The organism is Chryseobacterium sp. WG23 (assembly GCF_024586575.1).
Classification (GTDB): domain Bacteria; phylum Bacteroidota; class Bacteroidia; order Flavobacteriales; family Weeksellaceae; genus Chryseobacterium.
Genome location: NZ_JALCZE010000010.1, coordinates 1 through 115,343, shown reverse-complemented (window position 1 = coordinate 115,343; position 115,343 = coordinate 1). Strand labels below are relative to the sequence as shown.

The 115,343-nt window shown below is 36.3% G+C and carries 88 protein-coding genes, 1 pseudogene and 2 riboswitches (1 of these 91 running past the window's edge); of the genes and pseudogenes, 40 read left to right on the top strand and 49 right to left on the bottom strand.

The features are described 5' to 3' along the window. Together MP477_RS16100 and MP477_RS16095 are read left to right on the top strand one after the other, a co-directional pair. Positions 1–205, top strand: partial view of a T9SS type A sorting domain-containing protein gene (locus tag MP477_RS16100; protein ID WP_257191190.1) — the 3' end only. 1,751 nt of this gene lie to the left of the window's left edge; only the last 205 of its 1,956 coding nucleotides appear in the window; the start codon falls outside the window, past its left edge; it ends in the stop codon at positions 203–205. An 85-nt stretch (positions 206–290) separates the two neighbouring features. Beyond that, positions 291–1,679: a T9SS type A sorting domain-containing protein gene (locus MP477_RS16095; protein WP_257191189.1), complete on the top strand. Its 1,389-nt coding sequence runs from the start codon at positions 291–293 to the stop codon at positions 1,677–1,679. Positions 1,680–1,760: 81 nt separating this feature from the next. Here the strand turns inward: MP477_RS16095 and MP477_RS16090 are convergent, their stop codons facing one another. The 12 genes from MP477_RS16090 to MP477_RS16035 form a co-directional block, all read right to left on the bottom strand. Beyond that, positions 1,761–4,082 (bottom strand): DUF5074 domain-containing protein, encoded by a 2,322-nt coding sequence (locus MP477_RS16090; protein WP_257191188.1) that lies wholly within the window; start codon positions 4,080–4,082, stop codon positions 1,761–1,763. A 35-nt stretch (positions 4,083–4,117) separates the two neighbouring features. Further along, the gene (locus MP477_RS16085; RefSeq protein ID WP_257191187.1) at positions 4,118–5,311 is read right to left on the bottom strand and encodes a cell surface protein; all 1,194 of its coding nucleotides are present in this window, start codon (positions 5,309–5,311) and stop codon (positions 4,118–4,120) included. A gap of 15 nt (positions 5,312–5,326) precedes the next feature. Beyond that, positions 5,327–6,463, bottom strand: coding sequence for a YncE family protein (locus MP477_RS16080; protein WP_257191186.1), 1,137 nt, complete (start codon positions 6,461–6,463; stop codon positions 5,327–5,329). Next, on the bottom strand, positions 6,460–8,511 hold the full coding sequence (locus MP477_RS16075; RefSeq protein ID WP_257191185.1) for a TonB-dependent siderophore receptor: 2,052 nt from the start codon (positions 8,509–8,511) through the stop codon (positions 6,460–6,462). Before MP477_RS16075 ends, MP477_RS16080 begins: the two co-directional genes overlap by 4 nt. A gap of 110 nt (positions 8,512–8,621) precedes the next feature. Beyond that, a riboswitch (cobalamin riboswitch) is annotated at positions 8,622–8,807 on the bottom strand. Positions 8,808–9,010: 203 nt separating this feature from the next. After that, on the bottom strand, positions 9,011–9,961 hold the full coding sequence (locus tag MP477_RS16070) for a transporter (RefSeq protein WP_257191184.1): 951 nt from the start codon (positions 9,959–9,961) through the stop codon (positions 9,011–9,013). Positions 9,962–9,972: 11 nt separating this feature from the next. Continuing rightward, entirely contained in the window at positions 9,973–11,022 is a 1,050-nt protein-coding gene (locus tag MP477_RS16065) for a cytochrome-c peroxidase (RefSeq protein ID WP_257191183.1), read from the bottom strand. Further along, the gene (locus MP477_RS16060; RefSeq protein ID WP_230033990.1) at positions 11,015–11,842 is read right to left on the bottom strand and encodes an MbnP family protein; all 828 of its coding nucleotides are present in this window, start codon (positions 11,840–11,842) and stop codon (positions 11,015–11,017) included. The genes MP477_RS16065 and MP477_RS16060 overlap by 8 nt, the downstream gene beginning before the upstream one ends. Before the next feature lie 204 nt (positions 11,843–12,046). After that, on the bottom strand, positions 12,047–12,415 hold the full coding sequence (locus MP477_RS16055; RefSeq protein WP_230033988.1) for a hypothetical protein: 369 nt from the start codon (positions 12,413–12,415) through the stop codon (positions 12,047–12,049). A gap of 4 nt (positions 12,416–12,419) precedes the next feature. Next, positions 12,420–13,094, bottom strand: coding sequence for a superoxide dismutase (locus MP477_RS16050; RefSeq protein WP_290368636.1), 675 nt, complete (start codon positions 13,092–13,094; stop codon positions 12,420–12,422). Between the two features lie 138 nt (positions 13,095–13,232). Then, positions 13,233–13,910 carry an SCO family protein gene (locus tag MP477_RS16045; RefSeq protein ID WP_257191182.1) on the bottom strand — a complete coding sequence of 226 codons (678 nt, stop codon included), beginning with the start codon at positions 13,908–13,910 and terminating at the stop codon, positions 13,233–13,235. Then, positions 13,897–14,172 (bottom strand): YHS domain-containing protein, encoded by a 276-nt coding sequence (locus MP477_RS16040; protein WP_257191181.1) that lies wholly within the window; start codon positions 14,170–14,172, stop codon positions 13,897–13,899. The genes MP477_RS16045 and MP477_RS16040 overlap by 14 nt, the downstream gene beginning before the upstream one ends. Before the next feature lie 149 nt (positions 14,173–14,321). After that, positions 14,322–14,684, bottom strand: coding sequence for a hypothetical protein (locus tag MP477_RS16035; RefSeq protein ID WP_230033983.1), 363 nt, complete (start codon positions 14,682–14,684; stop codon positions 14,322–14,324). A 179-nt stretch (positions 14,685–14,863) separates the two neighbouring features. Between MP477_RS16035 and MP477_RS16030 the strand changes: the two genes are divergently transcribed. After that, entirely contained in the window at positions 14,864–15,382 is a 519-nt protein-coding gene (locus MP477_RS16030; RefSeq protein ID WP_230033981.1) for a GNAT family N-acetyltransferase, read from the top strand. Positions 15,383–15,553: 171 nt separating this feature from the next. Here MP477_RS16030 and MP477_RS16025 read toward each other — a convergent pair whose 3' ends face one another. The 7 genes from MP477_RS16025 to MP477_RS15995 form a co-directional block, all read right to left on the bottom strand. After that, a complete protein-coding gene (locus tag MP477_RS16025) occupies positions 15,554–17,203 on the bottom strand; it encodes a heavy metal translocating P-type ATPase (RefSeq protein ID WP_373567435.1) in 1,650 nt (549 codons plus the stop codon). A 371-nt stretch (positions 17,204–17,574) separates the two neighbouring features. Continuing rightward, positions 17,575–17,994: a Fur family transcriptional regulator gene (locus MP477_RS16020; protein ID WP_257191179.1), complete on the bottom strand. Its 420-nt coding sequence runs from the start codon at positions 17,992–17,994 to the stop codon at positions 17,575–17,577. Positions 17,995–18,011: 17 nt separating this feature from the next. Further along, the gene (locus MP477_RS16015; RefSeq protein WP_257191178.1) at positions 18,012–18,908 is read right to left on the bottom strand and encodes a cation diffusion facilitator family transporter; all 897 of its coding nucleotides are present in this window, start codon (positions 18,906–18,908) and stop codon (positions 18,012–18,014) included. A gap of 18 nt (positions 18,909–18,926) precedes the next feature. Then, positions 18,927–19,808: a bestrophin family protein gene (locus MP477_RS16010; RefSeq protein ID WP_230033972.1), complete on the bottom strand. Its 882-nt coding sequence runs from the start codon at positions 19,806–19,808 to the stop codon at positions 18,927–18,929. Positions 19,809–19,944: 136 nt separating this feature from the next. Continuing rightward, on the bottom strand, positions 19,945–21,174 hold the full coding sequence (locus tag MP477_RS16005; RefSeq protein ID WP_257191177.1) for an efflux RND transporter periplasmic adaptor subunit: 1,230 nt from the start codon (positions 21,172–21,174) through the stop codon (positions 19,945–19,947). A gap of 91 nt (positions 21,175–21,265) precedes the next feature. Beyond that, positions 21,266–25,630 (bottom strand): CusA/CzcA family heavy metal efflux RND transporter, encoded by a 4,365-nt coding sequence (locus MP477_RS16000; RefSeq protein ID WP_257191176.1) that lies wholly within the window; start codon positions 25,628–25,630, stop codon positions 21,266–21,268. Positions 25,631–25,768: 138 nt separating this feature from the next. After that, positions 25,769–26,092 (bottom strand): DUF6660 family protein, encoded by a 324-nt coding sequence (locus MP477_RS15995; RefSeq protein WP_257191175.1) that lies wholly within the window; start codon positions 26,090–26,092, stop codon positions 25,769–25,771. A gap of 364 nt (positions 26,093–26,456) precedes the next feature. On the opposite strand from MP477_RS15995, the gene MP477_RS15990 reads away from it, so the two are divergent. From MP477_RS15990 to MP477_RS15980, 3 genes are all read left to right on the top strand, one after another. Continuing rightward, positions 26,457–27,419 (top strand): cell wall anchor protein, encoded by a 963-nt coding sequence (locus MP477_RS15990; protein ID WP_257191174.1) that lies wholly within the window; start codon positions 26,457–26,459, stop codon positions 27,417–27,419. Positions 27,420–27,424: 5 nt separating this feature from the next. Further along, positions 27,425–27,910 carry a hypothetical protein gene (locus tag MP477_RS15985; protein ID WP_257191173.1) on the top strand — a complete coding sequence of 162 codons (486 nt, stop codon included), beginning with the start codon at positions 27,425–27,427 and terminating at the stop codon, positions 27,908–27,910. 112 nt (positions 27,911–28,022) lie between these two features. Continuing rightward, complete coding sequence (locus MP477_RS15980) at positions 28,023–34,685, top strand: RHS repeat-associated core domain-containing protein (protein ID WP_257191172.1); 6,663 nt, start codon at positions 28,023–28,025, stop codon at positions 34,683–34,685. Between the two features lie 641 nt (positions 34,686–35,326). Here the strand turns inward: MP477_RS15980 and MP477_RS15975 are convergent. Next, the gene (locus tag MP477_RS15975) at positions 35,327–36,820 is read right to left on the bottom strand and encodes a RagB/SusD family nutrient uptake outer membrane protein (protein ID WP_257191171.1); all 1,494 of its coding nucleotides are present in this window, start codon (positions 36,818–36,820) and stop codon (positions 35,327–35,329) included. A gap of 17 nt (positions 36,821–36,837) precedes the next feature. Next, positions 36,838–39,771, bottom strand: coding sequence for a TonB-dependent receptor (locus MP477_RS15970; protein WP_257191170.1), 2,934 nt, complete (start codon positions 39,769–39,771; stop codon positions 36,838–36,840). Positions 39,772–39,854: 83 nt separating this feature from the next. Then, positions 39,855–39,952, bottom strand: a riboswitch (SAM riboswitch). Positions 39,953–40,191: 239 nt separating this feature from the next. Between MP477_RS15970 and MP477_RS15965 the strand changes: the two genes are divergently transcribed. Beyond that, a complete protein-coding gene (locus MP477_RS15965) occupies positions 40,192–40,599 on the top strand; it encodes a type II 3-dehydroquinate dehydratase (protein WP_230033958.1) in 408 nt (135 codons plus the stop codon). A gap of 119 nt (positions 40,600–40,718) precedes the next feature. Here the strand turns inward: MP477_RS15965 and pckA are convergent, their stop codons facing one another. From pckA to rimP, 13 genes are all read right to left on the bottom strand, one after another. Continuing rightward, positions 40,719–42,335, bottom strand: a complete 1,617-nt coding sequence (gene pckA, locus MP477_RS15960; protein WP_230033956.1) for a phosphoenolpyruvate carboxykinase (ATP) — start codon at positions 42,333–42,335, stop codon at positions 40,719–40,721. 127 nt (positions 42,336–42,462) lie between these two features. Continuing rightward, the gene (locus tag MP477_RS15955) at positions 42,463–43,368 is read right to left on the bottom strand and encodes a GYDIA family GHMP kinase (RefSeq protein ID WP_257191169.1); all 906 of its coding nucleotides are present in this window, start codon (positions 43,366–43,368) and stop codon (positions 42,463–42,465) included. A gap of 11 nt (positions 43,369–43,379) precedes the next feature. Then, positions 43,380–44,255 carry an ACP S-malonyltransferase gene (fabD, locus tag MP477_RS15950; protein ID WP_047484973.1) on the bottom strand — a complete coding sequence of 292 codons (876 nt, stop codon included), beginning with the start codon at positions 44,253–44,255 and terminating at the stop codon, positions 43,380–43,382. A 70-nt stretch (positions 44,256–44,325) separates the two neighbouring features. Then, positions 44,326–46,233 (bottom strand): LysM peptidoglycan-binding domain-containing protein, encoded by a 1,908-nt coding sequence (locus MP477_RS15945; protein ID WP_257191168.1) that lies wholly within the window; start codon positions 46,231–46,233, stop codon positions 44,326–44,328. 74 nt (positions 46,234–46,307) lie between these two features. Further along, a complete protein-coding gene (gene bshC / locus MP477_RS15940) occupies positions 46,308–47,894 on the bottom strand; it encodes a bacillithiol biosynthesis cysteine-adding enzyme BshC (RefSeq protein ID WP_257191167.1) in 1,587 nt (528 codons plus the stop codon). Positions 47,895–47,906: 12 nt separating this feature from the next. Then, positions 47,907–49,847, bottom strand: a complete 1,941-nt coding sequence (locus MP477_RS15935; RefSeq protein ID WP_257191166.1) for a putative porin — start codon at positions 49,845–49,847, stop codon at positions 47,907–47,909. A 94-nt stretch (positions 49,848–49,941) separates the two neighbouring features. Then, complete coding sequence (locus MP477_RS15930; RefSeq protein WP_257191165.1) at positions 49,942–51,405, bottom strand: RagB/SusD family nutrient uptake outer membrane protein; 1,464 nt, start codon at positions 51,403–51,405, stop codon at positions 49,942–49,944. 14 nt (positions 51,406–51,419) lie between these two features. Beyond that, positions 51,420–54,215: a SusC/RagA family TonB-linked outer membrane protein gene (locus tag MP477_RS15925; RefSeq protein ID WP_257191164.1), complete on the bottom strand. Its 2,796-nt coding sequence runs from the start codon at positions 54,213–54,215 to the stop codon at positions 51,420–51,422. Positions 54,216–54,835: 620 nt separating this feature from the next. Further along, entirely contained in the window at positions 54,836–56,362 is a 1,527-nt protein-coding gene (locus MP477_RS15920; RefSeq protein WP_257191163.1) for a RagB/SusD family nutrient uptake outer membrane protein, read from the bottom strand. Between the two features lie 12 nt (positions 56,363–56,374). Next, the gene (locus tag MP477_RS15915) at positions 56,375–59,176 is read right to left on the bottom strand and encodes a SusC/RagA family TonB-linked outer membrane protein (RefSeq protein WP_257191162.1); all 2,802 of its coding nucleotides are present in this window, start codon (positions 59,174–59,176) and stop codon (positions 56,375–56,377) included. Positions 59,177–59,808: 632 nt separating this feature from the next. Next, a complete protein-coding gene (gene infB / locus MP477_RS15910) occupies positions 59,809–62,757 on the bottom strand; it encodes a translation initiation factor IF-2 (RefSeq protein ID WP_230033938.1) in 2,949 nt (982 codons plus the stop codon). Positions 62,758–62,833: 76 nt separating this feature from the next. Further along, positions 62,834–64,069 (bottom strand): transcription termination factor NusA, encoded by a 1,236-nt coding sequence (gene nusA, locus MP477_RS15905; RefSeq protein WP_209800360.1) that lies wholly within the window; start codon positions 64,067–64,069, stop codon positions 62,834–62,836. A gap of 17 nt (positions 64,070–64,086) precedes the next feature. Further along, positions 64,087–64,554: a ribosome assembly cofactor RimP gene (gene rimP / locus MP477_RS15900; protein WP_230033936.1), complete on the bottom strand. Its 468-nt coding sequence runs from the start codon at positions 64,552–64,554 to the stop codon at positions 64,087–64,089. A gap of 215 nt (positions 64,555–64,769) precedes the next feature. Here rimP and MP477_RS15895 point away from each other — a divergent pair, with 215 nt between their 5' ends. The 17 genes from MP477_RS15895 to MP477_RS15815 all read left to right on the top strand — a co-directional run bounded on the left by MP477_RS15895 (position 64,770) and on the right by MP477_RS15815 (position 82,902). Beyond that, positions 64,770–66,083 (top strand): UDP-glucose/GDP-mannose dehydrogenase family protein, encoded by a 1,314-nt coding sequence (locus MP477_RS15895; RefSeq protein ID WP_257191161.1) that lies wholly within the window; start codon positions 64,770–64,772, stop codon positions 66,081–66,083. 5 nt (positions 66,084–66,088) lie between these two features. Continuing rightward, complete coding sequence (rfbB, locus tag MP477_RS15890) at positions 66,089–67,168, top strand: dTDP-glucose 4,6-dehydratase (RefSeq protein WP_230033932.1); 1,080 nt, start codon at positions 66,089–66,091, stop codon at positions 67,166–67,168. A gap of 187 nt (positions 67,169–67,355) precedes the next feature. Then, positions 67,356–68,219 (top strand): glucose-1-phosphate thymidylyltransferase RfbA, encoded by an 864-nt coding sequence (gene rfbA, locus MP477_RS15885; RefSeq protein ID WP_047484947.1) that lies wholly within the window; start codon positions 67,356–67,358, stop codon positions 68,217–68,219. A gap of 173 nt (positions 68,220–68,392) precedes the next feature. After that, entirely contained in the window at positions 68,393–69,241 is an 849-nt protein-coding gene (locus tag MP477_RS15880) for an ABC transporter permease (protein ID WP_257191160.1), read from the top strand. Between the two features lie 42 nt (positions 69,242–69,283). Then, positions 69,284–70,531 carry an ABC transporter ATP-binding protein gene (locus MP477_RS15875; protein WP_257191159.1) on the top strand — a complete coding sequence of 416 codons (1,248 nt, stop codon included), beginning with the start codon at positions 69,284–69,286 and terminating at the stop codon, positions 70,529–70,531. Positions 70,532–70,775: 244 nt separating this feature from the next. Further along, positions 70,776–71,684, top strand: coding sequence for a glycosyltransferase family 4 protein (locus MP477_RS15870; RefSeq protein ID WP_257191158.1), 909 nt, complete (start codon positions 70,776–70,778; stop codon positions 71,682–71,684). Continuing rightward, the gene (locus MP477_RS15865) at positions 71,681–72,763 is read left to right on the top strand and encodes a DegT/DnrJ/EryC1/StrS aminotransferase family protein (protein WP_257191157.1); all 1,083 of its coding nucleotides are present in this window, start codon (positions 71,681–71,683) and stop codon (positions 72,761–72,763) included. The genes MP477_RS15870 and MP477_RS15865 overlap by 4 nt, the downstream gene beginning before the upstream one ends. A gap of 3 nt (positions 72,764–72,766) precedes the next feature. Beyond that, positions 72,767–73,399 carry an acetyltransferase gene (locus MP477_RS15860; protein ID WP_257191156.1) on the top strand — a complete coding sequence of 211 codons (633 nt, stop codon included), beginning with the start codon at positions 72,767–72,769 and terminating at the stop codon, positions 73,397–73,399. Between the two features lie 4 nt (positions 73,400–73,403). After that, on the top strand, positions 73,404–74,333 hold the full coding sequence (locus tag MP477_RS15855) for a glycosyltransferase family 2 protein (RefSeq protein ID WP_257191155.1): 930 nt from the start codon (positions 73,404–73,406) through the stop codon (positions 74,331–74,333). A 7-nt stretch (positions 74,334–74,340) separates the two neighbouring features. After that, complete coding sequence (locus MP477_RS15850) at positions 74,341–75,201, top strand: glycosyltransferase family 2 protein (protein WP_257191154.1); 861 nt, start codon at positions 74,341–74,343, stop codon at positions 75,199–75,201. Then, on the top strand, positions 75,198–76,121 hold the full coding sequence (locus MP477_RS15845; RefSeq protein WP_257191153.1) for a glycosyltransferase: 924 nt from the start codon (positions 75,198–75,200) through the stop codon (positions 76,119–76,121). The genes MP477_RS15850 and MP477_RS15845 overlap by 4 nt, the downstream gene beginning before the upstream one ends. 67 nt (positions 76,122–76,188) lie before the next feature. Next, positions 76,189–76,857 carry a hypothetical protein gene (locus MP477_RS15840; RefSeq protein ID WP_257191152.1) on the top strand — a complete coding sequence of 223 codons (669 nt, stop codon included), beginning with the start codon at positions 76,189–76,191 and terminating at the stop codon, positions 76,855–76,857. A gap of 1 nt (position 76,858) precedes the next feature. Further along, positions 76,859–77,782 carry a glycosyltransferase family 2 protein gene (locus tag MP477_RS15835; protein ID WP_257191151.1) on the top strand — a complete coding sequence of 308 codons (924 nt, stop codon included), beginning with the start codon at positions 76,859–76,861 and terminating at the stop codon, positions 77,780–77,782. 47 nt (positions 77,783–77,829) lie between these two features. Then, entirely contained in the window at positions 77,830–79,626 is a 1,797-nt protein-coding gene (asnB, locus tag MP477_RS15830) for an asparagine synthase (glutamine-hydrolyzing) (protein ID WP_230033902.1), read from the top strand. After that, on the top strand, positions 79,626–80,561 hold the full coding sequence (locus MP477_RS15825; protein ID WP_257191150.1) for a glycosyltransferase family 2 protein: 936 nt from the start codon (positions 79,626–79,628) through the stop codon (positions 80,559–80,561). Before asnB ends, MP477_RS15825 begins: the two co-directional genes overlap by 1 nt. Positions 80,562–80,884: 323 nt before the next feature. Beyond that, positions 80,885–81,826, top strand: a complete 942-nt coding sequence (locus tag MP477_RS15820) for a glycosyltransferase family 2 protein (protein WP_257191149.1) — start codon at positions 80,885–80,887, stop codon at positions 81,824–81,826. 134 nt (positions 81,827–81,960) lie between these two features. Beyond that, complete coding sequence (locus MP477_RS15815; protein WP_257191148.1) at positions 81,961–82,902, top strand: glycosyltransferase family 2 protein; 942 nt, start codon at positions 81,961–81,963, stop codon at positions 82,900–82,902. On the opposite strand, the gene MP477_RS15810 is transcribed toward MP477_RS15815, so the two are convergent. The 4 genes from MP477_RS15810 to MP477_RS22850 all read right to left on the bottom strand — a co-directional run bounded on the left by MP477_RS15810 (position 82,899) and on the right by MP477_RS22850 (position 87,352). Continuing rightward, the gene (locus MP477_RS15810; protein WP_257191147.1) at positions 82,899–83,816 is read right to left on the bottom strand and encodes a hypothetical protein; all 918 of its coding nucleotides are present in this window, start codon (positions 83,814–83,816) and stop codon (positions 82,899–82,901) included. The genes MP477_RS15815 and MP477_RS15810 overlap by 4 nt on opposite strands. Position 83,817: 1 nt before the next feature. After that, positions 83,818–85,251 (bottom strand): MBOAT family protein, encoded by a 1,434-nt coding sequence (locus tag MP477_RS15805; RefSeq protein ID WP_257191146.1) that lies wholly within the window; start codon positions 85,249–85,251, stop codon positions 83,818–83,820. A 137-nt stretch (positions 85,252–85,388) separates the two neighbouring features. After that, positions 85,389–86,411, bottom strand: coding sequence for an acyltransferase (locus MP477_RS15800; protein ID WP_257191145.1), 1,023 nt, complete (start codon positions 86,409–86,411; stop codon positions 85,389–85,391). 170 nt (positions 86,412–86,581) lie between these two features. Next, positions 86,582–87,352, bottom strand: a complete 771-nt coding sequence (locus MP477_RS22850) for a class I SAM-dependent methyltransferase (RefSeq protein ID WP_257191144.1) — start codon at positions 87,350–87,352, stop codon at positions 86,582–86,584. Between the two features lie 97 nt (positions 87,353–87,449). Between MP477_RS22850 and MP477_RS15790 the strand changes: the two genes are divergently transcribed. Beyond that, positions 87,450–87,992, top strand: coding sequence for an acyltransferase (locus MP477_RS15790; protein ID WP_257191143.1), 543 nt, complete (start codon positions 87,450–87,452; stop codon positions 87,990–87,992). Positions 87,993–88,164: 172 nt separating this feature from the next. After that, positions 88,165–89,337, top strand: a complete 1,173-nt coding sequence (locus MP477_RS15785; protein WP_257191142.1) for a glycosyltransferase — start codon at positions 88,165–88,167, stop codon at positions 89,335–89,337. Positions 89,338–89,354: 17 nt separating this feature from the next. Here the strand turns inward: MP477_RS15785 and MP477_RS15780 are convergent, their stop codons facing one another. Together MP477_RS15780 and MP477_RS15775 are read right to left on the bottom strand one after the other, a co-directional pair. Continuing rightward, complete coding sequence (locus tag MP477_RS15780) at positions 89,355–89,591, bottom strand: phosphopantetheine-binding protein (RefSeq protein WP_230033886.1); 237 nt, start codon at positions 89,589–89,591, stop codon at positions 89,355–89,357. Between the two features lie 26 nt (positions 89,592–89,617). After that, positions 89,618–90,592: a 3-oxoacyl-ACP synthase III family protein gene (locus tag MP477_RS15775; RefSeq protein ID WP_230033884.1), complete on the bottom strand. Its 975-nt coding sequence runs from the start codon at positions 90,590–90,592 to the stop codon at positions 89,618–89,620. Positions 90,593–90,633: 41 nt separating this feature from the next. Between MP477_RS15775 and MP477_RS15770 the strand changes: the two genes are divergently transcribed. Genes MP477_RS15770 through MP477_RS15760 form a run of 3 tightly spaced genes read left to right on the top strand, consistent with a single transcriptional unit; the run spans position 90,634 to position 92,915 of the window. Continuing rightward, positions 90,634–91,197: a DapH/DapD/GlmU-related protein gene (locus tag MP477_RS15770; RefSeq protein WP_230033882.1), complete on the top strand. Its 564-nt coding sequence runs from the start codon at positions 90,634–90,636 to the stop codon at positions 91,195–91,197. Further along, entirely contained in the window at positions 91,198–92,349 is a 1,152-nt protein-coding gene (locus MP477_RS15765) for a glycosyltransferase (RefSeq protein ID WP_257191141.1), read from the top strand. An 11-nt stretch (positions 92,350–92,360) separates the two neighbouring features. Continuing rightward, positions 92,361–92,915: a serine acetyltransferase gene (locus tag MP477_RS15760; RefSeq protein ID WP_230033878.1), complete on the top strand. Its 555-nt coding sequence runs from the start codon at positions 92,361–92,363 to the stop codon at positions 92,913–92,915. Here MP477_RS15760 and MP477_RS15755 read toward each other — a convergent pair. Continuing rightward, positions 92,912–93,520 carry a DUF2306 domain-containing protein gene (locus MP477_RS15755; RefSeq protein WP_257191140.1) on the bottom strand — a complete coding sequence of 203 codons (609 nt, stop codon included), beginning with the start codon at positions 93,518–93,520 and terminating at the stop codon, positions 92,912–92,914. The genes MP477_RS15760 and MP477_RS15755 overlap by 4 nt on opposite strands. Positions 93,521–93,623: 103 nt before the next feature. Beyond that, positions 93,624–94,736: a helix-turn-helix domain-containing protein gene (locus tag MP477_RS15750; RefSeq protein WP_257191139.1), complete on the bottom strand. Its 1,113-nt coding sequence runs from the start codon at positions 94,734–94,736 to the stop codon at positions 93,624–93,626. Between the two features lie 382 nt (positions 94,737–95,118). On the opposite strand from MP477_RS15750, the gene MP477_RS15745 reads away from it, so the two are divergent. The 4 genes from MP477_RS15745 (at position 95,119) to MP477_RS15730 (ending at position 98,538) form a co-directional block, all read left to right on the top strand. Then, positions 95,119–95,787, top strand: a complete 669-nt coding sequence (locus tag MP477_RS15745) for a carbonic anhydrase (protein WP_230033872.1) — start codon at positions 95,119–95,121, stop codon at positions 95,785–95,787. 21 nt (positions 95,788–95,808) lie between these two features. After that, on the top strand, positions 95,809–96,108 hold the full coding sequence (locus MP477_RS15740; protein WP_230033870.1) for a hypothetical protein: 300 nt from the start codon (positions 95,809–95,811) through the stop codon (positions 96,106–96,108). Positions 96,109–96,253: 145 nt separating this feature from the next. Then, entirely contained in the window at positions 96,254–97,846 is a 1,593-nt protein-coding gene (locus MP477_RS15735; protein ID WP_257191138.1) for a SulP family inorganic anion transporter, read from the top strand. Positions 97,847–97,902: 56 nt separating this feature from the next. After that, complete coding sequence (locus MP477_RS15730) at positions 97,903–98,538, top strand: carbonic anhydrase family protein (RefSeq protein WP_257191137.1); 636 nt, start codon at positions 97,903–97,905, stop codon at positions 98,536–98,538. Between the two features lie 120 nt (positions 98,539–98,658). On the opposite strand, the gene pth is transcribed toward MP477_RS15730, so the two are convergent. The 7 genes from pth to mfd form a co-directional block, all read right to left on the bottom strand. Beyond that, positions 98,659–99,222 (bottom strand): aminoacyl-tRNA hydrolase, encoded by a 564-nt coding sequence (gene pth, locus MP477_RS15725; RefSeq protein WP_230033864.1) that lies wholly within the window; start codon positions 99,220–99,222, stop codon positions 98,659–98,661. Between the two features lie 84 nt (positions 99,223–99,306). Continuing rightward, positions 99,307–100,239 (bottom strand): hypothetical protein, encoded by a 933-nt coding sequence (locus tag MP477_RS15720; protein ID WP_257191136.1) that lies wholly within the window; start codon positions 100,237–100,239, stop codon positions 99,307–99,309. 97 nt (positions 100,240–100,336) lie between these two features. Then, a complete protein-coding gene (locus tag MP477_RS15715) occupies positions 100,337–101,194 on the bottom strand; it encodes a hypothetical protein (protein ID WP_257191135.1) in 858 nt (285 codons plus the stop codon). A gap of 153 nt (positions 101,195–101,347) precedes the next feature. Then, complete coding sequence (locus MP477_RS15710) at positions 101,348–102,091, bottom strand: hypothetical protein (RefSeq protein WP_230033858.1); 744 nt, start codon at positions 102,089–102,091, stop codon at positions 101,348–101,350. A gap of 8 nt (positions 102,092–102,099) precedes the next feature. Next, positions 102,100–102,918, bottom strand: coding sequence for a hypothetical protein (locus MP477_RS15705; protein ID WP_257191134.1), 819 nt, complete (start codon positions 102,916–102,918; stop codon positions 102,100–102,102). Between the two features lie 6 nt (positions 102,919–102,924). Then, the gene (locus MP477_RS15700) at positions 102,925–103,740 is read right to left on the bottom strand and encodes a hypothetical protein (protein WP_257191133.1); all 816 of its coding nucleotides are present in this window, start codon (positions 103,738–103,740) and stop codon (positions 102,925–102,927) included. Positions 103,741–104,110: 370 nt separating this feature from the next. Next, a complete protein-coding gene (mfd, locus tag MP477_RS15695) occupies positions 104,111–107,479 on the bottom strand; it encodes a transcription-repair coupling factor (RefSeq protein WP_257191132.1) in 3,369 nt (1,122 codons plus the stop codon). A 254-nt stretch (positions 107,480–107,733) separates the two neighbouring features. On the opposite strand from mfd, the gene MP477_RS15690 reads away from it, so the two are divergent. The 7 genes and pseudogenes from MP477_RS15690 to MP477_RS15660 all read left to right on the top strand — a co-directional run. Then, a complete protein-coding gene (locus MP477_RS15690; protein ID WP_230033849.1) occupies positions 107,734–108,129 on the top strand; it encodes a hypothetical protein in 396 nt (131 codons plus the stop codon). A gap of 180 nt (positions 108,130–108,309) precedes the next feature. Beyond that, complete coding sequence (locus MP477_RS15685; RefSeq protein WP_230033847.1) at positions 108,310–108,609, top strand: hypothetical protein; 300 nt, start codon at positions 108,310–108,312, stop codon at positions 108,607–108,609. A gap of 135 nt (positions 108,610–108,744) precedes the next feature. Beyond that, positions 108,745–110,244: a GH3 auxin-responsive promoter family protein gene (locus tag MP477_RS15680; protein ID WP_230033845.1), complete on the top strand. Its 1,500-nt coding sequence runs from the start codon at positions 108,745–108,747 to the stop codon at positions 110,242–110,244. A gap of 69 nt (positions 110,245–110,313) precedes the next feature. Further along, positions 110,314–110,676 carry a hypothetical protein gene (locus MP477_RS15675; RefSeq protein ID WP_230033843.1) on the top strand — a complete coding sequence of 121 codons (363 nt, stop codon included), beginning with the start codon at positions 110,314–110,316 and terminating at the stop codon, positions 110,674–110,676. 92 nt (positions 110,677–110,768) lie between these two features. Further along, the gene (locus tag MP477_RS15670) at positions 110,769–112,004 is read left to right on the top strand and encodes an MFS transporter (RefSeq protein ID WP_257191131.1); all 1,236 of its coding nucleotides are present in this window, start codon (positions 110,769–110,771) and stop codon (positions 112,002–112,004) included. Between the two features lie 444 nt (positions 112,005–112,448). After that, positions 112,449–114,545 carry a T9SS type B sorting domain-containing protein gene (locus MP477_RS15665; protein ID WP_257191130.1) on the top strand — a complete coding sequence of 699 codons (2,097 nt, stop codon included), beginning with the start codon at positions 112,449–112,451 and terminating at the stop codon, positions 114,543–114,545. Positions 114,546–114,622: 77 nt separating this feature from the next. Beyond that, a pseudogene (locus tag MP477_RS15660) lies at positions 114,623–115,343 on the top strand (gliding motility-associated C-terminal domain-containing protein); the annotation flags it as partial.

The following is a 115,343-nucleotide window of genomic DNA, read 5'->3' as shown; positions in this document are numbered from 1 at the left end:
CGGACAGATTACCCTGGGAGGAAACATTCTTTTACAGGATGCTCATATTACCCTAAGAAATGCTTTTGGAAGAGAGGTGTACCAGGCAAAAGTACAATCTAAAACTATTGATCTTCCATCTGCTCTTTCCGGAGGGGTTTACATTCTTACCCTGCAAACGAAAGATAAAAAAGTCTATTCGCGTAAGATCATTTTAACACGGTAGAAAATAATATAGTAAGGCAGACAGCTTAGTTCTGCCTTATTTTTAATAAATTTTACTTAAACACAATAACCAAAATTCTCAAAGTATGAAAACTTATTTATTTTCAGGCTCTTGCTTTATGAAAACGGCCCTTTTCTCCTTATTGGCTTTACTGATAAACTCATTATCGTTTGCACAGCTAGACAAAATTTATGTAAACAGCCAGGTTAACCAGATCTCCGGAATCTGTCTGCTCTGTTCTGTACAAAATCCAGAAAAAGCATTAGATCACTATGAAGGTGATTATGCCAGTTTGACAATTCCCATAGGAGTTCTTGCCAGAATAGAACAAACCTTAATTTTTCCAGAGCTTGCTTCTAATTTCAGAAAAGTGACTATAGGAATCGGTACTGCCAATACACCTGTTATGCAGTTACCATTAGGAAAAATATCTATAGAAACTTTTAATGGAAGTATCTCCAACAATGATGTTAGAATAGTAGACAACACAATGCTGAAAGCTGATCCCGATCCCAAGACCGGAACTATTGAATTCAATCCTTCAAAGCGTTTTGACCGGATTAAAATTACTCTCCACAGTGGATTGCTTCATTTAGGAGACGAGCTTAGAATATATTATGCCCAGCATAGTCCCATTCCATTTACAACCTGTGGTACCCCTCCTCTTGGTCCACTTCTTTATTATCCATTCGATGGGGACCTAAAAGATAAAATAAGAGGATTGGATCTTACTTCAACAATCGCCCCTACCTTCTCAAATAGCCCGACCTGTGGAAAAAATCTTACGGCAACTCATTTAGACTCACTGTATATAGAAAATGACCTCCCTTTAGCTCCTGACCGTTCATTAACTATTTCATTCCTGGGGCGTACAGATTCCTTAATATCCATAAGATCTATATCAGACCATGGTGAGTCAGCACTTTTCACACCAGAGGAGGATTCTATTAATTCATCCCAACTCAATCATTATGTCATAGCATATGCTAATGGAGGAGATCATCACTTTTCTGTAGAGGTATATCGAAATGGGAAAAAGATTAATGATGACGGTGTAGTGATGATGCTGCCTCCTTATAGCTTACTCATGACAGTCGCAAAAGGCAGTATCGATGAACTTCTCGTTTACGACCGAATTTTGAATCCTGAGGAAAGGCACCAATTAACCACCAACTATAATATTCCTCTAGAGATTCCCTCTTTTGCTATTGAAGCTCAAAAACTAAGATCAGACCATGAAATATTTACTGTTTCTCCCAATCCCACAACCGGACAGATTACCCTGGGAGGAAACATTCTTTTACAGGATGCTACTATTACCCTAAGAAATGCTTTCGGAAGAGAGGTGTACCAGGCAAAAGTGAGATCTAAAACTTTGGAACTGCCCTCTACTCTTTCTGGAGGGGTTTATATCCTTATCCTGCAAACGAAAGACAAAAAAGTCTATTCCCGAAAGATTATTCTTACCCGATAAAACCCAACAATATCTAATAATACAGAAGCCCCGGCCAAAATTGGCCGGGGCTAAATGAAACAAAAAATAGCTATACTAAAACTATTTTTTAATCAGTTTTTGCTGATATACTGCTTTATCCGTTACTGCTTTTAGAATATACATTCCTTTTGGTAACATACTCATATTGATCTGTCCGTTGCTGAATGGCGTATTCACCAATTTACCTGAAGCATCGTACACAGAAATAGTTACAATTTTCTCCTGAGTTTTGATCATAAGAATATCTGTAACCGGGTTCGGATAGATACTAAACTCCAGTTTTTTCACCTCAGCGGTAGCTAACGTAGAACCAAGGCTGTTTACTGTGATTGTTTTTTCTGCTGTCTTACCGTTAGAATTAAAACGGATAACAATACTGGCTGTTCCCGAAGCAACAGGAGTCAATACCAGCTCATCATTATTATTAATTACTGCGGAAACTACTGCCGGATTGTCATTTGACTGTATAGTCTTCACAATTGAAGCTGTATTATTGTCTTCATCAGAAACCCCTGTTTTCAAATCAATTGTAGTCACATTTCCTACAGTAACCTGTGAAGGCAGCGTATTGTTCACCACCGGAGCTGTATTATCCGGGAATACCGTTAATGCAGGGAACCAGTAATAGTCACTCAATATTCTCGTACTGGTAAGGCTACCATTAGCATCATAGATATGAACCCAGTTTTTTTGATAATGGCCTCCTGTTTCGGTAGTATTTACAATAAGTTCTCCCGTCACTGGATTTACACGTAATCCTGCTCCATAAGGAGTCTGCTTGTAAGTTCCCGTCTGTCCCGGAATGGTAATAAAATTTTCATTAAAGCTTTTAGCCGTTACATCAAATTTAACGATCCTGTTTCCGGAACCCCAACCTGCAGATATAAACCAGTAGAGTGTATTTTCTGTGTTGCTTGCTGAAAAACTTCCTGCATTCCATGCTCCCCAAGGATCAGGATATGTTGTGGTAGGAATGGCATAGGACTGAGTGGCAAAAGTAGTAGGATGGATATTTACTACCGCCTGACTCTTAATGGCCCAGATACTTCCGTCTTTAGCCTGAGTAACAGAATAGAAGTCTCCGGTAATGGTAGTAACAAGGGTATCGGTTTTAGGATCAATGACTAAAATACCTTCTCCCTGTTTTACGGCAAACACATATTGTGAAGTACGGATCATGTTTCCCACCTGATCACTGTAAGGTCCTCCTGCACCTGCCGTACCTGGAATTAATCCTCCAACCTGAAGGTTATCGATATTAAATAAATAGACTCCATTGGAAGCTCCGATATATCCTTTATGCTCATTTACTCCTACAAATGATCTTCCATCACCACCTCCGATATTATCAAATGCAGCTAGTTTCTGCATGGTTTGCGCATTGGCGACCACCAGTCTTCCTCCAGGTGTATATTGCACATCTCCGGGGTCTGCCTCCTGCTTTGATACAAAGTAAAACTTATCCCCATAAATGGTTCCAAATTGGGTAGTGGCTCCAAAAGCATGATTGTTATTAGCCTCACTATATACACGGTAATTGATCTGTCCGTTATTATCTATAAAGTTTACCGATCCGTTTGTATGGCCGAACCATTCTTCATTAACGATAAAGAAACCCTCTGTAAAACTTGTCGGATTCAGACGATTAGCAGGGTTCATCAGACTCATAAAGCTTGCAGAAGCAACATAAGGAGAAACCGGAGTCATCGTAGAAGAAATGGGAACTGAAGTGAATGAAGGATTGAAATTCCATACATCCCATGAACCGTTTTGCAACGTACGGGAAGATGCTCCTACCCCGGAGTATCCAAAATTAGCGCTTGCAGGATTTTTTATCCAATAAGACCAGTATCCTTTAGTTGCCCATCCGGACTGCCAGTGGTCGTTAGCATCCACTCCGGTATAATTATCAAAATTATATGCTGTGGTATTAACAATTCCGTTTACCGGAGAAATCGGAGATGCTGTATTTCCGTTATAATACAGGGCATTGAGATTTTGCCCGTCCAGATCGAAACCAAAACCTCCAACTGCTGTTCCCTGTGGTGTTCCCTGATAAAGCAGTGTAAAAAGTCTATGATCTTCTTTAGCAATTGCTTTAATCATATCTGCGCCTGTAGCAGTTCCGTTCCATCTGAATCCCCAAACCAGGGCATCCGGATTTTTACTGTCGTTCCACTGTACTACAAAAGCAGCTTCGTTTGAGCCTGTTCCTACCCAATACTTAATCTCGGAAAAACTGATTGATGGTGCTACAGCTGCTCTTAGCTGACTTGTTTCCGTTCCCTGAATATCATTTCGGAGAACACCCTGAACTTTTATCTGTGCATTAGTGAAAAATGCAAATAGAAAAAGCAGAGTAAAAAGATAAAACTTTTTCATTTCTATTAATTTAAAATTTATTGTATGGTTTAATGTTATTTAAAGTATAAATCATAAGCTCCTGAAACTTCTGTAGAAACTTCGCCTACCCATCCGGCTTCCTGATTGATCCCCGTGTATACTTTGACAAAGTCGATACCCGGAAGTTTTACATATCTGCCATTCCTGTCTACCGCCCAGGAAATATCAATATTAGAAGCATCATCTTTATTGGGAGCATTGTCTGCGTAGCCAAATTCATATGATTTTCCTACCCAGTACGATCCTGTTCCGCTTTGATCATAATAATTGTCTTTAAGCTTAGTCCCTGTAAAACTGTAAGAAGCATCGGAAAACCATAAAGGATAATAGCTTTGTAAATGGAACATATTCTTTGTTTTAAATCCATTGTTTCCCAGATTATCCTGCCACTTGATGTATTCTGTGTCAACCTGCCAGCCTAAACTTCCAGGAACAGGAGGTTTATTCTCATCGGGCTTGAAATAAGTTATGCTATAATCTTTTACGGTTGTATTTTTAAAATGCTCACTTCCTGCAATTTCGTACCATTCATTATCATCAGGCTTTCCGTTTTTGTTTCTATCGTAGGCCACGACAATAATTCCCGGTTCACAGGATCCTGAACGGGGGTCAGCAGCTGCATTTCCAAAGAAGGCATTTCCAAGGATTTTAAAATCTCTTCCATTCAGGTTGGGAATCGTATGATCAAATCCAAAAACGACATAGCCTCCGAAGCCCCCAAGACTTATTTCCTGAAAACTGGAACCTATCAAAGATTCTCTTGCTTTCTGAAGCATATTTTCAGCAGTATTTCCCGGTTCATATTCGGGAATCTTATTCATAAACTGTCCGGGAGCCGGGCGATACTCGAAAACCTTAGCAATATACTTGCTGTAGGTAGCCGCTTCTTTTTCCACTATTATTTTAGACTGATACGTATGAATATTGCCATTACTTTCTATCTTAAGTGTCAATGGATAAGTGGCTACTACCGGACTGATAAATTCAAGTTCTGAACTTTGAGAAACAATGGAGTCTTTCACACTCCAGGTAAAGTTTCCCGAAATATTGGTGGGAATGCTCAGAACTTCAAAACGTTCGATAGTATAAGAGTCATCCAACCCGTTAAATACAAAATTATCCTCATCATCATGCTTACAGGCTGTCATTCCTACGAGAAGAAATGATAAAAAAACTGTTTTTAAATAGGTGAAAGTTTTGATCTTCATGTTTATCAGTTTTAATTATTTATATAGAAAAGTAAAATGGGCAGGGATATTTCCTCCCTCGGTTTTCCATTTGAAATGGCCGTTTTTATCGAAACAGTACACGAAGCCCATTGCAACATAGTTCCGGGCATCAGTAATATAAACATCCTCTGTAATTGGGTTCACAGCAATTCCATAAGGGGTTTTTATGACACTTTCATATTCCTTATCAAAAATCCTGTTAGAAATAATCTGTTCTGTTTTTACATCAATAATTCCGAATGTTTTTTTGGAGGTATGGGTATTGTAATTGAATTCATTTCCATAGAAATAAAGCTTGTCATTCACAATCGTCATCTCGCTTACCGCCATATGAAAGTCTTTTTTTATCGTCCCTGTTGCAGCGTCAATCAGATATAAACTGGAGGGTACTGAATAATAATCTCCCCGGGAGCTTACATACAGGTCACCATAACTGTCTTTTTTAAGCCGGTGAAGATTAATGGCAACATCTATTTTCCTGCTTTCTGTAAAACTATTTAAATCGATTACAGAAACTGTTCTGTCGTAATTCGGAGCCATATACCCTCCGGAATTGGCTACAAAAAGCTGATCCCCAACAATTTCTATTTCCTCAGGCTGATATCCCACTGCGGCCTGGCGTTGTATAGCCAGAGAAGCTGTATCTATTTCCACTATTTTACCTTTGGGTGCATTAGGATTGATATCTACAGGGCCTGCATAACTGCTGGCATAGCCCTTTCCGTTTTTAAATGTTAAATATCTGCAGTTCTGTAAGGGGATGGACGTTATACGTTTGGCTGTTTTAGCATCCAGTACTTCAATTTTATTGGAAACATTGACCACGATATACAGTTTGCTTCCGTAAATTTTAATATCATTTCCTACATCCCCCAATTCTTTGATTACATTAGGGTTCACTTCTGCATAAATATTCCGATAGTAAGTTCCTTTGGTATAGTCGAAAAAGTCAAGGGTACATTTATTGCTTCCCATATTCCCTTCATTTAATAGATAAAAGCCTTTAATAGCAGTATTCTCAGGTGCTGCCAACCCTTCCACCACTTCCTGACGGACGATAATATCATCGGTACGGCAGGCCACAAAAAAAACCAATATGAAGAGTAGGAGACAAAAGTTTAGTTTTCTCATAAGGTGAAGTTTAGACTAATTTTAAAATTTCTTCCCGGCATGGGATAGTTTCTGACCACGTCATAATATTGATTGAAAATATTATTCATTTCAAGGCTTAGCTTAAACTGATGTCCTGAGTAGTCAAATCTTTTCTGAACAGATAAATCATGGGTATACCAGGGCTGGACAAAATTATACTGAATATTATCCTGTTGCCCATCGTAACGTTCTCCAACATAGATCACGCTGTAGTTGAAATTCCAGTCACGGTAGTCTGCCATCAGTGTAAAAGATCCACTATGCCAGGGCGTGTAGGGGATCTGCTTTTTATAAAAGGTATCGCCCGGGGTGATATCATCTCCCGGATTACTGATATCTTTCGCACTTTGATAGGTATAAGAGAGTAATGGTTTGATTTTTACGTTGCCCCACATCATTTCTGCCTGAACATTTACATCTGCTCCTATGATATCAACCAACCCAAGATTCATCATCATCCAGCGGAACATATTTCCTGTGGGTGCCGCAACTATCTTATCTTTTACCCGGTTGTAATAGCCATCTACCTTCGCATAAAAAGCTTTAAAAACAGGATGATTATATTTTTTCTGATAGGTAAATCCTACATCATACTGTGTAGTAAACTCCGGTTTCAGAAAAGTATTTCCAATATTGGTATAATAAAGATCATTGAAGGTGGGGAGTCTGAAAATCTTTTTATAGAAAGCCCTAAAAGTAAGCTCCGGAACAGTAGCCGGCTGGTAGCTCATAAAAACAGCAGGAGTCCATTCACTTCTGTCCTCAGGTCTTTTATTCCGTTCTACTTCTTCAAAAGTAAAAGTACCCAGCAAACTTCCTAAAACTTTAAACCTGTTCCATTGATAGGTAGTAGCCAAAGCCACCAATGTGGTATAGCGGGTAGGATAAGAAAATTGATACAGGTCTGCATCCAGATTATTGTACTGGAAATCCCCGCTCAAACTAATATCCCAATTGGAACTCACTGTATATAAATTGGAAGAAGATATATACAGCTCCCTTTGAATGTAGGTATTATCTGAATATTTAACTAACTGAGACTGTACCGTATCCAGAAAACGGGTATAATCGTAAGCAAATTTTGCTTTAAGCTGAGTTTCGAATTTAGGGAATAACTTTTTCCTCAGATTGGCCTGTACAAAATAGTTCTCATCAAACATCCTTGCCCCTCTCCCATCAAAACGGCTGTTAACAACAGGAGCAGGAATACCCCGATTTGAAATATACCCATATCCACGGATATTCCAGCTTCCGTTATTTAAAGTTCCATTCAAGGAGGTTTCAAAACGTTTTGCTTTAATATCAGAGTCTCTTCTTTTAGCAATCGTATCATACGCCTGCTCTCCATTAGGATATTTTTTCTCGTAACGGTATTTGTAAATACCATCACTTTGCAGAAATTCGGCACTGAAACTGGCAGAAGTTCTCTGTGATATTTTTTGTTCCAAACGGAAAGAGGGGTTGAATAAATCAATGGATGCACTTTTTGCCCTCAAAACAAGATTTGTTTTTCTTGTTCCGGTAAATACCGGTGTTTTGGGCTGCAAATAAATAGAACCTGATGATCCGAAATCTTTTGCCGGCTGAAAGATCTCACTTTTCTGACCGTTGTATAATGATATTTCTTCCAGATCATCCAAAGAATATCTTCCCAGATCCACAAGGCCGTTCTGCGCATTTCCCAGCTGAATTCCGTCATAAAAAACTCCTACGTGCTGGCTTCCCATACTTCGGATATTAATGGTCTTTAAGCCTCCAATTCCACCGTAGTCTTTGATCTGAACACCGGAAAAATACCGTAAGGCATCTGCAACAGAGTGGCTGTTCAGTCTTTCAAGCTCTTCTCCCTGCAATATCTGAGCAGGAACGATTTCTTTAAAGCTCTTTTTGTAAATATTGACAGCCTTAATAGCTTCTTCCTTTAAGGTGTCTTTTTTCTTTGTTTGAGAAAACAAGAATTGTGATGTTAACACCAATGTTGTGAAAACAACTTTATGAAATTGAGATGTAGTCAGTTTTGCCACCATTAGCTCATTTATGAATAATGATGACGCTAATGGATGTAAGAAAGCAACGACAAAGCACAGTGGTCGCTGCACAAAATCATTGTTGTCCTAAAGCTTTATTCCACGAAAGCGTCAAACGTTTATGGTCTGGCAGGTCTTCTGACTTACTCCATTTTTGAAATCCTTCCCATTAAAAAACAGTGGATATAATCTTCAAAAATTTTGGTGTGGAGCTTACAGCAGCGGGTCTGTTCCGGATTCTCACCGGATTCCCTTTTAAAAGCTTTTTACAGCTTACCAAATTTCGGCAAAGATAGAAAATAATTAATATATATTCACAAATAACAAAATGATTTACAATATTATAAAAGCATGTGTACCAAAGGTAAATTTTGAATAGAAAAATACTAAAGTACAATAGAATTCGTGTAAAAATTACAGGTATGATTTTAAACGCAAAGTTTAAATATCTCCCATCTGAATAAGTATGATAAACATTAAACTTTGCGTTAAGGATCAACTATATCCCAATATTCAGGAAAATACTGAACCTTGATTTTGCTTCTATATCTCCTCCTGCAAGATGGGTATAAACAGGAAGCATAACTTCACTTCCAAGACTGAACTTTTTATAGGAAGCCTCAAAGCCCAACTTTCCATATAATGCACTTCCGGCAGTATTAGGCAGCGCTTCATCAAACTGTTTATTCTGAGCATACACTTCTCCCTGAACCCCTGTCTTTAAAGAAAATATAGATTTTTCATTTCCCGCAACCTGATAAAAGCCTGTTGCTGCATAATTCCATTGGTTTCCAAAGCGGTACTTCTTTTTATTTTCTGTTTTAATGGTATAATCTGTATTAAGCAATACCGCAATTTTATTCTTCTGAAATTTATAATTCAAAGCTGCTTGATAATCCCAGCTTCCTGTTCCCAGCTGAAAACTCGGATTAACTCCTGAAATTCCTTTTTCATCAAACTTACCCAAAGGAATTTTTACGCCCAATCCACCGTTCAGCTGATGGAAATTATCTTTCGAACGCATCAGTTGATAAATTCCCATAACATTTAGGTCACCGATCCCATTGATCCTGATATCGCCCTGCATTGTTTTCTTTTCGTGAAAATGAAATGGAAGGCTTGCATAAACACTGAGTTTCTTTGTCAACGGAATTTTTCCCCAAAGCTGTATGGTATTAAAATACTGATCCTGCGTCAGATCTTTTACAAATAAATTTTCCTTTGCTTTATAATGCTGGGCAAAATACTTGATCCCGATAAACTGAGGATTTAGTAATGACTCAAAACCGGATGACCCGTTTCCCGCCGCACAGCCACAGGCATCACAATCATCAAAATCAAAATCAATTGTATTAAAACTCTTTTGGGGAATATAAGCGCTGTCTTTGATTATCTTCGCCTGAATCACAGTACCTATGATCAAGCTTACAATTAAAATTATCTTCTTCATGTCAATTTAAATTATTCTGCAAATTTTGGATTGGATATAAAATTTTTGTCCGATAGTGTTTTCAGAAAGGCGATGATGAATTGTTTTTCCTGTGTATTCATTGCAATTCCGATGTGGTTATTCTGTTTCAGCCGTGGATCGAGATTAGGATGATTTTCTACCCCATCGGTATAAAAATTAAGCACGGCATCTAACGTATAAAATCTTCCGTCATGCATATAAGGAGCTGTATATTCTACATTCCTCAAGCTGGGTACACGAAACTTCATCCAGTCAATCTGATCAAGTGTCACACGATAACGCCCCGCATCTTTAAATTGGGTATTATAATACATCCCTGTATTCCGGAAACTTTCATCAGTAAACAGTTCCCCACTATGACAGGAAGCGCACTTCTGATTAAATACGGCCATTCCCTGCGATTCTGCGGATGTAAAAACCTCCTTTCCCTGTCTAAATCTGTCGTATTTGGAATCAGCAGAGATCATTGATACCATAAACTGGGATAATGCTTTTAAAACCCTTTCTCCGGTAATATTTTCATCTCCATACACTGCGCTGAAAAGCCTTTTATACTTCGGATCATCTTTTATTTTCGAAATAGCTTCCGGCATAGAACTGTCCATCTCATTCACATCTGTTATCGGAATAATAGGCTGTTCATTTAAATTATGAATCACGCCGTCCCACATATATCTTTTCAGGAATGCCATATTCTGAATGGGCGGAGCATTTCTGATTCCTATCCTGTCATCCACACCATGGCTTACCGTATGACCGTGATGGGTAAAAGCATTTTCCTGAATATGGCAAAAACCACATGAAATTGTATTGTTACGGGAAAGTCTTCCTTCATAAAATAGTTTCCTTCCCAACTCTACTCCATTTTTTGTTACCGGATTGGCCGATTGATCAAAACTCATCTCAGGAAAATAAGAAGGAAACTGAAGACGATAGGCTTCATCTTTCTCCAATGGCTGAATCACCTCATCAGAACAGGAAATAACGCTCATCAGTAAGATCACCAGAAATAATACTGTCTTTAAAAAAAAATTAATCATTGTGAACGTGGTCTACTTTAAACATTTTTGTAAGGTTGTTGGTAACATCTGCCAGATGCTGGCTTGAACCCATCATCATATCATTAGCTGTAGTAAGCATAAGCTGCTTATCACCGCTCAAAAACTGATTCAGATCTGCCAGAATATGGACAGATGGCCTGATCTGAGCTGTAACCCTGGCCGTAGTCGGTAAATTCAGTGTAATTTCCCTGTAAAGATCAGGAGTATTATTAGCTGTTACATTTCCCATGTTCCCTGTATGGTTCATAAATTCAGTAGTGGGAGATCCCGTTCCGTACTTCCCTTCCAGTTTTACAAAAACGTAGCCTGCTGCCCAAGACCAGGACATTCCCTTCTGCTTAGCCTTAGTCCAGAACTCAGCCTGTCCGTCCTGTCCGAGTAAATATGCTTTCTGGCTGATTCCCAAACCGAATTTTATTTTTTTATAATTGTTTTTGGGTATGCCTTCTAGATTCAGATAGACAATTCCGGCTACAGCATCAGCCTGATCTATGATAAATGCTCCTTTGTCAGGATTATTTTCATTGTATTTGAACTCGTTTCCGCTTTCATCAATCAATGCAATATTACTGACTACATATTTCAATGTAGAAAAATTATGTTTTTGCCCTTGTAAGGAAGTTTGTGTCGTCTGGTTTAAAACAATATCTCCTAAGTTATTGAAACCGTTTTCAAATTTTATCTGAAGATTTCCGGGTGTTGTATCCTGTGGATTATCGTCATCCCTGTTACTACAAGCGGAAAAAGAAAATAGAGTTAAGGCAATAAAGAGTAATGATAAAAATTTATAAATTTTCATTGTTAATTTTTTTAGTTGAATACAATTTTTGAATGTGCTGTTTTGAATGTGAAAACATTCTTTTTTACCGCAAAAGGCACAAAGCTTCCTACACTTAAGTTCTTTAAGTGATATGTTTTGCGCATAGTAAGGGCACTTAAGTTTTTGAAAATCTTTTGATTTTCAACTTATCTGGGCTTTTGTGGCTCAATAATGATGTATAACTTAAAAAACCGGAGGTTTGAAAATAGGATTCAGAAACAGAAAAGAATAGGCTGCTTCATAGATAAACTGACCATTGGAAAAAGGAATTTTCCCGGTAACTGAAATCTCTGTGATGCCAGGAAGGATATAAATATCAAGAATTTTTTGCCCCGAATTTTTCGCTTTACTAAATGGCGACGTTTCGGAATCATTAGCTTTTGCCAGCTCTTTGCTCAGGAAACATTTTCCGTTACAATGAATCTCTGGCTTACTTTTATTAATACACAGGGTATTGACAATGTAATCATAATTTACAGCATACTCCACTATAGGTATCAGAGGCCTGAACACCATATAACAAGTAAAGAGTATGCTGCAAAATAATTTCATAAGGTTATTTTTTGCTTAAAGCGGCATCATACCTTCTGCTTACTTCTTTCCAGTTCAGTACATTCCAGATGGCAGAAAGATAGTCTGCTCTTTTGTTCTGATACTTCAGATAGTAAGCGTGCTCCCAAACATCAATTCCCAGGATAGGAGTTCCTTTTTCTTCCACGATATCCATTAGAGGATTATCCTGATTGGGAGTTGAAGAAACAAATAATTTTCCGTTCTTATCCACAGACAGCCAAGCCCATCCGGAACCGAAACGATCCGCACCGGCCTTGCTCATTTTTTCTTTGAAAGCATCTATACTTCCGAAAGACTCATTGATAGCCTTCGCTAACTTTGCTGATGGCTGGGTATTTTTTTCAGGAGTAAGGATCGTCCAGAAAAGCTCGTGGTTGTAATGCCCTCCTGCATTATTTCTTACTGCAGGACTTAATTTTGAAGTCTCAGAAAGAATCTTAATTAAGGTTTCTTTTTCCTGTGGTGTTCCTGCAATCGCTTTATTCAGGTTGCTGGCATACGCTGCCCCATGTTTGGAATAATGGATCTCCATTGTTTGCGCATCTATTGATCCTTCCAATGCATTATAAGCATAAGGTAAAGGAGTTTGCTTAAATTGAGCCAGTGTAAACTGAGCCGCCAATACTGCTCCTAAAGCAGCTATTTTCATAATCTTCATAACGTTTTGTTGTATGGTTAAACAATATTTTCATTAATAAGGAAGCTTAGGGCTGGAAGTAATTTAGTTGATCTCAATTAGCAGACAAATACATACTAAATATCTGCATAGAGGCACTTCAGATCTCCATCTTCCAGCCTATTTCAATAATTTCCTGATATCTTCAATCAGAATTTCGCGGTCAGGGTGATATTTCCCTGTTAGCTTTGGGTTTTTCCCATCTGGATCTTCATAATTCAATCCTGAATAATAGAGGATCGGCATATTCTCTTTATTGTATCGGCAGCGGATATTTCCTTCCTGATCTACCAGGGCAATCATTCCACTGTGATTAAGACTTTCCCCTTCATTCTCCTGATCTCCAACATAAATATTGAATTTATCTGCAAGATCCCCGATATATTTTCTGTCTCCCGTCAGAAAATGCCAGTTGGGAGATTGAGCCCCAATTCTTTTAGCATGTTCTTTTAAAGCTTCCGGAGTATCATTTTCAGGATCAATACTTATGGAAATAATTCCAAAATCAGGATTATTAATCTGATTCTGAATGGCCTTCATATTGGTATTCATCACAGGGCATATGGTAGGACATTTACTGTAGAAAAATTCTACCAGATATACTTTTCCCAGCATATCTCTGTTGGTGATTTTTTTACTGTTCTGATCAGTCAGGTTAAAATCAGGAACTTTCATAACAGTATAAAGATTTTTTTTAAAATATCCCATTCCTACCCCAATACCCAGAAAAAGCAACCCAAAGGCCACAATGGGGATAATAATCTTTGTTTTATTGTTAGCTTTATTATTTTTTGGCATATTTCTCAGGATTTTTTTTGAATTCATCTTTACAGTAAGCACTGCAAAAACCATAGGTTTTATTTTTATATACAGCAGTGTCTTTCAGGAACTCTGCGGTTTTCATATGACAGATCGGGTCTTCCCCGTTCACCACCTGTATATTCTTTATATTCTCTTTAGAAGAGCTCATGCTGCTTTTATGTTTCACCCGAGGTGTTTCTTTAGCACATGATAATAATGATATTGACAACAACGCTGTCAAAATAATCGGAGATTTCATTTTGATATAAATTGAAATTAATGATACTATTAAACGGAATAGATTGTTAGCTATTGTAAAGCATAACATTAGTGAAAGCAATCAGAACTCAGTATTAAGTTCAGGAATACTTTCAACCACATAAACTAAAAACATAGTTTAAAATAAATTTACGCTAACGGAGGATGGAATATTCTGGAAAAATATCCCGAAGGGTGAAAGTTAACATCCTTTGTATGCGGAGTTTTCACAGACAGATCAAGTTCTTTTTTATATGAAAAAGAAAGGATTTCATTGGAAAGAAAAACATCAAGCCCGGCAATCTTTATTGTTTGAGAGCTATTGGATTGTTTTTCTGTTTTTGCCAGTTCTTTTTCCACATAGCATTTCCCTTTACAGGTCGACTGGGGTATATCTCTTTTTTCGCAAAGATTTTTTACGATATAATCATAATTAACAGCGTAATTGACCAATGGCAAAACGGGACGTAATGCAACGGTAAAAATGATGAATATGGAAATGAATAACTTCAACTATTCTGTTCTGTGATACAAATATACTATTTCAAAACTGTTTTAAGCCTTATTTATGATGAAAGTCATTAATGGTTCTTATGAATATAATATACTGTTACCTATAAAAATAATAAAACTGTATCTGTTGCTATAATTATATTTTTCCGACCTTTGAAGTAAGCCTCATAATTTATACCATGCTTCAGATAAGACAAGCGATCCCTGAAGATGCACCACATATTGCATTGTTGGGAAGAGTTACTTTCACCGAAACATTCTCGGAATATTTCCGCGATACACAGGATCTGTTCGATTATTATGAGCAGACTTTCGCAGTATCTAAAATAAAAGCAAGTATAAAGAACAACAATAACAAATACTGGATTGTATTTTGGAATGAGCTACCTATTGGGTATGCAAAATTGAAAGTGCATTCTACTTCTGAGTTTATCGGCTCTTCCACGGTTTCACAATTGCAAAAGATCTATGTGCTGAAAGAGTTTTTGGATAAAAAAGCAGGAAAGGTATTAATGGAAGAGCTTATGTCTTCTTTTAATACTTCCGACCAGACTCATATTTGGCTTTCAGTTTTACATTCGAATGAACGGGCTTTACATTTTTATTATAAAAACGGATTCTCTAAGGTTGGAGAACATCAGTTCAGCATAGGAAAGGAAATATTCGATTTTTTTGTACTGTCAAAAGAAAAATATTAGTTCTTTATAAAATTTAATCTTGTTAAAAGGCTCTATTGATGTATTTTGGTAGGGCTTTTTTATTGTTATAGCCAAACGTAAAGGCCATTATATCCAGTATTTTCAAAGAAATATCATATAAAAAGCTCCACTGAATCTTCAGCAGAGCTTATGAATATAATTGAGTTGTCTTTAAAACTTCATTCTCTGAATCCTTACCGCATTCAGAATAGCCAGCAATGCAACCCCTACGTCTGCAAAAACAGCCTCCCACATAGTTGCCAGTCCTCCGGCTCCAAGAAGTAAAACAACAGCTTTTACGGCAAAGGCTAAAATAATGTTCTGCCAAACGATTTTTTTTGTCTGCTTACCGATATTGATCGCCATTGGGATTTTGCTGGGCTTATCATCCTGGATCACCACATCTGCCGTTTCAATGGTTGCATCACTTCCCAAGCCTCCCATAGCGATTCCCACATCACTTAAAGCAACTACTGGAGCATCGTTCACGCCATCTCCTACAAAAGCTACCGTTTGGTTTTTGGCTTTGATCTCTTTTACTTTATTTACTTTATCCTCAGGCAATAGATCTCCGTATGCATTGTCGATACCCAGTTGATCTGCCACATATTTTACCACTGTAGTCTTATCGCCACTCAGCATGGTGGCTTTTACATTCATTTTATGGAGTTTGTCAACTGTTTCTTTCGCATCTTCTTTAATACTGTCTGCAATGGTGATGTATCCTGCAAACTTACGATCGTACGCTACAGCAATAATAGTGTATACAATATTGGCATGGTTGATATCATAGCTGATGCTGAATTTATCCATTAATTTAAAGTTCCCCACTAAAAGCTCTTTTCCATTGACCACAGCTTTAAGGCCATGTCCTGCAATTTCCTCTACATTTTCCAAAGGAATAGAATGATTGATATCTCCTACATAATTGTGAATAGCAGTGGCTACAGGGTGAGTACTTTTACTTTCCAGGACATTGACCATCTGAAGGATTTCATCTTTATTAAGCCCAGGGGTAATGCTTACTTCCTGAACTTTGAAAACCCCTTCTGTCATCGTTCCTGTTTTATCCATCACCACATTTTGAATTTCTGCGATGCTATCCAGGAAGTTGCTTCCTTTAAACAGAATTCCATTCCGGCTTGCTGCTCCTATCCCTCCGAAATAGCCCAACGGGATGGAAATAACCAATGCACAAGGACAAGAAATTACCAGGAAGATCAGGGATCTGTATAGCCAATCTCTGAACTGGTAGTCATTGACGAAAAAATAAGGTAATAAACAGATTCCTATAGCCAGGAATACAACAATTGGAGTATATACTTTGGCAAATTTTCTGATAAATAATTCTGTAGGTGCTTTTTGGGCGGTAGCATTCTGAACCAGCTCCAGTATTTTACTTAGCTTACTGTCTTCATAGGCGGTATTTACTTTAACAAGTGCAATACTGTTCATATTGATCATCCCTGCCAGCACTGTCTCCCCTTTATTTTTGGTGTCAGGTTTACTTTCTCCTGTTAAGGCTGCCGTATTGAATGAGGCTGCATCCGATAGCAATTCACCATCCAAAGCCAGCTTCTCACCAGGCTTCAGCTGGATAACGTCTCCTATTTTTGCTTCTTTTGCTTTTATGGTTTTCGGCTGATTATTTTTAATAACCGTTACCTCATCAGGACGCTGATCCAGTAGAGCCTTTATATTTCCTTTTGCTCTGGTTACCGCCATAGACTGGAAAACTTCCCCTACTGCATAGAACAGCATTACGGCAACTCCTTCCGGATATTCTCCAATAGCAAAAGCACCAATGGTAGCTATTCCCATCAGGAAAAACTCGGAAAAAACATCTCCTTTAATGATACTTTTATAAGCATCCTTCAATACAGGAATTCCTACAGGAATATAAGCTGCCAGGAACCATACTAAACGTACCCATCCGGTAAACCATGTGGGTTTTATATAATTATCAAAAGCAATTCCTAACAATAAAAGGGCAAATGATATCATAGCCGGAAGAAACATCTGAAAGACCGTCTGATCTCCGGAATCATGAGAGTGATCATGACCGTCATGGTCATGCCCATCTCCTTCTGAATGATTATGTTTTTTTGTTACTGGTTTTTCCGGGGTCGTACTACAGCATTTTTCCATAACTGATATTTTTATACAAATTTAATGATGAGACGGATGCAATACTATTGCAAACTTTCAAGACAATTCTCACAGATTCCTTTGGCAAACAGCCTTATTTCATCAATCCTGAAACTGGTCTGGATATTTTCAGGAAAGGAAATATCTTCTTTACAGGTGGTTTGTTTACATATTTTACAATAGAAATGAAGATGCCAGTCTTTATGTGTTTTTTCATCACAGTCATCTTCGCATAACTTATATTTGGTAGTTGTATTTTCCTGTATACTGTGAACAATTCCTTTTTCTTCAAAGGTTTTCAATGTTCTGTAAATTGTGATCCTGTCTGCATTATCAAAATAATTTTCTATTTCAGAAAGAGACAATGCCGCTTCCTGAGAGCTTAAAAAATCATAGACCAGAATTCTCATGCTGGTAGGCTTGGTATTTTTATCAATGAGCTTATTTTCTATATCTTTTTTCATTGTCAACAATTTTAATGTTACAGATGTACTTCTGTTTCCTCATATCCTTCCTCCTCTATCTGAAAAGTGGTATGGCTTATTTTAAAGTTTTTAACCGTCTCCTCCGTTAATGTTTTCAACAGTTGATTCTGAGAAACACCCTCATTCTTTACAATATGGGCACTCATCGCATTGACACTTGAGGTAAGGGACCATACATGGAGGTCATGGATATTCTTCACTCCAGGGGTCTGTTCCAATGATTGACGCAACATATGAATATCTACATCTTTGGGAGTACCTTCCAGTAAAACATTGATTGCTTCTTTCAGCAGCTTCCAGGTTCTGGGGAAGATCAGAAATCCGATGGCTGCAGAGATCAAAGGATCGGCATAATACCAGCCCGTGGTAAGCATAATAACCCCTGCAATCATTACTCCTACGGAGGTAAGCATATCTGAAAGTACTTCAAAGTAAGCGCCTTTCATATTCAGGCTTCCTTCTGAATCTTTTCTCAGGATCATCATCCCGATAATATTCACTACTAATCCTATTCCTGCTACAATCAGCATCGATTTGCTCTGTACCTCCGGAGGGCTCTGAAAACGTTTATAGGCTTCAATCAATACATAGACAGAAATTCCCAGTAAAACGACCGCATTAATAACGGCCGCTAATATTTCGGTTCTGTAATATCCATATGTTTTGGATGGATCTGCTTTTCTCTCTCCAATTTTTATCGCAATAAATGCCAAAAGCAGTCCCACAACATCTGTCAGCATATGGGCTGCATCTGCCAATAATGCAAGACTATTGGTAACTATTCCTCCAATAACCTCAGCAATAAGATAGGTTCCGCTGAGGCCCAGTACGATCAGAAGGTTCTTTTTATGTCTGCTTGCTGCAGAGGGTGTTTGTGTCGGTGTGTTTTCCATATGATCTCTATGGTTTAATTACATTTCATAATACGACGTATTTTCTTTTTTCAAAGGAACATTTTGTTCACCAATCATCTGCCTAATATTGATCTCTATGGTCTGTGCCAGAGACGTCATTGGAGTATCCACCGGACCATTCTCAAAAGGGTCCTGCATAATGATTGATGTTTTTTCAATAGCAATGAACATAATCGGAATCAGGAATGTAATTGCAATTTCCACAACAAGCTGTGAATCATCCAGCCCAAAAGGAAGTATAGCAGCAAATACATAGATCAAAATATGTACTAAAATACTGTAAGACCTGGGAAAAACTGTATTTTTCAATCTTTCACATTTTCCCATGCTGTCACAAAGCCTTGTAACTATATCATTGAGCTGCATTTGCTGAAAATCTGTTAATTCTTTCGTTGGGGCAATTTCCTTTAGCTGTTTAGAATGAGCATCCAGCAGCGCATTGGGTATATTCATTCCGTTGATATGATTTCTGTCCAGATATTCCTGAACTTTTTCAGAGAAGGGCTGCTTTCTCAGAGATTCTCCAAGCGCATAGGTCCAGGTGATTTGTCTTTCGGCAAAATCTTTTATCGTTTTATCATCTCCGGCAGGCATAAACTGAATGACCAGCCTTACAAACGTCCTTGAATCATTAACAACAGCTCCCCAAACGGTTCTTGCCTCCCACCATCTTTCGTAGGATTGGGAAGTCCGGAAAGCCAGCAGTAAAGACACTGCAGTTCCTAAGAGTGCGGGAATATTCAAAGGGAGTGATATTTTTCTAAACCCAGGCAGCATATCCAAAAGGCCTATAGCCACAGCGAATATCCCAATAAACAGAATCTGAGATTTTATTTCGCGGATGAAATACCAGACTGATATTTTTTTGTTTAATAACATAATTCATCATTTATTAAATACAATAAAGCTTATCTTCTCACCTTCAGGTGGCTTTTACAAGGGTATAAAAACGATGCTGGAATTAGTTCTAAATTAAGCATAAAAAACCATATTTACCTGATTCCGATCACTTTAATTAATGTTCGTGCTCTCCGGAATTAACTAATTTAGCATTCACAAAAAAGGCACCTTTCGTCACAATTTTTGCATTGTCCGGAACTTTCCCAATGGCTGTAATGGCAGTGTATCCCATATCTGATGTTCCTTTTACTACTTCTACTTTTTCAAAATTCAAAGTTTTAGGATGAGGCTTCCCTTTTTCTTCATGCTCTTCCTCTATTTTTTTATCGGTTTGAATAAAAATGTAGTATTTACCGTCTGCTTCTACGATAGCCTCTGTGGGCACTGCCGGAGTAGTGCTTTTATCCAGGCTTACAATTCCCGTGATATTCATTCCGTCAATTAAGCCGGTTTTATTTCCTATCACTTCACAGTGCATAGAAATTGTTTTACTCTCATTTTCAAAGGAAGATCCTATACTGTAAATTCTTGCATCGTACTCTGTTTCAGGATTATTTGTCAGTTTAAAATGAACAATCTGCCCTACTCTCATCTTCGGAAGATCTTTTTCAAAAACCTGAAGATCCAGATGAATTGATCCATTATCAATCACAGTAGCCACAGGAGAAGAAATATCTACATAGCTTCCTATCTGTGCTGTAATACCACTGATTGTCCCACTGATTGGAGCAGTAATCACCAGACCCGATCTCATATTACCATTACTTACTTTTCCCGGGCTTATTCCCATCATCTGAAGCTGCTTAAGAAGAGAAGCTTTTTTGGTTCTTAGTGTGTTGAGCTCTGCATCGGCACTCTGAAGGTTCTTTTTAGCGCCTGCATCATTATTAAAAAGCTCTTTCTGTCTTCTGTATTCCTGTTCTGCATAGGTAATCCGGCTATTTGTGGTGAGATAATCTTCCTGAAGCTGTATATATTCCGGATTAGCAATGGTAGCAATCACCTGTCCTTTTTTCACTGTGCTTCCAACCTGGACATTTAATGTTTTAATGATCCCTCCATACAGAGAGGTAATGGTGGCTTTATTACTGTTAGGAACACTGAGCAGTCCATTTGCTTTAATAGTGGAGGTCAGTTCTTTCATTTCTACCGTTCCCAGGGCTACTCCCACAGATTTCATCTGTTCCTCTGTAAGTGAGGCTATGGTTTCGGGAGCTTCTTCCTTAGGCTGCTCTTTCTGTGTGGTTTTTTCGGCAGTTTTTTCCACTGCTGCTTCTTTCTTTCCACAGCTTATAATCAACAGGGAGAAAAATGTAAGGGCTATGATGTTATATTTGAGTTTCATATGAAAATGTTTACTTTGTCTAAGATCAGATGTAATCGCCTCCTTTACTAAGGCTTGTTTTCCGGAAAATTTTGTTACTAGCGATTTCATATTATTTATTAATGATTGAATTAATGGTCACTACAGATTGATTAACCTGCTGGATAGACTCCAGGTATTTTAGCTGGATATTCGTTGCTGTTTGTAGCGCAAAAAGATATTCCACATAGGAGATTTCTCCTGTTTTATACCCTAATTGAGCAGCTTTTACAATTTTCTCCGCATTAGGCAATGCCTGGCCTGTATAATACTCATATTGCTGAATATCCTGCTGATATTGGCTGAAAGCATTTTCCAACTGTGTAGAAAGTTGCTTCTGCTGCATTTTTGCATTGGTTTCTGCTACCTGCTTTTCATATTCCAGAGCCTGAATTCTTGCTTTTGTAGCTCCAAATGTTAGAGGAATCGCCACACCTACGGTTGCAGATTGAAAACGTTTGCCTGATCCGTAGAAGTTTTCCTGCCCATTGATGGTATGAAGACCTATTAATGATTGGTTTGTATACCCTAAGCTAAAGTCCGGTAATCCCAAAGATTTTTCAACCTTTTTATTCTTTTCTGCAATTTCCATTTCCTGGTAAAAAGCTCTTACTGACGGGTTATTAGCCACCGCAGTACTATCCAGTACATTTTCAGCTCTTAAAGGTTCATAGTCTTTTGTAAACGGTACTTCAAAATTATCTGACGTGTTTAAAAGTGTTTTTAAACTTTTATACGCATTATTTAAATATACTTCATTTTGCTTAAGTAACAGATTAATTTCCCCTTTTTGAGTCTCGGCCGTATTAATTTCAATCTTTTTAATATCCCCGGCTTTAAATCTCACGGTTGCAATTCTTATAAAATCATCATAGACACTGTTAAGGTTGGTAAGCTGTGCTTTATTGTATTGAAAATACTCAATCTGATAATAATAAGTACGAACCTGTCTTATCAGCTCGTTGGCCGTAATTTCTCTGTCAATTTGCTTACTCTTGATATTCTCGTTGATCAATTCCTTTTTTGCTTTAAAGAGCGTAGGAAAAGGAATACTTTGCGAAATGGCAAAAGACTGATCAAACTTCGGACTGTTGTACTGTCCAAGCTGGGCCTCAACACTTAACTTGGGAAGTTCTTTAGCTGTAGCCCTTAATGCCTCTGCAGACTTGATACTTAAATCTTTTGATTTTAAAGCCAGGTTATTATCCACCGCCATTTCTATTGCCTGGTCTACAGAGATAGGTCTGGTCTGTGCTTTAAATGTCTGTCCCAGCATCATAAACCCTATGAGAACAATGATGGTAAATGTTCCTGCTTTATTATTTTTTCGCTTCAAAAATTGAGTATTAAAAATAATATACAGCATAGGAAGCACAAATAAAGTAAGGAAGGTAGCCGTTACCAAACCACCGATTACCACAGTTGCCAAGGGCTTCTGAACTTCCGCTCCTGCTCCGGTGGAAATAGCCATGGGTAAAAATCCTAATGAAGCTACTGTAGCCGTCATCAAAACCGGTCTTAACCTGGTTTTTGTTCCTTCAAATACTCTTTTCAGAATATCGTTCTCCCCTTCTTTTTCAAGTTGGTTAAAAGTTCCTATCAAAACAATCCCATTAAGTACAGCCACTCCAAACAAAGCAATAAACCCGATTCCTGCGCTGATACTGAAAGGCATATCTCTTAAAAGAAGAGCAAATACTCCCCCAATGGCACTCATAGGAATTGCGGTAAAAATTAAAGCAGCCTGTTTGAATGAGCGGAATGTAAAATACAATAGCATGAAAATAAGAAATAACGACACCGGAACAGCAATCGTAAGACGTTTGCTCGCTTCCTGAAGATTTTCAAACTGTCCGCCATAAGTAAAGTAATATCCGGATGGAAGCTTTATTTTTTTATCCAGGTTTGCCTGAATATCTTTCACGACACTTTCTACATCACGTCCTTTTACATTGAAGCCTATCACAATTCTACGTTTTCCCTGTTCACGACTAATCTGTGCAGGGCCCAGTTTGTAGCTTATATCTGCAACCTGCGATAATGGGATCTGAATTCCTGTACTTGAGGTAATCATTAAATTATTAACATCTGCAATATCTGTTCTGTGAAGACTGTCAAGCCTTACTACCAGATCAAAACGTCTTTCATTTTCAAAAACCTGTCCTGCAGCTTTCCCAGCAAAGGCTGTACTTACGGCATTGTTAACATCTTCAATATTTAATCCGTAATTCGCTATCCTTGTTCTGTCATATTGTACATTAATTTGTGGGAGACCGCTTACCCTTTCGATTTGAGGAGCTGTAGCCCCATCAACCGTTTGAATTACTTTTCCCACTTTATCTGCATATACTGCTAATGAATCAAGGTTTTCACCAAATATTTTCACGGCAACATCCTGTCTTATTCCTGTCATTAATTCATTGAAACGCATCTGGATAGGCTGATTTTTTTCAAAAAAGACCCCCGGGATCGTTTCCAGTTTCTCACTGATCTCATCTGCCAGTTCATCATATGACTTTTTGGTTTTCCACTCGCTCTGTGGTTTCAATACAATAATCATATCCGATGCCTCCGGAGGCATCGGGTCTGTAGGAACCTCAGCTGAACCGGTTTTTCCAACGACCATTTTTACCTCATCAAATTGCTTAATGATCCTGGAAGCCTGCATAGACGTCTCTATACTCTGGCTTAATGAACTTCCCTGCGGCAGTATACAGTGGAATGCAAAATCACCTTCCTGTAGCTGCGGGATAAACTCTCCACCCATATTTTTAAAGATGAAAGCAGCCAATACAAAAACAAGTATTGTAGCTGAAACCACGGCATATTTTACTTTAATAGCTTTCTTCAGTAAGGGTTCATAGATCCTTTGCAGACGGTTCATCATCTTATCTGAAATAGTTTCTTTATGAGATATTTTTTTAGACAGAAATAAAGCACTCATCATTGGAATATAAGTAACGGATAAAATGGTAGCCCCAATAATGGCAAAGCCAACTGTTTTAGCCATTGGCGTAAACATTTTCCCTTCTACCCCTGCTAATGTAAGAATAGGAACATACACGATAAGGATAATAATCTGTCCAAATATTGCACTATTCATCATTTTAGAGGCAGCAGTTCCCACTTCCTGATCCATCTGAGTCTGGGTAAGACTTCCATTAAACTTTTTATGATGAAGAAGATGCAGGGTAGCTTCCACAATAATTACTGCGCCATCCACAATTAACCCGAAATCAATGGCTCCAAGGCTCATCAGATTGGCGCTTACACCAAAGACGTTCATCATTCCTAACGCAAACAACAATGAAAGCGGGATTGCTGAAGCCACAATAAGTCCTGCTCTAAGATTTCCTAAAAAAACCACCAGCACGAAAATAACGATTAAAGCCCCTTCAATAAGGTTTTTCTCAACCGTACCAATTGCCCTATCTACCAAATCTGTTCTATCCAGAAAAGGTTCTATGACAACATCATCCGGGAGTGATTTTTGAATTACCGGAATTTTCGACTTAATATTTTCCACCACTTCATTACTGTTGGCACCTTTTAACATCATAACCACCCCTCCAACAGCATCTACTTTCCCATTATAGGTCAAAGCTCCGTAACGTACAGCACTTCCTAAACGAACATCTGCCACATCTTTGATAAAAATAGGCACACTGCCGGTTTCGTTTTTAACGGCTATATTTTTTATATCCTCAAGAGAAGTAACAAGACCAATTCCACGGATAAAATAGGCATTAGGCTTTTTATCGATATAGGCCCCTCCTGTATTTTGGTTGTTTTTTTCTAAGGCTGTAAATATTTCAGTAATGCTGGTTCCCATTGCTTTAAGACGGTTAGGATCAATGGCAACTTCATACTGTTTCAGTTCTCCCCCAAAACTGTTGATTTCAGCCACTCCCGGAGTTCCGTTGAGCTGCCTGCGGACAATCCAGTCCTGCATCGTTCGAAGGTCTTTAGCGTTGTATTTCTTCTCACTTCCTTTTTTAGGATGGAGAATATACTGATATACTTCTCCTAGTCCCGTACTTACCGGAGCCAGCTCAGGAGTTCCTATTCCTTTAGGGATTTCTTCTACGGCATTTTTTAATTGTTCACTAATAAGCTGTCTTGCAAAGTAAATATCGACATCTTCTTTGAAAACGACGGTAATCACAGAAAGGCCAAATCTTGAAATACTCCTCGTTTCCTGAATATCCGGAACATTGGCAATACTCTGCTCTATAGGAAAGGTTACCAACTGCTCCACTTCCTGACCTGCCAATGTAGGGCAGGCTGTAATAATCTGCACCTGATTATTGGTAATATCCGGTACAGCATCTATCGGCAATCTGGTGGCACTCCAGGTTCCCCAGATGATCAGCAGCAAGGTCATAATACCAATCACAACCTTATTTTTAATACTGAATTTTATGATTTTATCTAACACGATTTTATTGAATTTTATTGAAAAACAAATGCCTGCAGCTTATAAGCTGCAGCAAAAATATCATGAAAACCTCTGCAACGGTATTGCAAAGTTTCAGGTAATGTTTAGAAAGCATCACTTTCTAAAGATCAATAAAAATTAAATTTTGGGAGGTTGCCAGATAGGATCGTATACCTGGTAAGCAAAGTCATTCTTCTGAAACAGAATTTTCTTTGAAAAATAAGCAGGAATCTGCTCAGGAATATCTAATAAAGGATCCATCTTAAATGTGGAAACTGCAATCTGGCAACAGCTGCATGCACAGAGTGGCGAGCAGATATCCCCTTTCTCTGTAGAATGAGTTCCATGGATACTTAATGATATTTTCTTTTCTCCTGAATCAAATGATGCGGACACATCTTCACATGGCATTAATGATAACGCCATGAAATAAATTGCCAGTATCCATCTTAATAGATTCATTGTTACAAAGGTAAAGCTTTTTTCTAAACTAAGTAAATCCTTAAATTCTAAATATATGACAAAAATCAAATATTTTCTCATCATAGCCATTTTCTGAAAACTATATTTTTTCACTCAGTTGTTATTTATTATCAAAAAAAACACCATTCTTTTTAGGGGATCCACTACCATAAACACTTAACTAAACACTCTCTTTAAAACACCGATAAATAAAGGATTTGCTCCTTTTTACAATGAGTATTTACTATTTTTGCAAAAAAAATAAAGATCATTGTAAAGTGACGAAACAATTCACAACTACTTGGAATATTTCAAGCTATTTCAATTTTCCAACCACTTCTTAAATTAATTTTTATACTAATATATGAAACGAGTACTATTGATGGCCGGTATGGCATTTTCAACTTTAATCTATGCCCAAAATGCCCCTGGGTTAACGATTCATGACACAAGAAATATTAATGATTTACCATCTGCCTACAGTCATATCGTTAAGGCAGAATTTAAATCCAGAGATGTTATAGGCGTTCCGGGAAAAGGAAATTATTCAGGAATGTTAACCATTGCCCCATGGTTTGATAATTCCGGAAATAAGCGTCATCAGCTTAACTTTAATGATGGAGGAATTTTTTACAGAAATGCATTATCAGCTGATCCTCAATGGGGAAATTGGAATAAACTATTACTGGAATCCAGTGAAGGAAAAGTAAGAATTGGTTCAAATGATCCTGATACTAGTTCCGCAGCTTTACTAAGAGTTTATGACAAAAATGATGTTATGATGGAAGTTACCAACTCATACGGGACCTTTCAGATTGCTAAATCAGGTTGTAATGGCTGTTATGGAGGTACGTCTGGCGACACTGTTTTAAGAAATCTGGGGAGTTCTCATAACATTATTATAGCTCAGCCTAATGACAATAATGATGGTAAATCTTTTGTAGGATTCCAGGATGCTACACGAGGAATTTGGATTAAATTTCTTAATAATGGAATTGCCAAGTTTGATGGAAAAATTCATGCTAAAGAAGTTGAAGTAAAAGCAAATGTTTGGGCGGATTATGTTTTTAAAAAGGATTATCAATTGAAATCTTTGGATGAGGTGGAAAAGCATATTACAGAAAAAGGACATTTACCTAATATTCCTTCTGCTTCCGAAGTAATTGCAAATGGGATCAATGTGGCAGAAATGGATGCAAAACTTTTGGAGAAAATAGAAGAGTTGACGCTTTACTCTATTGAACAGAATAAGCAACTAAAATTCCAATCGGATAAAATTGAAAAATTAGAACAACAAGTTCAAAAGCTTTTATCCACTCAAAAATAACAAACATGAGAAAAAAACTATTTTCGATATTTTCTCTCTTGATTGGTTTCTTAGGTTATTCGCAAGTTGAAGTATATTTCAAATATGATGAAGCCGGAAACCAGCGGTACAGAGGAAACAATGCTGCCGGCAAGAAAGCTGATCAGCCTGTTCCTAAAGAAATAAAATTAGAACAGGTACAGAAGACAGTTGTAGTTACCCAACAAACGCCTGTGATAGATGAAAAAACATTCTTGAAAAACATCAGACTCTATCCTGTTCCTGTGAATGACTATCTGACTATTGACTGGACAGAAGAAGTAGATGGATTAATAGAATCCGTTTCACTGTACCAGCACAGTACAGTTCATTGGAAATTCCAACAACAGAATACACCTGATTTACATCGTCAGGTAAAAATCAATATGACCGGATATGATTGGGGTATTTATATACTACGTTTTACGTTGAAAGACGGAAGAGTCTTTGGTAAAAATATTACGAAAAGATAAAAATTCACGAAAATAAAGGTTGAAGCACTGAAAATTATTCTTTGCTATAAATATTATTTCAAAAACCAATCATCGTTAATCAATTATTATTTATAAAACAACTAATACAACAATGAAATTATTTTCATCATTGATGTTATCCTTGTGTTCAGTATGGATCTTTTCACAGACTATACTCTACCAGGCAGAATCCACCTCGCGGACGGTTCAGGATCCGCAGACGATAGTTCTTGCACAGGGATTTCATGCTAAATCAGATGTTTCAAATCCATTTATAGCCAAAATAGGTCCTGCTACGGAGAATCCGGGTGGAGGACCTACAGATTCACAGGCAGGAATCAATAACCCAAGCGGAACCTCTGCTCCTGCAGGTCAGAGTTTTCACGACACTAAAGGAGAAATAGAAGTAAATGGAGCAGGTCAACTTCTATTTACATTACCCGTTGCTTTACCTCCGGGAATAAAAAATGTAGCCCCACAAATAAGTCTAGCATATACTAGCGGTTCAGGAAATGGAATTGCAGGATATGGGTGGAATATTTCCGGGCTCACAGCTATTTCAAGAATTGGAAAAACTATCGATAAGGATGGCGAAGTTAGCGGGATAAAAGTAGACTATTCGGACTATTATAGCTTTAATGGACAACGATTAATTCTAAAATCGGGAGAATATGGAAAAGATGGTGCGGAATATGTTACCGAGAAATATTCTAATATAAAAATCCGTTCCTTAGGAATGGCTCGTTATGGAAATCAGCCATTGCAAAGACCAGCGACATTTGAAGTAACATTTGAAGATGGTTCTATGGCATGGTATGGGGTTCCACCGGATTCGAAAGCCCCATTTCCTTTTGATGATGCCATAACATCTTTAGAATATAGCATAACAAAGTGGCGGGATGCCACTGGTAATTATATTTCTTATAAGTATGACAGAAATATCACTTCAAGTTTTATTTCATCTATTAAGTGGGGAGGAAATGATAAAATAGGGACTCCACATTTTAATGAAATCGTATTTGACTACAGCAACAGAAATTTAAAAGAACTGCATATTGCTAATGGTTATTATATTCAGCAAACTAAAATATTAAATCAGATAACTGTTTTAACCAATAACAATCAGTTTAAAAGGTATGCTATTGAATACGCAGGTAACAATACCAATTATCAGTTCGTAAAAAAAATCACAGAGTTTAGTGCTAAAGACATAGCAGGTAAAGAGGAAGCTGCTAATGATATCGCTTTCGAATATGAATCTGACCCACTGAGCAACAATCTCATCACGCAGGATAGCCGATTTGATGATTTGTATAATACTGATATTTCAGGAGATTTTAATGGAGATGGAAGATTGGATTATATCAAAGCAAACAAAATAATGCTGTCTCGTCTTGATGGAAACCAGAATTTCTATAACATCTCGTATGCAGGAAAAATATTATCTACAGGAACAGACTTGAAAAATAATATCCTTTCCGGCAGACAACTGATGTTTACCGGAGAGGTGACGGATAATAACAATAAAATTATTATCCGGTCCTACTTATTTTCCGAAGCAATTCAGAATATGGAGATTGTTAATACTTATACTTTTGATATCTCCTCATATACATTTCAAGATGGTCCTTCTACCGTTGATATGCCCTTATATCCGGACTATCCTCCTTTTACGATGCATAGAACCTCTTCTAAAACCAAATATATTGCTTTATTAGAAGGAGACTTTCTGGGAAGAGGTGTTTCAGATTTTTATTTAAGACTTTCTGCAAGTCAATCTTACTCTTACTCTGATAATATTGAAGGATATCAAGAAAGGGAATATGGCTTAGGACAGAGAAATCTATATTTAAACCTTCAAAAGAATATTCTTAAGGAGATTTCAATTGGTCCGGAATACATTGCTGATTTTAATGGAGATGGGAAATCAGACATGCTTGTTATTGAAAATGATAATATTAATGTGTATGAAATCAATAAGACTTATGATCCTGTAAAAATATTATCAACTCCTAAAGTAACTTATAAAAGTGTCCTTTATCTTGGGGATTTTAACGGGGATGGTAAAACAGATATTATGGCCCCTGTAGCAAATGAGTCTTCGGATTGGAGAATGTATCTTTCTACCGGAAAAGATTTTAGAACCATATTCTATAATAATTTCTTTTTATATGAACCGGAAAGAAACGGTAAGCCTACAAAACTCAGAAACACACTGAGGTCTTATTTTACTCCCGACATTAACAAAGACGGGAAAAGTGATTTTATTGCTTTTCAGTCTGAAGTGTGGTTCAGAGAATGGGCTATTAATAACCGTGACTCCAGTTATGGATTCAATTATTTCAGAAATGAAGGAGTAGATGCAGACGATAAACCTATCTTTTCCAATCCATACAATATTGCATCGAAAGAAAAAACAGATGCAGGCCTTATGGAAGACGAAGATATCAACTATTCCAAGTATGGAGAACATTATATTCCTCTATTAGGTTCTTTCCGAGTTGCTCAGTTTAACACTGATTTTGCTATTATTCACAAGACCAAATTAATTACCTGGAATCTTGGAAGCAAGCTGGATGTTATTTCCAAAGTAAAATCTATTACCCAAGCCGGTATAAAAACAGATATAGAGTATGCAAAATTAACCAATGAGGAGAGCATTTATAAAACATACCAGAATACAAGTCCTGTTACTTATCCTTATGTAAACATTACAGAAAACCTCAACTATAATGTCGTTTCCCGACTTACTCAAGGAGGGCGAAAACAAGAGTTCAGATATAGAGATCTGATTGGACACCTTAATGGAAGAGGAATGATAGGGTTTAGGCAAACTGCACGATCAACTTTCTTTACAGATACATTTAGTGATACCAAAGTATGGAGCGGTGCAGAGATAGAACCTATGAACGAAGGGTTGCCTTACAAAGAATGGACAATAAAAACAACTGATGAATCAAAGGTTTTCCCTGCTGACATTTCATTAAACAACACCCAGCTGCTGTCTTTTAAACAATATAGTTATAAGATAGATAAACTTCTGAACGGAACATTGGTTACAGCAATTTCTGATACTGACAAACCAAAAGTTGTTACTTCTATCAATCCTCATATTACAATATCTAAGGATTTTTTGAAAAATATAAAAACAGTTCATACCGTTGAAGAATATGACAATTTATATTTCCCTAAAAGATCAGTAACCAACATTAATAACGGCCTTTCTATTTCAAAATCTGAATTGGAATACTATCCTCCCAATACAACTCCTGGAAATAATTTCAGCATTGGGAAGCCTAAAGTAAAAACCGAGGTCGTACAAGCTTATGGTGATACTAAGTCCGCCAAAGAGGAGTACGTTTATAATGATAATCTCCTAAAAACGTTTAAGAAGTGGAACAGGGATAATACAGGCTATCTTCTGGAAACCTATGATTATGATAATCTGGGAAATACTATAAAAAAAGTAATCAGTAACAGTACTGACTCTCAAACCCAAACTACAGGCTACCAATATGAAACTCAGGGAAGGTTTGTCGTTAAAAAAACAGATAATCTGGGGCTGGAAACAAACTTCACCTACAATGATTGGGGATTGCTTACCCAGCAAATTGATCCTCTAGGCAATATTTTGACGAACGAATATGATCATTGGGGGAAACTTATCGAATCGAAAAGCAACACTGCCGGAGCTACAACTTATGAGTATGTAAAGGATAAAGATTATAATTCAACGGTTGTTCAATATAGTCCCAATGGAAATATTTCAAAAACACAAACCAATAAATGGGGGCAGGAATATAAGATTACTTCTAAGGCATTTGGGCAAGGGAGATATACGTCTAAAGATATAGGGTATGATGCTTTAGGAAGAAAAACAGTGGAAAGTGAACCTTATTTTGAAGGTCAAAGTGCTACCCAATGGAATGTCATGAACTTCGATAATTCTGTATATCCTCCTAAAATAACTACAGTATCTGCTAATGGAAAGCAGACGAAAACCACTGTTTCAGGAAACACAACGATAGAAGAAGAAATTAACGGAAATCAACGTATTACCAGTAAAACGACTGATGCATTAGGTAATATTATTTTTTCTACAGATAAAGGAGGGACTATTCAGTTTTCGTACAATGCGACTGGAGAAGTGGTTCAGGCTAAATATACGGAAAATATTGTTACTACGAAATACGACTCCTGGGGAAGAAAATCTGAGTTCAATGATCCTTCTAATGGGCTCTACAAATATGAATATGATGGTTTTGGCCAACCTAAAAAAATCATCAGCCCTAAAGGAACCAAAGAGTATGTCTATAATAACTTAGGGCAAATCATTTTTCAAAAAGAAATCTCTACAGCAGATGGTGGCCAGACAACTGATAAATTGATCTCTTATACATATGATAATAAAGGTCAGGTTATTTCTAAAACAGGTACTTCTAAAGGAAGCCCTTACTATTCCAGTATAGCTTACGACCCACTGGGAAGAGTGCTTTCATTATCAGAAAGTAGTAATGATAAATATTTTATTCAAAAAGGAATTACCTATGATGACAAGGCAAGAGTTGTCTCTTATGAAAAGCAATTATATTCATCTGGTGTACTAACAAGGGTTACTATAGAGAATGTTTATAATGCATGGAATGGAGAGCCATATCAGATAAAAGATAAGACTTCCGGAAAGATTTTATGGCAGCTTAACGACACAAATGTAAGAGGACAGGCTACAAGTGTAAAATTGGGTGAAGTAAATATCATTAATGATTACAATGTCAACAATGGATTTCTGAAAGAAATCAAACATTCTTCTGTTACCAAATCCAACTTCCTGAATGTAAAGTATACATTTGACCCAATTAAAAATGAACTATCGGACAGGATAACTCTTGGAGACTTCAATATTTTAGAAAGCTTTAAATATGACGCTAATAATCGCTTAACCAGCTGGACAGATCCTGTAACAGGAAATACAGTTCTCAACAGAAACGTGTATGATGAAAAGGGAAGAATCCTGGAAAATGACCAGCTAGGAAAGATTAAGTTTGAAAATTCAGCTAAGGTCTACCAACCGACAGGAATGACCCTTAATGCGGCCGGAACTCAAAATTACAACAATGATCTGGTCCAGAGTATTATCTACAATGAAAACAATGATCCTGTATTCATCGACGGTATAAAAGGTGATGTAGCCTTCCAATATGGATTGTCAGCCATGAGACAAAAAGCTACCTATGGAGGAAACTTTGATCCGGCTCAGGAAGGAAAGTTTACTAAATTTTATAGTGAAGACGGAAGCTTTGAAATTGTAAAAAACAATATTACAGGACAAGAAAAACATCTCATTTATATTGGTGGAATTCCTTATGAAAGCAATATTGTATATTTAAAAAACTATACCGAGAATAATAGTTCTTATAAATTTTTACATAAAGATTATTTAGGAAGTATTCTTGCTATCAGTGATGAAGATGGAAACAAATTGGAACAAAGGCACTTTGACGCCTGGGGTAACTTTACCCACCTTCAAGTTGGAATTGGAACGGTGGAAACTGACGCCAACAAAATCAAAGGGATCATCAATACAGGTGGTTTACTACTAGAGAGGGGATACACTTCTCATGAGCATTTTGCTGAGGTGGGGATTATCCACATGAATGGAAGATTATACGATCCGTTATTAAAACGATTCTTAAATGCTGATGAAAATATTCAGGATCCCTACAACACTCAAAATTATAATAAATATGGATATGTACTGAACAATCCATTGATGTATAATGACCCTAGTGGAGAATTTATTTGGTGGATTCCTGCGGCAGTTGCTGTTGTCTCAGAACTTTTCACCATGTATTATTCGCAAACTCCTTTTGATCCGCTACGTTTTACAAGTAGTCTAATCATGTCATATGCAAGTGCTATGGTAGCTTCTCAAATCGGGGATGTTTTTAAAATGGCTTCTGTAATAAAGTCGTTAGGAAAAATGACAATGATTGTACGGGCCGGAGCACACGCTGTTGCTCAAGGTGTTTTATCTTTTGTACAAGGTGGAAACTTTTTAAGCGGTGCTTTAAGTGGTGCCTTTTCTAGTATTTCAAATGATCTGCTAGATTTTGCATTAAAAGATGTTGATGCCGGGAGCATATTAAAAAGTAATGGCTTTGCTTTATTAAACGGTGCTGTTAGTGGAGGTGTTGGTTCTGTATTAGGAGGTGGAAACTTCTGGATGGGAGCTGGACAAGGACTGATTGTTACAGCGTTTAACTATCTTGCTCATAAAACAGAGAATGGCCCGAAACCTAAAAAATCTGCTTACGAACAGATTAAAACTGTACTTGATGCATTAGGCTTAAATATGGCAACAAAAGAGGCTATTTTAGAATTTGTATCTCACGCCGACGATCTGGGAAAGGCAGGAAAACAATTCAAAAATATAGTAGGTAAAGCAGGAAAATTTTTAGGTTTTGCATCTGCTGCGACCGCAATCGCTGATTATATTCAAACTCCAACAACTGCAGGTATATTAAAAATGCTGGTCACATCTACATCTCTTGCAGTATCTGCAGTCGGTACAGGTGGAGCAGCTACCACATTCGTAGGCTGGGCATTAGCTTTTTCAGACGCTTCAGGCCTTTCCGATTTCGCATACGGTACGGTAGGAAGTGCAATTGACAAATACCTTTATGGAGGAAAGTCGTTAGGAAAAGCAATGTATAAAAGTATTGAAAATACGATTAAGCCCCTAATTAATAATCAAAAGTTTAATTTTGCACACTAAATGAAGTACTTTTTATTTATACCTTTTATGATCTACCAGTTTTTGAAAAAGCGAAATAAAACTGATAACAATGCCTATATGAATAGCATCCTGATTCTTATTTTATATACAATCCTATATACTTTTTTTCTAGTTCCTCAAAGTTTAGATTTTATATTTATTATAATCAATAAAATTTCTGCTATTCTGGGACTTTCAAAGGATAATAGATGGGCTAAATATGCCTTCTTTATTATATTAACCATACCTTTCTTTATCTTTATCAGAAAGAAAAGATTGGATAATATAAAATTTAGTGATGTAGAATATAAAATAGCTTATGTACTGACAGGTTTTATCATCTGGCTTCCCGTAACTCTTTTTATTTTTTTACTCGCTAGACTTTTAATGATTGAATATAAGATTCTTTAAATTAACAATACCAATTTTCGAATTAAAAATCTCATCTGTATAATATCAGAAAAAAGTAGAGTTTTAAAACTCCAATACCATTGTGAGAGCCATCTTACAATTAAGAGACTGCCTTATTCATAAGGTGGTCTCTTTCATTATAACTTCCACTTCTATTAGTTTTTTTTTACAAAAAAACCACCGCAAGTGCAGTGGCTTAAAAAAATCAAATCTAATTATTGGATTATAAACTATAAATTCGGGTTGTTTTCAGATTCCTTCTGTGGAATACTAAATAAGTAATACCTGCTATTCGGCACAAATCCTGTTTGATCAGGGAATGCAAAATTAGTATGACCTCTTCCATCAACCGTTTTTACCGTTCCGTTCGGTGTGGTAACCTGAACTTTAACAGGTTCTCCATTGGCATCCACGAAACGTTTCCTTACTACTGTCCCCTGTGTTCTGATGATATCTGAAAGAGAAAAACCTTCTCCAAATAATTCTTTTCTTCTTTCAATTAAAATTTCCTTCACTACATCATTCTGGGCTAAAGAGCCACTGTAAACATTAGCATTTCTTGCAGATTTCAGTTGATTTAAAACAGTGACTGCCTGGGATACATTTCCGTTTCTTGCTTCTGCTTCCGCTTCAATCAGGTACATCTCAGCAGCTCTCATATAGACGATATCAGCAATAAGTCCTGATTTAAATTTAAACTTAGCATACCTCAGCAACCCTTCTCTTCCTTTAAGGCCATCCCATGAGAAAAGCTGAGATCTGATATCATTAGCATCAAAGAGGTCTTTAAAATAAGGATCAGCCATAAAACTGTAATAATAACTTCCGGAAGAAGATACATCCAGATAATGGAATGCATAACTCGCCCCCGACTGCTCCTGGGTTTGTCCGTGTCCCCAAATCCATTCAGCATTATTGATATCGTTGAAACCATCCTTATATTTCTCCGGAGCCATCAAAGGATACCCTTCTCTTGCAACTTTTGCTGCAGCTGCAGCTTTACTCCATTCTCCTGTATTCAGATAAGTTCTTGCCAAGATCCCGTTTACTACAGAACGATTGATCTTATCTTTATTGTTTCTCGTATAATCTTTCAATAAATCATCAGCATCTGTAAGATCATTTTTCACTAAAGCATAGATCTCTTCCAGGCTTGCTCTTTTCTTCCCTACTGTAGTTATCGTTGAAGGTTCCGTATAGATTGGAGCTGTTAATGCTGTCTTATCTTTCAGGTAACTGAACTGATAAAAACTGGCAAGATTCAGATAACAGAAAGCCCGTAAAGCCTTTGCCTGGCCCTTCACCTGATTCTTTTTTTCCTGACTTCCTTCTGTTCCGTCAATCCTTGCAATCACATTATTCATATTATTAATGGCAGAATAGAGCATCGACCAGATAAATAATGGACGGCTTGCTGTATTATTGACCATTTCTGTAAATGTATAGGTAGAAGAAAAACCATATTTATTAGTCAGTACAGCAACATCACTTCCCATAGCATCACTTGCTCTTAAAACAGTTGAATACCCGATATTGGCATAAGTAGTTCCGTCATCATTGAATCTGGCCCAGGTTCCGTTGATTACTGTTTCTGCACTTTCAGCAGTTTTAAAAACTTCCACATCATTAGCCTGATCGGTAGGAGCTGTTGCCAGGTCACTTTCACAGCTGGTCAATGACCATGCTGTAAGTAAGGCAAAAGATAAATATTTTAATTTTTTCATTGTTTCAATTTTAAAAGTTAAAGAGTTGCCTGAAGACCAAAAGTGATTGTTCTCATGGCAGGATACCTGTAATAAGTAGTACCGTCCAATGCCTGTTCAGGATCCATTCCTTTATGCTTATAGAAGGTCAGAAGATTTTCTGCCTGAACATAGATTCTGAACTTTTTAAGTCCAAGTTTTTCAAAATAATCTGAAGGAAGAGTATATCCCAGACTTACATTTTTAAGTCTTGCATACGTTCCGGAATATAAGAATCTTGAAGAATTGGACGTCCAGTTATTGGTAATTGTACTCAATGCAGGTACATCCGTATTAGGATTTTCAGGCGTCCATCTGTTTAACATTTCTACACTCCACGCACGACCTCCGGCGCTTCCGTTATGCATAATTGAGGTATAATCGGTATCAAGAATTTTACCTCCGATTTTGAAAGTCAGCAATCCCGAGAAGTCGAAATTCTTATAGGTAATACTTGTACTAAGCCCTCCGGTTACTTTTGGCAATGCAGATCCCTGCAATGTTCTTGTTGCTTTTGCATATTCAGAAGTAGTTCCTTCCACTGTGTTTCCATTAGCATCTGTACCAATGGTTTTCCATAATGGTCTTCCGTTACTTGCATCTACCCCTGCCCATTCCGGAATATAGAAATCATATACAGAACCTCCTACCTGTAACAGCTTCGTTCCGGTAAGGATAGAACCTTTAGGTAATTTCGTAATCTTATTATTCAGTGTACTCAGGTTAAGGTCTAAATTCCATTGGAAATCATCCGTCTTGATTGGCGTCGTAAAAAGGGAGAATTCAAAACCTGTATTTTTTATGGTTCCGATATTGGCCGGGAAATCATTAATCCCTAAAGACGGAGCTACCGGCATATTAAATAGAAGATCCTGGCTTTTTCGCTCAAAATATTCGATATTTCCTTTCACTCTGTTATTAAGAATCGCAAACTCTAATCCTACGTTCAGATTAAGATTCGTCTCCCACTTTAAGCCGTTGGTTCTCGCTTTCTCAAGTACGGCACCAGGCTCACCAAGGTTGTTATAAAATTTATAAAGCTCCTGGTAAGCGTAATAAAGAGGTAGTTTATTAGGCTGTAATAATTTATCATTCCCCTGCCCTCCATAACTTGCACGAAGTGTCAGTTGATTAAAGAAATTCAGATTTTTTATAAATCCCTCGTTAGAAATCTTCCATGAACCTCCTACAGACCAGAATTTCCCCCAACGGTTATCCTCAAAGAATCTTGAAGAACCGTCTGCCCTTCCTGAGGCTGACAGGAAATAGGTATTGTTAAAATCATATTCCACTTTTCCAAGATAACTTAGCAGGCTGACCTTATCACTGTTTCCACTGAAACTCCCCAACAAGGCTGCAGCATCCGGCTCATAATAGTATGGAAGTGAAAACTGACTTCGGGTACCGGAGATTGTCTGATAATCATATTTATAAAATTCCTGACCTGCCAACACATTAAAATGATGCTTTCCGAATTTTTTATCAAACGTCAGAATATTACTCGTGGTATAAGATAAAGTTCTGCTGTTTGACTTTGTGACCGATCCTCCAATCTCACTACCCTGCCCAATAAGTGGGTTTGAATAATAATGTCCATTATAATTGACTAAATCTACGGAAAAACTTGTCCTGAACTTCAATTCAGGTAAGAATGTGAAGTCCATAAAACCTTTTCCAGAGAAGTTATCTTCTTTATTTTCGTTTTTATCTAAAGGTAAAGTTGCCGCTAAATTTTGATTCTGAAGAGCGTTGGTAGGCCTGTATTTTCCAAAATCGTAAATTCTGTTTCCTGCACCATCCAATATATATGACCCATCGGGGTTTCTCTCATAATAAGGATAAAACGAAGGAACAGATCTTGCTGCCTGGATAACATTGCTTGTATTGGAATCTGAAGACGTAGGAGCCTGCTGAATGCTGTTGGTATAACTTAAATTCACCCCTACATTCAGCCATTTCTTAACTTCAGAATTGAGTTTTAACCTTGTGCTGTATTTTTTAAATCCGGATTCAATGGCAATCCCTTTATCATCAAGATATCCCAATGAGAAAAAGTAATTGCTTTTTTCACTTCCTCCACTGATATCCAGATCTACCTGATTCCTGGAAGCCACTCTCTGTAAAACATCTCTCCAGTCATCATTCCATAATGGTATTGCTCCGGGTAACAATTTCCCGTCTGTACCTACAGGTTTTGAATAATTAGCTCCATAAGGATTAATACCCAGTTCAGAGATAAGATTATTGGTAGCCATCTGGGCTGCCTGCTGCCCATTTACCTGTGTGGATCTGTATCCGTTTCTCAATGCTTCCCAATACAGCTGGAAATACTGATCTGTATTTACCTGTTCGTAGTCTTTTACCGCTCTGCCGGAAAAACCCTGGCTTATATTAAAGTTGATTCTGGCTTCTCCTTTTTTACCGGACTTGGTCGTAATAATAATAATCCCATTCGCCCCTCTTGATCCATAAAGAGCACTTGCCGTAGCATCTTTCAGCACACTGACTGATTCTATATCATTAGGGCTTATAGAGTTCAGATTTCCGTCAAAAGGAATACCGTCTACCACATATAAAGGATCGCTGGACGCACTGATAGAGCCAATTCCTCTGATCCTGATTGTAGCTGTAGATCCCGGCTGTCCGGAAGAACTTGTTGTTTGTACTCCCGCCACCTGTCCTTCCAATGCTTTGGTAATATTGGTAACAGGTCTGTTGTTAATTTTATCACTGGAAATAGTTGCCACAGAACCGGTATAGCTGGTTCTTTTAGCCTTTCCGTAAGCTACCACCACCACTTCATCAAGTTCCTTCTCATTGAGTGTATCTTTTTTAGATTTGGTATCCTGCCCGTGTATGCTTCCAATTCCTAAAAAGAATACCGCTACAGGGGGAATCCAAATTTTTGAGCTAATCAAATTTTTATTAATCATAATCAATTTTGTTTATCATATATTAAAATTTTGCCCTTTGCAGATAATACAGCAAAGGGCATCGATAAATACGATAAACCTAATGCTTATTTTTCCTTTAAAGGCTGAATGTAACACCTTGCACAAGAGCAGGTTGTTAAGATTTCATTGGGTCAGTTCCCTCCATCTTTCTTTATAAGCCGATCGAAATATGACTGCAAATCTAGAAATATTTAGTCTACAAAACAAGTAGACTTATAATTTTTCATGATAATTTTTCAAAAATTAACTTAATATTTTATTAAAAAGCCGGTAAAATAAGGACTTACAAAAATTGGCACTTTAACAAACATGACAAATATCATTATAGATAATGCAAAGGAGAAAAATGAAAAAAAATAAAATTCTACTCTTTAAAGGAAAAAGTTTTAATTTTATAGAATGAAAGTTTTAATTATAAACGGGCCTAATCTCAATCTTTTAGGCACCAGAGAACCGGAAATCTATGGAACAATCTCCATGGAAACTTATTTGGAAAATTTAAAATCCGAGTTTCATTCTTATGAATTAAAATATTATCAATCCAATATTGAAGGAGAGCTTATCAACAGGCTTCAGGAAGATGATTTTGATGCTGTTGTCATCAATCCAGGTGCTTTCACACACTACTCTTATGCCATAGCAGATTGTTTAAAAAATATTCAGAAACCTAAAGTGGAAGTTCACATCAGCAACATTTATAAAAGAGAGGAATTCCGGCAAAAGTCTGTGACTGCCGCCAATACCGATGCTGTTTTGTCTGGCTTCGGAATGGAGGGATACAGATTGGCATTACTGGGATTAAAATAATTTCTCAGTTTCTCCTCAGATTTAGCAAATTCTGCAAATGATTGCGTTGTAAAATAAACAATAAAAATAGAAAAGCCTCATCAGTGATGAGGCTTTTGTGTATGTTGTAAGCAATCTTATTAGATAGTCTGTCCCTGTAATTGAGGTCCTGAAGCAATTAGTTTTTTACCGGCTTCAGTATCACAGTACTGTTCAAAGTTTTTAATATATCTTGAAGCAAGGTCTTTTGCTTTTTCTTCCCACTCGGAAACATTACCGTAAGTATCTCTAGGATCCAGAATACCTGCAGAAACATTTGGAAGTTCGGTAGGAATTTCAAGATTCATGATGGGAACCTGAGTTTTAGGAGCGTTATCAATAGAACCGTCAATAATAGCATCAATGATTGCTCTTGTATCTTTTAAAGAAATTCTTTTTCCTGTACCGTTCCAACCTGTATTTACTAAATAAGCTTTAGCACCGTGCTCTTTCATTTTGCCGATCAATGTTTTAGAGTACATTGTAGGGTGTAATGTAAGAAATGCTTCACCAAATGCAGGTGAGAAAGATGGCTGAGGTTCTGTAATTCCTCTTTCTGTTCCGGCAAGTTTTGAAGTATAACCGCAAAGGAAATGGTACTGAGCCTGATCTTCATTCAGGATAGAAACCGGAGGAAGTACTCCGAATGCATCTGCTGAAAGATAAACAATCTTTTTAGCGTGCCCTGCCTTAGATGGCAATACAATTTTGTTGATATGATAGATTGGATAAGAAACTCTTGTGTTTTCAGTGATTGATCCGTCTGTATAATCTGCCACTCCATTGTTCACAACAACGTTTTCAAGAAGTGCATCTCTCTTGATTGCTCTGAAGATATCCGGTTCTTTTTCTTTTGATAAATCGATAACCTTAGCGTAGCATCCCCCTTCATAGTTGAATACTCCGTTATTATCCCATCCGTGCTCATCGTCACCGATCAGGTATCTTTTCGGATCTGCTGATAAAGTAGTTTTACCAGTTCCTGAAAGACCAAAGAATAAAGCAACATCACCTTCTTCTCCTACATTTGCAGAACAGTGCATTGAAGCCATACCTTTTAATGGTAGGTAATAGTTCATCATTGCAAACATTCCTTTCTTCATCTCACCTCCGTACCAAGTACCACCAATGATCTGTAGTTTTTCAGTAAGGTTGAACATGATGAAGTTTTCAGAGTTTAATCCCTGAGCTTCCCAATTTGGATTCGTAGTTTTAGAACCATTGATTACAGTGAAATCAGGCTCTCCGAAGTTTTCAAGCTCAAAATGAGAAGGGCGGATGAACATATTGGTCACGAAATGTGCCTGCCATGCCACTTCAACAATAAATCTTACTTTAAGTCTTGTATCAGCATTTGTCCCACAGAAAGCATCTACAACATAGATTTTTTTTGCTTCTGCCAGCTGATCCATCACTAGTTCTTTACAAGACCCGAAAATTTCCGAAGTGGTAGGTAAGTTTACTTTACCATCCCAGAAAATTGTATCTCTTGTAACATCATCCTGAACAATATATCTGTCTTTAGGTGAACGACCTGTGAAAATTCCTGTTTTTACCGATACCGCGCCAGATTCTGTAAGCTCAGCTTTCTCAAATCCTTGATTTTCAGGAGAAACTTCAGCCTGATATAATTCTTCATAAGAAGGATTATATACTACTTCATAGTTTCCTTTAATCCCTAATTTCTCTAAATCCTGGATGATTTTAGTGTTTTTCATTTTACTTATATTTTCTATTTCTTTATTGAGTTCAACAAAAATAATATTAATTATTTGTTAAAGGTGGTTTAAATATACTGATATAAGTCAGAATCGCAAATAAAAAAAGGGGCTTGTAAATTATTGATTATAAATTAATTATATCTTGCCATTCAAAAACACTAGTAAAACCCTTCTCCCAAAAATAGTCTTTATAGCTCCCAAATTTAGCACTCATCACGAAATCTCCACCCCATGCCCCCAAACTTTTGACAAAACAAGGGCAGTCTGAGAATAATCTCTCTTTAACTGTAGGAATTTCAAGAAAATTGGAAATTTTTTGCTCATGAATCGCCATTAGCTCAGAAAAATTTTGCAATTCACTGCATAACAAAATTTTCTTTGTGATATCTGAAAATTCATCAACCAATTCCGGAGATTTCTTTTTTGACTTGTAAAAACTGATTCCTTCCCTGCTATCTTGTTTTTGATTCAGGTGAATAAAAATCAATTCATTTTTAAAAGGAGGACTGAAAGTTACCTTCTCATATTTGATTTCCGGTTTACTTTGAAAAAGAACAGCAGATTTTTCTTTTGCGACTGCAACATCATATCCACTTCCTCCCAAACTGATGGAGTTCAAATAAAAAGGATCAATTCTGGCCCATTCTGCCAGATTATTCATTAAGGTAGAACTGCTTCCAAGTCCAAAATCCGCAGGAAACTGAAGATTTGTTTTTAAATGGTAAGTACAATCGTTTTTGAATTTTATGTCGGAAAGCTGCTGTACATTCTTTAATGTTTTTAGAATAAATTCAGTACTTGCAGGAATATTGGCTTCAAGAATCTGCCAATTCTTATAATCTATAACAGCCTTTAGCCATAATTTGTTCTGATGAAATGCTTCCCAAAGAATCAGGGATTTGTTGTCATTTCTTTCTTCAAAAAAAAACTCTTGTCCAAGCTTGGTAGGTACCGCCAGGACAAGAGCTCCGTCTATCGCGAAATATTCTGAAGTAAGCATAAGCTTGCCCGGTGAAAATATCGCGTTCATATTTTTTTATTTTAGATTGCAGAAACAGCGTCTACAGATCCGTCAATTTTTTTGATCAGCCCCTGAAGGGTTTTTCCAGGTCCAACTTCTACAAAATTAGAAGCTCCATCTTTGATCATATTCTGAACAGACTGTGTCCATTTTACAGGACCGGTAAGTTGATCAATAAGGTTTTGTTTAATCTCATCAGGATTTGTTACCGCTGTAGTAGTGATATTCTGATATACCGGAATAGTAGCTTTTCTGAATTTTGTTTTCTCAATGGCTGCAGCTAGCCTTTCTTGTGCAGGCTGCATTAATGGCGAATGGAAAGCTCCGTTTACAGCCAGTAGTAATGCTCTTTTTGCTCCTGCTTCTTTCAATTTAGCACAAGCTTCTTCTACTGCAGGTGTTTCTCCCGAAATTACAAGCTGCCCCGGGCAGTTATAATTGGCAGGAACTACAATCCCATTGATCTGAGCACAGATTTCTTCTACTTTGGCATCTTCCAGTCCTAGAATAGCTGCCATTGAACTTGGATTTGCATCACAAGCCTCCTGCATAGCTTTAGCTCTTTCGGATACTAATTTCAAACCATCATCAAAAGATAAAACTCCGTTAGCTACCAATGCTGAGAACTCTCCTAACGAGTGTCCTGCTACCATTTCAGCTCCAAGACCGTTTACTGCTTTTAATGCTGCTACTGAATGTATAAAAATTGAAGGCTGGGTAACCTCTGTTTTCTTAAGATCCTCATCTGCTCCGTTAAACATAATGGAAAGAATATCGAAACCTAAAATTTCATTGGCAGATTCCATCAGATCTTTGATATCTTTTCTAGAATCATACAATTCTTTTCCCATTCCTACGAACTGAGAACCCTGCCCAGGAAATACAAGTGCTTTCATGTACTGAATTAAATATTATGCAAATATAACTATATTGTTAACAATATACTGTTAAAGAGATATAAATCATTTAGGGAACCAGCCTGATTACTCTGTATCCGGTGTTTACGTAAGCACCGTTAGCTTTAGATTTTACAAACTCAAATTTTGTTGCAAGCTGAGTCTGAACTTTATTCATCTGCTTAAAGATTTCTCCCTTTTTATTCTCTCTTGTCAGCATATCATTCACCACATCAAAACCTACAATTGCATATTTTGGAGGTGTTTTACAGTATTTTGTTTTATAGGCTGCCAGAATTTCTTTTTCAAATCCTCCGTCAGTATTGATCTTTCTATCCATCAGGTATACAAGGTTTGCCTGGCTCAGTTCATCTACTTTCTTTTCAAAAACCGGAGAATAGAATAAGCTGAAAGCTTTCACTCCCTGTGCTTCTTTAGAAAGAGCAATCATTCTGTTGGCAAAAGCCTCACCCATACTATCATTATCATTAGCTAAAACAGCAATAACCGGGGCAGACTGCCCTGTCATCATATTCTGATCCAGCTGAATTTCTGCCGGAGAATTAACGATAACAATATTTGGATTTTTAACAGATTTTTCAAGACCTGCTTTAATATAGTTTGCATTTTCTTTCTTAGGATCTGCAACCACATATATTTTCTGATCTGAATATACTGCTTTTACTTCTTCAACAATTTTATCGGCATACGTCTGATTGTTTGTTTCAACAATAATCAGGTTGCTGTAATTGTATAATTCCGGAGAATTAGCGAATGGTGCTACAATTGGAATTTTTTGATTTCTGGTGAAATCCAAAACGTCAATTACATTAGACTTAAAGAATGGGCCGATAATCAAATCGGTATTGTCCGGGTTAATCTGTGTCAGAGAATTTTTAAATGAAGCCTCGTTTCCGGAGTCCACTATTTTTATATCCAGTTTCTGACCTCCTCTTGCGTTTCTTTCAATAGCAAGTTTAGCTCCGGTTAAAAAGTCTAATGCCATTCCCCGGTATTGAGTTTCGTTCGTGCTGTAACCAAACGGAAGCATCAACACTACGCTCAAAGCATCTCCGTTTTTCTTCACATAAGCAGGATCCTGCTTTTTGATCTTTAAAACCATTCCTGATTTCAGTCCATGTGAAAGATCCGGGTTCAGAGCGATCAAATCATCAATACTCACTCCAAATCTGTTAACAATAGAGAATACAGTATCTCCCTGCTGAACAGTATAGGTTACATAGTCATCTCCTACAACCACATTGGATGATGAAGATTTTTCGTTTCCTGAATCTATTTTTGTCTTTGGATTGACAGGTTCAGCAACGGTATCTGATGTATTTGATTTCTTTATTTTGATGGAGTCTCCGGGCTTTAGTCCCTTTTCTTCCAATCCGGGATTTAAAGCAAAAAGGTCCTGCTGCGTGATTCCAAACTGTTTGGTAATTCTGTAGTAATTATCTTTAGCTTGAATTACATAGGTCTCTCCTTCTACAGCTACAGCTGGAGGAGTTGCAGTACCTTCTTTTTCTACTGGAGTTTCTACCGGTTTTTCAGTAGCAATAACCTGCTGGCTATCTCCATATTTTTTAATGCTTGTAAGAGGCAATGTGATCTCATCTCCGATTTTCATATGAGAATCCAATTCAGGATTCAGTTTTCTTAAATCAGTTTCCGAGATTCTGTATTGTTTGGTAATTCCATAGATCGTTTGCTTTGGCTGTAAAACAATTTTTCCAAGCGAAGCATCCGTATTGGTTTTTACTTTTTCAGCTACGGCAGTTTTGGTAACAACAGGAGCTGTTACTTTATCTGATTTTATTGTTAAAATATCTCCAATAGCCAATTTGCCGTCTTTAAACTTTGGGTTTAGCTTCAGCAATTCATCTACAGTTATTCCATACTTTTTTGCGATGTTGTAAGGGTTATCACCTTGTACAACCGTATGAGATTTTTGAGCTGAAACGCCCAAAATCATACATAAACTAGATAGAATAAAAAACCTCTTTATCATATTCGATAATTATAATTTACAAAAATACTCCTTTAAAATTAAATGGCAACAATTATTAATTTGGATTCTTGAACCACCATTTCTTCCAAACAATTTTCAAGCCATGAATATCCTTCATCTGAAAAGAATGTACTAAAGTTATATACCCGTTCCTGCCAGGTTTTGGAAGGATGTACACTGAGGAACAGATTTTCAAGTCTTTCCAGCAATTCGCCCTGTTTTATTTTCTCGGCATGAAGCAAACGTTTTTTCATTCTTTTAAATGATTTCAATTGTCTTACTTCTTCAGCATTCACAAGGTTACCAAAAGATTTTTCCGTGGTAGATGCTGTTGCTTTCAGCTCCGAAAAACTACGAATTAAAAGCTCTTCCTTTTCTTCCAGTAATTTTAAAATGGTATTATCATTTAAAATTTTACGGTTGGTAATGATGGTAAAATTCTGAAAAAAGTCTTCTATGCTAAGATCCAATTTTTCAATTTTCCCCAGTGTTTTTTCTTTCAGAAAAAGCATTGAATTTCTTGGAATCAAAATAGGAAAAGGAATATTAATTGCAGAAAAATAGTCTTTAAGTTCCAGCCAATACATGATTTCAGCATTTCCTCCAATATAGGCAAGGTTTGGCAATACTTTTTCCTGGTATACAGGACGCATCAAAGCATTCGGACTGAATCTGTCAGGATGATTTTCAAGTTCAGCTAATATTTCTTCCTGTGTAAACTGAATATCTGTATCTACAATAGTATATTTTTGCCCGTTATATTCAATTCTATCCCTTGTTTCAGTAAGATAGAAAAGATTGATATCTCTAGGATTCACCTGTACTTTTCCATATTTTTCCGTGAGGAGATCTACTTTATTTTTTGAAGCTTTTTGTAAACTACAGTGGAGAAGCTCATCTTTAAAAACATCTTTGATCTGATTCTTTAACTCTTTAGAATCTCCATCCAAAATCATAAGACCAAAGTCCGAAAAAAGACGGTGAACCAATGTTTTAATAGCTTGTGTCAGGGTATTTCCTTGCTTATAGGATTCTTTTAGCATTAAGATCAGCTCGGTCCCGAAAACAGAATCTTTAAATTCTTTTTCAAATTCCGTGATAAAAAAGGTATCCGTGATCTGTATTCTTCCTACAGGCCCACCTGATTTCTCATGGGTTTCGTAGTAGTTGTTTTCAGTTTTAAAGTGATTGATCTCAGCAAAATCATGGTCTTCCGAAGCCATCCAATATACCGGTACAAAGTTAAAATCAGGAAAATTTTCTTTCAGATAAGTACAGGTTTTAATGGTCTGTAGAATTTTATAGACAAAGAAAACAGGTCCCGAAAATAGGTTCAGCTGATGACCGGTTGTAATGGTAAAGGTATTGGGGAGTTTCAGATTTTCAAGATTTTCTTTTTGCTTCAAAGAAAGATCGAGATCTGAAAGCTGTTTTTCAAATACGTCATATAGTATTTCTCTCTGTCCGGATAAGAATGATTCTTTCTTCAGTTCAATCTGATTTCTGAAATGATCTAAAGAAAATGTATTATTTTCAAAACCCTCAATTTTCTGATTCAAAAAATCTTTTACCAATTGGGGAATGCTTTCTATATCGTTAAATGATATTTTATTAATTGTTTTCAACTTGTTTTGTTTTTAGTTGAACAAATACCACACAATTCCGATATTTAACCTGAAGTCATATACAGGGTAATGTGGAAATGCATATGCTTTGTTATTGGAAATAACAGTTCCTATCTGCTGTCCTTCAATAAAGAAGAACATTTTTTTAACTTTCATATTCACATAAAGGTCTGCAATAGGCTGCCCACCAATGGAAAATGAATTTGCATTGGGCAGAATATATTCATTAAGGATTGGAAAATACTCTCTGGATGCAAATTTAGAGAAGTAATACACTTTAACTCCTGCCTGAATTTCTGCAGCTTTTTTAAATGCCTGTGTCTGAAAGAAGAAATTAGCTCTTCCGATAAAACCCGGCATAGGAAGCAATTCTTTATTCGTTAATGCATTTTGGAAATGCAGTCTTGTATTTAGATGAAATTTACCATAGCTGAAGGTTGCATCTCCTCCGATCTGAGAAATGTTCAATGAGCTTTCACTCTGTTTCGGATTAGCGTTGCTGTCAAAATAAGTATAGTTATCAATTCTGAAATAGTTAGCGAAAATTTCTGTCTTGAACCACTTCAGATTGATGCTTCCTCCAATTTCCATTACCGACTGATTCTTGGCATTCTCAAGGTAATAATTATACTTGCCGTAAACAGAAGTATTTAATAAATAATTAAATGAGGGATAAGCGCTTTGGAAGTTTACTTTTGCATTGACAAAATAATCTTTTATAGGTTCAAATTTTAGATTATTTGTCGTTTTAAGATAGCTTTTAAACTGGCTTCCGTTTGAAAATTCTAAAAATGAATTCAGCTGTATCTTATCCAACAGTTTTACCTGTAAATTGCCGACAGCTCCAATCCTGTTTTCTTTAAGCTCATTTGGAAAAGGTACCCCATTGGCAATAACAGCGTCATTAATTCCAAACTTCAGAACCTGATAACGAACTCCGGCATCCAGTTTGAATTTTTCGTTATTGAAAACCAGACTTACCGTATTGCTGAAATTCTCCGAATATTTTTTGGTTGCCAAAGGAAATCCATTAACTAAATCTGTTGGTTCAGCATACCAATACTGCTCCAGAGCTCCCTGGTTATAATAATATTTGTTTCCCTGGTGGGAAATGGTATGTCTTATGCTGAAAGGAAATTTTTCCGCATTGAATGGAGTGAACTGATGACTCAGATAGTACCTTCTATAAGCAAACTGCGAGCTGCTGGAAGCCAGATTAACCTGCATATTTTGCCTGTTATTAGAATTACTGTCTCCATTTTGAAACAGATTATCTTCCACAAGCCCTCCACTTTCCTGGTTATTTACATTCTGATGAAGGTAATGGGCAAATAGCTCATAGTTTCCACTTTTTGAGGTATAATGTCCTGAAAATATAGTATTGTTATTTGCCGCTAAGGAATTCCTGTAAAACCCCTGAGAGCGCAGTCCCATATATTCAATAGCAAAATTGAATCTTTTCCCTATATTCTGGGTATAGGTTGAATTTAATGCGGCACCGTTTTTCATTGCCGTATGGTAGATGAATGAGGCGGTGGGCGTTTTTACATCATAATATTTCACATCATCAGCTCCCAGAATCATATAAGATTTATTGGAAGGGAGCAAAGATAAATTCTGCTCGGGATTCACTTCAAATACAAGCGGATTAAAACCTGCTCCGATGTTAGCCGGCTGAGCTCTTCCAAAATTATCACGGTTGTTATACTGTGAAAAAATATGGGTCTTATCAAAAGTCATTACCGTATCAAAAACTTTTTTTTCTGAAAACTGGGTTTGATACTGATAATCGTTGATGGTAGGTTTAAAAATTTTTAAGGAGTCTTTTTTCCCGGAGTCTATGACCAGGGTATCTTCTTCTTTTTGAGTTGATTTGTTAGGATCTGTTTTATCCACAACCTGCGCTTTGCTCACAAAACCAAAGAAGATGAGTATGAAAAGGATGTACTTCATTATTCATTATTGTACAGCAAAAATAAGAAATAATAAGAAATAAAAGAGGCTATCTCAAAAATGAGATAGCCTCTGCTATAGAATTGTACGATAATTAATAACCGTCGTTTTGCTTAATATTAGGATTAGCCTGGATCGCTGTAATAGGGATCGGCCATTGCCATTTTGTACTTCCGGCAGCAAGAGTCTGCTTAACAGCCGGTGCTCCTGTACCATCAAAAATATCTCCTTTACCTGATCTCTGAACAGAAAGACCTAATCTTTTCAGGGTATACCATCTGTCATTTTCAAAGGCAAGTTCTAATCTTCTTTCTTTCAGGATAGCATCTAAAAGAGCCTGTCCGGCTTCTGTTCCCGGAGTAAATGAAGAATATCTCTCTTGTCTTAATTTATTCAATAAAGTAAGGGCCTGAGAGGGGTTTCCTGTTCTGTAATGAGCTTCTGCAACATTTAGTAATACTTCAGCTGATCTCAAGTATTTAATGGGTACAACATTAGCAGGACCGCCGTTACCAGCATACTTTGTAACGTGGTTATATTTTTCACCACTGTATATACTTGTTGTAAAGTAAGCAGATTTTCTAATATCATTAGCTGTATATGCCGTATACAAATCATAGTCTACCACAAATTCTGATCTAAGGTTAGGAACTGCCTGGTTGTATGCTGAACCTACAGTATTAGATTCTGCCGGTGCATTAGATACCTGGAATAGAACACCATCAGTGATTCTGGATAGCCCTTCATTTTCTTTCCAAATTCTGGTAAAGTTATCGATTGTGGTAATACTTGGTGAAAGCCCTAAAGCTAATTCTCCGTATTTGATTGTATTAGTATAATCTCCTTTATAAAGGTTTACTCTTGATAATAATCCATAAATAGCAGCCTTGCTCATTCTTCCTTTATCAGCATCATTCTGTGTAATATTATCAGCAGCAAATAATAAATCTGCAATGATTTTATCATACACCTGTTCAACCGTTAGGTTTCTGGAGGCAGTATTACTTAATGGAGAATATTTTTCTGAATAATAAATTCCAATAGAATTTTTAGCTCCTGCAGACTGTGTTGGAATTTGAGAATATGCTCTTACGATATCAAAATGAACGATTGCTCTCAATGCTCTCGCTTCTGCTTCTACATTTGTTTTTTGCGCACCTGATAATACCCCGTTATTGATATGTGACAAAACAAAATTTGCTCTGCTGATGGCAAGATAAGCCGCACTATACAATCCTGTTGTCTGTGAATTATCTGAAGAAAACTCAAAGTTTGATGCTGCAAAATTTGAATTTCTTCCTGAAGCTGTACGAATTAAATTATCCGTAGTAAGGTCTCCCATAATAAGCTGACTACCCGTATCTCCATTATAATACCCCGCTCCTTTTAGTGCCGTATAGGCACCGTCCATAGCCTGCCTGAACGATTCAGGTCTTAACATCGCCTGGTCTACAGTTTCATTAATAGATGAAACCTGGTCTAAATTTCTATCACAAGACGTCAACGTAACAAAGGCAGTTAACGCAGCTAAACTTATTTTTATTATATTCTTTTTCATAAAGCTATTCAATATTAAAATTCTAATTGCAATCCTACCAGGATTGTTCTTACAGCAGGATAAGTATAAAGGTTGTATGATCCAGGAACAAATAATGCGGTAGACTCACCAGAACCTACAGAAACCTCAGGCTCTCCGTGGAACTTAGTTACAGTAAATAAGTTCTGTCCCTGTACATATGCTCTAAGTTTATTGATAGGTGATCCTTCTCCAAGGAATTCTTTATCAAATGTATATCCTAATGTAAGGGATCTTAGTCTCAAGTAATCTGATTTTTCAATCCATTGGTCTGAATCACGCATACCGTTTGAATCCACCTTCTGAAATACATTCGTATCCCCTGGTTTTTGCCAAATATTAGCAGCAGATTGCGCCATATTTCTCCCTGCAACAGCAAGAGTAGGATCAACAGCAGCTGCATACATATTGTTATAAGTATATCCTCCCAGTTTAAATGCAAAATCTGCACTGAAATCAAGCCCTTTGTACTGAAGTGTAGTTCCGAATCCACCAAAACTTTTTGGGAAAGGAGATTTATCCGTAAGAGGAACAGCATTTGAGGCACTGTATTCGTTAGTTACATTTCCTGCTTTATCGTAATATAATGCATCTCCGTTATTAGGGTCTACTCCTGCAAACCTTACATTATAGAATACATATGGGCTTTCACCTACTTTAAGATAAGTATCTCCTAAGTTTCTTTCAGTCTGACCGTCTGCTAGCTTATCAAGAGTTGATTTCTGAAAAGAAATATTAGCATGTAAATTCCACTGAAAATCTTTCTTTTTAAGTACATCTACGCTCAGCTCAACTTCAAGACCTTTCTGAGACATATCTCCTGCATTGATGTACTGGTAATATCCTCCTTCCAGTTTATCCAATGGTACAAGCTGTACAAAATCTTTTCTTTTATTTTGATACACTTCAACTGATCCACGGATTCTTCTATTCATCATAGTGAAATCAACTCCTAAGTTGGTAATCGCATTAGATTCCCATTTAAGATTCTCATTACCGATGATAAAGCTTCCTTGTGAGCTTGTTCCAGGATACAAAGTGGCATTAGAACCATATAATCCGTAGCTGACATTTGTTACATTATAATAATCCGGCAATGTTCCATCATTACCTGTTGTACCGTATGATCCTCTAAGTTTTAAATCATTAATAAAGCCACCCTTCATAAATTCTTCTTTCGCAATATTCCATGCAGCACTTGCTGACCAGAAGATACCACTTTGATTATTTACACCAAATCTTGAAGAAGCATCTCTTCTCAATGATCCTGTTACTAAATATCTACCTTCATAATCATAATTCAACATTCCCGCTAAACTGAAAAGGGTATTTCTCGTCTTAATTCCGGTAAATGTATTTCTTTCTGAAGGTGTAGTAATAGAAGGAACGTTTAGCACAGGAGACTTCAATCCATAAGCACCTCCATTGGTTGTTTCGTTGAAATTATCATTATATTCGATAAATCCTAAGAAATCAAAGTTGTGGCTTCCGTATGATTTTTTGTAGTTGATTGAGTTATTCCAAGTATAGTTAAATCCATAGAATGTATTTTTATTCAATGCCCCTGTAGGAACTTTGTTTGTCGTTAAATCCAGGTTTGATCCTTTTTTCAACCACTGAGTTCCCATAAACCAGTCAAAAAGTCCGTTGAAATTAGTTTTAAATTTCAGACCATCGATGATTTTATACTCAGCAAATAAAGTTACCGGAATTCTCAGTCTCTGATCATCTAATCTATAATTACGGATCTGTTCAACAACATTTGACCCGGCTCTCATGGTTTGATTATAACTTCCATCCTGGTTATAAATTGGCTCATATGGAGCATATTTGTACATTGCTCCGAATGGGTTCTGCGTATTATTTCTATCTCTGAAGTTCTGTGTAACCTGATACTGAACTCCAAGGTTGATTCCTACGTTCAGTTTTTCACTCAGTCTATTTGTAAAACCGAAGTTACCTGTATATCTCTTAAGCCCGTCAATATCTCTGATAATTCCATTGTCAGAATCATATCCTAATGAATAATAAAAAGTACTTTCTTTAGATCCCCCTTGTGCACTGAACAAATAAGACTGAATTGCAGAAGGCTTTAACAGATCTTTTTGCCAATTGTGATCATATGCAGCAAGTCTATCCATCTCTTGCTGAGATCTTGGCTTAAACCCTAGATATCCCAATTGATTTTGGAAACCCATTAACTCCCGTGAGTTCATCATGGTATAGTTATTGTCCTTTAATCTTTCAGCGAAACCAAATTTAGTTTCAAATGAATAATGAGTTTTTCCAGCCTTTCCGGATTTAGTAGTTACTACAACTACCCCATTAGCACCTCTTGCCCCATACTGGGCAGTAGCAGCAGCATCTTTAAGAATCGAAATAGATTCTACGTCTGCAGGGTTGATCGCACTAAACTGTCTTGCAGTCATGTACATTCCGTTCACCACATAAGTAGGCTCTGAAGAACCACCAACACCACCAATACCTCTTACCTGAATGGTAGCAGCCGCACCTGGCTGTCCTGTAGTACTTTGTACAAATACCCCTGAAGCTCTACCCTGTAACGAGTTACCGATAGAGGTAGTAGGACTGTTTCTTCTGATCTCATCACCACCTACTACAGCCTGAGCCTGAGTAATTTCATCCGCTTTCTTTTTCTGATACCCTGTAACGATTACTTCTTCAATTTTCGTTTCATTCGAAGCAGAGTCTTTTGTTGTCTTTTGCGCAAAAGCTGTTTGCCCTAAAAAAAATAAAGCCCCAACACTTAATACTCTTAGTTTCACATTCATATTAACAAATTTTATTAATAAATTTTAAGGCGACAAATATGTTAATAAATATTAACATCCACAAGCTTTTTACCTACAGCAGGCATTTTCAACACATTAACTCTAATTTTTTAGCGAAAAAAAATTTTAACAATAAATGAATTAAATAAATTATTTTTACGAAAAATATAATTATAATGAAAAATATTAACCAAAAAGAAGTTTTTAACGTTTGTAAAACCAATTTAAATATCGCCTGTTAATTAATAAAATTCTAAAAAGTTATCAAAAAGCATGAAAGATTCATTTAGATAGAGAAAAAAGAGAGAAAAGAAGCGATTAAAATACGATATAAAATAAAATTCTTCCCAGTGAAAATATGCTTTCCGAAGGAATAATTCGTATAAAAAAATAGACCTAAAATTCAAAAGCATAAGTATTGAACAATCCCAGAAAGAAAAAAGGATATATCTATTGTACTATATGATGTCTGTTTTTTTCTAATTATTACTCAAGCTGAATAAGATCAAAACGACATGACATGAAAAACAAAAACCAGAGCAAAAATATTTTGCTCTGGTTTAATTATTAATTCTTATCCTTTTAGCGGTATTAACAGCTCAGGATTGATAATTTAGATATTAATATCCAGGATTTTGTTGAAGTGATGGTGTAATATTAATAGCCGTTTGTGGAATTGGCCATTGCCATCTCGTATCAGTAGGCTGGATAGTCTGTACAAGTGATGCAGAACCCGTTCCGTCAATATTAGGACCTTCACCAGTTCTCTGCATTGTACGCCCCTGTCTTTTAAATGTATAGAATCTATCATTTTCGAAAGCCAATTCAAGTCTCCTCTGAAGCATGATTTCATTCCAAAGAGCCGTACCTGTAAGAGTAACAGTAGTATAGTCTGTGTATCTCTGAGCCTTCAAAGTACCAAGAAGAGTATTGGCAAGTGCTTCATTTCCTAATTTATAGGCAGCTTCCGCAACATTTAAATACACCTCTGCAGTTCTCAGGTATTTAACCTCAACAACATTCAATGGAGTTCCCGTACCTGCACTATTACCCCACTTAATCACGTGATTTCTTTGAGTAGTCTGAAATGGAGCTCTCACCATATAAGCAGATTTCCTAACGTCCGTTGTAGTATATAAATCATAAAGAGATTTAGGTACAACATATTCAGATTTTATCTGACCTACACTTCCATCTGCTTGCGGATTATACCCTTGCTGATAAGCAACCCCTACTGTTACATTTTCCTGAGGTGAATTAAGAATCTTAAACAGTACACCTTCAGATTCGTTTGATTTCCAGATATTAGCAAACTTAGCAATAGGACCAACACTAGAAGACAGTGCAATAGATGCATTTCCTGCAGTAACTGCATTATTATAATCTCCTTTGTAAAGGTAAATTCTAGAAAGCAACCCATTAATAGAGGCTTTATTGAATCTAGATTTATTACCCGGCTCATCTGTAATATTAGCTAATGCAAAATTTAAATCTGCAATAATATTATCATATACCTGCGCTACACTAAGATCTCTTGGAGTACCCGGATCCTTCGGATTGAAAGTCTTTACATATGAAATACCTAATGATGCATTTGCATCCGAAGATTGAGTTGGTATTTTACAATAAGCTCTTACCAAATCAAAGTGCACTGCTGCCCTGATTGCTCTGGCATGAGCCTCTATATTATTCTTAAAAGTTCCCGCAGGAAGATTATCAAGATAAGACAATGGCATATTAGCTCTTGCAATAACAGCATATCCCTGTGTAAACAATCCGGTTACTGATGCATTATTAGCAGAAAAGCTCCAGTTGTATGCCGTGAAATTAGATTGTCTTCCCTGAGGGTTTACAATAAGGTTATCCGTAGTTAAATCCGGGATAATAATCTGGTTTCCTGTATCATTATTAAAATAACCTAAACCACTCCCCGGTAACGCAGAACCACTTGGATTATTGGCCGTTGAAACTCCTTTTATCGCAGAATAAGCCCCATCAATTGCCTGTGTAAAATTCTTAGGGTCTTTCATTGCCTGATCCAGAGGAGCCTGGCTGAAAGAACTTTGATCTAACTCTCTTTCGCAAGATGTGAACACACCTAATGTCAAGATACTTAATGCAGCTATTTTTATTATATTGTTTTTCATAATTAAGATCGATTAAAATTGTAACTCAATACCAAAAGATACTGTTTTCTGTGAAGGATAAGTGTAATTAGTATAAGAACCAGGAACTGCAGTGTTACCTTCTGAGTTACCTACTGCAACTTCAGGATCTCCTTCATAATTTGTCCATATGAATAAGTTCTGACCTTGCAGATACACACGAATAGAGTTTAATGGAATATTCTCTCCTAAAAACTTCTTATCAAAAGTATATCCAATATTTAAACTTCTGAATCTGATATAATCTGTCTTTTGTAAGAAATCATCTGTAGTCCAGATCCCATCTGGGTTTGGCACAGGAAGAACATTAGTATCTCCCGGATTTCTCCAGAAATTATTAGCTGCAACGGACTTATTTGAGCTAAACTGAGAAGGGTCAAGTCTGTTCTGTGCTTCATAATTCACAGAATATCCTCCAAATTTATATGAGAAATCAGCCGTTAAATCAAAATTCTTATAAGTAAAAGTCGCTCCAAAACCTCCAAAATATTTAGGATAAGGAGACTTATCTTTGATATCCTGAATATCTGATGTAGAATATACATTAGTAACTCTTCCTCCAGGAGTATCCATGAAAGTCTCACCAGGATTTGCTACCGTACGGTTTGTGTAATATAACGCCTCCCCAGTTTGAGGATTAATTCCTGCGGATCTTACCATTCTGTAATAGAAAGGAGTTTCTCCAACTTCAAGTTTATTGTTATTTCCAATATTTCTGGAAGTTTCACCATCTCTAAGTGCTAAGATTTTATTTTTAATATTGGAGAAGTTTCCTCTCAACTGAATTCCCCAATCTGCTTTCTTAACAATGTCTGCTGAAAGATCAAATTCAAAACCTTTATTCTCCATATCTCCCGCATTTTCATATACTGTATAACTTCCTGAATTCACTCCATAAGGAATAGCCTGCAAGAAATCTTTTCTTTTGTTAATGAAATATTCTACGGAACCTCTGAATCTGTTACTCCAATTGAAATCTAGTCCAACATTGGTAATATCAACTTTTTCCCACTCTATCTTTTTGTTTCCATAGGTCATGTTAGCATATGTTGTTGCATTGGTACCATACAATCCAAATGCGCCATATGGCTGGTTTACATAATCAGGAAGCGGAGCATCATTTCCGGCAATACCATAAGATCCTCTAAGTTTTAATGCTTTTAATTCAGGAACATTAATGAATGATTCTTTTGCAATATTCCATGCACCACTCACACTCCAGAAAGTACCAAACTGCTGATCCAAACCAAATCTTGAAGATCCGTCTCGTCTTATCGATGCACTCACAATATATCGTTGATCATAGCTATAATCCGCTAATAAGGCAAGTGAAGTCCTTCTGGTTTGTGTTCTTCCGCTGGTAGTCGCAAAAGGAGTTACCATATTCGACAGAATATCGAAACCTGGACTCTTATAATTACGTCCAATTGCTGACATTGTATTAGAGTCTTCTGAACTATATTCATAGAAAGCAGTAGCTGTCACTTTATGATCGCCAAATTTTTTATCAAAATCTAATCTCTGGTTAGCTGTAAGATAGAATAAATCATTATTTACCTGCTGAACCTGCCCGTTATACCCCAGCTTACCATCCAGGAAAGACCCCGGCTCAACTATAGCCTTAATTTTAGTTTGTCCGTATGTTGTAAATAATGAAGATCTAAACTTCAACCAGTCTACGAATTTATATTCTCCAAAAATATTTCCAGTGATACGTAGATTACTATTTTTGGTTGTATTTCTTTGAAGTGCTTCAAGGACAGGGAAATCCAACATAGTAGGATTATAAGAACCATTATCCAAGAAAATAGGCTCATAAGGGTTCGCCTGATACATAAAATAGAATGGGTTCTGTGCATTACTAAGATCTCTTTGATCTTGAGTCTTCTGATACTGTAAACCTAAGTTAACACCGATTTTAATTTTATCATTCAATTGATTTTCAAAATTAAATCTGGCAGAATATCTTTTCAATGCGTCTATATAGCGTATAATCCCCGAATTAGCATCATATCCTAAAGAGTAGTAGAACAAACTTTTGTCAGTACCACCATTCGCTGAAAAGAAATATGATTCTTCTCTTGAGTTTCTTAGAATGTCTTTTTGCCAATTATGATCCTGACCAGTCATTTGTGCTACTTCAGCGCCCGACCAAGGAGTATTACCCACTAAAGGAGCAATTTCATTTTCAAACGCAAGTTTTTGCGCAGAATTCATCATTGTAAAATTCAGCTCTTTATCTGAAACTTTCCACGAAGTACCATATCTTGATTCAAAACTATAATTTGTTTTTCCTCTAGATCCTTTTTTAGTAGTAACCACAATTACCCCTGCAGCTGCTCTTGAACCATACTGAGCAGTTGCCGCAGCATCTTTAAGGATAACCTGTGATTCAACATCACTTGGGTTCAATGCATTTAACTGAGCAAAAGTAGAATATTGCCCATCGATCACAACCAGAGCTCCTGTATTAGAAAAGTTCGAAAACCCTCTAATGGTAATTGCCCCAGAACTTCCTGGCTGACCGCTATTGGTTTGCACAAGTACTCCAGGTGCCTTACCCTGTAGCATGTTTGTTAAAGAAAGAGTATTGGATTGCTGCTTCAATTCTTCAGCACCAATAACTGATTGCGCTTGCGTTATCTCGTCTGTTTTCTTAAGACGATAACCAGTTACTACTACTTCATCAATTTTAGTTTCTTGAGCAGCAGTATCTTTCTTTTTTGTTTGTGCAAAAGCCGTTTGTCCCAAGAAGAACAAAGCCCCTACACTCAATACACATAGTTTAACATTCATATTAACAAATTTTAATATATTTTAGCAACAAATATGTTAATAAATATTAACACTAGCAAATTTTTCACTTTGACTAAATAGTATAATTTTAACAATTCGCTTAGTATTTAGCTTAAATTATAAATATTTAACAATTTTTAAGGTAAAAAAACACCATAAAACTAAAATATACTAAAAATAACACACTCTAAATAATCAATCCGTAGTTTATTTTTTTTTATTTATAATGATTCTAAATTATTTTATTGCCAAAACCCGCTTTCCCTAAGGTTAAAATGGCTATAAAAATGCCAAAACCACCTATTCACACCACATTTCCAACACATTACAGAAAACCACAATCATTAGTGGAAAACCAAAATAAGGGATATACTTAAAAAATAAATTGAATCAATAGAAAATAATACATCCTTTATAATTCACCATATAGTTAAGTATATAAGCGAATTACTCTATCCAGCAAGGAAAAAATTGACCTTAACCGTTGTTTTTAATCAAACTAAAAAATATAAATCTATAATCAATTAATGGTTAATAAAATCAACATCGGATAGTATTTTTGAAATGAAATACCATAAAAAAACCTGCCGTTTCAGAGAAACGGCAGGTTAATAATATATTTATTTGTGATATTATTTTAGCTTCTTTTTAACAGCTACCTGTTCATAAACTTCAAGAATATCTCCGATCTCAATATCGTTATATCCTTTCAGGTTCAGACCACATTCATAACCTTTGGTTACTTCTTTTACATCATCTTTGAAACGCTTCAAGCTTTCAAGCTCTCCGTCAAACTTAACAATACCATCTCTCAATACTCTTACTTTGGAGTTTCTGGCTACTTTTCCTGAAAGAACCATACAACCGGCAATTGTTCCAACCTTAGAGATTTTAAACACCTCTCTGATCTCAACATTACCGATGACCTGTTCTTTAATTTCAGGAGAAAGCATACCCTCCATAGCTTCTTTCACTTCTTCTATTGCTGCATAAATTACAGAATAGTTTCTGATTTCAATTTCTTCTCTATCTGCAAGATCTTTAGCATTAGCACCAGCTCTTACGTTAAATCCGATAATGATAGCATCTGAAGCAGCCGCTAAGTTAACATCAGATTCTGTGATCTGACCTACTCCTTTATGAAGAATATTAACGTTAATCTCACCAGTAGACAATCTTTGTAACTGATCAGATAATGCTTCAACTGAACCATCCACGTCACCTTTCAGAATAATATTTAATTCCTTAAAGTCTCCTAAAGCAATTCTTCTACCTAATTCCTCAAGCGTAGTATGTTTCTTCGTTCTGATTGAAAGCTCTCTCTGAAGTTGTTCTCTCTTATTGGCAATAGTTTTAGCCTCACTTTCATCTTCATATACTTTAAACTTATCACCTGCTGTTGGTGCTCCGTCTAACCCTAAAATAGTTACCGGGATAGATGGGCCCGCCTCTGTAAGGTTTCTTCCTCTTTCATCAAGCATCGCTTTTACCTTACCGTGGTTTTTACCAGCCACTACATAATCTCCAACTCTTAAAGTACCGGTTTGTACCAACATCGTGGCAACATATCCTCTTCCTTTATCTAGTGAAGCCTCAATAACAACTCCTTGAGCATTTCTATCCGGGTTAGCTTTTAAATCAAGCATTTCTGCCTGAAGTAATACTTTTTCCAATAGAACATCCATATTGTTACCAAATTTTGCAGAAATTTCCTGCGCCTGAACATTTCCACCCCATTCTTCTACAAGGATATTCATCCCGGAAAGCTGTTGTCTGATATTATCAGGATTTGCACTTGGTCTATCTACTTTGTTCAATGCAATAATCATTGGTACCCCCGCTGCCTGAGCGTGAGAAATAGCTTCTCTCGTCTGAGGCATTACATCATCATCAGCCGCAATTACAATGATAGCAATATCCGTAATCTGAGCACCTCGGGCTCTCATCGCCGTAAATGCTTCGTGACCTGGTGTATCTAAGAAAGTAATTCTCTGACCGTTTTCCAGTTTCACATTATAAGCACCTATGTGCTGAGTAATCCCTCCGGATTCTCCTGCAATTACATTGGTTTTTCTTACGTAGTCAAGTAATGAAGTTTTACCGTGGTCAACGTGTCCCATTACTGTAACGATTGGAGCTCTGCTCACTAAATCCTCTTCATTATCAACTTCATCTTCGCTTTCGCTTTCTTCAAGATCAGCATCTGAGAATTCAATTTTATAACCAAATTCATCTGCTACTAATAATAAGGTATCAGCTTCTAATCTCTGGTTCATTGTTACCATTACCCCTAATGAGAAACAAGCAGAAATAACTTCTGTTGGTGAAACATTCATTAAGCTGGCCAATTCACCTACTGTAATGAATTCTGTTACCTTAAGCGTTCTGTCTTGCGCTTCAAGCTCCTGCTGACGCTCATCCTGCTCTCTACGGTACGTTCTCTTATCTTTTCTGTGTTTAGCAGATTTAGACTTACCTCCTTTATTGGTAAGCTTTTCAAGAGTTTCTTTAATCTGATTTTTAACTTGTTCGTCAGTTAATTCAACTGGCATAACTCGCTGACCAGGTCTGTTGTTTTGACCTCCTTTTTTGAAGCCACCACCTTGACCCGGACGATTTCCGCCACCTTGGTTGTTTCCAAAACGGTTTCCACCACCCTGACCACCTTGTCCTGGAGGACGGTTTCCTTGGCCTCCCTGACCCGGAGGACGGTTCCCACCTTGTCCGCCATTGTTATTATTCTGACGGTTTCCTTGGTTTTGACCACCTTGGTTATTGTTTCCAGAATTTTGATTATTCCCCTGACCTTGCTGATTATTATTCGGGCCACCGGGTTTTTCAATTCTTTTTCTTTTCTTTTTTGCTCCAGAACCTGGTTTTGGCGCAAACTGAGTTAAGTCTATCTTTTCTCCAACGATCTTAGGACCGTCAAGCTTCTGATAAACTGTCTCAATCTTTTGTGGTTCCTGAGACTCCGGTTCAGCCTCAACTTTTGGAGTTTCCACTTTTTTCTCCTCTACAACCGGTTTTGGAGTTTCTTTTATTGGTTCCACAGGTTTCACTTCTTCTTTTTTCTCCTCCATTTTTGGTTTGTCTTTTTTCACAGGTCTATTTCTAGATTCTATCTGAGACAAATCAATCTTATCCAAAACTTTAAATTCCTGCTTCTCAGGCGCTGTTTTCACTTCCGGTTCTTCTTTCACTATTTCTTCTTTCTTTTCTTCAACCGGTATTGCTACAGGGGCTGCAGGAGCTTCTTCAACTTCAGGCTTTCTAGCCTCCAAGTCTATTTTACCTAAAATCTTAGTTTCTGGTTTACTAGCTTTAGCTCTTATTACTTCAGGGGATTTCTCAATTTCCAGTTTCTCTTCCGGAACCTTTGTGATCACCACCTCATGGGAAGCTTTACGTTGTTCACCATCCTTGGCAAACTCAGCTTCCAATGCAGAATATGCCGCTTCTTCTAATTGAGCGTTAGGATTGCTTTCAACCTCGATTCCCTTAGCTTGTAAAAACTCCACTAATCTAGACATCGAAATGTTGAATTCCTTAACCGCTTTATTTAATCTTATTTTTGGCATCTATATTATTTACTATTTTTTTAATTTTTAAAATTAAAGTATTTCTTTTTACTGCTTATTAAAATTTATTAAAATCTTAATCTTCAAATTCTTCTCTTAAAATACGTTTTACATCTTCAATAGTTTCTTCCTCAAGATCAACCATATTTAAAAGACTTTCAGTTTCTTTATCTAAAACCGACTTTGCAGTAGTAAGACCTACCTTTTTAAATTCATCCAAAATCCACTGCTCGATATCGTCATTAAATTCTCTCAAATCAACGTCGTCATCCTCACTAGACTCTCTGTATACATCAATCTCATATCCTGTCAACCAAGAAGCCAGTCTGATATTTTGACCTTGTTTTCCAATTACTTTAGAGATTTCCTCAACCGGAGTATATACCAATGCATAGTTAGTATCCTCATTGATTTCAATCTTATTAATTGTAACATTTCCTAAAGCTCTCTTCACCAAAATCTCAGGGTTTTTAGACCACTGAATAACATCGATGTTTTCATTTCTCAACTCTCTTACAACCCCATGAATTCTGGATCCCTTCACACCTACACAGGCACCTACAGGATCAATTCTGTCATCATAAGCATCTACTGCAATTTTTGCCTTTTCTCCAGGAATTCTAACGGCCTTCTTCAAGATAATTGTTCCGTCCTGAATTTCAGGAATTTCCAGTTCTAGTAACTTTTCAAGAAACTTAGGTGCAGTTCTGGAAATAATAATTTGTGGTTTAGAACCTTTAAAGTCTACTGTTTCTACAATAGCTCTGATATTCTCACCTTTTTTAAAGAAATCTGATGGGATCTGATTTTCTTTCGGTAAAATAAATTCATTCTCTTCATCATCCAACAAAATCACGTGCTTATGACGGATATGGTGAATTTCCCCTACAACTATTTCCCCGATTTTATCTCTAAACTGTTCATACAGCATTGCATTATTGTGCTCCTGAAGTTTTGTAGCCAAAATTTGCTTTAGGGTAAGAATATTCCTTCTTCCTAATTGCGCAACAGGAATTTCCATTGTAAAATCTTCTCCTACTTCAAAGGTAGGATCAATTTTTTTAGCCTCAGAAATTTCAATCTCCAGATCATCGTCTTCAGACATTTCGTCTTCTACAATTGTTTTATTTAAAAATATCTGAAAATCTCCTTTATCAGGGTTTACAATCACATCAAAATGATCATCCGAATCAAATCTTTTTCTCAAAAGAGTTTTCAGTGAGTCTTCAATAATTGCCATAAGATCAATCTTACTGATCCCTTTTTCGTCTTTAAAATCACCAAAGGATTCAATCAACGCTATATTATCCATCTATTCTTTTTTCTTTTTTAAAATTTAATTACTGCCAATGCTTTTTTGATCTCAGAGTAAGGAATTTCTTTTTCCTCCTCTACATCAACTTTCCCTTTCCCGATATCCTTCGGTTTACGATAACGTAAAACAAGGGTAATCTTCTCTTCATCTACTTTAGATAATTCTCCTTCAATTTTAGAAGAGTCCTCCAACATCACTTCAATCTCTCGTCCTAAGTTCTTTTTGAACTGTCTTGGGATAGACAACGGTTCACTAAGTCCTGCAGACATCACCTGAAGGCTAAAATCATGTTCCTCACGATCCATATTGAATTCCACTGCACGGCTTGCATCAAGGCAATCCTGCAAAGAAACTCCATTGTCGCCATCTAAAATCACTGTAATGTCATCCCCTGCAGAAAATTTAAGATCAATAAGAAACAGATCTTTTCTGGTCTCAAGGAATTCATTTAATAATTCTTCAATTCTTTTTCTAAACTCCATACATTGTTTTATCTTGATTTATAGTACGAAAAAAGGCTTTCTTTCGAAGCCTTCTCATTTTTCCCGTAAATCCAATGCAAATATACGCTTTTTTTCTAAAAAAGCAAAATTATCTTATTATCAAGCAAATAGCATAAATTCTATTTACCTTAAATTAAACGAGCATATGAAAGTATTTTTATTATTTTTGTCTTGAATTTTAAAAACCAAACATTTTGAATATAACGATTGTAGGAACAGGTTATGTAGGATTAGTTACAGGAACTACGCTGGCAGAACTTGGCAATTCAGTATACTGTGTTGATATTGATGAAAAAAAAGTTGAAGGTATGAAAAACGGCGTAGTTCCCATCTATGAGCCGAATCTTGAAGAAATGTTTCTAAGAAACATACAGTCTGAGAGATTATTTTTCACTACCAATCTGAAAGAAGCCTTAGACAAAAGTGAAGTCATTTATCTGGCACTGCCCACTCCTCCCGGCGAGGATGGTTCAGCAGATCTTTCATATGTTCTTCAGGTAGCCAATAATATTGGTGAGATGATGACAGAATATAAAGTTATTGTCAATAAAAGTACAGTACCTGTAGGAACTGCTGATAAAGTAAGCAGCGTCATATCTTCCAAAACAAACATTCCTTTTGATGTAGTTTCAAATCCGGAATTTTTAAGAGAAGGTTTTGCTGTGGAAGACTCCATGAACCCATCAAGAGTGGTTGTAGGAGCAAGCTCTGAAAGAGCGAAGGAAATTATGTCTAAAATTTACCAGCCTTTTACCAATACTGGGATTCCAATCATCTTCATGGATGAAAAATCATCAGAACTTACCAAATATGCAGCCAATTCATTCTTAGCAGTAAAGATTACTTTCATGAATGAAATTGCCAACTATTGTGAAAAAGTAGGTGCAGATGTGGACAAGGTAAGACTGGGAATGGGAAGTGATGACAGAATCGGACACCGCTTTTTATTTCCGGGTATCGGCTATGGAGGGAGCTGTTTTCCTAAAGATGTAAAAGCACTTATTAAATCCGGAAAGCAGGAAGATTTCAATTTCCAGATTTTAGAAGCTACAGAAAATGTAAATACGGCACAGAAGGTAATTCTCGTGTCTGAAATAGAAAAATATTTCGGAGGAAATATTAAAGGCAAGAAAATTGCTATATGGGGATTAGCTTTTAAAGCCAATACGGATGATATCCGGGAAGCCTCTTCTTTAGATAATATTGCCCTGTTATTGGAAAAGGGAGCTGAAATCATAGCTTATGATACTGTTGCAGAAAGTAACGTCAAGAAAGTAATTGGTGATAAAATACAATACGCCAAAGGAATGTATGATGCTTTAGAAGGTGCAGACGCTCTATTTATCTCTACAGAATGGCCGGAGTTTAAAAATCCCAATTTTGAACTCATGTCGAAAAAAATGAAGAATAAAGCTATTTTTGACGGTAGAAACATGTACCCGTTAGAAGTTCCTGAGCAGAATGGATTTTATTATAAAAGTATAGGAAGAAGAACAATTTTAAAATAGACAAAATGAAAAATATAATTATCACTGGGGGCGCCGGATTTATCGGTTCACATGTTGTAAGAGAATTTGTGAAGAATAACCCGGATAGTATGATCATCAATCTTGATGCTCTTACCTATGCCGGAAATTTAGAAAACTTAAAGGATATTGAAAATGAACCTAATTATGTTTTCGAAAAAGCCGACATTACAGAACCTGAAGAATTAAGAAGGGTTTTCGAAAAATACAATCCTGATGCAGTAGTACATTTAGCTGCAGAAAGTCATGTAGACAGAAGTATTACGGACCCCATGGCATTCATTAACACGAATGTAAACGGAACAGCCAATCTTCTTAATCTATGTAAGGAATTCTGGACTTTAAACCCGGATCATACCCATGGAAGATTTCCGGATGAAAAAAGAAAAAACTTATTCTACCACGTATCTACCGATGAAGTATATGGTAGCTTAGGAGAAACAGGATTCTTTTTAGAAACAACATCTTATGATCCTCAATCTCCGTATTCTGCATCAAAAGCAGCTTCTGACCACCTGGTAAGAGCTTATGGTAACACGTATGGAATGCCTTTCATCGTTTCCAACTGTTCTAATAACTACGGACCCAATCACTTTCCTGAAAAACTGATTCCTTTATGTATTTCAAATATCATTAATGAAAGGCCTTTACCTATTTATGGTGATGGAAAGTATACCAGAGACTGGCTTTTTGTAATTGATCACGCCAGAGCTATCCACCAGGTCTTCAATGAAGCAAAAACAGGGGAAACTTACAATATTGGAGGATTCAATGAGTGGCAGAATATTGATCTGGTAAAAGAGCTTATCAAACAAATGGATGCTAAATTAGGAAAGCCGGAAGGTCATTCTGAAAAACTGATCACTTTTGTAAAAGACAGACCTGGCCATGACAAGCGTTATGCTATTGATGCTACTAAACTTAATAAAGATTTGGGATGGAAGCCTTCAGTAACCTTCGAAGAAGGTCTGGGAAAAACAATAGACTGGTATCTTGAAAATAAAGAATGGCTTGAGAATATAACCAGCGGAGATTACCAAAAATATTACGAAAAACAATATAGCTAGTATCCATACACCAAAGGAACTACGTATAAAAAAACAATTTTAAAATTTGATCAGATCACTCTTCTATATATTTTAAAAAGAAGACCTCAAGAACTGATCATATTTTATAAAAGCATAGAAAAAGGTTAAATTACCTACCTGTTGATTTAAAATCACACAGGCTATGCAGTAGAAAACAAAAAATAATATGAAAGGAATAATATTAGCCGGAGGATCCGGAACAAGACTATACCCTTTAACCATTGCGGTAAGCAAACAGCTAATGCCTGTTTACGATAAACCTATGATCTACTACCCTCTTTCTACGCTTCTTTTAGCAGGAATTAAGGATATATTGATCATTACCACTCCTCATGACCAGCCTGGTTTTATCAAACTTTTAGGTGATGGGTCCCAGATAGGATGTAATATAGAATATGTGGTACAGCCAAGTCCGGACGGGCTGGCACAGGCATTTATTCTCGGTGAGCAGTTTATTGGCAATGATCCTGCAGCATTAGTTCTTGGTGATAATATTTTCTACGGTTCTGAGATGGGAACTTTATTAAAAAATAAAACCAATCCGGAGGGAGGTGTTGTTTTTGCATACCACGTAGCAGACCCCGAAAGATATGGTGTGGTAGAATTTGATGATGACTTTAAAGCTATATCTATTGAAGAAAAGCCTTTACAGCCAAAATCCAACTATGCCGTTCCCGGCTTATATTTTTATGATAACAGTGTAGTAGACATTGCTAAAAACATTCAGCCTTCTGCAAGAGGTGAACTGGAGATCACGGATCTAAACAATGTTTATCTGAGTCAGGGAAATCTTGAGGTAGGTGTACTGGACAGAGGTACCGCATGGCTGGATACAGGAACTTTTGATTCCCTTCATGATGCTTCAGAATTTGTAAGTGTTATCGAAAAAAGACAAGGCTTCAAGATCGGATGTATTGAAGAAATTGCTTTCAGAAATAAATTTATCAACGAAGAAAAGCTATTGGAAACAGCAGCTAAATATGGCAAAAGCGGCTATGGTGAATACCTGAAACAGCTTATCCGTAAATAAAAAAACAATTTGTAAATCCCACACACTATTGGCTTTATAGCCAATAGTTTTTGTTTATAACAACAAATATCAATATATTAGTTGTTGATTTTCGCTTTTATGTGAACAATTATTCATAAAACGAAGAAATAGAGTAAGAATTAATTATTATAAATTTGTAAAAACTTACACAGATGAATGAACCACAGCAAAAGTGGACAGAAACAATTGAAACCAATCATTCTTTATTTGACATTCAGCTTAAAGAAGTCTGGAGATATAAAGATCTGATTTATATGTTTGTCAAAAGAGACTTTATATCGAGCTTTAAGCAGACTATTTTAGGACCGATCTGGTTTTTTATCAATCCTATTTTAACAACAATCGTATATCTGATTGTTTTTAGTGCTATTGCCAAACTACCTACAGATGGTGCCCCTCCTATTCTATTCTACCTGGCGGGTGTTACGCTCTGGAATTATTTTTCAACATCATTGCTAGCTACCTCAAGTACATTTTTAGGTAATTCAGCAATTTTTGGAAAGGTATATTTCCCACGATTGGTAACTCCTTTATCAATTATTATATCAAACTTCATGCGATTTTCAGTACAATTCTTACTGTTTCTTCTCGTATGGGCATATTATCTAAGCCAGGGAAAGGTGCATCCCAATATCTGGATACTTGCAACCCCATTTCTTATAGTATTGATGGCTTTTTTTGCATTGGGTGTTGGAATGATATTTTCAGCGCTTACTACAAAATATAAGGATCTGAGTATGCTTTTAGGGTTTGGAATTAGTTTATATATGTATGCTACTCCTGTCATTTATCCTACTTCAGCTTTACCCGGGGGCTTTAAAAAACTAGCTTTCTATAATCCTCTTACAGGCATATTTGAATGTTTTAAATACGCCTGGCTGGGTGTAGGTAACTTTTCACCATTAATGCTGGGTTTCAGCACAATCATTATTATCATCCTTTTACTGATTGGAGTGGTTGTTTTCAATAAAGTGGAAAAGACTTTCATGGACACAGTATAAAATGACAATTAAAAAATTTATTAATCAAAAATCAATTAATATATGCTGGCTTTAAAAGCAGAAAATATATCAAAACAATATCGCTTGGGGCAGGTAGGAACAGGTACCTTATCTCACGACCTTAATAGATTTTGGCATAAAGTAAGAGGAAAAGAAGATCCTTATCTAAAAATTGGGGAAGCTAATGATAGAACTACAAAAGGGGAATCTGAATATGTGTGGTCTCTTCGTGATATTAATTTTGAAATTGAACAGGGTGATGCTGTGGGTATCATTGGAAGAAACGGAGCTGGAAAATCAACTCTTTTAAAACTTTTAAGTAAAGTAACAAAACCTACAACCGGTAAGATATATACTAATGGAAGAATAGCTTCTCTTCTAGAGGTAGGTACAGGCTTCCATCCTGAAATGACAGGTCGTGAAAACGTATTCTTAAATGGTGCCATTTTAGGAATGACACGAAAGGAAATCAAAAGCAAGTTTGATGAAATTGTAGATTTTTCTGGAGTAGAACGATATATTGACACCCCTGTAAAAAGATATTCCTCAGGAATGTATGTCCGCCTCGCTTTTGCAGTAGCAGCCCACTTAGAATCTGAAATTTTAATTGTGGATGAAGTGCTGGCTGTAGGAGATGCTGATTTCCAGAAAAAGTGTCTTGGAAAAATGGGGGATGTAACAAAAGGGGAAGGAAGAACCGTTTTATTTGTAAGCCACAATATCCTTGCTGTAAAAAAACTTTGTAATAAAGGTATCATTTTAGAAAACGGCTGCTTGGCATTTGATGGAAATATTGATAAGGCCATTAAGGTTTACAATAGTGAATCCTTAAACAGGGATACATTTATGAAATGGGAAGAAAACGATGCTCCGGGAAATAGCTTAGCTAAAATACTGTCCATTAAAGCTTTCTGTGAATCAAATGAATTTAATATCAATGAAGACATCACCCTGGAGTTTGATTTTATCAATTTTATCCCGGGTCAAAAATTGAATATTTCATTTTCTGTTTTCACCGAAGATGAAATCTATGTCTTATCATCTCCAAACATTTACAGACCGGAGTACAGCGCCGGAAAACATACATCTTATTGTACAATTCCCAAAGATTTGCTTAACTCTGGAGTATACTATATCAGTGTATTACTCGTTGGAGAAAATTTTACGATTATAACTGAACTAGACAAAATAATCAGATTAGAATTAAAAGATGTATTGGAAGGCAGAAGCGATTATATGGGCCGATGGAATGGTGTCGTACGGCCAAAACTAGAATGGAAAAATGATTGATCGTGTAAAAAATTTTTTCAAGTCTAAAGAAAAAGTAGATCTTCTTCTTTATGATTCTATATTTCCAAATCCGCTTTCAGGATTTAGAATGGCTGAATTTTTGGCTCTCCTCAGTCATTATCAACACTCTAAAATCATTGTTAATCCCACCGATTACAAAGTAGTAGGCCAACCGGATTCCCAGCATTTACTGGACTTAAAGGCTTTAGAAAAAAACTCGGAATTAGTATATCATAAAACCCGGTTGGGCTCTGTAAAAGATATATTACATTATGATGCAAAACTATTCTATTGTGTTTTTCTTAATGTCATATATGACTGTTTGCCATACCTCGAACAAAATAAGACAAATTTTATTTTTACATTATACCCAGGAGGTGGTTTTAATACAAAAGACGAATCTTCATTACAAAAATTAAAGAAAGTGTTATTCTCTCCTTCTTTTAAAGGAGTGATTGTTACACAGGAATTTACCCGAACTTTCATCATTGAAGAACTGGGCTGCCCACAAAATAAAATTCATTACATTTTTGGAGGAATTGTTCCTCAAAATTCTTTTAATGTAAAAAGAGAACGCGTTTATAAAAAAGAAAACTCACTAAATATTTGTTTTTGTTCAGCAAAATATATGGCTCAGGGGCTTGATAAAGGATATGATCTATTTATTGATGCGGCTAAGGTATTGCTTAAGAATAATTATAATGTGAAATTTAGTGTTATCGGAGGATTTGATCAGGATGAAATACCTCTTGATGAATATTCTAAAGATTTTACATTTTACGGCTACAAGAAATATGAAGAACTATCTGAAATATTTTTAGAACAGGATATCATTATTTCTCCCAACAGGCCTTTTGTTTTAAACGATGGTTCTTTCGATGGTTTTCCTTTAGGAGCGGTTGTTGAGGCAGCCTTAAATGGAGTTATTCCCATTCTAACAGATGAGCTTCAGCAAAATTCACATTTTACAGATAGTGAAATGATCATTATTAAACCTGAAGCGGAAGCAATTTTTCATTCTATTGAAGGTTTGATTAAAAATGAGAAAATTGTACATTTAATGTCAAATAATATTCAGTCGAAAAGTAAGAAGATATATTCTCATGAAAATCAACTCAATCAAAGATTAAAAATTTTAGATATTTACGTATGATTAGTGTAACCCAACCATTTCTTCCTCCACAAGAAGAATATGAAAAATATTTAGATGGCATATGGAAGCGAAACTGGCTCACTAACATGGGCCCTTTAGCCAGCCAGTTAGAAATGCAGCTTAAAGATCACCTTAAGCTCAATCATTTGCTTTTTGTAACAAATGGTACCGTGGCTTTGCAGATGGCACTTAAAGCATTAGAAATTACAGGGGAAGTTATCACAACTCCATTTTCATTCATAGCAACCACAAGTACTATCGTATGGGAGAGCTGTACTCCTGTTTTTATAGATATAGATCCTAATTCTTTATGCATAGATCCCTCAAAGATTGAAGATGCTATTACAGAAAAAACGACAGCAATTCTTGCCACCCATGTTTATGGTAATCCCTGTGATGTAGAAGCTATAGAAATTATTGCAAAAAAACATAATTTAAAAGTAATCTATGATGCAGCCCATGCTTTTGATGTAAAAATAAATGGTAAGTCTATTTTTGAATATGGAGATATTTCAACATGTTCATTACACGCAACCAAACTTTACCATTCCATTGAAGGAGGTTTAGTAATTACTCAAAATGCCGATTTACTTAAAAAATTAGCCTCTATCAGAAACTTTGGTATTTCAGGATATGACTCTTTTTCAGAATTAGGGATCAATGGTAAAAACTCTGAATTTCATGCTGCGATGGGATTAGCCAATCTGAAATATATTTCTGATATACACGAAAAAAGAAAAGCTTTAACAAGGCTTTATGACGAAAAACTGAAAGGATTGAAGGCTTTCAGACCACGCTGGCATCAAAAAGCAAATGAAAACTTTGCTTATTATCCCGTTATTTTAGAAAGTGAGGACTTATTGTTAAAGCTAAAAGCGGAACTAGATAAAAATGAAATCTTTACCAGAAGATATTTCTATCCTAGCTTAGCTTCAGCACTGCCCTATCTTCCTAAACTAGAACTTCCTGTAACTGAAGACGTTTCAAAAAGGTCACTCTGTTTACCTTTATATTATGATCTGACGTTTGAAGAAGTAGATTTAATTTCAAGATTAATTTTAAGAATCCAAAATAATTAATTTATGCTAATAATAGGAGCTAAAGGTTTTGCAAAAGAAATATTAGAAGTCTGTCATCAAAATTCAGAATTAGAGAATCTTGCATTTTATGATGATGTAAATGACGATGTTACCGGTAAGCTTTATGATAAATTCCCCATATTAAAATCAATAGAAGAAGCTGTTGAATATTTTAAGAATATCGATAACAGGTTTACTATTGGCATTGGAAGTCCCATTCTTAGGCAAAAGCTTTATAATAAGTTCACAGAAATAGGAGGTATTTTTACCTCTACTATAGCTACAACAAGTATTATCGGACATTATGAAAATGTTATTGGTGAAGGGTGTAACATTATGCAGAGTACTGTCATCACTAATGATGTTAAAATTGGCAAAGGAGTCATTATCAATCAAATATCTTCTATAGGACATGATGTTTCTATTGGTGACTTTGTTGAAATTTGTCCTAATGTTTCTATATCCGGAAACTGTTTTATAGGTGAAAAAACATTTATTGGAACCAATGCGGTTGTTCTTCCGAAAGTTAATATTGGAATGAACGTAATCATAGGAGCCGGTTCTGTGGTAACCAAAGATATTCCAGACCATTGTACAGCAGTAGGGATACCGGCCAGAATACTTACTAAAAATTAATATAATGCCAAATCATCCTTTAGTAAGTGTTATTATGATTACTTATGGTCATGAAAAATTTATTGAAAAAGCCATAAGCAGTATTATACAACAAAAGTATGATGGGAAGATAGAAATCATCATAGCTAATGATCATTCACCCGATGATACGGATGAAGTTATATTGTCTTTTTTAGAAAAGACCAGTATTCCTGAGAATTTCATTATAAAATATACCCGACATGAAAATAACAAGGGAATTATGCAAAACTTTTCATGGGCACTTACTGAATGTCAGGGCAAGTATAATGCAATTTGTGATGGTGATGATTACTGGATTGATCCTTTAAAAGTTCAGAAACAGGTAGATTTTTTAGAAAAAAATCCAGATTATTCCATTCATAGCGGGCTAGCTCAATTATTAGAAAATGGAAATCTGACCTCTTTCATTGGAAACCCACTTCGTAAAAAAACATATGAAATAAAAGATTTTTTCTCGAAAAACAATTTGATTTCATGCACATGTATGTTTAGAAAAAACAGCATAGACTTTCACTATCTTGAACATATTTATTTTGGAGATTGGATGGTTTATATAAATACTCTAAACTCATTTCCAAATTCTAAGGCGTATGTTTCAGAAGAATGTTATTCCGTTTATAGGGTTAATGATATGGGAACAATGGCACAAATAAGCGGAATAGGAAATGATGAAAAACACTTTTCACAAATCTTAAGAATACATCAGCTATTTAAAACAGAATATTCCTTTGAGGATGTTAAATTGATCAACAGATATACATTGAATTTATATGTGTATTATTTGCTCCATAACCAATTTCAAAAAATGTTTGTCACAGTTTTGAAAAATTTCAAACTTGTCCATTTTAACTTGCCCATACGTAAATATCTTTCTTATTTCCGCTATAGAAAACACTTATCAATTTCTAACTAAGTAATTTATGTTACCATTAATTTCTGTCATCGTTCCATGTTACAATCAGGCTATCTACTTAGATGAATGCCTGCAGTCTGTACTGGAGCAAACCTATACTAACTGGCAATGTATTGTTGTCAATGACGGCTCTACAGATCATACAGAAGAAACAGCAAAAAAATGGATTGAAAAAGACAGCCGATTTCTATATGTATACAAAAAAAATGGAGGATTGTCTTCTGCAAGAAATGCAGGCTTGGAAAAGGCTTCCGGAGCTTATATTCAGTTTTTAGATTCTGATGATACTATCCATCCGGAAAAGTTTACAAAAAGTCTTTCTTCCGAAACAGAATATCCATTAATGGTAAGTCAGTTTACTATTTACAAGAACCAAGCACATTATCCCGGTTACAACAGTATAAAACAGGAGTTTTTAAGATTCGAAGGCATTGTATTCGGATGGGATCTAAAATTTAGCATCCCGATTCATTGTGCTTTGATTTCAAGAAATTTGCTTGATGGGTTTCTTTTTGATACATCTTTAACAAGCTGTGAGGACTGGTTAATGTGGATCTATATCATGAAAGGCCATCCAAAAGTATTTCTCGTAGACGAACCTTTGGCCCATTACCGTAAAGAAGACAGCAATAACAGCATGTCTTCTGACCTTCATAAAATCCTCCATCAAAGAATAAAAATTCTTCCGATACTGAAGAAATTATATGGTGATGACCTTCATGACAGACTGGTCTATCACATTATTGAAGTTCGCTCTTCGCAATTTATACAGATGAGGAATGAATTTAATAAGGTAACTGGAGGTAAGGTAATTTCCGGCTATCTTGCTTTTAAAAAATATTATTATAAACTTTTTCAGAAAAAATGATTTTATCTGTAGCCCTCTGCACCTATAATGGTGAAGCATATATCGCAGAACAGCTGGATAGTATTCTCAGCCAGGAAAAACCGGTATCTCAAATTATCATCTGTGATGACGGTTCTACTGATGGAACATTGAAAACACTTTCTGAGTATACAACTCGTTTTCCGAACATTATCAAGGTGTATCAAAACTCAGAAAATCTAGGCTATATAGGAAATTTTGAAAAAGCAATGAGTTTATGTACCGGAGACTTTATCTTTTTATGTGATCAGGACGACAGATGGTATAAAAATAAAACGGCAGTTATTACCGATATATTTGAAAAGAATCCCAATATTAACATTATTTCTCATAACATTAAACTTTTTGGTGAAGCCGTAAACAGTACCGGGGAAACAACCTATTGGGATTTAGAATCAGTTGATCCTGATCAATTTAAACACCCAAAGGATATTATAAAAAGAATATTATACCGGGGAAATATATTTCCGGGAATGAGTATCGCGATTCGAAATACATTCCTGAAAGCCCATCTTCCATTAAAAAAAATTAACCCGGTTATCATCCATGATTACGAGCTCCTGCTTTTAGCCTCTAACAGAGATTCTGTATGGATAGAAAAAAACATTTTAGGACAATACAGAATTCATCCGAAACAAAATATTGGATACAAAACTTTTTCCCATTTTAAGGATGAAAAAGAAGTTATATCCCGCGATTCTGTTTTTGCAGTATTTAAGAGATTCTCCTTTGTAAAAAAAACAATCGCTGGACTTAATTTAGATCCATCCTTGGAAAACGGATATAAAGTATACTGTCTTCAACAATATAAAAATTATCTTAAAAACTTACCACACTTGAAACGCTGGACGACCAAAATAAAAATGAAATACTATTTTCATATATTTGATTATCTGAAATAACCTGTTGGTAACCATAAATAGTAAAATTGTTCCCTACCCCAACACAATTAATGAAAAGAAACAGCATATGATTATTGGCAACGGTATTATAGCAAATGCAATAAAATCTTATGATACAGCAGATATTGTCTTTTTTGCATCAGGAGTTTCCAACTCTTTGGAAACACGAACATCCGAGTTTGAAAGAGAATTTTCTCTTTTAAAAACGGTACATGAAGAAAATAAAGGAAAAAAAATGGTCTATTTTTCCACACTGAGTATTCATGACCAATCCAAGCAGAAAAGCCCCTACGTCATTCATAAAAAAAAGATTGAGGACTATATAAGAAACAATACTGAGCATTATGTAATTTTAAGAATCGGCAATATTGTGGGTAAAGGCGGAAATCCCAATACCCTTTTTAATTTCCTTAAAACACAGATCACGAACAAAACTGAATTTACACTCCATACTAAAGCCAGAAGATTGCTTTTGGATATAGAAGATATTTCCAAATTTTTAGAATCACAAAGCTTACAAGTTTCTAATAAGATTATTAATTTTTCATTCCCATACAATTTTGATTTAAAAGAAATTGTCACAGCTATTGAAAAAGAGACTTATCAAAAGGCATGTTATTCAGAAGTAGATGAAGGAGATTTCTACAAAGTAGATTTTGAGGAGGAAATCATCACTTTCTTTTCAGGAATAAGCCCGGAAAATTACCTTGAAACATTAACTCAAAAGTATATTTAAGATGCCTGTTATTCATGTAATTATCGTTACCTATAATGCCATGCGATGGGCAGAAAGATGTTTTTCAAGCTTAAAAACCTCTTCAGTACCGATACAATGTATTGTAGTAGACAATGGCTCTACAGATGGTACACAGGAATATATTAAAACTTACTTTCCTGAGGTAGGCTTTATACAGTCTCCTCAAAATTTAGGTTTTGGAAAAGCCAATAATTTAGGAATTGAAAAAGCGTACAGAAGAGGAGCGGAATTCTTTTATCTGATGAATCAGGATGCATGGCTTTATGAAGACAGCATGGAAAAAATGCTTAATATTTATAACCATCACCCTAACAAGGACGAGATTGGGATTATCAGCCCTTTCCATATAGATGGTTCAGAAAAATATCTGGATATTTTTTTAGATCAGTATATCGCTAAGAACTATGAAAAAACCAGACTGATTTCTGACCTTTATTTTCAGACCCTGAAACCTTTTTATGAAATCCAATTTGTAAATGCCGCCCATTGGCTAATACCTAGAAAAACAATTGAGACAGTAGGTGGCTTTAATCCTTATTTTTTCCACTATGGAGAAGATAATGAGTATGTGAACCGCATTCATTTTCACCAGAAGAAAATATTACTTGTCCCCGGCAGTAAGGTGGTGCATGACGGTGTCCAGTTGCTGAATAAAATAGATCGGACAAAGTATGAAGACGTCCGTATTGAAGTCAATATTATGAATCCGAATCTTCCCAATGCTCTTGAACTTGAAAAAAAAGCCCTTAAGCAAAGCATGCTTAAAAATATAATGACGGGCAATATTAGTAAGTATAAACAGCTTTCAAAGAAATATAAAAAAATATCCAGAGACGGGGAAACATTAACAGATTTACGAAATCAGTTGAGTCAGAAAGGTCCTACTTTTCTTAATCTGTCGTAAATTAGCCAATACAAAAAAATGAAAATTAATGATGAAAAATAAAATCTATGTGTGGAATAGCGGGAATTATAAGCAGTAATGCCAGAAATTATCAGGAAGAAATCAAAAAAATGACAGATTCCCTAATACATCGAGGTCCTGATTCTTCGCATTATGAATTTTATGACAATGCAGCATTAGGCCATCGCAGACTTTCCATTATAGATTTATCTGAAAATGGAAAGCAGCCCATGTTCTCCAATACTAAAGAAGAATGTATTGTTCTGAATGGTGAAATCTACGGATATCAGGATATTAAAAAGCAATATGCCGAATATCCTTACCATGGAGAATCTGATACAGAAGTTATCCTTGCTATGTATCAGAGGAAGCAGGAAAACCTGATCCACGAGCTTCCGGGAATGTTCGCATTTGCCATCTGGGATAATCAGAAAAAACAATTATTCTGTGCCAGAGACCGTTTTGGAGAAAAACCTTTTTACTATGCTATTGGGAACAATAACGAGTTTATTTTCGCATCGGAAATCAAAGCTATCCTGGCCTCTGGTCTTATTCAACCCAAAGTAAGCTCTGATGCCCTCTCCCATTATCTTCAATATGGATATGTAAGTACATACCAAAGTATTTACAGTAATATATACACCCTGCCTCCTGCCCATCAGCTGATCTGGAAAGAAGGTAAAATTAGTGTATCACGCTATTACAGTTTACCGGCAAAAGACAGAATGATCAGTCTTTCTGATGCTAAAGACGAATTTTTGCATCTCCTCAAAAATGCAGTAAAAAAACAGCTTATTGCAGATGTAGAAGTAGGTAGTTTTTTAAGCGGAGGGTTGGATTCTTCATCCATTGTTGCATTGGTAGATGAATTTTTACCTCAGCAGACCACCATCAGTTTTGGATATGACCATAAAGATAATGAGCTAAAATATGCTAAAGAAATTGCAGATAAATATAAAACCAACCATATAGAGGTTCATGAGAAAAAAGAAGATCTTGTCACTTCTCTTTTAAAGATCACTCCTTTTTTTGATGAGCCCTTTGCAGATGCTTCCTTTATCCCACATTATGAGATCTGTAAAGCAGCTAAGAAGAACCTTACTGTAGTGTTATCCGGAGATGTAGGAGATGAACTTTTTGGCGGTTATCATTTTTATACCGTTGAAAACAAAATGAAACAGCATTTCAGCTATAAAAATATAATGGCTCAATTTGGATTAAAATTATATCAAAAGCTAAGAACCACTTCTTTTATTACTCAAAAAAATATACAATATGATTCTATTCTGGATTTCCATTTGAATGCTGTAAGAAATGACTTTAATAAGAAAGAAAGGAAACACCTCGGTATTTCTTCCGACTACCTCCAGCCTTACAGCTTCACACCGGATACGGACTCACTCAATGATATTATGAGAACCGATCTTGAGAACTATGTTCCGGCAAATATGATGGTAAAATCTGACAGGATGGCTATGGCCAATTCACTGGAAGTAAGGACTCCGTTTCTTGATCTGGATTTTGCCGAGTTTTGTATACAGCTACCCGATCAGTTGAAATTAAGCAATACCAATGACAAGATTATTCTTCGGGAAGCGATGGGATCATATTGGACCGAAACCATCAGGAAGCGTCATAAACAGGGATTTGGATTGGGAGTAAAGAACTGGTTTACCGAAGAAAACCTCATGAATTTCTCCAATGACATGCTGAAAAACCCCAATCATAAAGTATTTAATTTTATTGATTTTAAAGCCACTCAAAGCTATCTGAATAAAGATGAAAAACATTGGAATCTTTTGCAACTTGCCCTTTGGGCAGATAATAACCAATCTGTACTGTAATGCTTGATATTTCTGTAATCATCCCTGTATATAATGCTGCTGAATTTTTAGAAAAATCAGTAATCTCTGCGTTACAATTTGAAGAAGTTAAAGAAGTTATTTTAGTCGAAGATAAATCAACCGATCATTCCCTGGAAGTCTGTAAACGATTAGTAGGAGAACATTCAAAGGTTAAGCTTTTTCAGCATCCTGACCAGGAAAATCACGGAGCTGCAGCTTCAAGGAATCTGGGAATTGAAAAAGCAACCGGAAGTTTTATTACATTTTTAGATGCAGACGACTATTATCTTCCAAACAGGTTCGATGCAGAGAACACCCTCTTTAATGATCCAAAAGTAGACGGAGTATTCAATGCTGTGGGTATTGAATACCTGACTGAAAAAGGAAAAGAAGAGTTTCAGTCTAAATTTAGCGACAATACACTTACTACAGTCAATTATCCTGCTGAGGGAAAAGAAGTTTTCAGGGGACTCTTAGGCTTTACACCGAAAACTTTCGGTACGTTTTTTCACCTGAATGCATTGACTGTAAGAAAATCTGCCCTTGAGAAGCATTCTTTAAACTTTAATAAGGTTCTGCGTGTTCATCAGGATTCTGATTTCATCATTAAGCTGGCTTATCACTGTTATTTAAAGTCCGGGATTATAGATCAGGCTGTAGCGATGAGAGGGATACATGATGACAACAGAATTACGAAGATTATAAGATATTCCCCTCAATACAATCAAAGGCAATATCTTTTCTGGAACTCTTTGTACGAATGGTCTAAGCCATTATCTTTAGAACCGGATTATGCCCAGCATATCTACCTTCAGAAAAAAGCATTTGAGCTTTCTGCAAAAAAAGGACTTTCAAAAATGACGAGCCTATTGGCCACTATTCTTAAAAATCCCAATATATTGCGGACAAAATACAGGTTCACCTATTCTCATTGATGAAATTCAACCTCCAATAAGTCCTGGGTAACATCAGTATTCTACTGAAAGGATTACTTACACCTAAAAACTTAAAGCCTCTATTAATATTTTTTTAGAGGTTTTCTTTTTTAATATCCAATGTATATTAAAAAATATCTCATACAACCAATTTACCTTGCTTATATGGTATAAAATGATGTTTTAATCTTTATTATATTCAAAAAAATAAATATTTCACTGTTTCACAAGGTTAAGGATTGTAAAACTAGAATTAAAAGCTTAAATTTCGTACTTGAAATGACAGTGTAAAAAACACAATTAATTTATTATAAAAAGGTGAAATGAAGATTTCAGTAGTTATTCCCGTCTATAACGCCGAAAATTATGTCCTTCAGGCAGTGGAATCTGCTCTTCAGTTTGATGAAGTTTATGAGGTAATTCTCGTTGAAGACCAGTCTCCGGACAATGCGCTGCAGGTATGTAAGCAGATTGCTGAAAAATATGATAAAGTACAGCTTTATCAGCATCCGGATAAGAAAAATCACGGAGCAGGCCCAAGTAGGAATTTAGGCATAGAAAAATCAACGGGAGACTTTATTGCTTTTTTAGATGCAGATGATTATTTTCTGCCTAATCGGTTTGATGCGGAAAAGGAACTTTTTAAAAATCCGGAAGTAGATGGAGTGTATGGAGCACTTGGTGTCCATTATTATACTGAAAAAGCAAAAGAACAATACTACAATTTATTTGGAGACAGGCTTACCACCGTCTATAAAAGATACGATACCTACCATATCTTTCTGGGACAGCTGCACATGCTTGGAAGCTTTGGATTGTTCAGTATTGACACCCTGACAGTTCGCAGAGAGGCATTAACGAAAAAGATGAATCCTTTATTCAAACCTCATCTGAGAATGCATGAAGACACCGAATTTCTGCTTCGTCTGTCTTATTATCTTAATCTATATCCCGGAATTATTGATAGCGCAATAGCAATGAGAGGGGTACACGAAAATAACAGAATAACAAAAATAGATTCCCGTGCAATAAATCCCGCTATATCACGGACAGTGCTTTGGAAGGAGATAAAAACGTGGTCACAAACTGAGGGTGATATTTCCGAAGATGTCAAACTTCACATAGAAAGAATGCACCGCAGCTTTGAGATTGCAAAAGCTCCGGCTTTCAAAAAATGGGGAATGATTATCAAATACCTGTTTACAGATTATAAAAGTATAAGATCCGGTCTCTATAATATTAACTTTAGGCATTCACTGATCTGATTGGTGATCCTGCTATGTTTATTCTATTTTACAGAGCTGTATTTCCACTTTTTTAATTAATTTTTAAGCCACAAGTCTTTATATTTGATTATCTTGCATCACACAAATGATCAAAAAAATTCAGTTAGCAAAAAATGAAAATTTCTGTAATAATTCCAGTTTATAATGCCGAAAAATTTGTTTTCCAGGCAGTAGAATCAGCCCTTCAGTTTGATGAGGTCTATGAAGTTATTCTGATTGAGGACAAATCTCCAGACAATGCACTACAGGTATGCAAACAACTTATTGAAAAAGACAACAGGATAAAACTTTATCAGCATCCTGACAAAGGGAATCACGGTGCCGGCCCTACCCGGAATCTGGGAATACAAAAAGCTACCGGAGATTTTATTGCATTTCTGGATGCAGATGATTATTTTCTTCCCAACAGATTTGATGCTGAAAAAGAACTTTTTAAAGATCCAAAAGTAGAAGGTGTATACGGAGCACTTGGCGTCCATTATTATACTGAAAAAGCAAAAGAACAGTACTATTCCGTATTTGGAGACAGACTGACTACCGTGCATAAGAAACATAGTCCAAAAGAAGTTTTTCCGGGACAAATCTATATGCTTGGAAGCTTTGGACTGTTCAGTATTGATACTTTAACGATACGAAGAGATTCTCTGCTAAAAAAAATGAGTACTTTATTTAAAGCCAGTTTAAGGCTCCATCAGGATTCGGAATTTTTATTCCGTCTTTCCTATTATCTTGATCTGTATCCCGGTATTTTAGATAAAGCTATAGCGATGAGAGGTGTACATGAAAATAACCGGATTACTCAGGTAGATTCGAAAAAAATCAATCCGGCTACTACCAGGGTTCTTTTATGGCAGGAAGTTGACAATTGGGCTAAAAATGAAGAAACAATACCAGATCATATCAAACTGCATATCAACAGAATGTACAGAAGTTTCCGGATCGCAACAACTGCTGCTCCTCAAAAATGGGGAGTTATCCTAAAACATTTGATCTCAGATTACCCGAGTATACGTTCGGGGATTTACAATATTAATTTCAGAAAAAATTTATTTTAGCGTTTCCCTACTTTGATAGAGTCTGCTATTCTGGAAGTAAAAACCTTACTTGAATTCCGGTACATATGGTTTCCGTCAGTATATATATACGTTTCACTTGCCTCTGAAAAATCAAAAAATTTCACATTCTGTTTTCGTGAAACATCCTGTAATAGCTTGCTGAAATGGGGGAACTTTTTATTTTCAATGGCCATAATGCCTTTAGAAGCAGGGATCCGAACCAGATACACCGTTCCTTTAGTTCTTAAATAGTTAATGATCTCATCAAAAGCTTTGAGCCGTTCCTGCGACAACTCGGCCTGTTGGGCTAAAGTCTGATAGAACAATTCTTTTTTGGCAGTTCTTGCAGCCACAGAATCTTTATGCATATTCACATTAATTTCCATCCATCCGTCTTCATGAAGAAATGAACTGGATTTCCCGACTGCATCTGCTCTTTCCGTATATATTTTGAACCAGCTTCTTGTATAGTGTTTTAGCAGGTATTCATAATTTGGAGACCTGTCATAAGTGTACACATCATTCAGTGGTGAGTGTTCTTCCGGAAAATCTTTGACATTTTTAGTGTTTTTATCCAAGGATAAAGTCCATGGACTTACTGTCAGAATGAAAATTCCATTTTTTGTTTCAGGATCTAATTTCCTTTTTAATGCTTTAAAATAGATCTGCCCATAAGGTGACTCAACAACATTGAGCGAAAAATTATCAAATTCCCTTGAAAGTTTCTTTTTTAAAACACTGGGTACAACTGCCTGTGATCCCCGGGAATCCCCCAAAATGATATTCTGTGGCTTTTTAACCGCAAAATGCATATAGTTATCATCTGTATTTCCGTCAGCATAACTTCCAAGTACAGCAAATACCGTTGCTACTGCCAGAAAATAAGATCCTATTTTTATTAAAAACTTCTTCATGCTAAAACTGAAAATAAATAAATTCATTATTCCCGAAATTGGCATAACGGAGAATGATATAAATAATAACCATATAAAAAAGACGTCTCATCCATGGATTGAATCTTCCTATTTCCAAACCATGAAACTTTTCTCTATTGATCCACTCTACCAAAAGCATAAACCCAATCAGTGCCAGTATTTTTACAGGTAATGGATGTGGTAAAGTAAAAATTCCGGTACTGCAGATCCTCTTTATATAATCTAAAGCCTGGGCTACAGATTCTGCTCTAAAAAAAATCCAGGCAAAGCAAGCCGCTAAAAAAGTAATAAAGATCTGAAAACACTCCTTAAAGGAGGGTAATACCTTCCCCTGTGCTGCCACTTCAATATTCTGACGATTTTTATTCATTATCAGAAGAGGCATAAAATACAGCGCATTAAGTCCTCCCCAAATAATAAACGTCCAGTTGGCACCATGCCAGAACCCGGAAACAAGGAAAATAATAAATGTATTTCTGACCTTCATAGAAAGCCCTCCTTTACTGCCTCCTAAAGGAATATAAAGATAATCCCTGAACCATGAAGAAAGCGAAATATGCCATCTCCTCCAAAATTCAGCAATATCTCTTGAAAAATAGGGAAATGCAAAGTTTTTCAGGAGCTCTATTCCAAACAGTCTGGAAACCCCTAATGCGATATCCGAATATCCGGAAAAATCACCATAGATCTGGAATGCAAACAATACAGCTCCTATTACTAAATTTCCAGGGCTTTCCGTCTGATAGTTCGTAAAGATCTCATTCACTAAGGGAGCACAGTTATCTGCAATGACCATTTTTTTGAAGAACCCCCAAAGTATCTGACGCATGCCATCTACAGCCTGCTCATAATTGAATGTTCTTTTTTTCTGTATCTGAGGTAATAGATGGGTAGCCCTTTCTATTGGGCCTGCTACAAGAAGAGGAAAGTAGCTTACAAATACGGCATAATCTGTAAAGTTACGTTCAGCTTTAATCCTTTTTTTATACACATCTATGACATAAGAAAGACCATGGAATGTATAGAATGAAATACCTACCGGAAGGATAATTGTAAGAAGCCAGATATTCGCTTTGAACCCAAATCCACCAAGAAGTTCGGCAAAGCTTCCAACAAAAAAGTTATAGTATTTAAAAAAGCCCAGAAAGCCGAGATTGATGGCAATACTTAATGTAAGCCAAAATGTGGCTTCCCGCTTATTTTTACTGTTCTCAATCTTAATACCTGAAAGATAATCCAAACCAATAGAAAACAGTAGCAAAAAGAGAAATCTCCAGTCCCAGCATGCATAAAAATAAAAACTGGCCAACAGCAACAGCCTGTTTTGATGCTGAAATTTTTTATTGAAAACAAACCAATAAAGACAGAATACGATTGGTAAAAAGATAAGAAACCCTATTGAATTAAATAACATATTGCCTTTTTAGAAGTTATTGATATTTAAATACCTCCCATAAAGCAATAAACCATCTATTTCGATATTGTTTTTTGGGGGAACATTTTTTATTTTGATCATTATGAGCGTTTTAAGTTAGATAAAAATACATATCCTCAGCTCAATTTTATTTTTTTAAGATAATCCCTGAGCGGCTTTTCAATAAACTGATAAAATAAAGCAGAAGTAATAATAAGAGTACCCATATAAATCCAGAATATATTGTCAATTCCAAGATTATATGGTTCCAGAATCTCCCTTAAGATATATAAAACAGGGATATGTGTTATATAAACAGCATAGCTTGCTTCTCCTAAATATTCTAACGGTTTTAATGAAAATATTCTGGTCAGTGTTCCGTTATTCTTCGATATCAAAACAATAAGCGGAATAAACAGCAGCGCCATCAGGCCGTTATGATAGAAAAGAGGTACAAAGATCAACGCCAATAGTATTAATAGGAAAATTACAATGACAGGAACATCGTAATTTTTCTGCTTATGATTTTTCACAAAAAACAGCCCTGCCAGGTTTCCTACAAGAAATTCATTAATATGCATCAGTGGGAAATAATACAGCAGTTCGTGACTCTCTGTATGAGGTCCTTCATAATATTGGGACACAGCATAAAGACTACAAATTACCTGCGTTACAATCCAGATAATAATGGTAATCACCCAGATGCTTTTATTTCCTTTAGAATAAAAATGATTATAGAGTAACGGGAAAAGCAGATAAAACAAAAATTCAACAGAGATAGACCATCCGGGGAAATTAAGAATCATAGCCTCTCCGGGAATCCAGCTCTGAAACCCCAATAGGTATAAAAAAGCTTTATAAAAACTAAACCCTGAATACCGGGTGACCAGATATAGCAAAAGCCCCAATACATACAATGGATAGATTCTGGCAAACCGATTCTTGTAATAATCAAAATAGTTGATCCTGTCTTTCTTATGATAGGCTATGATCATGATAAAGCCGGAAAGAATAAAAAAATAGCTTACTCCTACATTCGCTTTCAGAAAAATATTAGAAATGTAATCTATTTTGTATAGAAACATATCTTTATTGAAATGGGAAATGACAATAGCCATAGCCGCAAGAAACCGGGTAAATGTAATCTGGGTTATCTTCATAAAAACGGCCAAACAGTCATATTATACATTGTATTTAATGTCCTTTATCCAGAAACCTTTTTATATTTTATTACTGTAAAGCAGAATCATGAATTATTTTCGTTGAATAACCTTATTACAATCCGCTCACCATCTTATAAAAAAAGGAACAAACTGTTTTATTATAAAGCTTATTTAATAAAAACACCAATATATTTTCCTTCGTATTCTACTACTGTACTTTCAATATTATTTTTTTCACAAAAATCCTGATACGCAGAATTATCACCAATATCATCGCTGATGAAGACTCCTCCTTCTCTCAAATGCTTGTAAAGCTCATCATAAGCCCACATCCTGCCATTATAACTTTTATCAGAATCATAATGGAGAACATCAAAAACTTTATTTTCTGAGAAAATCCTGGGTAAGGACTCTTTGTCTGCAAAACGGAATAATTTCCAACCTCCTTTAAGGTTTTCCGGAACTACATATCCCACATATTGATCACCATCCTGTGCCAGGTAAGGCATATCCGAACTGTAGAGTGTTCCGTTTCTTTTTACCAGTGATAAAAGCGTTGCCAATGAAGACCATCCATAGGCAACTCCAGTTTCCACTACATGCTGAGCTTTGGTAAACTCACAGGCATAGTAGATAAGCTCTAACGCTCCGGGGCCTCCCATTTTTACAGGACATCCCCTTTCTTTTTCTGCTGCTGTAGCTAAAACTTCCTGATAATTGTTACGGAAAGCATCTATTTCAAGCCCAAAAAGCTTAGAAACGGCTTCTTTCTGTGATACTGCTCTTCCAGCGGCCCAGGAATTGGTTTTATCTTTTCCTTTAAAGGCATTGCCCCTGTTGACAGTATTCTTAATAATCTTCCGGCCTAACTCCGGATAAAGATCAGGTCTTTTTAAATACCCGATAAATGTTTTGAGAACTCTAGTTACTTCACTCACTGTGTTGCCTTTAATTGAAGCAAAAATAAAGATTTTTTTTCATTTATCTAAAAACAGGCTATATTTGTGTAACTCAAAGTGAAAAAAAAATTACAATATGCTTTACAATTTTTTTGAAAAAATTCAAAGAAAAAAACAACTGTCTTCTTTAAAAAAGCACCCTAATGTATTTTCTCAGAATATAAGGATTGGTGTAGGCAATCATTTTGTCCTGGATAGAAACCTGAAAAAAGTAAATATTGGCCATTCAGCAGATTTCAGGAACTACATTTCTATTCTTGTTTTAGAAAATGCCTCTTTAGAGATAGGAACTGATTTTTTTATGAATAACTTCTGTTCAATTAATTGTATGGAACACATCTCTATTGGTAGCCATACGTTATTTGGAGAGAATGTAAAGCTTTATGATCATAACCATTGTTATGAAACCTCGCCTGAATTTAAAGTATATTCATCAAAGTTTAATAAAGCTCCCATAAAAATAGGCAGTAATTGCTGGCTTGGAAGTAACGTAACAGTTCTTAAAGGAGTAACCATAGGTGATAATTGTATTATAGGCGCCGGATGTACTATTTATCAGGATATCCCTCCGAATACAAGGGTTATCAATAAGCAGGAGCTAATTTTCGATTCACTTTAATAGTTGAAGCTTTTTTCCTGATTGGATAACATGAAGCGGAGAAACCACAAAGCTATCAATGGTAAAAAATTCCGGAATACTTCCAATCATGAGATCTTCGCACTTTTGCAAATACCAATATGGATATATAGGAAAGAAAAAACTCCATTACTTTACATAAATTTTTAAGATAATGTCAGAAAACAAGAAAATACAGGTTCTTTTCAGACACCGCTCTATGGAAATGGGAGGGGTAGAAAAAGTGGTACTGAGCATGCTCAACAATCTGAATCCTGATAAATTTGAATTAACCATATGCCTAAACATGAATCAGGGAGAACTTCGAAATGAAATCCCGGGTCATGTAAAAAAGATCTACCTTACTGAAGGCAAAGAGAGTTTTTCCAAAAACCCTTTCATCAATAAACTTCAGCTGGCCCGCAGAAGACTAAAACTGACAAGAATATTAAAAAATCCAAGAATTGCTGACCGTATCTTAGGAAATAAAAAGTTTGATATAGAGATCTCTCCCTCTTATGCTACATTCTCATCTGTAAACAATTCAAGCAATAAACATTCAAAAAAAATAGGCTGGTTTCACTCCGAGATCAATTTACCTGCCCTACAGCCAGTAGTTCCGGAGATCATAGACAACTTTCAAAAGTTTGACCATATGATCTATTGCTCGCAAAGGATCAAAGAAATGATGCATCTGTATTATCCGGATTTAAAATATCCTGCAGAAAGTGTTGTCATTAATGCAATTCCTATCGAAGAAATTAAAAAAAAGGCAGAAGAGAAATTAGAAGACTTCCCTCAGGGACCTGTTTTTGTTTCCGTAGGCAGACTTCATCACAGAAAAGGGTACCACAAACTTATTGATGCTCATAAAAGATTGATAGAGGAAGGTTTCCAACACAGTATCTTAATCCTTGGAAATGGAGAAGAAATGGAAAACCTGAAAGAACAGATCAACACCAATAATGTTCAGGATACGTTTATTTTATGTGGCAATAAAATGAATCCCTATCCTTACATTAAGAAGGCAGATTATTTTATTCTTCCTTCCGAATCTGAAGCATGGCCCCTTGTAATTGCTGAAGCATTGATTCTTCAAAAACCAATTATTGCAACGGATACCGGCGATGTTGGAATCATGATTAAGGACCGCGAAACAGGATATCTAATCAAATACGAAACCAACGAAATGTATGAAGCTATGAAAAAGTTCCTTTCTGATCCGGAATTGATCTCCAACATCAGAAAGAACCTTCTTACCATCGAAGATCAGTTTGATAATCAAAAAATCTTCAATGCCGTTGAGCAGATCCTTGAGAATCTTTATCAACAAAAACAAAGTGAATGATGATAATTAAATAATCATCATTCATCTTCAAAGTTTTCCAACCCAATAATATTCATCAGATCAGATACCGTTTCCATATTTTTAAACTGATCCGGATCAAGCTGTTGATTAAAGTTTTCATCTACAAAAGCAATGACAGAGAGTAAACTTATGGAATCATAGTTTTCCAGATCCTTTAACTTAGTGTCCCGGTTCAGCATTTGTTTTTCTTCTAGTTCCTCTTGTAACTTTTCTAAAAAAACGGAAGTTTTCATATATTTTAAATTTTATGATTTGAAAATTAAAAGTCCATTATAGTGGCTCCCCAGGAATATCCCACTCCAAAACCAGCCAATAAGATCTTATTTCCTCTTTTCAACAGGCCTTTATCCAGCATATTTTTCAGTGCAATTGGAATGGTTGCAGAGACTGTATTCCCCGTTGTCTCCATATCAATATAGAATTTCTCGGTTGGAATTTTCATTTTTCGTCTCAAATAATTCAGCATAAAAGAATTAGCCTGATGAAAAACAAAATAATCAATATCATCCATGGTAAGCCCATTTTCATCCATGGTCTCTTTAATCAATCCCGGGATTTTTTCTATGGTAAAATTAAAAATCTCAGGTCCGTTCATATAAAGATTCTCAGGATCGAATTCATGATTTGGGTTTAGTGTAAAATCTGTTTTGAAACCTCCCTTTTTTACGATTAGGTTTTCAGCCCCACTGCCATCAGTTCCCAAACAAAATTTATAATCGCCTACATTGGTATCTTTTTCAATAATTACTGAAGCAGAGGCATCTCCGAATATACAACGGTTTCCTTTATCTTTAGGATTGATATGCTTGGTATATGTTTCAGAAGTGACCAACAATACGCTTTTAGCAATTCCGGCGGCTATTAAACCTTTGGCAAATGCCAGGCCATAGACAAATCCTGAGCATCCCAAATTAAAATCCATGGCTCCTATATTTTTTCTCAGTCCAAGCTTATCCTGCAAAATACAGGCAGTGGTTGGAAGGAAATAATCCGGACTTTGGGTACAGAAAAGAATAAAGTCTATTTTACTTTTATCATAGTTCTCAAAAACCTTTTCTGATGATTGTATAGCCAGATCCAGGACGGTTTCATTTTCTGAAGAAATATGACGCTGTACGATCCCTACTTTTTCCCGGATTCTTTCAGAGCTCCATTCCGGGAACTCCTTTTCCAAATCCATGTTGGTAAGGACCAATTCAGGCAAATAATATTCTATTTTAGAAATTCTTATCATATAAATTCTTTTCTTTGTATGAGAAAAACAAATTTAGAATAATGATATTTATTTATCGTATCATATTAAAAATTCATACTACCTACCAATACCTTATCAAGAGAATCTATCTCAAAATTTGTATTGCTAAGGGATTAAAGGTAGGAAAAAATGTTCGTTTTGTAGAAGTTCCCGAATTAGGTACAGAACCTTTTTTAATTGAAATAGGTGACGAAACAACACTTTCTAATAATGTTAGATTCATTAATCATGACGGCGGTTATAATGCTTTACATTTTTTCGAAAAATATAAGGATGTACGAGCTTTCGGGCGCATAAAAATTGGAAAACAGTGCTTTATTGGTGCAGACACCATCATCATGCTCGGCTCAGAAATAGGTGATAACTGTGTATTGGGAGCAGGTTCGATTTTGACTTCCTCTATGCCGAACGGAACGGTTTATGCAGGGATTCCTGCAAAATTTATTTGCACTATTGAAGAATATGGAGATAAAGCATTACAAAACAATATCATGTATCCAAGAGAGCTCGAAGCAGACAGACCTAAACTTGAAGCTTATGTAAGTGAGCACCTCCCACATACTTATAAACCTATAAAAAAATAAATGTCTGAAAAAAAGAAAATTCTCATTAGAATCGGTTCCCTTCGCCATGGTGGTGCAGAAAAAGTTCTGGCCAACTTTCTTAAAAACCTTCCCAAAGACAAATATGAAGTTGATCTTTTGATTAACCTGTATACTGGAATGTACATTAAGGAAATTCCGTCATGGGTCAACCTATACTACCTTTTGAAAGGGGAAATGATTACCACCAACAGGCCTCATGAAATTCCGGTAAAGGCATTCAGAGTACTTTATCAGAAAATGTTTCTGATGTTCCCATCCCTTCTCTATACATTTATACTGAAAAATAAAAAATACGATGTAGAAATAGCGGCTATCCATGGAATGTACAGAGAGGTACTATCCAGCCCGCAAAAGGATTCCAAAAAGATCGTTTGGGTTCAGAATGACATCTTTAATCTGAAAGAATACACTCCGGATGTCATCAGGCAATTTTTCAAATTTGACAGAATCCTGGTCATTTCCAACAAGCTTAAAGAGGAAATGCAGAAGCTGGCCCGTAATGAAAAAGAAAAACAGGCTGTTGTTAAGATCTTTAACCCCATTGACTCTCAGGATACTCTCCAGAAAGCTGAAGCTGAAATTAATGACTACCCTTTTTCAAAGGATCTTCCAACCTTTATAACCATAGGCACGGTGTATCCTCAAAAAGGCTATGACAGGCTTTTGGATGTTCATAAAAAATTAATGGATGAAGGATTAAAACATCAGATCATCATTATTGGTGATGGATTTGATTTTGAGAATATCCAGGCAAAGCTTAATCAATTGGGGCTTCATGAGACGGTAAAGATGCTTGGCTTCAGAAGTAACCCTTATCCATATCTTAAAAAATCTGATTTTTATGTCATGTCATCCCGACATGAAGGATTCCCTACCATTATTGCAGAAGCTCTTATCCTGAATAAACCTGTAGTTTCCACAGATGTTTCAGGAATCAAAGATCTTCTGCAGGACGGAAAACTGGGCCTCATTACTCCTAATTCAGAAGACGGAATCTATGAAGGGATGAAAAAGTTCCTTCTCAATAAGGAGATTGCACAACAGTTTGAAAAGGAAACTGCAGCAGCAGATCTTCCATTTGTGCTTCAGAAATCGGTAGCACATCTTCAGGAAATTATTGATGAAGTATAAAATATTTTGTTATGCCAGATTACACAGCAATACAGAAAGATTTTTACAGGGAAAGCGGCAAATGGCTTTCTACTTTTGAAATTTGGAAAAAATGTATCAATCCTAACCTCCACTATGTTTATTTATTTAGGAAAGCCCAGAAAAGCAATAAAAAAGCCATTTCCGGTTTATTCTGGAGAATTGTTTTGAGGCATTTTCAGATAAAATACGGTTTCCAGATCTATCCCGAGACTGAAATCGGGGAAGGGCTGTATCTGGGGCATTTCGGAGCATTGGTTATCAATCCCAAAACCAGAATTGGAAAAAACTGCAATATAGCACAGGGTGTAACCATCGGACAGCAGAACCGTGGAAAGAATGAAGGGTTTCCAGTGATTGGTGATGAAGTATGGATTGGCCCCAACGCAGTGATTGTAGGAAGTATCAACATTGGAAATAATGTATTGATTGCCCCTAATTCTTACGTCAATTTTGACGTACCTGATGATTCTATGGTAATGGGAAATCCCGGAAAGATCTACCCTACTACAGAGGCGACGAACGGCTATATCAACAATAAAGTTTAACCGGCCACCGCACTCTTTTTATTAATAAGATATGCTACCAAAAGATTGGGAAGCCAGCATAACCAGGCTACAGCAATGTAGGAATTGCCAGGATCCTGTGTGATACTCTTTAAAACAGGAAACCAGATTCTTAATGTCACTGCAGCAAAGGTACAGGCATAGCTGTATACCATAAATTGTTGATGCTTTACTACGTTACCTTTGGTTATATAGACTACTGCTACCAAAGTGGTAATCAGCCAAATAATTCCCAGGCAAACAAATCCGACAGATGATACAATTCCTCCGTTGGCGTACATTCCTATATAGATAGACGAAACAGAACTTATCAGCACTGCGGCTACGTAGAATTTTCCAATGAATTTGTGCAACTTTACATATTTATTTCTGAACTTGCTCTCAAACTGACGCCAGCCAATGAAGAGGGAAATTCCACCAAAAATAATATGAGCAAAAAATGCAGTTTTCCAAATTGTATTTTGAAGTATCTCCAATGATTTAGAACCTAGAAAAGTATTTTTATGTTCAACAAAAACATAAATTAAAGGATAGGCACCCATAAGCAATGCAAAAATACATAGGATTACAAATAAGAGTTTCTTCATGACAGTTGATTAAATTTTCTGTAAAAATGGACATAAAGAAAGGTTCAACTGTTCCAAAATGAAAGATGAAACAAATATAATATCACTTATTATCTGACACTTACTATTCCAACGTAAGATTTTTGCTTTTTAGAAACTCTCTTGGAGAACAATTCATATATTTTTTAAAATTCCGGTTAAATGAGGTCTTGGAATTGAACCCACTTTCAAAGGCCAGTGATAAAATCGTGTACTTTTGGTTTTCAGGAAGTATTGCTATTCTTTTAAACTCCTCAATCCGCTGCCGGTTGATATAGTCATAAAAGTTTTTGTTCTCCAAAGAATTAATGGTCTGCGATAGTAGGTTCGGATGAACATCCAACAGCTGGGCCACATGGTTCAGATTCAGGTCCGGATCTTTGTACAGCTTTTCATACTCCATTTTGTACACAAGCTTTTCATAAATAGCTTGTATAACATCAAATCCCGGAGAGTTTTTCTGGTACTTTACCACTTCAACATCAGATTCTTTTTCACCTGAAACATCAGCTACAACAGGCAAATCCAAAATCCCCACACGACTGATACCGAAGTAAGCCGCTACCAGAATAAACAAAACAACCATGGAAAAAATAAGAATATCATTCCTTATGATAACAGCGACCCATATTAACGCAATCCCTGTAATCAGATAATATGACCAATTCAGGTTAATCTTTTCGGTATTGGAGTATTGATTGGAAATTTCTTTTTTATATTTTCTGACTGTAAGAAGGCTTAAGCCCACATACAAAATTCCGGACAAGATCATTAAAAATTTGATCACATCACTCAACACCTCATACCCCTTACCTTTATTCTGGTAAACCGTCATCCTATCTTGCGGAGACAGCAGCAAAAACTGAAATAAAATCATATAAATTATCACAACAGGCACCCAATGCAATAGCCAAATCTTTTTCCCCGTATTTCTACCTGTCAGGCTCAGAATATACAAATATAACATCGGCCCATGCATGAAAGGAAAAGGAATTTCAAATCCAATGAGATAAGGAAACTTTAAATAGCCTCCCGAACGGAACAACACAAAAAAAACAAGATGAAATCCTATAATCAGAAACCAGAATGCTAAAAGAAAATCTACTGTTTTCTTTTTCTGCTTTCCCAAGATAAGAAAAGATGAAAACCAGGCAATAAAAATTCCTGCCCAATAAAATATTCCCAGATCGAAATCCATTAAAAATATAAGGTTAAAATCAGGACCTTAATTTATTCTTTTTTCCACAGTATATGGTTATTTATTTTGAATATGATGACCTGCAGTTCTTCTGAGGAACAGAAAATTAAGAATATTTAATCTCAAATTCAAAATTCTAATTTATACTTTGTAATTTTAACTTAGATTTAAACGTTTGAATTATAGGACAGCCTACATTGACAGTAAGACAAAGCATATTTTATCAGACATGATTTTAAGCATATTTTAATATTAAACTTTGTTAAAACACATCAATTCTTCGACAAAAATTATATTTTTGTATAATTATTGATTTAGTCTATTGATTTTGAAAATAATTTAAACGAAATAAATAATTATAAACTTTTAAAAATTTAAAATTATGTCACAATCGTACGAGGTTATTTTTGAAAACAATAAGAAATGGGTAGAATCCAAAGTATCAGAAGATCCACACTTCTTCGAAGAGCTGGCAAAAACTCAGCATCCTGACTATTTGTATATCGGATGTTCAGACAGCAGGGCCACAGCGGAAGAACTGATGGGTGCAAAACCGGGCGAAGTTTTTGTTCACAGAAATATAGCCAATGTTGTCAATACTTTAGATATGAGCTCTACAGCAGTAATTCAATATGCTGTAGAACATCTTAGAGTAAAACATATTATTGTATGTGGACATTACAACTGCGGTGGTGTAAAAGCAGCGATGACTCCTCAGGATTTGGGATTGTTAAATCCTTGGCTGAGAAACATCCGTGATGTTTACAGATTGCATCAGGCTGAACTTGATTCTATTGAAGACGAAAACAAACGTTATGACAAACTTGTAGAACTTAATGTTCAGGAGCAGTGCATCAACGTGATCAAAATGGCCTGTGTACAGGAAAGATACATCTTAGAAGAGTATCCTGTGGTACACGGCTGGGTATTTGACCTTAGAACCGGTAAAATTATTGATCTGGATATTGATTTTGAGAAAATCTTAAAAGACATCCAGAAAATTTATAACCTTACAAGTTCAGACTGGGTCATGAGTAGAAAAACAAAGTAGTTTTTCTAAAAAGAATGTGAAATGAAGTTCTGGAGTATTATTGTATTAACGATTTTTCTGAATTTTACAGCGCTGCCAAGCATTGCTGCGGTTGCAGGCTGGGATATTCTGAGAACCAATATAATAGTGAACGAAGAAGAACCACATTCTCATCCGTCTTCTTTTATTGTTTACGAAAAGGCTATTCCGAAAACATTGAATGTATTTGATTATCTCAAGTTTTCGGAACCCGATTTTCTGGGAAGGTCTTTTGTGCTGGTAGATGATTCTTTTCATCTATCTCCCTTACTTACTATATTTTCTCCTCCTCCGGAAGCTTAACTCCATAGTTAGATTTTTTTGATACCTATTCTCTATCAGTTTTTTGATATTGAATACACATGTACTTTAAAAATTAAAATTTTTCAACTTTTATAACAGACTTATTCACAGAGAATAAGCCGGTTATTTCTCACAGCTTCACATCATGAAAAAGACATCATTAATAGGAGGAATTAAGGAGAATATTCCTTCAGGACTCGTGGTATTTTTAGTGGCACTCCCACTATGTTTAGGAATTGCTTTAGCTTCAGGCGCTCCACCTTTATCCGGAATTATTTCGGGTATTGTAGGCGGCCTGGTCGTAGGATTCCTCAGTAATTCAAATATTTCAGTTTCAGGGCCTGCTGCAGGTTTAACGGCTATAGTTTTAACGGCTATAACAGACCTTGGCGCATTTGAGCTCTTTCTATGTGCCGGGATCATTGCAGGACTGATTCAATTAATTCTAGGATTTGTAAGGGCAGGAAGTATTTCCAACTATTTCCCCAACAACGTTATCGAAGGAATGCTTGCCGCCATAGGAATCATTATTATTCTGAAACAGATCCCACATGCTTTAGGATTCGATAAAGATTATGAAGGCCATGAATCTATTTTCGACAACGGCTTAAACTTCGGATATTTTACAGAATTATTTGGGGCAATCCAGCCCGGGGCTATTATTGTCACTTTAGTTTCTGTAGCTATTCTTATTGCATGGGATAAAATTCATGTACTGAAAAGAATGAAAATGCTTCCAGGCGCTTTGGTTGCAGTAATTGCGAGTATTATTTTAAATCAACTGTTTAAAATGGCAGGAAGCTCATTGGCTATAGAAACCCAGCACTTGGTTTCTTTACCTGTTCCACAGTCTCTGGATGATTTTAAAAACCTGATTGTCATTCCTGATTTTAATGGCTTTACTAATCCAAAAGTATGGATCGTAGGAGCAACTATTGCTATTGTAGCCTCTATTGAAACCCTGCTTTGTATTGAAGCATCAGACAGATTAGACAGACAGCGAAGAATTACTGATACTAATCTTGAGCTTAAAGCGCAGGGAATAGGGAATTTGATCAGTTCATTCATTGGTGGACTTCCCATGACTTCTGTTGTAGTAAGAAGTTCTGCCAATGCAAATGCAGGGGCAACTTCTAAAATATCGGCTATTATTCATGGGGTTTTCTTACTGATCTGTGTACTTACTATCCCTGTCATTCTTAATCTAATTCCACTAGCTACGTTGGCTGCGGTATTAATTTTAGTTGGATATAAACTGGCAAAACCTGCTACGTTTAAGCATTTCTGGCATTTAGGAAAATTCCAGTTTATTCCATTTGTAGCCACTGTTGCAGCTGTTGTAGCAACAGATCTATTAAAAGGAGTGGGAATTGGTCTTGCCATCTCTGTTTTCTATATCCTTCAGGGAAATATGAAAAGAGCTTATTATCTAAGCCGCGAAAAGCTGGATGATGCCGATGGAATCAACATCAAATTAGCTGAGGAAGTTTCATTTTTAAATAAGGCAGCGATCAAAAAAACACTTAAAAATATCAAACCAAATTCTACGGTAACCATCGATGCCAGAAGTACATCATATATTGCTACTGATGTTCTGGAGATGATTCAGGACTTTGCCAATATCCGCGCAAAGGAACAGGACATCATGGTAGAACTTTTAGGCTTCAAAACTTCATACAGAGATTATGAAAGAAGTGAAGATTCCCATATTCTGGTTACCCATAAAAGAGCAATGTAATCTCATTGCCCATCAACTTTTTTTTAATTTAAATTCAAAAAACAATTACATACTATATGAAAGCACATACATACGAAACCCAATCGACGATTACTCCTGAAAAAGCATTAGATTTTTTGAAAGAAGGAAATCAAAGATTTGTAAATAATCTTAAGGCTAACAGGGACCTTCTGGAGCAGGTAAATGCTACACGTGAGGGACAGTGGCCTTTTGCGGTAGTTTTAAGCTGCATAGACAGCCGTACTTCTGCAGAACTTATTTTTGATCAGGGATTGGGAGATGTTTTCAGCATCAGAATTGCCGGTAATTTTGTTAACCAGGACATTCTGGGATCAATGGAATTTGGCTGTAATGTGGCCGGTTCCAAACTTATCGTGGTTTTAGGCCATACTAAATGCGGCGCCTTAAAAGGAGGTCTTGATGCAGCACAGATTGAAGGACTGGGAATGGATAACCTCAACCACCTTATCAACCATTTTGACCCTATCATTAACCAAATAATTGAGGAAAACGAAGAGCGTTCATCAAAAAACAGCTCACTTTTGGAAAGGCTTAATCAGCAGAACGTAAGATGCGCCATTGAAGATATCCGTAAGCAAAGTTTAACCCTTCGTAACCTTGAGAATGAGGGTAAGATTAAAATCGTTGGAGCGAATTACAACGTTGAGACAGGTGCAGTAACCTGGTTATAAGAGATTAACATGATCATAGAATTAAGATCAAAGATCAACACTTAATTCAAGATCGATTATAAGTAAGGCCATCGAAATCCGATGGCCTTTTTCATTTTCCGTAACTACTAACAGCAAGCTCTATTTTCCGTTGTATGCGGACATCGTGTTATTCAATCCGGCAAAAACAAAAGAAAGACTCGCCTTAGAGAATATTTCAATTCTTTCGGTAAGCTTTTCTGCTTCTTCTCCGCTCCATGTACCTAATACATAATCTACCTGACGTCCTGCAGAAAAATCTGCAGAAATTCCAAAACGGAGCCTTGTGTAGCTTTGCGTCTGTAATACTTCATTAATATTTTTAAGCCCATTATGCCCGGCGTCAGAACCTTTCCCTTTCATCCTCAGCGTACCGAAAGGAAGCGCAAGGTCATCTGTTATAATGAGGACATTCTCCAACGGGATATTTTCTTTCTGCATCCAGTATCTTACAGCATTTCCTGAAAGATTCATATAAGTATCCGGTTTCAGCACAAAAACTTTCCTGCCTTTGTGTTTTCCTTCAGCCATCCATCCAAAATTAGCCGTATTGAAAGAAACATCAAGCGTCTCCGCAATTTTTTCAGCTACTTTGAATCCTATATTATGGCGTGTATTTTCGTATTCTGAGCCTTTATTTCCCAGCCCGACTATTAAATATTTCATCAGAAATTTTTTGCAAAATTAAGAGATAAAAAATAAAAAACTCAACCTTCGGAAGGTTGAGTTTACATATTATTAAAAATAATGTTATTGCGGTTTGTAAATATAGTTTACTCCATATCCTTTTGTCATATAAGTCTGTGGATCATAAACGTAATTTGTACTCTTTACAATCGGGTTAGGAATAGGTGGAGTAAGATCTGTAAACGACCATCTCTTAGGATTGTTCGGAGATAATATAAGACTTTCTTTATCATTAAGATCTGTATTTAAAAGTCTTGAAATTTTGTATGCCAACGGTAATAATGTGAACGGACTGATCTCATTGTCATAAGCATAATATTCATAGCTGTATTTTGTAGTCACTGCTCCCATTACTCCTCCGGCCATAGGACCGTAATGTCTTATCACTTTGGAAACATTGTCTCCGGAGTAGGTATAAGCTGTTCTTGAGAAGTTATCATAAGCAAATGGTGTTCCTGCAATATCCGGACCTGTCTTCATAATAATAGAATCCAGTTTTGCTGTCGCAGCACTGTATCTTACATTATAAAGTGATTTTGTCTTTCTGAGAAGTGTTTGTGGTCCCGGGTCAGTAGCTGGTGGAACAGGGGGAGGTCTTCTGAAGATAGAACGGTTTTCAGAAATCGTTTCCAATCTTCCGGTATTTCCATAAGTAAGCAGTCTGGTAAAAGAAACACTATCCTTATCCAGCTTCCCGTTTCCGTCAAGATCAAGGAATCCATTAAAGGCGATCTGGCTGATCTTATCTCCACTGTACATTATGTTAGTGATTGATGCACTATCCATAAGTACTGTATTCACAAGAAGCCCACTGTAATGATATTCAGCTAATGTATCTTTATCTGTAATTTCTTTATATAATGCTCTGGGACCGGTTAATCCTCCTGTGTTATTCAGATCTAATAATGGATTTCCTTCTTCATCCACTAGATTCTTGCAGGAATGCACTGAGGCAAAACCAGCTATTAATAAAATAAAATAGAAAAGTTGTTTCATTTTCTGGTAATTGATTATTTTTTGACAAATATAATTTTTTTTTGCATAAAAATTATATAATTATTTATATTCCAATAAGATTAATAATTGAATTCTTTTACAAATTTTTATAGCTATAGGTCAGTTTTTGATTTTTCTCAATCACCGGATAGCCTTGATCATAGGTATAACTTTGTGTGGTATTAACTCCAGGGGCCGGCGCAGGCATCTGAACATACGTTGACGTAGGGTTGTTTGGAGACAGCCTGTAGAAATTGACCGGATTCATCAGGCCCCGCATGATAAAAAACACTCTTGGAAGTGTAGAAAAGGGGCTTTTCTGAGAATCATAGTTTTGAAAACTATAGATCGTTTGAACAGCTGTAGTCATATCAGGAGCACCATTCGTATTCAGGATTCCTTTAGAACTCGTTACCTTAAAAATATTATCTCCGGCATATACAAAAACGTTCTCTACGAATGCATTGTAGGCAGATATCCCTCCTACTTTTCTTTTTTCAAGAATTTTCGTAAGCTTTCCTGCTACATCATATGTAAAAGCATAATCGCTGATGAATGATGTTCCGGGAATTGATCCTGTTGCCACACAAGACGCATTATAAATCTGTCCATTAATATCCGGAGTTACATCAAACTCATAAGACAAACTTCCGGGAGTCTGGCTTGCAAAATTAATTTTAGTAATTTTTTTGTTTGTATTGTATGTTAACGTACTTATATAACTGGCGTTAGAATTATCATCTTTAAAAACAGCCTGATCCAAAATTCCGGCTGTTGTAATATATTCTTCCTGAGAAACATTATCCTTATTGATTTTTTCCAGAATTTTTTTGGGGGCAGTTCCTTCATCAGGATTCGGGATCGATTCTGTGGGGTCAGAGGTTGTATTGCATGATGCCAATACTCCTAAAAGAGCAATTCCTGTAAATATTTTAAGAAAGTAATTTTTTACCATAGAAAAATTAGTTTTAGTAATGCCAAATATAATTCAATTTTCGATAACAGCATACACTCCATTCGAACAAATTCACAATAAACAGACGTAAAAACAAAAAAAATCTAAAAACATAACGTTTTTAGATTCTTAATTATTATATTTTCATGAAAATTAATAAGGCTGTAGTACTGATGTTGTCAAAACAGACTGTGCCATATCATTATTCAGTACTGCAGTATCCACGGCTCTTCCTATTCCCAGCACCGGTATTGGTGAACCGCTTAATGTACGTTTAATACAGGCTACTTTCACCACATATTTGTTTTTTGGGGTAAGATTGGAAAGAGTGGCATTCAGATTAAAAATTTTATAAGCTCCGGCTCCTCCCAGCAATACGTCTGTTCTTACAGCTCTCAGTCTGTCATCTACAAAAATCCCGCATGCAAAACTTGCTGAACCTTTTGCGGCTTTCTGAACAGTAGTTTGAAATGAGAATGTTACTTTATTGTTTGAATTTGTTACGGAGAAATTATCCAATGCCGTTGGCAATACAGTCCAATCTCCAGCTAAAGGATCACCTTCGTTATAAGGAACAGCTGACCCGCTGGAGCTAAAAGAAACCCCTGTCTGATCTGCCACAGTGTTGATAGAGAATACAGACATACTTCCCTGGCCATCAGCAATTTTTATAGCCTTCCAGTCATTGGCTGTCATCGCTGAATTGTTATGAAAGATATCTCCACTCGTTCCTGCAGAACCTTTTAAAAGATCTGTACCTCCGGTTCTTAATTCTTTTCTGACATTTAAATCTCCATTCACATCAAGCTTATTTGTAGGGTTTGATGTATCAATGCCCACTTGCGCATTTATCCATACTGCGAACAAAAGAGATTTTATAAAAAATATTTTTTTCATGATTTGATTTAGTTTATAATCGGGTTAAACACCTCCGGAACCTCATATACATCTACTTTCAGAGAAGACTGAGCAATGAAGCTGTTGATATTAGATGCTGCATTGATTCCAATAGTAAGCGTTTTGCCTGATGCATTACCGTAAGATGCCAGTCTTGCACATCCTACACTTACTGTATGGGTTCCTTTTGTAAGGTTTTCAACGATTCCAATCTGGGTATGGGTAAGGAAAGGCTGCAGGGAACCAATGGCCTTCAGATTTCTCTGTCTTAGATTCACCAATTTATCATCTACAAAGATTCCACAAGCATAGTCTATGGAAGTATCTGTAGCTCCGTTTGCATCAAAATTAGCCTGTACAACAGTTTCAAATTGAAAATAAGCTTTGCTTACCGTACTGTATACATTGATATCTTGTGAAAGTCCGGCAATTTTCTTGAAATTACTCAAAGTACCATATTGTGTGCCTTTATTAAAAACACTGCCTCTGGAAGTAGTTATATTAGACTGTTCACTATAAGTAAATCTGGCTCCCTGTTTATCGGAAAATGAATTATTAAAAATCAGATAAAATTTGTTGGGTTCATATTCAGGAATACGAAGTGTTTTCCAAATAGGAGGATATCCTTCGCCCTGTGATACAAGTAACTGGTCATTATTTCCCTGAGATACAGAATTATCTGAAGAGTCATACACCGCAATCTTATCTCTTAAATTAAGGTCTCCATTGACATCAAGTTTTGCTTTTGGAGAATCTGTATTAATTCCCACCTGAGCAGACAATAATAATCCTGCCGGAAGGAGTAAAGTCAATATTATTTTTTTCATCAATTGTTAGTTTTTATAGCTTACAAATTCAATTACATCCATTTTCATCGTAGATTCCAGTGTAAATGCATTAGACACCCCATTGGAGCTCTGAACATTCCGTCCTATTGTAAATTGAGATGAAGTACTGGAAGCATCAATTTTTCTGCATGCAATTTCAATTTTATGAGCACCTACAGGTACATTTTGCTCAGTATAATTAAGGGTGAAAATATAGTCCTGGATACCTCCTTTTTCAGAATTATTATTAGACTCTATTCTGTCTGGACGAACAGCCACAAGCTTTCCATTTCTAAATACCCCACACGTAAATCTCACATCATTAATCACAGTAGCGGTTGGTGATTTCATTTCAACCCCTGTCTGGAACTGATACGTTAACCTATTTCTTCCATTTTTGATACTAAAGTTATTTTCAAGACCTGCAATCTTTACCCATTTACCTTTAGTAGCATCAGTGATATTGTCCCCTACATTATTCTTAAACACATTATCTCCTGCAATACCATCTGTAAGGGTAGTAATACCCTCCTGATCTGATGACAAATACGAATTGATCAATTTGTATTGCCCTTCTTCCATAAAGGAAACATTCAACGACTTCCAAACAGGAGATTTACCTTCTCCCTGAGAAACCAGGATTTGCCCGTTCAACCCGGCATTACCTGCCTGAGTAGAACTGCCTCCCACTCTAAGTTCTTTTCTTAAAGTAGTTTTTCCATTGACATCGAGAGTAGATTTTGGCTTAGGTGTCCCGATTCCCACCTGTGCGTTGGCATAGAATGAAAGAAATCCAGCAACGAAATAAATAGTTTTTTTCATAATTAAGGACTGCAAATGTACAAATTAAGAACTACAAAAAGTCCCAACCGACACACCTAACACCATAGAAATAAACACATTACACGATAGAATTATTCGCACACAAAAGTAGAATTATTACTACATGAGCATACTTTATTGGCTCATCTTAAAGCACGCTTCTTCACAACCTCCTTCTACAACGAGGCTTACAGCTTTATTTTTATCATTAAAAAGTGATATTATATTGCCTAAAACTGTGTTAACTCTCTAATTAATGAATATTTTTAACCAAAAAGCTGACAACAATCACAAAAAAACATATAAAAACTTAAGTTATTATATGTTTTTTCAGTTCCCGGAAGAGCTTTATCATTTTGGAAATTAGATTTTAATGATGGGCAATAATAGCTTTCAGCAACAGATTAACCTCATCTACATTTTTCACTCTTTCCTTTCTCATCATGAGCTGGTTACCTTCTTTTCCTGATTTTTCTTTAAGCTGCGCTTCGGCAGGATTTTGGGTTAAATAAGTAATGATATGTCTGAATCTGTCTGTCTGGTAAAATTTATCCTGGGGATTGCCTGGGAAATACCCTAAAAACACACCGTTTTTCATTACAATCTTTTCGAAGCCTATATCCGCAGCCAGCCATTTTAAAGCAACACTTTTCAAAAGGTTTACCGCTTCTTTTGGAAGAGCTCCAAAACGGTCTATTAATTCAAGCTCAAACTTATGAAGATCCTGTTCATTCGTTATTTCTGCAATTTTCTGATACAACAGCAGTCTTTCTTCCGTATTGGAAATATAAAAATCCGGCAGCATAAGCTCAAGGTCAGTATCGATATTGACATCTTTTACAGATTTGAACAGCTTCTGTCTGTCCTCTTCATTTTCAAACAGGTTTTCAAAGTCTGCATCATCTTTCAGCTCTTCAAGGGCTTCCTGCATTAATTTCTGATAGGTTTCAAACCCCATCTCATTGATGAATCCACTCTGTTCCGCACCCAATAAATCTCCGGCACCACGAATTTCAAGATCCTTCATGGCAATCTGAAAACCACTTCCCAGGTCAGAAAACTGTTCAATAGCTTCCAGACGTTTTCTTGCATCAGAAGTGATCATATCATAAGGGGGTGTAATCAGATAACAAAATGCTTTCCTGTTGCTTCGCCCCACCCTTCCTCTCATCTGGTGAAGATCCGCCATTCCGAATCTTTGGGCATCATTAATAAAAATAGTGTTGGCATTCGGAACATCTACTCCACTTTCCACAATTGTTGTAGAAACCAGCACATCGTATTTCCCTTCCATAAAGTCCAAAACATTTTTTTCCAGCTGTTTACCTTCCATCTGTCCATGTCCGGTAATAACTCTGGCATCGGGAACCAATCGCTGGATAAGCCCGGCAATATCTTTCAGGTTCTCTATCCTGTTATTGATGAAATACACCTGCCCATCTCTCTGAAGTTCATAAGAAACAGCATCACGAAGAGTTTCTTCATTAAATCCGATCAGCTGAGTATCAACAGGCTGTCTGTTTGGCGGTGGCGTTTTAATAACTGATAAATCTCTGGCAGCCATTAAAGAAAACTGCAGTGTTCTTGGAATAGGAGTAGCAGTCAAAGTAAGGGTATCAACATTACTTTTCAAAGTTTTCAGCTTATCTTTTACAGAAACACCAAACTTATGCTCTTCATCAATGATCAGTAATCCTAAGTCTTTAAATTTCACGGAAGCACTTACCAATTGATGAGTTCCTATAATAATATCTAATTTTCCGTTTTTTAAAGCATCCAAAGTCTCTGATTTCTGCTTGGCAGTTCTAAAACGGTTGACATAGCCAACATTTACAGGAAAATCTTTCAGTCTTTCTTTAAAGCTTCTATAATGCTGAAACGCCAGAATAGTTGTAGGCACCAATATAGCGACCTGTTTTCCATCTGTGGCGGCTTTAAATGCTGCACGAATGGCCACTTCAGTTTTTCCAAAACCTACGTCACCACATACCAGCCTGTCCATAACCGTATCAGCCTCCATATCCTTCTTCACATCAAATGTTGCTTTTTCCTGGTCTGGAGTATCTTCATAGATGAAGCTTGCTTCCAGTTCATTCTGCAGGTAAGAATCCGGAGTATAAGCAAAACCTTTGGCTGTTTTTCTTTGGGCGTATAATTGGATAAGGTCAAAAGCAATCTGTTTTACTTTTGCTTTTGTTTTCTGTTTTAAAGATTTCCAGGCAGGAGAACCCAGTTTACTTAGCACCACTTCTTTTCCGTCAGGTCCATTAAATTTTGAAATCTTATGCAGTGAGTGAATGCTGACATACAGGAGATCTCCGTTTTTATAAGTCAGTTTAAAACATTCCTGAATTTTCCCATCATTATTCACCTTTACGAGTCCCATAAACTTCCCGATACCATGATCAATATGGGCAATATAGTCCCCGATTTTTAAAGACATCAGGTCTTTCAGGGTAAGCTGTTCAGACTTGGCGAATGTATTTTTGGCTTTATACCTTTGATAACGGTCAAAAATCTGGTGATCCGTATACACCAGGAGCTTATGTCCATTATCCACAAATCCTTCATGAAGTTCAGATTTAAAGCTTTTAAAAGGAAGCTCATGTTCCAGTTCTTCAAAAATAGATTCCAGCCTTTCTTTTTGTTTTTCTGTTGAAAAAGATATCCAGGTATCAAAACCTTCGTTCTGTTTTTCCTCAAGATCTTCAATCAGCAGTTCAAAATTTTTATGGAAGGAAGGCTGTGGGAGCTGTTCCATTTTTATTTCAGAAATATCTTTCAGGCCTTCTATGCTTATTCCGCCAAAATCAACGGTCTTGAATTTTTTATAATCAAAAAGAAATTCCTGGTCTGAAATAAAAAGTTCTTGAGGCGTTCTGTGGGCAATATCTTTATTTAAAGTATCATATTTCTCTAAAGCTTTCTCATAGAATGTCTTTATCTTTTGCATTCCAACCATTCCATTTCTGGAAATAATAAAGCTTTCCTTTGGCAGTAGCTGTAATAATGACACTCTACTTCCTGTCACGGAAAAATTCATATTGGAAACCAGCTGGAGCTCTTTTACTTTATCTATGGAAAGCTGGGTTTCTATATCAAAGGTTTTAATACTTTCCACTTCATTTCCAAAGAACGTTATCCTGTATGGTTTCTCATAAGAATAAGAAAATACATCTACAATTCCTCCTCTCACAGAAAACTCACCAGGCTCGGAGACAAAGTCAGTCTGCTGAAAATGATAATGATTAAGCAACTCGTCAATAAAATCAAAATCCAGTTGATCTCCTACTTTTATATGATGTGAAATTGCTTTAAAGTCTTCTTTCTTTAAAACCTTTTCAGATAATGCTCCTGCGTAGGCCACAATTACTTTTGAAGACCTTCCTGAGCTGAGCTTATTTAAAACTTCCGTTCTCAGTACCAGATTGGCATTCTGAGTTTTTTCCACCTGATAAGGTTCAAGATGGGTTGCCGGAAAATACAGCACCTTTTCTTTTCCCAAAAGATCTTCCATTTCTGCATTCGCATACAAAGCATCTTCTTTATCATCTACCAGATAAAGAATACTTTTCTTTTGAACTAAAAAAAGTTCAGCAACAAAAACAGACACCGAAGACCCCGCACTCCCCTTCACGGCAATATGCTGATCGTTTTCTAACTGAGTGAATATTTCTTTCCCGAATTCCTTTTGTAAAAGATCAGGAAGAAACTTTTCATTGATGGATTTTAACTGCATAAATACTAATGGTATAAACGACAAAAGCGATTTCGGGAGTTTTCCGAAATCGTTTTTAGCTATACAAAGATAAGAATAAATTTTTCTTATTTATAAAAGCGGATAGATACCTATTTAAAATGAGGCTATTAGTTTTTTTATAAATCTTAATTTTTATTAATTTATTTAATTCCCTGTTAAAAAAAAACAAAAAAATTCCCATGGCACAATGTTTGAAAATTTATGCTTATAACCAAACGCTAAAGAATAATATTATGAAAAAAGCAATTAAAATCTTAGGAGTCTTAATGCTGTTTGTTTTTACGGCATTATCTTTTTCGTCGTGCAGTGATGATGATGACCCTACGAATAATGACTTCTTCGCAGGAACATATAAAGGAAGCATCTCTTATAACGACGGAGGATCTACCAACATCAGTACAGATAACGGAAGTGTATTCGTAACCAAGATCGCCAGCGGTACCAAGTATAATTTTTCTTTCTCAAACGGAATTCCTGATCTCAACGGGATTGAGTTTGAACAAAAAGGAGATCATACCCTTGTCATGATTGGTTCTACAGGAACATCATATATAAGAATTGACAACAACGAATTAAAAATTCTATACCTTAAAGATGGTAAGACCTGGACCGCCAATTGTACCCGATAAACATTTCATACTATAATTATATTACAAAAACCTGTTTTCATTGAAACAGGTTTTTGTATTGATAGGAATTGTTTTAATTTTTTTTTAAGCTGTAATAAACTTTAGTTAAGTTTAAAAAACCAAAAATTCTCAGCCCGCTTTTTGCATATCTTTATGTAACAAAAACAAACAGTATTTCTTATGAAAAAATTATTATCAGCAATGTCACTGATCTTAGGACTGGGACTTGCAACTGCTCAGCAGACGGCTCCTGCTACAAGCACAGCTCATCAACCGGTGAAAACAGTAAAAGCAACTAAACCTGCTGAAATAAAAGCTGCAAAACCCGCTGACATGAAAACAGCAAAACCCGCTGAAGTAAAACCCGCTCAGCCTGCTGTCAAAATGAAAAAAGACGGAACTCCGGATAAGAGATACAAAGACAATAAACATCTGAAAAAAGACGGAACTCCCGACAAAAGGTATAAAGTAAACCAATAAGCACAACATTAACATATATAGTTGTTATTTTCATAATCAAATTTCGAAATGCCGATGAACAAGTTTTATCGGCTTTTTTATGCCATGCTTTGTAAAAATTGTTCCAGTTCTCTACTTAATTTATAAATTTGGAGCATGTTAAACTTCTTCAAGAAAAATGCAGCGCTTATTTGGGCAAAAAAACATGTTCAAAAAGCAGGGGAATTCAAAAAAAATGCGGAGAAAAATCAGGATGATCTATTACTTTCTCTTATAAACACTGCTCAAAAAACTCTTTTTGGACGGGAGCATGATTTTGAAAACATTCATTCTGTAAAAGATTTTCAGGATAGAGTTCCTCTTGCTGACTATGAAGACCTGAAGCCTTATATTGAAAGAGTAAAAAAAGGACAGGCCAACATTCTCTGGACCGATACTCCGGAGTATTTCGCAAAAACCTCCGGAACAACCTCCGGATCTAAATACATTCCTATTTCTAAAGAAGGGATGCCATTCCAGATTGCGGGAGCTCAGAGTGCTCTGTTCCATTATATTGCTCAAAAAAACAATGCAGACTTCGTTAACGGAAAAATGATCTTTCTACAGGGAAGTCCCGAGCTGGAAGAAGTCTTTGGAATAAAAACAGGAAGATTATCAGGTATCGTGGCCCATCATATCCCAGGATACCTTCAAAAGAACCGTCTTCCCAGCTGGGAAACCAATATTATGGAAGACTGGGAGGGCAAAGTAGATCAAATCATTATGGAAACCGAGTCTGAAAATATGACCCTTATTTCAGGAATTCCGCCATGGCTGATTATGTATTTTGAAAAACTGTCCGAGAAGCATGGGAAAAAGATCAAACAACTGTTTCCCAACCTTCAGCTCATTGTTACGGGAGGAGTCAATTATGAACCATACCGGGATAAAATGGAAGATCTTCTGGGAGGTAAAGTTGATATTATCCAAACTTTTCCAGCTTCCGAAGGATTTTTTGCTTTCCAGGATGATTATACTAAAGAAGGATTGTTACTGCTGACCAATCATGGAATTTTCTATGAATTTATTCCTCTTGAAGAATACGGCAAACCTCATGCACGGAGATTAACATTACAAGAAGTTGAACTTCATAAGGATTATGCTCTGATCCTTACCACCAATTCCGGGTTATGGGCTTACTCGATAGGCGATGTTGTACGATTTATTGACAAAGAACCTTACAGAGTTTTAGTAAGTGGCAGAACCAAACATTTCACCTCTGCTTTTGGTGAACATGTCATTGCTTTTGAAGTGGAAGAAGCAATGAAGGCTACTTTGGAAAAACTCCCGGCACAGATTACAGAATTTCATCTTGCCCCTCAAGTTAATCCTCAGGAGGGCCTTCCTTACCATGAATGGCTGATTGAATTTGAAAAAGCTCCTGAAGATTTGGAATTATTCAGAAATGAACTTGACCGCCAGCTAAGAAGCAGAAACAGCTATTATGACGACCTGATTTCAGGGAATATTTTACAAAAGCTCTGTATTACCAGGCTCAGAAAAAATGCATTTCAAGAGTATGCTAAATCTCAGGGAAAATTGGGTGGACAAAACAAAACTCCAAGATTGGCAAATGACAGAAATATCGCAGATTTATTAGAAATTTATAAACTTTAAAGATATTTTTTCAATTCCAAAAACGTATATTCGAAAAAAATTATAAATTTGAAAAACTAAAAGAAAATAATGAAAGCATCTGTACTGTTAAAATCGTCTTTATTAACCTCCTTATTTGTCATTTCATCTTGTGCTACCACAAAATACAGCGAAGATATCTCCAAAAATAACTATTCAAATCTTCAGGCAGGAAAAATGTATGTTGTTCAAATGAGGGATGGCTCTCCAAAACAAAAAATCCTGTTCAGAAATGTAGTGGGTGAAAATCTGGTAGGAACAGCCGGCAAAAAAGACAGTACAGAAGTAATTATTCCTAAAGCTAAGGTAGCTGCTGTAAAGGACAGATCCAAAGCAAGAATAGCTGCCGGAGCAACCATTATAGGAGCAGCCGGAGTTGCTGCCATAGTACTGAGTGCAAGCAGAGCTGACTAAAATAGATTTTATCTTTCAGGATATATTTAATTTATCTTTTAAAAATCAACATATGAATAGCCTTAAATAAATTTTTAGGGCTATTTTTGTTCATGATTTCCTTTACCCCGTTACAAACCCTACAAAATATCGAATTCAGAAATCTTCTTACAGGAAGGTTTTTTATTGTTTTAGCATTCAGAATGCTTGCCACCTTATTGGGATGGTGGGTATACCAGCTGACTAAAGATCCATTTTCAATAGGCCTTATCGGGCTCTCGGAGGTTATTCCTGCAGTGAGCTGTGCTTTATATGCCGGTCATGTTATCGACATGAATGAAAAGAAGCGCCTGCTTCTGATCTGTAATTATTCTTATATTTTCCTGATAGGTCTTTTACTTATTCCTGCATTTCTTAATGTAGAAATGCATTTTACAGGCCATCAGATCACTTATTTTATTTATGGTGTTATATTCTTCACAGGAATAGCAAGGGCTTTTATCGGCCCTATCGTTCCTTCTATGATCCCCAGAATAGTAAAAAAAGAAAACCTGCCGAATGCCGTTACCCTGAATCAGGCAACATTTCTGATCTCTTCGGTATGCGGCCATGCCATAGGAGGTGTTCTCATCGGATATGTGGGAGTAAAGTGGACATTAGTGGTTATATTATCTTTAATTTTTATTGCTTCTTTATTTTTCTGGCAGCTGAACAAGCAATATTCGGAAAATAAAAAGGACTCAGTAAATATTGCGGAAAGTATGCGTGAGGGGATTTCTTATATCTTTAAAACCAAAGAAATTTTAGGAGCCTTATGCCTCGATATGTTTGCCGTACTTTTTGGTGGTGCAGTGGCTATGATTCCTGTATTTGCTACTGACATTCTGGATTCGGGAGCGGAAGGTTTCGGTTTGCTGAATGCTGCCTCGGATATAGGGTCAATGTGCATCATTACTATTCTGGCGCTTGTTCCTTTACGAAAAAACCAGGGGAAAATTCTTCTGGTAGCCGTTACAGGATTTGGGCTCTGTATCATTGGGTTCGGATTATCCAAACTCTACTGGGTATCATTTATGTTCCTGGTGATGAGCGGAATGCTGGATGGAATTTCTGTAGTAATCAGGGGAACCATTGTTCAGCTAAAAACCCCGGATCATATTCGGGGCCGTGTTTTAAGTGTCAATTCAATATTCATTATGTCCAGTAACGAAATGGGACAATTTGAAAGCGGCGTAATGGCTAAAGCTTTAGGAGTTGTACGTTCTGTAATATTTGGGGGAACCATGACTGTCTTGATAGCGCTTCTTGTAGGAAGCACTAATCCCAAGCTGAGAAAAATGCAGTACTAGCTCATCTTCACCTATAAAAAAATAACATCAGCTATAAAACGTAGCTGATTTTTTATTGCCCCGTAAACAATTTTTGCTTTTTTATTAGTAAAATTTTCTTCAAAATAATAAATACACGCAAATAAATACATTTATTTTATTAATATTATAAACATCTAGCTAAAACATTGATTATTAAACAATAAATAAGTATTTTAGCCTTGTTAGATTATAATAATTAAATGTATTCTTTATAAAGTACCTGCTGCTGTTGTAATTAACACAAGCCCATTAGAATAATCTCCTAAAACCTGAAATATTTAAATGTTTTTCAAACAACAACTGAATAAGTAGGGATATATAAATTTCAACAAAAAATATTGCTAACTATATCAATATCTAATGATTATAAACAACAGTCTTAGGCCCTTTTCTGATAAATAAAAAACTCAAATACTATTTTATATGAAAAAAAAACTACTCCTTATCATCTTATTTATATCACATCTATTTCACGCCCAGTCGGACTGCATAACTGCAATACCTATTTGCGGAAACTCTGATATCTCCTATACCCCTACCGGACCTGGCGCCATCAATGAACAGGTTGGTACGAATTCATGCTTGAGTGATGAAAATTATTCCGTGTGGTATACCTTTACCATAGCAACCTCAGGAACATTGGCATTCACTATCAACCCCAATGACGACGACGATGATTATGATTTTGCAGTCTATGGTCCTACGAATGGCGGATGCTCCTCTTTACAGAACAACGCTGTTTTTGTATCTCCATTGAGGTGTAATTTCTATCCGGGTACCACTACAGGAAATACCGGCTTATCATTAACCATACCTCCCGGCTCAAATAACCAAGCTGAATGGAGCCCATACATAGACGTAACAGCCGGTGAAACCTATTATCTTATTGTAGACAACTTCGACGAATCAGCTAACGGATTTTTGTTGAACTGGACCGGTACTGCAAGTCTGAATTCTGCATTTAATGATCCAGCGCTGGCTCCTAATCCGTTCATCACGCCAGGCACTCTATCAACCCCACCAGAGCCCAATGAAGTGACAGTATGCAGTGGATTTTCTGTTCCCTTTGATTTTACGACCTTTACTCAGGGAATTATAAACGGCAACAGCACCAATTTTACAGTAACTTATCATAACAACACCAATGATGCTGTTACAGGAGGAAATCCTATTACAACCGGGCCTATAGATGCTACAACAATTTATTTCTACAGAATTGTTTATCGTGACCCTGCCAATCCTGCTAACCTCAACAATGGATGTTTCATTACAGGGAGTTTCAGGTTTAGAGATGGTAATTTTACCCTAACGCCCACCACCCTTACCAGCTGTAGTAATAATAATTCAGGAACAGCATTGTATGACCTGACAACAGCCAATATAGGAACCGGTCCTACTCATGTATTAAAATATTATCCTTCGCTATATGACCTCAACAATGGCACCAATGAAATCACCAATCCAAACGCTTATTCCTCTGCTGAAGGATCTGTCTTTGTAAAAGCAACCAATCCGTCCGGATGTATTGCCACTGTAGAAATTACCTTAAAATTTCATCCGGCAGTAACCGTAACGGATACCATTCTAAGAGCCTGCTATATTGAAGCCAATCCATCAACAGCCTCATTCAATCTTAACAACGCATTGGTAACCACACAAGCGAATACTACGAAAAGATACTTTCCTTCTTTAACAGATGCAATAAACGAGACGAATGAAATCTTAAACCCGGCAAATTATATTGCACCAAACGGACTGATTTACGTAAGAGTCATCAATAGCCAGGGATGCTACTCTATTGCTAAAGTAACTTTAACAGTACTTCCTCCTGTACAATCTGATGTGTTGGTTGACAAAATCATTTGCATGGAAGATACAACTACACTGGATGCAGGACCTGGATTCAGCGGCTATGAATGGAGCACCGGAGCTACTACTCAGTCCATCTCCAATGCAGGAGTAGGAACCTACTGGGTAAAACTGAAAACCGGAGACTGCATAACCCTTCAAACAGTAAAGATTTATGCTTCCGAACAGCCTGTAGTGACCGGTATTGATATCTCCAACAATGCAATAACTATAAATGTCACAGGCGGAACTCCCAGTTACCAATACTCTATGGATAATATAATATGGCAGAACTCGAATGTATTCACCAACATTTCCAGAGGAAATCATAAAGTATATGTAAAAGATGCTTATGATTGTGATCCTATTGAAATTTCAGTAGTTGTCCCAAACCTGGTTAATGTCATCACTCCAAACGGAGACGGAATAAACGATGGAATAGATTATTCAACATTGGCAGATAAGCAAAATCTCATCTTAAACATTTTCGACAGATACGGAACAAAAATCCATCAGGCAGATAAGTCCAACGGATATAAATGGGATGGAACTGTTTCCGGGAAAAAAATACCTACAGGAACCTACTGGTATTCTATGACATGGAATGAAAATGATAAAAAGAATACGCCTATTAAATTCTCAGGATGGATCATGGTAAAAAACAGAGATTAATTCGCTCTTTAATTCCCTAAAAGATATGTTTTTAAAATATACAATGGCTTAATAATCACCATTAAAAAAACCAGTCAATGAAAAAGATATTATTATTTTTAATTTTATGGATATCCCAGGCATTTTACTCGCAATCAGACTGCATTACAGCCATCCCAATATGTGGAAACTCTAATATATCCTACACCCCTTCAGGCCCTGGAAGTATACTGGAAATTCTCAATCAGAACGGCGGCTGCTTAAGTACTAATGAAAGGTTTACAGTATGGTATACTTTCAGCGTATCTACTTCAGGAACACTTGCCTTTACCATTGTACCCAATGTACAGGCAAATGATTATGACTTTGCAGTGTATGGGCCTACGAATGGAGGATGTGCTTCCCTGCAAACTCCCGGCAATATTTTTATACAGCCTTTAAGATGTAATTATTCAGGGACCGGTGGAGATACAGGTCTTGACCTGACTCTAAATCCACCTGCTGTATTCCCGACCAATCCTCCGGGTCAAACAAATAGCATGAATAATGGTAAATGGAGTCCTTATATCAATGCATTAGCCGGAGAAACCTATTATCTGGTTATTGATAATTACAGCAGGTCTACCAATGGCTTCTCATTGAACTGGACCGGTACCGCAAGCTTAGAATCTGCGTTTAACAATCCCACTTTAGCTCCTAACCCATTTATTACTCCGGGTATTCCTGCTGCAGATCCTGCACAACCAAGTACGGTTATGGTATGTGGACTTCCTACTCAGTTTAATTTCCTTTCTCTGAGTGCAGGGATTATCAACGGAA

Bases quoted from the DNA above. Each gene is read 5' to 3' on its own strand.
- MP477_RS16015 (WP_257191178.1), bottom strand. From the start codon at position 18,908: ATGGAAAACACACCGACACAAACACCCTCTGCAGCAAGCAGACATAAA.
- MP477_RS15875 (WP_257191159.1), top strand. From the start codon at position 69,284: ATGCTGGCTTTAAAAGCAGAAAATATATCAAAACAATATCGCTTGGGG.
- MP477_RS15855 (WP_257191155.1), top strand. From the start codon at position 73,404: ATGCCAAATCATCCTTTAGTAAGTGTTATTATGATTACTTATGGTCAT.
- rfbA (WP_047484947.1), top strand. From the start codon at position 67,356: ATGAAAGGAATAATATTAGCCGGAGGATCCGGAACAAGACTATACCCT.
- asnB (WP_230033902.1), top strand. From the start codon at position 77,830: ATGTGTGGAATAGCGGGAATTATAAGCAGTAATGCCAGAAATTATCAG.
- MP477_RS15925 (WP_257191164.1), bottom strand. From the start codon at position 54,215: ATGAATGTGAAACTAAGAGTATTAAGTGTTGGGGCTTTATTTTTTTTA.
- MP477_RS15775 (WP_230033884.1), bottom strand. From the start codon at position 90,592: ATGATAAGAATTTCTAAAATAGAATATTATTTGCCTGAATTGGTCCTT.
- MP477_RS16050 (WP_290368636.1), bottom strand. From the start codon at position 13,094: ATGAAGATTATGAAAATAGCTGCTTTAGGAGCAGTATTGGCGGCTCAG.
- MP477_RS15675 (WP_230033843.1), top strand. From the start codon at position 110,314: ATGAAAGCATCTGTACTGTTAAAATCGTCTTTATTAACCTCCTTATTT.
- MP477_RS16090 (WP_257191188.1), bottom strand. From the start codon at position 4,082: ATGAAAAAGTTTTATCTTTTTACTCTGCTTTTTCTATTTGCATTTTTC.
- MP477_RS15820 (WP_257191149.1), top strand. From the start codon at position 80,885: ATGAAGATTTCAGTAGTTATTCCCGTCTATAACGCCGAAAATTATGTC.
- MP477_RS16065 (WP_257191183.1), bottom strand. From the start codon at position 11,022: ATGATTAATTTTTTTTTAAAGACAGTATTATTTCTGGTGATCTTACTG.
- rfbB (WP_230033932.1), top strand. From the start codon at position 66,089: ATGAAAAATATAATTATCACTGGGGGCGCCGGATTTATCGGTTCACAT.
- MP477_RS15740 (WP_230033870.1), top strand. From the start codon at position 95,809: ATGAAGTTCTGGAGTATTATTGTATTAACGATTTTTCTGAATTTTACA.
- infB (WP_230033938.1), bottom strand. From the start codon at position 62,757: ATGCCAAAAATAAGATTAAATAAAGCGGTTAAGGAATTCAACATTTCG.
- MP477_RS16020 (WP_257191179.1), bottom strand. From the start codon at position 17,994: ATGAAAAAAGATATAGAAAATAAGCTCATTGATAAAAATACCAAGCCT.
- MP477_RS15805 (WP_257191146.1), bottom strand. From the start codon at position 85,251: ATGTTATTTAATTCAATAGGGTTTCTTATCTTTTTACCAATCGTATTC.
- MP477_RS15915 (WP_257191162.1), bottom strand. From the start codon at position 59,176: ATGAATGTTAAACTATGTGTATTGAGTGTAGGGGCTTTGTTCTTCTTG.
- MP477_RS15975 (WP_257191171.1), bottom strand. From the start codon at position 36,820: ATGAAAAAATTAAAATATTTATCTTTTGCCTTACTTACAGCATGGTCA.
- MP477_RS15985 (WP_257191173.1), top strand. From the start codon at position 27,425: ATGAGAAAAAAACTATTTTCGATATTTTCTCTCTTGATTGGTTTCTTA.
- pckA (WP_230033956.1), bottom strand. From the start codon at position 42,335: ATGAAAAACACTAAAATCATCCAGGATTTAGAGAAATTAGGGATTAAA.
- MP477_RS16030 (WP_230033981.1), top strand. From the start codon at position 14,864: ATGCTTCAGATAAGACAAGCGATCCCTGAAGATGCACCACATATTGCA.
- MP477_RS15810 (WP_257191147.1), bottom strand. From the start codon at position 83,816: ATGAAGAAGTTTTTAATAAAAATAGGATCTTATTTTCTGGCAGTAGCA.
- MP477_RS15765 (WP_257191141.1), top strand. From the start codon at position 91,198: ATGTCTGAAAAAAAGAAAATTCTCATTAGAATCGGTTCCCTTCGCCAT.
- MP477_RS15850 (WP_257191154.1), top strand. From the start codon at position 74,341: ATGTTACCATTAATTTCTGTCATCGTTCCATGTTACAATCAGGCTATC.
- mfd (WP_257191132.1), bottom strand. From the start codon at position 107,479: ATGCAGTTAAAATCCATCAATGAAAAGTTTCTTCCTGATCTTTTACAA.
- MP477_RS15825 (WP_257191150.1), top strand. From the start codon at position 79,626: ATGCTTGATATTTCTGTAATCATCCCTGTATATAATGCTGCTGAATTT.
- MP477_RS15710 (WP_230033858.1), bottom strand. From the start codon at position 102,091: ATGAAAAAAATATTTTTTATAAAATCTCTTTTGTTCGCAGTATGGATA.
- MP477_RS15705 (WP_257191134.1), bottom strand. From the start codon at position 102,918: ATGAAAAAAATAATATTGACTTTACTCCTTCCGGCAGGATTATTATTG.
- MP477_RS16080 (WP_257191186.1), bottom strand. From the start codon at position 6,463: ATGAGAAAACTAAACTTTTGTCTCCTACTCTTCATATTGGTTTTTTTT.
- MP477_RS15730 (WP_257191137.1), top strand. From the start codon at position 97,903: ATGAAAGCACATACATACGAAACCCAATCGACGATTACTCCTGAAAAA.
- MP477_RS15685 (WP_230033847.1), top strand. From the start codon at position 108,310: ATGAAAAAATTATTATCAGCAATGTCACTGATCTTAGGACTGGGACTT.
- MP477_RS15990 (WP_257191174.1), top strand. From the start codon at position 26,457: ATGAAACGAGTACTATTGATGGCCGGTATGGCATTTTCAACTTTAATC.
- MP477_RS15735 (WP_257191138.1), top strand. From the start codon at position 96,254: ATGAAAAAGACATCATTAATAGGAGGAATTAAGGAGAATATTCCTTCA.
- MP477_RS15815 (WP_257191148.1), top strand. From the start codon at position 81,961: ATGAAAATTTCTGTAATAATTCCAGTTTATAATGCCGAAAAATTTGTT.
- MP477_RS15930 (WP_257191165.1), bottom strand. From the start codon at position 51,405: ATGAAAAAGAATATAATAAAAATAAGTTTAGCTGCGTTAACTGCCTTT.
- MP477_RS15935 (WP_257191166.1), bottom strand. From the start codon at position 49,847: ATGAAGTACATCCTTTTCATACTCATCTTCTTTGGTTTTGTGAGCAAA.
- MP477_RS15945 (WP_257191168.1), bottom strand. From the start codon at position 46,233: ATGATTTTGGGCGTTTCAGCTCAAAAATCTCATACGGTTGTACAAGGT.
- MP477_RS16095 (WP_257191189.1), top strand. From the start codon at position 291: ATGAAAACTTATTTATTTTCAGGCTCTTGCTTTATGAAAACGGCCCTT.
- MP477_RS15840 (WP_257191152.1), top strand. From the start codon at position 76,189: ATGATTATTGGCAACGGTATTATAGCAAATGCAATAAAATCTTATGAT.
- MP477_RS15865 (WP_257191157.1), top strand. From the start codon at position 71,681: ATGATTAGTGTAACCCAACCATTTCTTCCTCCACAAGAAGAATATGAA.
- MP477_RS15845 (WP_257191153.1), top strand. From the start codon at position 75,198: ATGATTTTATCTGTAGCCCTCTGCACCTATAATGGTGAAGCATATATC.
- MP477_RS16055 (WP_230033988.1), bottom strand. From the start codon at position 12,415: ATGAAATTATTTTGCAGCATACTCTTTACTTGTTATATGGTGTTCAGG.
- MP477_RS15880 (WP_257191160.1), top strand. From the start codon at position 68,393: ATGAATGAACCACAGCAAAAGTGGACAGAAACAATTGAAACCAATCAT.
- MP477_RS15750 (WP_257191139.1), bottom strand. From the start codon at position 94,736: ATGGATTTCGATCTGGGAATATTTTATTGGGCAGGAATTTTTATTGCC.
- MP477_RS16070 (WP_257191184.1), bottom strand. From the start codon at position 9,961: ATGAAGAAGATAATTTTAATTGTAAGCTTGATCATAGGTACTGTGATT.
- MP477_RS16025 (WP_373567435.1), bottom strand. From the start codon at position 17,203: ATGGGAATAGCTACCATTGGTGCTTTTGCTATTGGAGAATATCCGGAA.
- MP477_RS16005 (WP_257191177.1), bottom strand. From the start codon at position 21,174: ATGAAACTCAAATATAACATCATAGCCCTTACATTTTTCTCCCTGTTG.
- MP477_RS16045 (WP_257191182.1), bottom strand. From the start codon at position 13,910: ATGCCAAAAAATAATAAAGCTAACAATAAAACAAAGATTATTATCCCC.
- nusA (WP_209800360.1), bottom strand. From the start codon at position 64,069: ATGGATAATATAGCGTTGATTGAATCCTTTGGTGATTTTAAAGACGAA.
- MP477_RS15680 (WP_230033845.1), top strand. From the start codon at position 108,745: ATGTTAAACTTCTTCAAGAAAAATGCAGCGCTTATTTGGGCAAAAAAA.
- MP477_RS15920 (WP_257191163.1), bottom strand. From the start codon at position 56,362: ATGAAAAACAATATAATAAAAATAGCTGCATTAAGTATCTTGACATTA.
- MP477_RS15995 (WP_257191175.1), bottom strand. From the start codon at position 26,092: ATGAATCTATTAAGATGGATACTGGCAATTTATTTCATGGCGTTATCA.
- MP477_RS15970 (WP_257191170.1), bottom strand. From the start codon at position 39,771: ATGATTAATAAAAATTTGATTAGCTCAAAAATTTGGATTCCCCCTGTA.
- rimP (WP_230033936.1), bottom strand. From the start codon at position 64,554: ATGGAGTTTAGAAAAAGAATTGAAGAATTATTAAATGAATTCCTTGAG.
- MP477_RS15860 (WP_257191156.1), top strand. From the start codon at position 72,767: ATGCTAATAATAGGAGCTAAAGGTTTTGCAAAAGAAATATTAGAAGTC.
- pth (WP_230033864.1), bottom strand. From the start codon at position 99,222: ATGAAATATTTAATAGTCGGGCTGGGAAATAAAGGCTCAGAATACGAA.
- MP477_RS15835 (WP_257191151.1), top strand. From the start codon at position 76,859: ATGCCTGTTATTCATGTAATTATCGTTACCTATAATGCCATGCGATGG.
- MP477_RS15760 (WP_230033878.1), top strand. From the start codon at position 92,361: ATGCCAGATTACACAGCAATACAGAAAGATTTTTACAGGGAAAGCGGC.
- MP477_RS15715 (WP_257191135.1), bottom strand. From the start codon at position 101,194: ATGGTAAAAAATTACTTTCTTAAAATATTTACAGGAATTGCTCTTTTA.
- MP477_RS15955 (WP_257191169.1), bottom strand. From the start codon at position 43,368: ATGAACGCGATATTTTCACCGGGCAAGCTTATGCTTACTTCAGAATAT.
- MP477_RS16085 (WP_257191187.1), bottom strand. From the start codon at position 5,311: ATGAAGATCAAAACTTTCACCTATTTAAAAACAGTTTTTTTATCATTT.
- MP477_RS16040 (WP_257191181.1), bottom strand. From the start codon at position 14,172: ATGAAATCTCCGATTATTTTGACAGCGTTGTTGTCAATATCATTATTA.
- MP477_RS15755 (WP_257191140.1), bottom strand. From the start codon at position 93,520: ATGAAGAAACTCTTATTTGTAATCCTATGTATTTTTGCATTGCTTATG.
- MP477_RS15670 (WP_257191131.1), top strand. From the start codon at position 110,769: ATGATTTCCTTTACCCCGTTACAAACCCTACAAAATATCGAATTCAGA.
- MP477_RS15720 (WP_257191136.1), bottom strand. From the start codon at position 100,239: ATGAAACAACTTTTCTATTTTATTTTATTAATAGCTGGTTTTGCCTCA.
- fabD (WP_047484973.1), bottom strand. From the start codon at position 44,255: ATGAAAGCACTTGTATTTCCTGGGCAGGGTTCTCAGTTCGTAGGAATG.
- MP477_RS15800 (WP_257191145.1), bottom strand. From the start codon at position 86,411: ATGAAGATAACCCAGATTACATTTACCCGGTTTCTTGCGGCTATGGCT.
- MP477_RS15965 (WP_230033958.1), top strand. From the start codon at position 40,192: ATGAAAGTTTTAATTATAAACGGGCCTAATCTCAATCTTTTAGGCACC.
- MP477_RS15745 (WP_230033872.1), top strand. From the start codon at position 95,119: ATGTCACAATCGTACGAGGTTATTTTTGAAAACAATAAGAAATGGGTA.
- MP477_RS15790 (WP_257191143.1), top strand. From the start codon at position 87,450: ATGCTTTACAATTTTTTTGAAAAAATTCAAAGAAAAAAACAACTGTCT.
- MP477_RS15780 (WP_230033886.1), bottom strand. From the start codon at position 89,591: ATGAAAACTTCCGTTTTTTTAGAAAAGTTACAAGAGGAACTAGAAGAA.
- MP477_RS16060 (WP_230033990.1), bottom strand. From the start codon at position 11,842: ATGAAAATTTATAAATTTTTATCATTACTCTTTATTGCCTTAACTCTA.
- MP477_RS15665 (WP_257191130.1), top strand. From the start codon at position 112,449: ATGAAAAAAAAACTACTCCTTATCATCTTATTTATATCACATCTATTT.
- MP477_RS15770 (WP_230033882.1), top strand. From the start codon at position 90,634: ATGATATTTATTTATCGTATCATATTAAAAATTCATACTACCTACCAA.
- MP477_RS15980 (WP_257191172.1), top strand. From the start codon at position 28,023: ATGAAATTATTTTCATCATTGATGTTATCCTTGTGTTCAGTATGGATC.
- MP477_RS16010 (WP_230033972.1), bottom strand. From the start codon at position 19,808: ATGTTATTAAACAAAAAAATATCAGTCTGGTATTTCATCCGCGAAATA.
- MP477_RS15700 (WP_257191133.1), bottom strand. From the start codon at position 103,740: ATGAAAAAAACTATTTATTTCGTTGCTGGATTTCTTTCATTCTATGCC.
- MP477_RS15690 (WP_230033849.1), top strand. From the start codon at position 107,734: ATGAAAAAAGCAATTAAAATCTTAGGAGTCTTAATGCTGTTTGTTTTT.
- MP477_RS16075 (WP_257191185.1), bottom strand. From the start codon at position 8,511: ATGGTGGCAAAACTGACTACATCTCAATTTCATAAAGTTGTTTTCACA.
- MP477_RS15785 (WP_257191142.1), top strand. From the start codon at position 88,165: ATGTCAGAAAACAAGAAAATACAGGTTCTTTTCAGACACCGCTCTATG.